At 36.0% G+C, this 115,343-nt stretch carries 92 protein-coding genes, 1 tRNA gene and 1 pseudogene (1 of these 94 running past the window's edge); 47 read left to right on the forward strand and 47 right to left on the reverse strand.

Annotated features, from left to right (window positions below):
- Positions 1-156: 156 nt before the first annotated feature.
- From NZD88_RS01525 to NZD88_RS01550, 6 genes are all read right to left on the reverse strand, one after another.
- Positions 157-945 (reverse strand): PhzF family phenazine biosynthesis protein, encoded by a 789-nt coding sequence (locus NZD88_RS01525; protein WP_259826885.1) that lies wholly within the window; start codon positions 943-945, stop codon positions 157-159.
- A 121-nt stretch (positions 946-1,066) separates the two neighbouring features.
- The gene (locus NZD88_RS01530) at positions 1,067-1,426 is read right to left on the reverse strand and encodes a helix-turn-helix domain-containing protein (protein ID WP_259826887.1); all 360 of its coding nucleotides are present in this window, start codon (positions 1,424-1,426) and stop codon (positions 1,067-1,069) included.
- 55 nt (positions 1,427-1,481) lie between these two features.
- A complete protein-coding gene (locus NZD88_RS01535) occupies positions 1,482-1,922 on the reverse strand; it encodes a transposase (protein ID WP_259826889.1) in 441 nt (146 codons plus the stop codon).
- Positions 1,923-2,201: 279 nt separating this feature from the next.
- Positions 2,202-4,046, reverse strand: coding sequence for an autotransporter outer membrane beta-barrel domain-containing protein (locus NZD88_RS01540; RefSeq protein ID WP_259826890.1), 1,845 nt, complete (start codon positions 4,044-4,046; stop codon positions 2,202-2,204).
- Positions 4,047-4,233: 187 nt separating this feature from the next.
- Positions 4,234-5,739, reverse strand: a complete 1,506-nt coding sequence (locus NZD88_RS01545) for a tetratricopeptide repeat protein (protein WP_259826891.1) — start codon at positions 5,737-5,739, stop codon at positions 4,234-4,236.
- Between the two features lie 272 nt (positions 5,740-6,011).
- Positions 6,012-8,414: a hypothetical protein gene (locus tag NZD88_RS01550; protein WP_259826892.1), complete on the reverse strand. Its 2,403-nt coding sequence runs from the start codon at positions 8,412-8,414 to the stop codon at positions 6,012-6,014.
- A gap of 450 nt (positions 8,415-8,864) precedes the next feature.
- Between NZD88_RS01550 and NZD88_RS01555 the strand changes: the two are divergent.
- Positions 8,865-9,641: pseudogene (locus tag NZD88_RS01555) on the forward strand (alpha/beta fold hydrolase); the annotation flags it as partial.
- A gap of 226 nt (positions 9,642-9,867) precedes the next feature.
- Here the strand turns inward: NZD88_RS01555 and NZD88_RS01560 are convergent.
- The 3 genes from NZD88_RS01560 to NZD88_RS01570 all read right to left on the reverse strand — a co-directional run bounded on the left by NZD88_RS01560 (position 9,868) and on the right by NZD88_RS01570 (position 13,064).
- A complete protein-coding gene (locus NZD88_RS01560; RefSeq protein ID WP_259826893.1) occupies positions 9,868-10,407 on the reverse strand; it encodes a DUF3575 domain-containing protein in 540 nt (179 codons plus the stop codon).
- Between the two features lie 90 nt (positions 10,408-10,497).
- On the reverse strand, positions 10,498-11,634 hold the full coding sequence (locus tag NZD88_RS01565) for a helix-turn-helix domain-containing protein (protein ID WP_259826894.1): 1,137 nt from the start codon (positions 11,632-11,634) through the stop codon (positions 10,498-10,500).
- A 371-nt stretch (positions 11,635-12,005) separates the two neighbouring features.
- Positions 12,006-13,064, reverse strand: coding sequence for a 3-oxoacyl-ACP synthase III family protein (locus NZD88_RS01570; RefSeq protein ID WP_259826895.1), 1,059 nt, complete (start codon positions 13,062-13,064; stop codon positions 12,006-12,008).
- 630 nt (positions 13,065-13,694) lie between these two features.
- On the opposite strand from NZD88_RS01570, the gene NZD88_RS01575 reads away from it, so the two are divergent.
- On the forward strand, positions 13,695-13,886 hold the full coding sequence (locus tag NZD88_RS01575; RefSeq protein ID WP_169233720.1) for a cold-shock protein: 192 nt from the start codon (positions 13,695-13,697) through the stop codon (positions 13,884-13,886).
- 730 nt (positions 13,887-14,616) lie between these two features.
- On the opposite strand, the gene NZD88_RS01580 is transcribed toward NZD88_RS01575, so the two are convergent.
- The 8 genes from NZD88_RS01580 to NZD88_RS01615 form a co-directional block, all read right to left on the reverse strand.
- Positions 14,617-15,816: a hypothetical protein gene (locus tag NZD88_RS01580; protein WP_259826896.1), complete on the reverse strand. Its 1,200-nt coding sequence runs from the start codon at positions 15,814-15,816 to the stop codon at positions 14,617-14,619.
- A 363-nt stretch (positions 15,817-16,179) separates the two neighbouring features.
- Positions 16,180-16,599 carry a helix-turn-helix transcriptional regulator gene (locus tag NZD88_RS01585; RefSeq protein WP_259826897.1) on the reverse strand — a complete coding sequence of 140 codons (420 nt, stop codon included), beginning with the start codon at positions 16,597-16,599 and terminating at the stop codon, positions 16,180-16,182.
- 1,054 nt (positions 16,600-17,653) lie between these two features.
- A complete protein-coding gene (locus NZD88_RS01590; protein WP_259826898.1) occupies positions 17,654-17,980 on the reverse strand; it encodes a helix-turn-helix domain-containing protein in 327 nt (108 codons plus the stop codon).
- A 20-nt stretch (positions 17,981-18,000) separates the two neighbouring features.
- Positions 18,001-18,153: a hypothetical protein gene (locus NZD88_RS01595; RefSeq protein WP_259826900.1), complete on the reverse strand. Its 153-nt coding sequence runs from the start codon at positions 18,151-18,153 to the stop codon at positions 18,001-18,003.
- Positions 18,134-18,577 carry a transposase gene (locus NZD88_RS01600; RefSeq protein WP_259826901.1) on the reverse strand — a complete coding sequence of 148 codons (444 nt, stop codon included), beginning with the start codon at positions 18,575-18,577 and terminating at the stop codon, positions 18,134-18,136. Before NZD88_RS01600 ends, NZD88_RS01595 begins: the two co-directional genes overlap by 20 nt.
- 101 nt (positions 18,578-18,678) lie before the next feature.
- On the reverse strand, positions 18,679-20,022 hold the full coding sequence (locus NZD88_RS01605; RefSeq protein ID WP_259826902.1) for a hypothetical protein: 1,344 nt from the start codon (positions 20,020-20,022) through the stop codon (positions 18,679-18,681).
- An 85-nt stretch (positions 20,023-20,107) separates the two neighbouring features.
- The gene (locus NZD88_RS01610; protein WP_259826903.1) at positions 20,108-20,671 is read right to left on the reverse strand and encodes a hypothetical protein; all 564 of its coding nucleotides are present in this window, start codon (positions 20,669-20,671) and stop codon (positions 20,108-20,110) included.
- Between the two features lie 653 nt (positions 20,672-21,324).
- On the reverse strand, positions 21,325-22,380 hold the full coding sequence (locus tag NZD88_RS01615) for a pentapeptide repeat-containing protein (protein WP_259826904.1): 1,056 nt from the start codon (positions 22,378-22,380) through the stop codon (positions 21,325-21,327).
- Positions 22,381-22,870: 490 nt separating this feature from the next.
- Here NZD88_RS01615 and NZD88_RS01620 point away from each other — a divergent pair, with 490 nt between their 5' ends.
- The 4 genes from NZD88_RS01620 to NZD88_RS01640 all read left to right on the forward strand — a co-directional run bounded on the left by NZD88_RS01620 (position 22,871) and on the right by NZD88_RS01640 (position 26,508).
- Positions 22,871-23,731: an AraC family transcriptional regulator gene (locus NZD88_RS01620; RefSeq protein WP_259826905.1), complete on the forward strand. Its 861-nt coding sequence runs from the start codon at positions 22,871-22,873 to the stop codon at positions 23,729-23,731.
- A gap of 438 nt (positions 23,732-24,169) precedes the next feature.
- Positions 24,170-24,739, forward strand: a complete 570-nt coding sequence (locus tag NZD88_RS01625) for a nuclear transport factor 2 family protein (RefSeq protein ID WP_259826906.1) — start codon at positions 24,170-24,172, stop codon at positions 24,737-24,739.
- A gap of 5 nt (positions 24,740-24,744) precedes the next feature.
- Positions 24,745-25,131 carry a nuclear transport factor 2 family protein gene (locus NZD88_RS01630; protein WP_259826907.1) on the forward strand — a complete coding sequence of 129 codons (387 nt, stop codon included), beginning with the start codon at positions 24,745-24,747 and terminating at the stop codon, positions 25,129-25,131.
- Positions 25,132-25,371: 240 nt separating this feature from the next.
- Positions 25,372-26,508 (forward strand): NADH-dependent flavin oxidoreductase, encoded by a 1,137-nt coding sequence (locus NZD88_RS01640; RefSeq protein WP_259826909.1) that lies wholly within the window; start codon positions 25,372-25,374, stop codon positions 26,506-26,508.
- A 204-nt stretch (positions 26,509-26,712) separates the two neighbouring features.
- Here the strand turns inward: NZD88_RS01640 and NZD88_RS01645 are convergent, their stop codons facing one another.
- From NZD88_RS01645 to NZD88_RS01715, 15 genes are all read right to left on the reverse strand, one after another.
- Positions 26,713-27,387: a hypothetical protein gene (locus NZD88_RS01645; protein ID WP_259826911.1), complete on the reverse strand. Its 675-nt coding sequence runs from the start codon at positions 27,385-27,387 to the stop codon at positions 26,713-26,715.
- An 89-nt stretch (positions 27,388-27,476) separates the two neighbouring features.
- The gene (locus NZD88_RS01650) at positions 27,477-27,809 is read right to left on the reverse strand and encodes a helix-turn-helix domain-containing protein (protein ID WP_259826912.1); all 333 of its coding nucleotides are present in this window, start codon (positions 27,807-27,809) and stop codon (positions 27,477-27,479) included.
- 192 nt (positions 27,810-28,001) lie between these two features.
- Positions 28,002-28,442 carry a transposase gene (locus tag NZD88_RS01655; RefSeq protein ID WP_259826914.1) on the reverse strand — a complete coding sequence of 147 codons (441 nt, stop codon included), beginning with the start codon at positions 28,440-28,442 and terminating at the stop codon, positions 28,002-28,004.
- A gap of 157 nt (positions 28,443-28,599) precedes the next feature.
- The gene (locus NZD88_RS01660; protein WP_259826915.1) at positions 28,600-29,106 is read right to left on the reverse strand and encodes a hypothetical protein; all 507 of its coding nucleotides are present in this window, start codon (positions 29,104-29,106) and stop codon (positions 28,600-28,602) included.
- Between the two features lie 81 nt (positions 29,107-29,187).
- Positions 29,188-34,260, reverse strand: coding sequence for a GEVED domain-containing protein (locus tag NZD88_RS01665; RefSeq protein ID WP_259826916.1), 5,073 nt, complete (start codon positions 34,258-34,260; stop codon positions 29,188-29,190).
- Between the two features lie 91 nt (positions 34,261-34,351).
- Positions 34,352-34,915, reverse strand: a complete 564-nt coding sequence (locus NZD88_RS01670) for a hypothetical protein (RefSeq protein WP_259826917.1) — start codon at positions 34,913-34,915, stop codon at positions 34,352-34,354.
- A 269-nt stretch (positions 34,916-35,184) separates the two neighbouring features.
- Entirely contained in the window at positions 35,185-36,330 is a 1,146-nt protein-coding gene (locus NZD88_RS01675; protein WP_259826918.1) for a tetratricopeptide repeat protein, read from the reverse strand.
- A complete protein-coding gene (locus NZD88_RS01680) occupies positions 36,314-37,855 on the reverse strand; it encodes a helix-turn-helix domain-containing protein (RefSeq protein WP_259826920.1) in 1,542 nt (513 codons plus the stop codon). Before NZD88_RS01680 ends, NZD88_RS01675 begins: the two co-directional genes overlap by 17 nt.
- Positions 37,856-38,057: 202 nt before the next feature.
- Positions 38,058-38,243, reverse strand: coding sequence for a hypothetical protein (locus tag NZD88_RS01685; protein WP_259826921.1), 186 nt, complete (start codon positions 38,241-38,243; stop codon positions 38,058-38,060).
- A gap of 410 nt (positions 38,244-38,653) precedes the next feature.
- The gene (locus tag NZD88_RS01690) at positions 38,654-39,700 is read right to left on the reverse strand and encodes a serine hydrolase domain-containing protein (protein ID WP_259826923.1); all 1,047 of its coding nucleotides are present in this window, start codon (positions 39,698-39,700) and stop codon (positions 38,654-38,656) included.
- A 155-nt stretch (positions 39,701-39,855) separates the two neighbouring features.
- Complete coding sequence (locus tag NZD88_RS01695; protein WP_259826924.1) at positions 39,856-40,980, reverse strand: helix-turn-helix domain-containing protein; 1,125 nt, start codon at positions 40,978-40,980, stop codon at positions 39,856-39,858.
- A 448-nt stretch (positions 40,981-41,428) separates the two neighbouring features.
- A complete protein-coding gene (locus NZD88_RS01700) occupies positions 41,429-42,229 on the reverse strand; it encodes a hypothetical protein (RefSeq protein ID WP_259826925.1) in 801 nt (266 codons plus the stop codon).
- Positions 42,230-42,654: 425 nt separating this feature from the next.
- Positions 42,655-44,463, reverse strand: a complete 1,809-nt coding sequence (locus NZD88_RS01705) for a hypothetical protein (RefSeq protein WP_259826926.1) — start codon at positions 44,461-44,463, stop codon at positions 42,655-42,657.
- Between the two features lie 43 nt (positions 44,464-44,506).
- Complete coding sequence (locus NZD88_RS01710) at positions 44,507-44,794, reverse strand: hypothetical protein (RefSeq protein ID WP_259826927.1); 288 nt, start codon at positions 44,792-44,794, stop codon at positions 44,507-44,509.
- 160 nt (positions 44,795-44,954) lie between these two features.
- Positions 44,955-45,188 carry a helix-turn-helix domain-containing protein gene (locus tag NZD88_RS01715; RefSeq protein WP_259826928.1) on the reverse strand — a complete coding sequence of 78 codons (234 nt, stop codon included), beginning with the start codon at positions 45,186-45,188 and terminating at the stop codon, positions 44,955-44,957.
- A gap of 265 nt (positions 45,189-45,453) precedes the next feature.
- On the opposite strand from NZD88_RS01715, the gene NZD88_RS01720 reads away from it, so the two are divergent.
- The 5 genes from NZD88_RS01720 (at position 45,454) to NZD88_RS01740 (ending at position 52,750) form a co-directional block, all read left to right on the forward strand.
- Positions 45,454-45,999 carry a hypothetical protein gene (locus tag NZD88_RS01720; RefSeq protein ID WP_259826930.1) on the forward strand — a complete coding sequence of 182 codons (546 nt, stop codon included), beginning with the start codon at positions 45,454-45,456 and terminating at the stop codon, positions 45,997-45,999.
- Positions 46,000-46,357: 358 nt separating this feature from the next.
- Entirely contained in the window at positions 46,358-47,386 is a 1,029-nt protein-coding gene (locus NZD88_RS01725) for a serine hydrolase domain-containing protein (protein ID WP_259826932.1), read from the forward strand.
- 664 nt (positions 47,387-48,050) lie between these two features.
- Positions 48,051-50,417, forward strand: coding sequence for a PIG-L family deacetylase (locus tag NZD88_RS01730; protein ID WP_259826933.1), 2,367 nt, complete (start codon positions 48,051-48,053; stop codon positions 50,415-50,417).
- Positions 50,418-50,517: 100 nt separating this feature from the next.
- Complete coding sequence (locus NZD88_RS01735; RefSeq protein WP_259826935.1) at positions 50,518-52,209, forward strand: sodium:solute symporter family protein; 1,692 nt, start codon at positions 50,518-50,520, stop codon at positions 52,207-52,209.
- A 22-nt stretch (positions 52,210-52,231) separates the two neighbouring features.
- Positions 52,232-52,750 carry a DUF2911 domain-containing protein gene (locus NZD88_RS01740; protein WP_259826936.1) on the forward strand — a complete coding sequence of 173 codons (519 nt, stop codon included), beginning with the start codon at positions 52,232-52,234 and terminating at the stop codon, positions 52,748-52,750.
- Positions 52,751-52,821: 71 nt separating this feature from the next.
- Here NZD88_RS01740 and NZD88_RS01745 read toward each other — a convergent pair whose 3' ends face one another.
- From NZD88_RS01745 to NZD88_RS01760, 4 genes are all read right to left on the reverse strand, one after another.
- Entirely contained in the window at positions 52,822-54,258 is a 1,437-nt protein-coding gene (locus NZD88_RS01745; RefSeq protein ID WP_259826938.1) for a serine hydrolase, read from the reverse strand.
- Positions 54,259-54,263: 5 nt separating this feature from the next.
- Positions 54,264-55,760, reverse strand: coding sequence for a serine hydrolase (locus NZD88_RS01750; RefSeq protein WP_259826940.1), 1,497 nt, complete (start codon positions 55,758-55,760; stop codon positions 54,264-54,266).
- Positions 55,761-55,862: 102 nt separating this feature from the next.
- Positions 55,863-56,981, reverse strand: a complete 1,119-nt coding sequence (locus NZD88_RS01755; protein WP_259826942.1) for a helix-turn-helix domain-containing protein — start codon at positions 56,979-56,981, stop codon at positions 55,863-55,865.
- 327 nt (positions 56,982-57,308) lie between these two features.
- A tRNA-Arg gene (locus NZD88_RS01760) sits at positions 57,309-57,385 on the reverse strand.
- Positions 57,386-57,444: 59 nt separating this feature from the next.
- Here NZD88_RS01760 and NZD88_RS01765 point away from each other — a divergent pair.
- Genes NZD88_RS01765 through NZD88_RS01775 form a run of 3 tightly spaced genes read left to right on the forward strand, consistent with a single transcriptional unit; the run spans position 57,445 to position 61,225 of the window.
- Entirely contained in the window at positions 57,445-58,491 is a 1,047-nt protein-coding gene (locus NZD88_RS01765; RefSeq protein ID WP_259826943.1) for an ABC transporter substrate-binding protein, read from the forward strand.
- A 45-nt stretch (positions 58,492-58,536) separates the two neighbouring features.
- Complete coding sequence (gene mtgA, locus NZD88_RS01770; protein WP_259826945.1) at positions 58,537-59,181, forward strand: monofunctional biosynthetic peptidoglycan transglycosylase; 645 nt, start codon at positions 58,537-58,539, stop codon at positions 59,179-59,181.
- Between the two features lie 13 nt (positions 59,182-59,194).
- The gene (locus NZD88_RS01775) at positions 59,195-61,225 is read left to right on the forward strand and encodes a site-specific recombinase (RefSeq protein WP_259826946.1); all 2,031 of its coding nucleotides are present in this window, start codon (positions 59,195-59,197) and stop codon (positions 61,223-61,225) included.
- A gap of 114 nt (positions 61,226-61,339) precedes the next feature.
- Here NZD88_RS01775 and NZD88_RS01780 read toward each other — a convergent pair whose 3' ends face one another.
- The 3 genes from NZD88_RS01780 to NZD88_RS01790 all read right to left on the reverse strand — a co-directional run bounded on the left by NZD88_RS01780 (position 61,340) and on the right by NZD88_RS01790 (position 63,507).
- Positions 61,340-61,636 carry a hypothetical protein gene (locus tag NZD88_RS01780; RefSeq protein ID WP_259826950.1) on the reverse strand — a complete coding sequence of 99 codons (297 nt, stop codon included), beginning with the start codon at positions 61,634-61,636 and terminating at the stop codon, positions 61,340-61,342.
- Positions 61,637-61,704: 68 nt separating this feature from the next.
- Positions 61,705-62,808 carry a DNA replication/repair protein RecF gene (gene recF, locus NZD88_RS01785; protein WP_259826952.1) on the reverse strand — a complete coding sequence of 368 codons (1,104 nt, stop codon included), beginning with the start codon at positions 62,806-62,808 and terminating at the stop codon, positions 61,705-61,707.
- A gap of 3 nt (positions 62,809-62,811) precedes the next feature.
- Positions 62,812-63,507: a UbiA prenyltransferase family protein gene (locus tag NZD88_RS01790; RefSeq protein ID WP_341482997.1), complete on the reverse strand. Its 696-nt coding sequence runs from the start codon at positions 63,505-63,507 to the stop codon at positions 62,812-62,814.
- Positions 63,508-63,585: 78 nt separating this feature from the next.
- Here NZD88_RS01790 and NZD88_RS01795 point away from each other — a divergent pair, with 78 nt between their 5' ends.
- From NZD88_RS01795 to NZD88_RS01910, 24 genes are all read left to right on the forward strand, one after another.
- The gene (locus NZD88_RS01795; RefSeq protein ID WP_259826955.1) at positions 63,586-69,465 is read left to right on the forward strand and encodes an alpha-2-macroglobulin family protein; all 5,880 of its coding nucleotides are present in this window, start codon (positions 63,586-63,588) and stop codon (positions 69,463-69,465) included.
- A 6-nt stretch (positions 69,466-69,471) separates the two neighbouring features.
- The gene (locus NZD88_RS01800) at positions 69,472-75,345 is read left to right on the forward strand and encodes an alpha-2-macroglobulin family protein (RefSeq protein ID WP_259826957.1); all 5,874 of its coding nucleotides are present in this window, start codon (positions 69,472-69,474) and stop codon (positions 75,343-75,345) included.
- 44 nt (positions 75,346-75,389) lie between these two features.
- Positions 75,390-75,878 carry a serine protease inhibitor ecotin gene (gene eco / locus NZD88_RS01805; RefSeq protein WP_259826961.1) on the forward strand — a complete coding sequence of 163 codons (489 nt, stop codon included), beginning with the start codon at positions 75,390-75,392 and terminating at the stop codon, positions 75,876-75,878.
- Between the two features lie 633 nt (positions 75,879-76,511).
- Entirely contained in the window at positions 76,512-77,921 is a 1,410-nt protein-coding gene (locus tag NZD88_RS01810) for a TolC family protein (RefSeq protein WP_259826963.1), read from the forward strand.
- Positions 77,922-77,939: 18 nt separating this feature from the next.
- Positions 77,940-78,896, forward strand: a complete 957-nt coding sequence (locus NZD88_RS01815) for an HlyD family secretion protein (protein ID WP_259826965.1) — start codon at positions 77,940-77,942, stop codon at positions 78,894-78,896.
- 2 nt (positions 78,897-78,898) lie between these two features.
- Positions 78,899-80,092 carry an ABC transporter permease gene (locus tag NZD88_RS01820; RefSeq protein WP_259826966.1) on the forward strand — a complete coding sequence of 398 codons (1,194 nt, stop codon included), beginning with the start codon at positions 78,899-78,901 and terminating at the stop codon, positions 80,090-80,092.
- A 217-nt stretch (positions 80,093-80,309) separates the two neighbouring features.
- The gene (locus tag NZD88_RS01825; RefSeq protein ID WP_259826968.1) at positions 80,310-80,765 is read left to right on the forward strand and encodes a DUF1569 domain-containing protein; all 456 of its coding nucleotides are present in this window, start codon (positions 80,310-80,312) and stop codon (positions 80,763-80,765) included.
- A gap of 10 nt (positions 80,766-80,775) precedes the next feature.
- On the forward strand, positions 80,776-81,246 hold the full coding sequence (locus NZD88_RS01830; protein WP_169236320.1) for a hypothetical protein: 471 nt from the start codon (positions 80,776-80,778) through the stop codon (positions 81,244-81,246).
- Positions 81,247-81,248: 2 nt separating this feature from the next.
- Positions 81,249-81,647, forward strand: coding sequence for a hypothetical protein (locus NZD88_RS01835; RefSeq protein WP_259826971.1), 399 nt, complete (start codon positions 81,249-81,251; stop codon positions 81,645-81,647).
- Positions 81,648-81,651: 4 nt separating this feature from the next.
- On the forward strand, positions 81,652-82,023 hold the full coding sequence (locus NZD88_RS01840) for a VOC family protein (RefSeq protein WP_259826973.1): 372 nt from the start codon (positions 81,652-81,654) through the stop codon (positions 82,021-82,023).
- Positions 82,024-82,032: 9 nt separating this feature from the next.
- On the forward strand, positions 82,033-82,575 hold the full coding sequence (locus tag NZD88_RS01845) for an SRPBCC family protein (RefSeq protein WP_259826975.1): 543 nt from the start codon (positions 82,033-82,035) through the stop codon (positions 82,573-82,575).
- A gap of 39 nt (positions 82,576-82,614) precedes the next feature.
- Positions 82,615-83,064 carry a VOC family protein gene (locus NZD88_RS01850; protein WP_259826977.1) on the forward strand — a complete coding sequence of 150 codons (450 nt, stop codon included), beginning with the start codon at positions 82,615-82,617 and terminating at the stop codon, positions 83,062-83,064.
- A 184-nt stretch (positions 83,065-83,248) separates the two neighbouring features.
- Positions 83,249-83,644, forward strand: coding sequence for a DUF1398 domain-containing protein (locus NZD88_RS01855; RefSeq protein WP_259826979.1), 396 nt, complete (start codon positions 83,249-83,251; stop codon positions 83,642-83,644).
- 114 nt (positions 83,645-83,758) lie between these two features.
- Positions 83,759-84,436 (forward strand): DUF2490 domain-containing protein, encoded by a 678-nt coding sequence (locus NZD88_RS01860; protein WP_259826981.1) that lies wholly within the window; start codon positions 83,759-83,761, stop codon positions 84,434-84,436.
- A gap of 90 nt (positions 84,437-84,526) precedes the next feature.
- Positions 84,527-85,531 carry a bestrophin family protein gene (locus NZD88_RS01865; protein ID WP_259826983.1) on the forward strand — a complete coding sequence of 335 codons (1,005 nt, stop codon included), beginning with the start codon at positions 84,527-84,529 and terminating at the stop codon, positions 85,529-85,531.
- Positions 85,532-85,746: 215 nt separating this feature from the next.
- The gene (locus tag NZD88_RS01870; RefSeq protein WP_169236312.1) at positions 85,747-87,360 is read left to right on the forward strand and encodes a Na+/H+ antiporter; all 1,614 of its coding nucleotides are present in this window, start codon (positions 85,747-85,749) and stop codon (positions 87,358-87,360) included.
- 21 nt (positions 87,361-87,381) lie between these two features.
- On the forward strand, positions 87,382-87,807 hold the full coding sequence (locus NZD88_RS01875; protein WP_259826985.1) for an SRPBCC family protein: 426 nt from the start codon (positions 87,382-87,384) through the stop codon (positions 87,805-87,807).
- A 5-nt stretch (positions 87,808-87,812) separates the two neighbouring features.
- A complete protein-coding gene (locus tag NZD88_RS01880; protein ID WP_259826987.1) occupies positions 87,813-88,322 on the forward strand; it encodes a GNAT family N-acetyltransferase in 510 nt (169 codons plus the stop codon).
- Positions 88,319-88,699, forward strand: coding sequence for a VOC family protein (locus NZD88_RS01885; protein WP_259826988.1), 381 nt, complete (start codon positions 88,319-88,321; stop codon positions 88,697-88,699). Before NZD88_RS01880 ends, NZD88_RS01885 begins: the two co-directional genes overlap by 4 nt.
- Before the next feature lie 35 nt (positions 88,700-88,734).
- A complete protein-coding gene (locus NZD88_RS01890) occupies positions 88,735-89,757 on the forward strand; it encodes a glutaminyl-peptide cyclotransferase (RefSeq protein WP_259826989.1) in 1,023 nt (340 codons plus the stop codon).
- A 102-nt stretch (positions 89,758-89,859) separates the two neighbouring features.
- Positions 89,860-90,885, forward strand: coding sequence for a glutaminyl-peptide cyclotransferase (locus NZD88_RS01895; RefSeq protein WP_423738651.1), 1,026 nt, complete (start codon positions 89,860-89,862; stop codon positions 90,883-90,885).
- Between the two features lie 79 nt (positions 90,886-90,964).
- Positions 90,965-91,933: a hypothetical protein gene (locus NZD88_RS01900; RefSeq protein WP_259826992.1), complete on the forward strand. Its 969-nt coding sequence runs from the start codon at positions 90,965-90,967 to the stop codon at positions 91,931-91,933.
- Positions 91,934-91,961: 28 nt separating this feature from the next.
- Entirely contained in the window at positions 91,962-92,576 is a 615-nt protein-coding gene (locus tag NZD88_RS01905) for a deoxynucleoside kinase (protein WP_259826994.1), read from the forward strand.
- An 87-nt stretch (positions 92,577-92,663) separates the two neighbouring features.
- Entirely contained in the window at positions 92,664-93,014 is a 351-nt protein-coding gene (locus tag NZD88_RS01910) for an arsenate reductase family protein (protein ID WP_169236305.1), read from the forward strand.
- 41 nt (positions 93,015-93,055) lie between these two features.
- Here NZD88_RS01910 and NZD88_RS01915 read toward each other — a convergent pair whose 3' ends face one another.
- Positions 93,056-93,361 (reverse strand): DUF493 family protein, encoded by a 306-nt coding sequence (locus NZD88_RS01915; RefSeq protein WP_073335288.1) that lies wholly within the window; start codon positions 93,359-93,361, stop codon positions 93,056-93,058.
- Between the two features lie 41 nt (positions 93,362-93,402).
- Positions 93,403-94,074, reverse strand: coding sequence for a DUF4197 domain-containing protein (locus NZD88_RS01920; RefSeq protein WP_259826998.1), 672 nt, complete (start codon positions 94,072-94,074; stop codon positions 93,403-93,405).
- A gap of 350 nt (positions 94,075-94,424) precedes the next feature.
- On the opposite strand from NZD88_RS01920, the gene NZD88_RS01925 reads away from it, so the two are divergent.
- The 7 genes from NZD88_RS01925 to NZD88_RS01955 all read left to right on the forward strand — a co-directional run bounded on the left by NZD88_RS01925 (position 94,425) and on the right by NZD88_RS01955 (position 104,689).
- Entirely contained in the window at positions 94,425-97,247 is a 2,823-nt protein-coding gene (locus tag NZD88_RS01925; RefSeq protein ID WP_259827000.1) for a SusC/RagA family TonB-linked outer membrane protein, read from the forward strand.
- A gap of 12 nt (positions 97,248-97,259) precedes the next feature.
- Positions 97,260-98,678: a RagB/SusD family nutrient uptake outer membrane protein gene (locus tag NZD88_RS01930; protein ID WP_259827001.1), complete on the forward strand. Its 1,419-nt coding sequence runs from the start codon at positions 97,260-97,262 to the stop codon at positions 98,676-98,678.
- Positions 98,679-98,751: 73 nt separating this feature from the next.
- The gene (locus NZD88_RS01935; RefSeq protein WP_259827002.1) at positions 98,752-100,143 is read left to right on the forward strand and encodes a glucoamylase family protein; all 1,392 of its coding nucleotides are present in this window, start codon (positions 98,752-98,754) and stop codon (positions 100,141-100,143) included.
- A gap of 109 nt (positions 100,144-100,252) precedes the next feature.
- A complete protein-coding gene (locus NZD88_RS01940; protein WP_259827003.1) occupies positions 100,253-100,960 on the forward strand; it encodes a carboxylesterase family protein in 708 nt (235 codons plus the stop codon).
- Positions 100,961-101,178: 218 nt separating this feature from the next.
- Positions 101,179-103,506 carry a beta-glucosidase BglX gene (gene bglX / locus NZD88_RS01945; protein WP_259827005.1) on the forward strand — a complete coding sequence of 776 codons (2,328 nt, stop codon included), beginning with the start codon at positions 101,179-101,181 and terminating at the stop codon, positions 103,504-103,506.
- A gap of 87 nt (positions 103,507-103,593) precedes the next feature.
- The gene (locus tag NZD88_RS01950) at positions 103,594-103,983 is read left to right on the forward strand and encodes a hypothetical protein (RefSeq protein ID WP_259827006.1); all 390 of its coding nucleotides are present in this window, start codon (positions 103,594-103,596) and stop codon (positions 103,981-103,983) included.
- Between the two features lie 292 nt (positions 103,984-104,275).
- The gene (locus NZD88_RS01955; protein ID WP_259827007.1) at positions 104,276-104,689 is read left to right on the forward strand and encodes a hypothetical protein; all 414 of its coding nucleotides are present in this window, start codon (positions 104,276-104,278) and stop codon (positions 104,687-104,689) included.
- A gap of 102 nt (positions 104,690-104,791) precedes the next feature.
- On the opposite strand, the gene NZD88_RS01960 is transcribed toward NZD88_RS01955, so the two are convergent.
- The 3 genes from NZD88_RS01960 to NZD88_RS01970 all read right to left on the reverse strand — a co-directional run bounded on the left by NZD88_RS01960 (position 104,792) and on the right by NZD88_RS01970 (position 110,967).
- Complete coding sequence (locus NZD88_RS01960; RefSeq protein ID WP_259827008.1) at positions 104,792-108,259, reverse strand: DUF7619 domain-containing protein; 3,468 nt, start codon at positions 108,257-108,259, stop codon at positions 104,792-104,794.
- Between the two features lie 87 nt (positions 108,260-108,346).
- Positions 108,347-109,108 carry a LytR/AlgR family response regulator transcription factor gene (locus NZD88_RS01965; protein WP_259827009.1) on the reverse strand — a complete coding sequence of 254 codons (762 nt, stop codon included), beginning with the start codon at positions 109,106-109,108 and terminating at the stop codon, positions 108,347-108,349.
- A gap of 2 nt (positions 109,109-109,110) precedes the next feature.
- The gene (locus tag NZD88_RS01970) at positions 109,111-110,967 is read right to left on the reverse strand and encodes a tetratricopeptide repeat protein (RefSeq protein WP_259827011.1); all 1,857 of its coding nucleotides are present in this window, start codon (positions 110,965-110,967) and stop codon (positions 109,111-109,113) included.
- 316 nt (positions 110,968-111,283) lie between these two features.
- Here NZD88_RS01970 and NZD88_RS01975 point away from each other — a divergent pair, with 316 nt between their 5' ends.
- Positions 111,284-111,424, forward strand: a complete 141-nt coding sequence (locus NZD88_RS01975) for a bacteriocin-like protein (RefSeq protein ID WP_259827012.1) — start codon at positions 111,284-111,286, stop codon at positions 111,422-111,424.
- 149 nt (positions 111,425-111,573) lie between these two features.
- On the opposite strand, the gene NZD88_RS01980 is transcribed toward NZD88_RS01975, so the two are convergent.
- The 3 genes from NZD88_RS01980 to NZD88_RS01990 form a co-directional block, all read right to left on the reverse strand.
- Entirely contained in the window at positions 111,574-111,723 is a 150-nt protein-coding gene (locus NZD88_RS01980) for a bacteriocin-like protein (protein WP_259827013.1), read from the reverse strand.
- Positions 111,724-111,929: 206 nt separating this feature from the next.
- Positions 111,930-113,096 carry an iron-containing alcohol dehydrogenase gene (locus NZD88_RS01985; RefSeq protein ID WP_259827014.1) on the reverse strand — a complete coding sequence of 389 codons (1,167 nt, stop codon included), beginning with the start codon at positions 113,094-113,096 and terminating at the stop codon, positions 111,930-111,932.
- A 66-nt stretch (positions 113,097-113,162) separates the two neighbouring features.
- Complete coding sequence (locus NZD88_RS01990; RefSeq protein WP_259827015.1) at positions 113,163-114,044, reverse strand: AraC family transcriptional regulator; 882 nt, start codon at positions 114,042-114,044, stop codon at positions 113,163-113,165.
- 257 nt (positions 114,045-114,301) lie between these two features.
- On the opposite strand from NZD88_RS01990, the gene purB reads away from it, so the two are divergent.
- Positions 114,302-115,343 carry the 5' portion of an adenylosuccinate lyase gene (gene purB, locus NZD88_RS01995; protein WP_259827016.1) on the forward strand. Its footprint extends 386 nt past the window's final position, so 1,042 of the gene's 1,428 nt are visible here — the first part of the coding sequence; its start codon is at positions 114,302-114,304; its stop codon lies off the right edge, out of view.

Below are 115,343 nucleotides of genomic sequence, written 5' to 3' on the forward strand. Positions count from 1 at the left end.
GAATATTTGCCGGTTTTTGACCCCGAAAGGATGATCTTCGAATGTCTTTTTTACAAAATGAAATACGTTTGAGCCCAATTAAAAGTGATTGATAAAGCTCATTCCAGTCTTTCTTATGATTGAATGGTCAGGCTATATAGCTTGATCAAAATAACATTATTCTATCCACAGATGTCCCATAGAATAGGTTCTGGCTTTACCTGCCATAATCACTCTTTCGTTTTTGTTTTCACAATAGAGCTGGCCGCCTCTTTCGGATAGCTGACGGGCAAAAAGCTTATCTTTTTCCAGTCGGGATGACCAGAAAGGAATAAGCGAGCAGTGGGCAGAACCGGTAACAGGATCTTCAAGGATGGATGACTGTGGTGTAAAATATCTTGAGACAAAATCACTATCGGTACCCTTTGCTGTAACAATAACGCCACCTGGATCCAGATTGATAAGGTCAAAAACAGACCTTTCAATTTTGATATTTTTTATGTCTTCCTCAGAATCATAGACCAGAATGTAATCTCTTGACTTGAAGACTTCTTTAGGTTGTATATTGAGTGATTTGGAAATAACATCCGGAAGCGCAGACGTTTTAGGCATTCTTGATGGGAAATCCATATAATAAAAGCCATCTTTAACATCAACGGTTAATTCACCGCTTTTGGTTTCAAAAACAATTCTGTTATTCTGATAATTTAAGATTGAAACTAAGCAATGAGCTGTGGCAAGGGTAGCATGTCCACATAAATCCATCTCTATTTCAGGAGTAAACCATCTCAGATGAATCGTATGGCCATTATCAATAAAGAAAGCAGTTTCTGCTACGGCATTTTCACTGGCTATTTTTAAAAGTGTTTCGTCCGGTAACCAGTTTTTTAAAGGAACAACGCATGCAGGGTTTCCATGGAAAATTTCATCTGTAAAGGCATCTATTTGGTATAATTCTAACTTCATGATTAATACAATTTCGGTCTGTAACAAAGATAGTTTATTTTTCATGTTAGTCTTCCGGGAACTGTTATGGCTTTATCAGCTGAAGCTTGAACGTAAAATTATTTTCATATATAAAAATTGATTATACGATCTCAATATATTTATTAATCTCTACCGATTTGTTAAAATGTTTTTTCCATTTTGCAATCGTATTCCTGCTTATTTTAAACTGTTTTCCCACCTGTATGTTGCTGTATCCATTGCTTTTTTGATATTCCAGAATTTCTAAAATCGCAGATTCATCGTATGATCTGTGTTTTTGATTAAATTGGGTTGTTTTTTGATCTTCAAAACCAAAAATCATATGGTTTAATGTAATGATATTTAATATTGATAAGTCTTCCTCCTGTAAAATGGGAATGCAAAGGCTATATTTTTCCGGATGTTTTTTTAGAATAATATCCGTGTAAATTTTTTTATAATCTGGACAACTTTTTTCCATAAGTTTTTTAATGATCTAATATAAACTCAAAAAGGAGTTTTGTTTTTATAAGGATTTATTTTTCAGTATTGTATTTTTTGATCCATTTAAAAAGGGTCGATTTGGGAATTCTATATTCTTCTACGATTTGAAGAGATGATTTCTCACCGGTATTTATTAATTCCAAAATAAAATCCACCACTTGCTTGGTGTATATGTTTTTCCGGAACTTTGGAAGAGAAGATGTTTCCACTTTTATCCTGCTAGCAGAATCTGACCGGATTTCAGGTGAAAACAAAATAAGATGCTGGTTGTAAATTCTGAAAAAATCATATTTCAAAAGTTTAGACCATTGAAGAAGAACTTCTGTATCCAGACTATTTTGCTCATACATTTTGTAGATCTCTCTTTCCGTAGTTTTGTGAAAATTACATATACGGGTAATATCAATTTCTTCTTCTTCAACTCTCTTCCTGATATGACTGCCGATATGGATGTTTTTAAAGTCAAATTTCATTAAATCGTCTTTTATTTTTTTTAATATTCTCTGGAAGCTTTAATTTCTCTTCAATTTTTCTATCCAGCTTCAATATATGTGTCATTTTTCAGCCTTTTAATAAGGCTCAATTGAAAACAGGAAAGAAGAGCTTTTTACCGTTCTCCTTTCCAATTTATTTTATGGTTAAAAGTTTTTATTTTTTGTTTACCAGAATGAAACAGTTATATCAAGTGTTTTTATAACGCTGTTTCTGGGTATGTATCATGTGATTCCAGATCCCGGAGTCACAAGTTTAATTTACCTTAATCTCTGTATCATAATTATACTTCTGTAAGAATTTCCTCCACCTGCACCTGCACTTGAGGCTATTACCAAGTTTCCAAATGTTGGTGGTCCTACTAAGAAATCCACTGTTTGTGGAGTAGTTCCCGTAATATTAATTAAATCATCAAGATAATATACTGAACTGTTAGAAGAATTATTTGCACCCTGTACTAAAGTATATTCATTATTATTAACTACGGCTTTTAAAGAAAATACACTTGAAGACGACATACTTGCTACAAGCCTTAGCTGTATCTTATAAACTCCCGGTTGTAGAGATATCTGATCTGTAGTTCTGGCCGGAGTACCTGCACCTGCAATTGCATTAACACCTTCTGCTATTGTAGCACCAACAATAGTATTGATGAAGTTAGGAGCTGCATTTGGTGCATTTCCCATTTCTGCGGCAGAGTTGTTTGCATCAAATCTAATTGGTTGATCTCCACTTGATGTATAGGTTCTAGCATTAAGCCCTATTCTCAGAATCTGTCCTTCAACGGATGTTGTATTATTTTTATAAACATCTCCATTGGCATCAATAACCACTCCTGTCGATGGTACATTAGCAGGAAGAGCCGGCAGGTTTTCGAATCTTATATCAGGGGAGCCTACTGTAGTATTTGCAACATGAAACTGTCTCAGCGGAGCATTTGTACCGATTCCGACCCTATTGTTCACAGCGTCTACGGAAAGAGTACTTCCGTCCACAGAAAATGCATCAGTAGCGGTTCCAGTATATCCGTTGAAAGCCAACTTATTACCTGACTGCGTAACCGTTCTGTTTGTGCTTAAAGCACCATCACCAGCATAGATGCTCGTATCCACTGTAGCACCGCTTGTATTATTTTTATAAATATCTCCATTGGCATCAATAACCAGCCCTGAAGAGGCCGTACTAGCAGGAAGAATTGGTAGGTTTTCGAATCTTACAGGATTTGCGTTTGCATTTACATGCAGTATTCTCTGTGGCAGAGAAGTACCTATCCCTATATTTCCGGAAGAATTAATCCTGAAACGTTCAATGAGGGATCCTCCTAAAGAGTTCCCAACATAAAAATCTTCTTCAGAACCAGTTGTTGAAGATGCTCCTGTACGTATACTTCCGATACCCCAGTTAGCGCCTCCTGATGTAGGCCCGTCATTGGTAAAACCTAATAAAGAATAATTACCTGTAGCTAAAGGTGAAGTATTTCTCAAAGCAAGCAATGCATATTGATTGGTTGAAGATGGGGCATCTATCAAGTTGTATCTATTTCCTTGCATAGCCTGGGCAACTACATGCAACTTTGTAAGCGGTGCAGTTGTACCTATTCCTACTCTGTCATTTAATGCATCGACAGACAGGCTTGAGCCATTTACAGAAAATGCATTAGCAGTAGTTCCTCCATTGAAAGCCAGGGTTTTACCTAGCTGATTAACGGTCCTGTTTGAAGATAAATCACCATCACCAGCATAGATACTTTTATCAACAGTAGCTGCACCACCACTTATTGCTTTCCACATACTTCCGTTAAAGTAGTAATATCCAATAGCTGTTACTTCTGCCACCTCTATTAAGCTGGGAACTGTCCCGGTAGGAGCAGTAATATCATTTACATACACGATAGCAGCTGTCTGAGCCGGAGTATAAGTGGCATCTGTTTTAGCGGCTAATTGCTGCTTGCTGATTCTCGGTGTAATAATCCCGTCAGGAATTGTTGTAGTACTTGCTTTGCCTTGTACGTCTAATGTTGCATTGGGAGTCTCGGTATTAATTCCTACTTGTGCCTGTGTGCTTGCCGCTACCAGCAATACAATGGAAATAAATGTTTTTTTCATAGATTTTGCATTAAATTCTGAGGCGAAATTAGCGCAGAAATCCTAAAAAAGATCAAACCAGGAAGTAGCAATACCTGTCAATATCTGTCAATATTTGTCAGTTAATTTAAGGTGCTGAAAATGAATATTTTAAAAGGTTGTTTTTTATTGAATTTACCACTCAATAAAAGGCTGGAATATGTGCTTTTTATAGATCCATAAACCAAACATACATGTTTTCATGAGTAGCAATACCCAGTTTTTTTCGTATCCTGTATTTCCTGCTTTCAACAGAATTTACAGATGTATTTTTGAACTGGGCAATTTCCTTGGTGTCAAAATTCAGCTTGATCAACGCACAATATTCCAGATCGAGATGAGTAAGCTGCGGATGTATTGCTAATAGTTGCTGATTGAATCCAGGGTACAATGCTAAAAATTTGAGAAGGAATGATTTGTCATTCTTCTGAGCAAGTTCAATCACATGGCTCAGCTCTTGGGATTCTGTAGTACTCAGCTGTTCTTCTACTAAAGAATGATGGGTATCTATTTCATTGGAAATTAATTCTTCCTGTCTGTTTTCAGCAGATGCCACTGCAGTTTCTTTTTCTGCGGTTTTTTTCTTTCGAAAGAAAAAGAAACAACCCGCTAATGCTGTGGCGAGAACGGTGAAGACTATTATAATAGAAGTATTTACTGGTTGCTGCTTTTTCTGTGGCTCCGATGGTACTTTTTCTACCGTTTTCTTGTCGGCAAGAGAAAGGCTGTCTGTTATTCTTTTAGCCTTTTCAAGATAATCCGCCTGATTTTTATAATCTTTATTGCCTTCATATGCTTCTGCAATACCTGCATAACAGCTCACTAATTCTGCAGGATACAGTTTGTATTCTTTAAAAGATGCTATACCCTGATTAAAATATTCAATAGCTTTGGGATAATTTTTCTTTTTATTTTCAATTTCTCCCCTGAGTCTGAAATAGGGAAGAAAGTTAGATTGACTTTTTTCATCCTTCATAAGAAGCTGAAATTCATCCATATATTTTTCGGCTTCGGGAATATTATTTTGATAGAAATATCCAGCCCCTAAATTCATAGCGTCTCTGGCAATAGACTTAATTCTTGTAGGATAAGTGGTGCTTATTTTCTCAGATTCCTCATAAGCTTTATGAAAATAAAACAGAACACTGTCATACATTATCTTATCATCTTCTATTTCATCTTTACGATCAATATTATAACCTATTTGATGATAGATAGAGGCCTTGCTATAGTGCATTTTATCGCGTATAGGAATTTTATCGGCAATTAATAAGGCTTTTTGAAGGCTGGTCTTGCCCTTTTGAAAATATCCCAATGCAGTATTAACATTTCCTTGAATCATCAATAGACTAGACCAGTTTGTATAATCCTTGAGTTTTTCTGCCAGTTCAATACCTTCAGGTATTTTCTTTAAAGCTTCACTATAATTCTGTTCATTCACATAAATTTCAGCTGTTTTTGTAACGGATCTCAGCTGCCCGGTATCATAGCCTATATTTTTAGACTGGTAATACATTTCAGTGCATAATCTCAGCATTTCCTTACTCCCTTTTTCTGCATAGGCATTTTTATCATTCGTTATTGCCCATAAACTGTCAATAGAGCGTATCTCCTTATTATTTTGAGAAAAAGAAAAATTAAAAAGAAATAGAAATAATATAAATGCGCATTTCATGAATTGTCAAAATATATTTAAAAAATTTCTGAAATATACGTGAATAATTTTAGGTGAGAATTAAAATAAATTAAGACTAAAATATCTATAAATAAGGAGCGGATAATATCTTGAAAAAGTTAATCAGCGGTGAAGCCGCCACCCTTTGCTTATCTTAAAATCATAAGCGCCTTACAAAACCTTTGCGTTAAAAAAAACTTAGTGTGCTCTCCAACTTTTAAACCAAAAAAGCCTTTCAGGAGAATTGAAAGGCTTTTTAATAAAGAAAAATATTATTTAAAGATTTCCTGATCGTACAAAAGATTATCGTCTTCATCAAAACTTATGATCAGTACTTTATATTGTTTTGCACTGTCATTATTGAAAAATTTAATTCTTGGAGGAACATAATCGCTGTCGAATAAATTAGGATTCCAGTAAAGTGTTTCCCGGGTATCATTTTCCACTTTCTTTGCAGGATCATCATTATCCAGCATTTCAATAGGAAATTCCGAAGGTTGATCATATCCTTTTATGACAGACGAATTGTTCTTCTGCGTTTCTTTTTCATTGTTTTTAGATTTCATATTACCTTTCATGGTATAGACGAGTACCGCATCACCTATTAATCCTGCTCCTTTAAGAATTTTTACCATAGCAATATTGCTTACAGTAAGGTTGGCAATCATTGAAGCATCAGTAAGGGTTTCATCTAAATACAGCTTAGCTTGATGGCCGCGAATATAGGGTACGTTGACCCCTGAATTATCTCTTTGAAATGTTAAACCGGCAGCTCTTCCCTGTAGCCAGTCTAATATATTATTTGACCCGGCAACATGTTGGTCTTCATTGACGAAGTCAAATACAGTAGAATTCATGGAACTAAACATTCCGGTGGATAGTTGTTTGTCTAACTCTTCTTTTGGATCCTGCTTTTTTCCTACTAGTTTTACTTCTTCAATCTGTACATCAATATTGTTGGTTTTTTTACTGTTTTTCTGAGTATTGATGGCTCTGGAAATGGTTGGAGGAACGGTTTTATTTTCACCGGATTTTACCAATGTATATTTTGTACCCGGGAAATTGCCTTTGAATGATGTGGGAGTGACTAGTGGCTCTATGGTGACAAATAAATTATCAGTACCTGATTCTTTATTATCTTGTGAATTGACGAATAATGAAACATCCAAAGGTTCATCATAGTTAAGATTATTTAAATAAATAAATCCGTTTTGATCCGTTTTAAATTGATTAATCACAGGTTCACCGTTACCTAATTTCAATAATAAACTTACATTGGTATTGATCAGTTGGGAGCCGTTTTTAATAGGTTTTACCCTGTAAGAAAGAAATTTTTGAGAATTGGTTTTAAGGGTTGGTATGGATCCGCTAAGTACGGAATTCCAGTCAAATCTTTGCCAGCTTTCAGAAATAAGCAGAGCGTCCAAAGCTTCAGTATTGGCATTTTTAGAAAAATATTGCGCCGGGCTGTCTATTTTTGTTGTAAAATCTCCAGTTAACCAAAGTCCACTCAGAATATTTTCTTCTTCCGGATTCTGGGTGCCGTCATCCTCACTGACCAAAACAGTGTAATTTTTAAAATAAGACTCCGGGGAAAGATCAATGCTGTTGAAAGATCTTGGGGTTTGTTTTATGTTCTTTCCTACAATTTCTGCTTTTTCAATCTTTAATTGACCAGGTTTTATAAAGCAAAGTCTTTGGGCAACCAGATTGTCCTGCTCATCAAAAATGGCTAATTGTAAAATACCGTTAGCTCCATTGCTTATTTTTGTAGGAATAAGACTGGTAGCTTCATTGGTTGCATTGTTAATATTGGCTTTGTAGGCAAGGTGGTTGTTGATCGTTCCGACAATTTTATAATTTTGAAGCTGCTGTTTTAAGTTGACACCTTTTAAGGTGTATTTAATCCCCTCTTTAGTACTGTAAACTGCTAAATTGAGACCACTTTCTGCGACTTGTGGAAGATCTATTGTTTGACTTTTCCCTGTATTATCCTGAATGATAACCTGGTATTTTTTTCCTGAAGCTGGAGTTATTTTAAAAGAGGCGACATTTTTATCAAAAGATTTAAATGTAGTGATAGGTACATTGGGGTTTTGTGTGTCTATTACTTTTCCGGTCCAATTTTCCGGCAGGGAAGTATGGGTTGATAATCTTACGGCAAATTTCGTAGGCATACCATTAATGAATGTTCCGCCTTCCGGAAAGGCTTTGGTGGACCAATCTGAACTTTTAGAAATCACTAATGACTCAGTAGAGTCAGGATTGTACACCGGAATAGTTTTAACAATCTGAAAATCTTCGTTAAAATTGTTCATGTAAGGCGTATAAGCTCTTACAAAATAAATGTGTTCAGGAAGGTTTTCTTTCAGCTGAAAATCTCCGCTGCCTTCACCATTGGTGAGAAGTATCGTTTTCCAGTCGATTAATTTTTTATCAGAATTATACAGTTCAACAAATAGAGTAGTTGATAATGCAGAACGGTTATATCCATCAAATACAAAACTTTTAAACCAGATTTTGTCACCAGCTGCATATTGTGACTTGTCGGTAAGTAAGTATACTTTCTCTTGCTCGTAATTATCCTCAAGATTGGTCAGTGCTTTTTCTAATTTAGTTTGTGCCAGAACAGGCTGTACCATTGAAAGAAGTAATACAAAGAATATATTTTTCATAGAAATCTTAGCGCATTTTAATTCGGTACTAATTTACTCATTTAAAGACTTCGGAAATTGATATTTAACTTCTTATTTCAGAAGAAACAGATAAGATTGATAATATTTTCCGAATATGACTGGTGCTTTTCTTAATCCTGTACACCGCTAACATTTTGCACTGGAATTCAGCGAGGTATTAAATTGATGAAATCTGGGTTATATATTTAAAAATTCATTAATATTGTTTAATACATATGCGTGTTCTTATACTAAATCAAAAAAGATGAAATCCATAATAATATCTGTATTTATTACTTTTTTCTCAATAACACTTGTTTTTTCGCAGACTTCTGAAAGAAAATTTGTATCCATTAACAATAAGCAAATGGCCTATAAAACTTTTGGACTTGATGAAAGAAAAGCTAATGAACCAATAGTAGTCTTTGAAGTGGTCTCGGTTCGGGGGGCGGAGGTTATGGAAGTTTGTTTCCTTTCATTCAAAAAAGTTTTGCAGGGATAGTTTATGATAGGAATGGAATTGGAGAGTCAGAAATCGATACTTCCATAAAAACAGATGAAGATGTTATAAAAAGGCTTCACGATGTATTGGCAAGTTTAAAAATAAGCCCGCCTTATCTATTAGTAGGACACTCTATAGGCGGACCGTTTGTACGTTTGTATGCCTCAATGTATCCAAATGAAATTTGCGGCCTGTTTTTCATAGATCCGACAGATTTTATGCTTACAAAAGACGAAGACAACAAAGTGAAAATCAATACATCAAGCTCTACAGGTTATAGGGAATTATTTGTGATAACCCTTAAAAATATCATAAATGATACCTCAACATCAGAGGGTCTTCGAAATGAAGCAAAGAGAGAACTGAATGAAAGTTCACCGGAATTCTTTAAAAAATATAAGTCCTTACAACCTCTTAGGGACATTCCTGTAACCGTAATGATTTCATACAACAAGCATATTGAACATTATGAAACAGAAATGAACGAAAATCTGAAATTAGGGATCAACTTAATCCCCTGGTGGAAAGAGTTGGATCAATTAAGAATAAACCATTATGCAGAGATGATAAAGAATAACAGCAATAGCCGGCTTATCTTGTTACCGCGTTACAGCCACGGAATACATCAGCAAGACCCCAAAATTGTAGCAGAAGCTTTGATTGATGCATACGAAAACTGTCTGACTTCCTTAAAAAAAAAAATTAGAAAATACCACCGCCTATAATAGTTTTAAATTAGAACGCTATTTACAATACTAACGGCTATTGCAATTAACGTTAATTCTATTGAACTTTTGACTTAAGACTTGGCTAAACTTTTTCTATGTATTGGTCAACATTTACAAAAACAAATCCCAACACTCGTTGGGATTTTATTCATTCTTCAGTTTAGTACTTTATCTGCCGCAAACAAAAGCCTTGTTATGCTTTAGTTTTTAGATAGAACTGATATTAAAATCGATAGCCAATACTCAATCCATATTTTGCAACCACGCCATGATCTGTTTTGTCTGCATTGAACAAAAGTTTTCCGTAGCCTGCGTTGGCTTCAAAAACCAATCCTTTTTTTGTAACTAGTTTATAGCCAAGACCTGCACCCAGGGCAACATCATAAACATCTTTATTTTCAGTGAATGTCAGGTTATCTGCTGAGTATATTTTTTTTCCATCAATAGACGTAAACGCTCCAAATCCTTCGACAAAAAAACCGGAAGCGTATTTTTTGCCAAAATAATATCTGTAATAAGGGGAGATGTAGTAATTCGTATCCTCATCTTTTGTGTGATCATAAACAATAAATGCAGAGATCCCCAGTGATGAATTTTTGTTGAGGTGCCGTTCAAAACCTACTTCGAAAGCGCCGGATAATGGCGAGATAAGATTCAGTTTAATTTCATTTTTTTTCTGATTAGGATTTGAATCATTTTCATTTTGAGCCTTGACAGTATAAAAAGCAAACAAAATGATGAGTAGTAAAAAGCTCTTTTTCATAAAAAATTTAATTTGAATTATTTAAATGCAAAACTCAAATAATTCAAATTAGGACGGGTTTCAAAAGCTTAAAAATGGATAAAATGGTACCTATTTGCTGCTATTTTTGTATTCATTGGGTGTCTGACCGGTCACTTTTTTAAAGGCATTGTAAAAAGTCGTTTTTGAAGTAAACCCGGATTCTAATCCCATTGTCAACAAAGTATAGTTTTCATATTCTGAATTTGATATCATTTCCTTGACAGCTTCCACACGGTATTGATTGATATAATGGGCAAAGTTGTCTCCTGTTATCGTGTTTACAATTTGTGAAAGATATCCCGCGCTTATCCCTAGTTTTTCAGCTACTTTTTCTCTGTTTAAGGTATTGTCGGTATAAATGTGATGATCTTTGCAAAGTATTTCCAATTTTTGAAAATAAATATTATCAGCTGTGATAGATTCCTTATATTCTTGTGGTGTACTATTGTGTACAACGGGCAGATTGGGATACGAAATAACCGAATCATTATTTAGAAAATGGTAGATAGCCTCTTTGTTTTTGGCCAATTTATATTTGTAAATACCGATATAAGCTGTCCAGTGCATTACAAATGTTGCACATAAAGCCAGGATGCTCATGGTATAGGAAATGTCTAATCCAAAAAACAAACCAGCCATATAGGTAGTAAGCCAGACTAATAACAACAAATAGATAATGGTTAATAAGGTAATGACCCATTTTTTCTCTTGTGAGTTTTTTAAATGTCTTATCATAAAATAAGAGTAAAGAGGTAGAAACGGGATGATGATAAAGGCAAATAAAAGCTGAATTAGCCTAAGTATATTGATTAGGAAAATGCTTGAATCCGGGATTTTATAAATTCCTGCAACATTACTAAGATCGTATGTAATACTAACAATAGAGGAATAGGCAAATGGAATATAATACAAATAATGCTTCTGCCTATTCTTTACAGTATCGTCAATCCGGTTGATAATGAACAGAAATATGAAAACAGGCAATAAAAATATCCACTCGATATCGTCTATAAAATGTAGAAAAGGATACGAAGTAAATGTATCTTCAATTTCAAAAACATAATTTAGTAAAACAAAGGAAAGTGCAAATAGTAAGTAGGCTAAATATTTATTTGATTTACTGTTGAATAGGGAAGACTTTAAAATAACCAAGCCTAAGACGATTCCCTGAAAAATAGCAATATTTAAAAGTGTTGTATAAATCAATTTTTTAATATAAAATTAGTTTTAAATATAGCTCTTTCATACGAATTGATAAAACGAATTGATATCAATGCTGATGACTGTTTTAAGGGATTGAGAGATGATTTTTACTAAAATGATTTATTAATTTGTATAAGAAAATAAATGCAAATAACAGATGTGGTGATTGTTAAAAACGGCGCCACTTGTTTAAAGTGGCGCCGTTTGGCTGTGTGTGAGCATAACAGAGTCATTCTCGAACACTTTTGTAGATGATCTATTACAATTGTATCGTTTAAGGAGTTAATTAATGTAGATTTTGTGTGATTTCCAAAGAATGGACGGTCTCTTTTTAGCGTCAAATGGCGCTGTGAATTTTATTTTCTTCATATAACCTAAAATTTATACACTACCGCATTGATATTCATACCGGCCCCAACCGAGGCAAATAGTATGATATCATTTTCCTTTATAGTATGTTCTGGAAGTTCATTATTTATAATCATAGAAAGAAGCGACGGTATAGTGGCCACACTGCTGTTTCCTAATTTGCCAATCACCATAGGCATTATGTCTTTAGGAGTCGGCATATTATAGAGTTTGTAAAAGCGCTTTACGATCTCTTCATCCATTTTTTCATTCGCCTGATGGATGATAATTTTGCTTAACTGATCTATTTGATATCCACTTTCATCAAAGCACTTTTTCATAGCAGGGGGGACGTTTAAAAGAGCAAATTCATATATTTTTCGGCCATCCATTTTAATAAATCTTGTTCCAGAAGAATTCTCAGGATTGTACGACTCTCCAAAATAGAGATAGTCTTTCTCTTTGTAGGTATGAGAAGCTGACAGATGAGATTGTATGCCCGTGTCATTTTTTGTTGCCTCTAGTACTACCGCGCCTGCGCCATCTCCGTAAATCATGCTGTCTCTGTCATGAATGTCAACGACCCGGGATAAAGTTTCGGCCCCTATGATCAAGCATTTCTTTGCCATACCAGATTTAATAAATGCATTAGCATGTATTAATGACTCGAGCCAGCCAGGACAGCCAAATAGCAGATCATAAGCCACACAATAATTATTTTTAATGCCTAGTTGATACTTAACACGTGATGCTAAGCTAGGGACTGCATCAGATTGAATTTTTCCATGCGGAACGTCTCCAAAGTTATGGGCAAATATGATGTAGTCTAGTGTTTCCGGGTCAATCTGTGAATTTTCTATTGCTTTTTTAGCCGCCATAAGACCAAGATCGGAGGCTGTTAATTCTTTAGACGCATAACGCCTCTGCTCAATACCTGTGATAGCGGTAAGTTTTTGAGCAATCGTTGTATTGTCCTGGCTTAATTTTACACCATTTTCATCAAAAAAACAATGGTTTTGAAAGTCTGAATTGTTAATTATTTCTGAAGGGATGCAATTTCCTACGCCAATAATTTTACTAGCCATTTGATTTAGTTTTATTTTATTAAAGTTATTTATTTCAAAAAAAGCACCAAATTTATAAAATTATTGCTACTAAATTAAATAGGTTCAATGAATATTAGTAAATTTTAGTGTGAAAACCCAATTGATTGAGCATCTAAGTTTATTTTTATTAGTATAATAATATTGAATGGATAGGAGTTAAGCAATAGGCTGCTAATTACTTTTTAAGAGCTCATTTTTATAGGATTGGTCGTGCTTTGGTGTGGATTCATAGTGGAAAAAATGAAAGTTATATTTTTGTCTATGGAGGCGTTAATTTTACGAAAAATGAAATAAAAGTATAATTTATTTTGTTATTTAATATTTTATAACTACATTTGTAAAATAATCAGGCTCCTGCCGATGCTTCTTCTGAAACTTTTGAGTTTACTCTTTTCTCTCAGTCTTCGCTTTTTCAGCCGCTAATTTTTGTTATCAATATAACAGGTGAAGTACCTTTTTTGAACTGAATCTTATTCAAATTCTTAAAAATACCAACATAATTTCTTGTTTACAAATCGATTTATTATTGTGTTGATGTTATCATCAATGCGGTAATGGCACAATAGCCAAAAAATAGCAATAAATACAATAATTTAATAATACAATACAATGCAACAAGGAACAGTAAAATTCTTTAACGATGCCAAAGGTTTTGGCTTTATTTCACCTTCAAATGGAGGTCAGGATATTTTCGTACATTCATCAGGTTTAAAAGATGATATTCGTGAAAACGATACGGTAACATTCGATTTAGAGAATGGTAAAAAAGGAGTTAACGCAGTTAACGTGCGTGTGGCTTAATTTAAGAAGATAGGTTAACAATCTTTCTCCATATAAAGCAAAAGCAGATAAACATTAATGTTTATCTGCTTTTTTTTTGAAATATTCTGAGTTTGATCACTTCTTTGTGGATAGAATTCAGCTTTTAGTTTTGATAATTTTAGATTGGCCCATTTTTTATTTATATAAAATTGATAAGATGGTTTTATGAATCTCAAATAAATTTATCATGGTAATAGAATCTAATGAATACAAGATTATAGTGCTTAGATATCTTCATTTTGTCATAGAGAATGATTTAAATAGGCAAATTGACCTCAACAATGAGATTGATCTCGTTGAAAATATAGTTTCGAAGAAAATAATAATTTTTCCAGAATTTTCTATCGATGTAGAGTCGGATGTTCTTCTCAAAAACTACTTAAATACGATTATATACAATATCAATCTCGGGTATATTACAATCGATGATATGATAAAAGTAAAGAGCTGATATATTAACAAACACAATAACTACATAAAAAAATAGGTTTTAACAACTAAATTTACCAAATTAAAATATTTCATTACCCAAAATGTACAACTTGTCTTGTAAAATAGACAACAACATAATGTAAAGAAGGTTTTCGATGGAATAATTGTGCCTCTAATATGTCAATGTTTTTGCACATTCTGAAAGGTTTATATCAAAAAAGAAGCCTACTAATATAGGCTTCTCCAATCTTTGTGTGCGTGTTTTTAGAATCGAATCTTATGGAGCAGTAATCTGATCTATTTTTATAAAGACCTTCATTGTAGCCGGATTAGTAGCCGTCTGTCCACCAACTGCCCCAGCCATCATATAAGCTGTATAAGCCACTTTTGTCGTATTAGATGTGTCTATCCAGCTATAATATCTATATTCAGGTCCATTATTAGAACCTTGGTAAATACCCGCGTCACCCCAATATACTCTTGCAGCAGTCGTACTTGTAGACCAGGTATTTCCGGTATTGACATCTCCCCCAAACAAATTAGGAACTGCTGTTAAAGTATTACCTGCCTGGCCGATATAGGCTCCGTATTCAGTTGAGTTATTCCACATTAAAATCTTATTAGCCGCTGAATTATTCCTTATTTGCACATCTGCATTTTGCACCTGATTGGTATTATTAGTCGCCGTTGCTGTGCCTGTCTGGTCAGAATGTCTCAAGAAAACTCTAAAAGTATATAACCCATCAGGAGTTGTAGCCTCTACAGAAAAGCCTTTAGTTCCGTTGGTATCGGTAATGAATTTTAGATAATCCATTACTGCAAGGCTTTTAATATCAGCATTTACTTGTTTACCTACAGTTATACTACTACAACCGGTAAAACCTGAATTTAATGTAAGAAATGGAGTTAAATCAAATGTGATCCCTGCAGGAGAAGTTTGCGATGCATTTGGCGTTCCGGAAATACTAAATGATAATGAAGCGGAACCGGATTCTACTTTATTATCCGTAATAGTTGCCGTAACTGCCGGGTTACCTACAGAGCTCAGTGTGGTTCCTGTAAATTTGCCACCATTACCTGCGGTATAGGGGATTTTAAGTACTGTTCCTGTAACAAGAGGAGTGCCGCCTGTTACGGTCTGTTGAGGATCTAGTGTAGCTCCACTACAATTTAATGTTGCAATCGCATTGACGGCCGAAGAGCTGTCCACCGATCTCCATTCTGTGCCGTTCCAAAAATAATATCCCTTAGGTAATGCAGTACCCGTGTTGTATACAAGTAATCCTGCTGCATTAGCGGCAGTACCTATCTGTACCGTTGTTGAGGTAAGATTTACTCTTGGAGGCAATAATCCTTTAGTGGTAGATACGATATCCAGTACTGAAGAGGGATCTGGTAAAGTCGTGTTAATCCCTACTTGAGCGTACGTCATCAGGGAAGCAAAGAATAAAACTAAGGTGTGTAATTTTTTTTTCATAGGTCTTGGTTTTGATTAGGAATTAGTTAAATCATATCAATTTTAGTTTTTCAATGAGAATTTAATATGTATAATTATATATTGGTGAAATGTGTTTACTCAAAAGTAATAAAATTAATTTACATTAAAATGAAATTTATGTTAAATATTCAATACTATTTTACGGATTAATTACATTTTTATGTGTATTTTATAGTTATTTTGCTTGTTGATTTTTTTATATGAAAAAACGTTTAACTCTCAGAAATAAGTTAAACGGAAAATAAAATTATAATCAGGGGTTTAAAATTGGAGTGAGATCAATAACTGCATAGGAATCGTTAAGAAATCCAAGATTTCATCATAAAACAGATCTACTCCAAACTATAAAGTATCTATCCATTTGTACAGATCTATGTCAGCAGATATTCCGAATGATTTCCTCAGTCTGCTTTTCCTCGTCTGAACTGTCCGCACTGAAATATGGTTGTATTCCGCGATGTCTTTTGTAGTGAAACCCAGTTTGAGAAGAGCGCATAATTTGAACTCATCGGATGTCATAGAACGGTTCATTTCGATGAGGTTATCATATAAATTAGGAAATGAAGATTTTATTTTGGGTATGAAAGCGATATCGTCATTCATGGCCAGCTTTACAAGATTCTCCAAATCTATATCGTCTTTACGGTTAAGCTTGGCACGCATATCAGAGATTATTTTTTCGCTCCGAAGAACCTTTTGGTATAATTCCAAAACCGTAAAATGTTTTGACAGGATAGAATATCCGAAAATGGCAAACCACATAAACGCCATTATAAAAGTACTAAGTCTGCGATTTTTTAAATATTCTAAATCTTCTGCCCCTTCAATCCTGAATATCCTAAAATCATAATAATGACTTATAAGAAATAGAACAAGTACAGTAGCAAAAACAATTATGATATATTTCGATGTTTTCCTTGTATTAAAAATAAACAACGAAATAGTCAGGAGCGGAAAATAATATAATGATATGCCATTTTCAAAACCTGATGTGGATGAAAAAAAGAAAACCAGCAACATGGAAAGCTCTATAGTAAGCAGGCATACTAATGAATTTTGTCTAATCTTCGTAAAAAAGAAAAGAAGAAGGAAAATAACCCCCAATATAAACAACACCCAAAAATAACTCTGGAACCCAAACACTAAGTCCCTGAAACCGCTCAAAATAAAAATTATGCCTATAGAAAATGCAAATAAATTTAATCTTTGAGCATCAAGACGCTTAAATACGTCCTCTTCTGGGCCAATGTGTAGATTCTCTATATAATTCCTTATTCGACGTAGCATTGTTTGTAAATAATCGCAAAAAGATAGGACTTATTTACGAATTAACTTTATTTTTTTTAATTAATTTTCTATAAAGTTATTTTGAAAAATATTTAAGAAACAATTCTAGTAAATAAAATTATTCAATAAATGAACAGCTAAAAAACTTAGCTTAAAAAGCTGCATTTACTTAATTTACTACGTATATCATGAAAGTAAGTTTTGACAAAAATTTCCTCCTTATCTTTTCATTCTCTGCCTAAGAATTACAAATCCAATGATAATAATAGTTATAGCGAACCCATTAATAATATAGTTTTCTGACATTTCTAAATAATTTAAAATTTAATATGTTTATAAAAATTGCGTCCCTCATCAAAATAATGGATTTTATTTTTAGATAAATGACTGACTCCCACTATCAATAATGTAAAGAAAAGCTAGAACACCAAAGCATTTGTATGACCGCAAAATATAATCGGGATTTTCTTGAGAAAATTCAAATAACATGCCCTGAATGCTTTCAATTAAAGAGAAAACCGCCTGCCTTTTATATCACGAAGCTTTTTTTCCATCTGGTAACCGTGTTACGGCTTAATTTAAAATGAATGGCAAGTTGGGTATTGTTGAGTTGATTTTTTTTCTGGTAATCAAGCATTTTAAGAATATCTGTCTTTCTATAAGAACGGTGCCTCTGGTTAGCTGCAAAAGTTTCTTTGTCTGGGCTGCCGAAAATTTTTTCGTTCAGTTCTATAATATCCATAACAGATAAACTTTCTTTCTGTAATAGTCGCATGCAGCAATTTCTCTTATCCGGAAATTCTTTTACAATAATGTCGTTATAGATTCTTTTATAATCAGGGATTAATTTTTCCATAAGTAGTTTTTATTTTAATTTTACACACCTTTTTTTAGGATAATTCCTTTAATTTTTCTAACCAACCCCATAAACCAGAAATCGGCGGGATTGTCTTTAAGGTCCTGTCCAGGAAGTTCTGTTATCTCTTTATTGGATTTTCCTATCAGATCACTATATTTCTTTCTTTTCATCTTTATACTTGCTGATCCACTTATACAGAGTTGTTTTTGGGATTTTATAACTTTCCATTACTTCGGATTTTGACATTTCTCCTGACTCTATTTGTGCCAGAATGAAACCAATAACTTCTTTTGTATAAATATTTTTGCGGAACTCAGGTAAAATTGTTTTTTTGTGCTTCTTTTTTTTTGTGCTTTTGTCTGTAGCGGCTGGAGCATACAAAAGCAAATGCTGTGAATACAGTCTGAAAAAATCATATTCTAATAGCTTGCTCCATTTCAACAGATTTTCTGCTTCTATACTTGTTACCTTGTACATTTCCTTTATTTCCTGTTCCGTACATTTCATAAAATTACAAATGCGGGGAAGTTCTATCCCACGTGCCGCAACTTCTTTTTCAATCAATGGTCCTATTGGAATCTCTTTAAAATTCATTTGTTTGTGTTTTTAGAATCTTACAGATTTTTTAATCTGTACCTATTTTATAGGTTTATATTTATACCGGCAGACGAATTCATCTGCCGGATAAAATAAATTTAAGGGGCTTTAATCTGTTCTATTTTTATATATACTTTCATATCATTAGGATTAGTTCCGGAGGGGCCATTATTAGCTCCTGCCATCATAGTTACCAGATAAGCGGTTTTTGTAGTTCCCTGCTCTATCCAGCTATAATATCTAAATTCCGGTCCGTTATTATTTCCCTGATAAATACCAGGATCTCCCCAATTTCCTCTAACTGATGTTGTGGCTTGATTCCAAGTATTATTTTGTGTTCCTCCCCATTGGGTTGGTGGAAGCACAACACTATTACCAGAATCGGCAGTGGTTCCGCCTCCATAACCTCCAAGGTGATTATACATCAACGTTTTGTTTACCGCTGCATTACTTCTTATCTGAGCATCTGCATTTTGTACTTGATTGGTATTATTGGCAGCAGTTCCTGATGCTTGGTTACTATGTCTCAGAAATGCTCTTACAGTATACAAGCCATCTGGTGTTGTAAGGGATACCTGAAAGCCTCTAGTACCAGTAACGGGATCTACAACAAATTTCAGAAAATCCATTGTAGCTATTACCTGTATATCAGCTTTAACTTCCTGCCCAACTGTAACACTAGCGCAAGAATTGGTAATTGTTGGGTTTGCTGCATAAAAAGGGGTAAGGTCAAATGTCATACCAGTAGGGGCTTGCTGCGCTGCAGTAGGTGTACCGGTAATATTAAAATTTAATGTACCAGATCCCACTTCAAATGTTCCTGCACTTAGGGTTGCTGTTACCGCAGCGTTTCCTACAGATTGTAAAGTCACCCCAGTATAACTTCCTCCGTTACCTGCTACATAAGGTATTTTTAAGATTGTTCCTACAAAAGCGGTTCCGCCTGTAATTGCCTGTGCCGGGTCCAGATATGCGCTTGCGCATTGTAGCGTAGCATTAGGTGCAACAGAAGATTTATTGTCGAATCTTCTCCATTCAGTACCGTTCCAGAAATAATAACCTTCTGGAAGGGAAGTGGGAGAACCTCCAATATTATACACTAATAATCCTTTTGGCTGGTTGGCAACGCTGTTATCTCCATCTGCATTCAAATCTAAAGTTGAAGATGTTAAGTCGATTCTTGGAGCCAAAATTCCTTTGTTAGATGCTTTGACATCTAGCGCAGCATAATTGTCTGGCAATGTACCAATACCCGTAGCTCCTGATGCAGTTACAATAAAGTCGTCTGCTAACTGTGTTGCAGTTGGAGTTCCTGTGGTCGCATTATTTTTGGCGCCATCTATATTGAAAATTCCTTGTGGGTTTTGTGTATTAATACCCACCTGCCCGAATGCTAACGAACCGATCGTTAATGCAAAGATTGTATAAAATTTATTTTTCATTTGTGTAAAAATTTAATTGGTAAAGAGAAAAGAGCTTTACAATTACTCTTTTCCCTGAGTTGATATATTGAATTGTGTTTTTTTATTATATAGTGTATTTAAAAGAAGGAGGAGGGCGGATCTTTATTCCCATTAGAAAAGTCGTTTCGAATAATCCGGCTTTGAGAGATTGTTTTGGAAAAACTTTATTTTCGCATACAGGAAACATCTTATATTTATTCTGTAATACTCCTTGTTTTTCCTTAAAAGTATTGGTTATGATAATACCAATATTTCCTGATTTCTCATAGGAAACTATAACAGAGTTTTCATTTTCAGATAGATAGACTTCCTGTTTGGAACCCAATTTTAAAACCTGGTTTTCTGGTTTTCTATTTTCAGGTTTTTTTATAGTTTTAGCAAAAGAGGTCTGTGATGGTTTTTTTAGAGTAGGAGAGGAAAGCACAACCACTTTAATATTGGAAATTTGTTCCAGATTATGTACTGTGGTGGTGCCTTTTACATATAATAGAACCGGATTATTTTTTCTCTCCGTTTGAAAAAGAATACTGTCTTTTATATTTAGACTATCACCTGTTCCGATGTATAATTGTGCATTGGTATTATAAAAAGAGCATAGCAAAAGAAGCATGCTGGATGCTTCTTTCATACCGTAACTTCTTTTCTTTAAATACATTTTCACCACCTTAGTAATTAAGATGCAAGATTAATATTATTTTAACCTGTAATAAAGGAATGAGATACGCTGCAGATGCTTTATTAGTATGCCTGGACATACGACATAGATACTCTGAAAAAGAATACTTATGTATTAAGTTGCTTATTGTCAGTTTGTTAATTCAAATAAGTGCATTTTTATTTTGACTTTATACTATTGTTTTCAAAATGCATAGTTGAGCAAAGAACCTTGTGAGTAGATCCTATTTTAAGATAACAAAGACTGAAATTTATGGTATATGGGAAAGCAAACTTTAGTAATATACAGGGTAAGTGAAGTGTAAAGTGAACTGCTGTACTTTTGTATAAATAAAAAACACATGGAATAAAGCCAATGAACTTTTGATTATAAATATCGGTTGACACGTTCTAACCTATGCGTTAACTCTTTTATAAATACGGAAGATCATTTCGTTTTGTGGGCGACAGGCTTTATCTACTTTGTAAGCAAGATATTTACTCCGTTGGAAGCAAGCAGCGTAAATGCTGCCTGCTTTTATTTCAAAATCCACACCTGTCGATATAGGAATGTTCTTATAGGATTTTTTCAATCCCTGTATGGAGATGGTAATTTTATTTTTTGTTTTATGGTGTTAACAATGTGATATCAGCCATATCTGCTTTCCCGTTTTTCAAAAAAGCATAGGTTATCTTATCTACTTTACAGCCAATGAATTGGATCCGTTTCAAACTATTATTTTTAAAGAAAGTGTTAATAAGAGTTGAATTCTGGAAGGTTACTCTTTTAAAGGTACAGTTTTCAAAAGAACAGTCCTCCAAAGAACCTTCGAAAATGATATCCTCAAGCTGTATCCCAATAAAAGAAGTGCGGTTCCACACTGCATCTTCAATGGTATTATCCACAAAGGATCCTGATTTAAACTTCGCTCCGGTAAACTCTGATCCAGAGAAATCGCAGCCTTTGATATGACTTTCCAGGAATTCAGCTTCTTTCAGGCAACAGTCATTAAATATATTGCTGGCTAGGCTTGAATTCTGAATATGTCCGTTGCTGATGTCGGAATTTGAAAATCCACAGCTTTCAACATGACTGCTTTTTTGAAATCTCACCCCGATAAGATGGGCATCCGAGAAATCACAACCTTTTATATAGCATTTTGAAAATTCAGCTGCTTTAAGTAAAGTGTCGTTAAATAGATTACCCACTAAATGGGAGTTCTGAAATTGACTGTTGCTGATATCAGAACTTGAAAAATCACAGTTATCAACATGATTATTTTTTAAAAGAAGACCTGATAAATTCGAACCTATAAATTTGCAGCGTTGCATATTGGAGGAACTGAATTTTTCATTCAGGTTTTTTAAGCCTGAAAAGTCAGCATCTACCCAGTTTCCGTCTGACATATCCCAGGTAAGTTTTTTCTCCTTCATTTCGGGAGACGATTGTACAATACCAGATGACTTCAATTCAGCCGGCTCTTTTTCTGAAAGTTCAACGGGTATTATTTCATCAGTCATAGGTTCTAAGCCTTCTGAAAAATAATTAAGATCAACAGTTAGAATTGCAGCCAGACGGTTTAAAGTAATGATGTCCGGCATTGACTCTCCGCGTTCCCACTTTCCGACCGCCTGAGGACTAATAAACAGACGCTGAGCAAGCTGAGCTTGAGATACATTCATTTTTTTTCGTGCTACGGTAATTTTATTACCAATTATTTTCGTATTTAACATAGATAATATATTTCTTTTTTGGTACTACAAAGGTATATGAGATGCCCTTATAGAATCGAAAAAAAAAGAAAACTTATAGTTGTATTTACATTACTTGTAGTTGTTATTGACAACTAGATGTGGTATGTCCGGATCTTTTTAGAAATGTCATCACTTTTTATTCTTACACCGAGATGAATTATAAAATTTAGTTTGATAAATAAGAAAATATTTGAGAAATGTACCAAAATGTTCTTCAATATATCATACAATTTGAACTAATTAGTAAGATTATTTGAACTAAAAAGGATATTCTATTTTTTAGAGAACCCATAGATTTGTATATTCCAAATTGAACATAAGACCACTTTATATAATTCATTATCTATGAATTAAAGCTTAATGCCTAAATTAGTATGGATCAAAGTAACCCAATTGAGTGCTACAAAATGAAATTATAATGAAAAAAATGATAAAAGTTCCAACTTCGTTGATTGGGTGTGATGCTCCACAAAATGCCTTAATGTTGGATGGTTGCTCTATAATCGAGCAGTGCATACACAGTACGGAAGCTAAAGGAACAATGTACCTCGAACAGCATTTACTACTCATTGTATTGGAAGGATCTGTTGTTCTGACTTATGGTAAACAGGAATATACACTTGGCAAAAACGATATGATCTTACTCAAAAAAGCTACCGCTGTAAAATATCATAAATTCGGCAATGCTGAAAACGACAATATCTACGACAGCTTTATGTTCAGCATCAAAGATGATCTTCTAAAGTCCTTTTTGTCCACCTCAGAAATTAAGGTGTCAAAACCTGAAGGAGAGATCAAAACAGGCGTTTACCCAATGAATGAATGTTTGGTTGCATTTGCTCATTCGATGAAGCCTTACTTTTTTGATCATTCTGTGGTTCATCCCGGACAACTTCGCCTAAAGATCATGGAATTACTATATGATGTTGCAGAATGTAACCGAAATATGTTTTTACAAATTCTCCAATTACACGAGCCTGTACGAACTGACATCCGTAATGTGGTGGAACAGCATTATGCCTCACCAGTCTCTATATCCGAACTGGCTTATCTTTCCGGCAGAAGTTTGTCAAGCTTTAAGAGAGATTTCCAGAATATATATAATGTTGCACCGGCAACCTGGATAAGGGAAAAGAGGTTAGAAAAAGCAAAAGATATGCTGGAAACTACAACTTTGTCGGTTTCAGATGTCTGTTATTCCCTGGGATTTGAAAATGTCTCTCATTTTTCAAGGATATACAAAGAATTTCACGGCCAGGCACCAAGTACCTCTCGTTAGTAGATAATTTTAAAATTGGACTGATGAAAGTATTAATTCTATTGCTAATGTTGTAGATACCCTTGTCGCCATATTAGAAAATGATATAACAATCGGTAAGGTCATCTTAATGCATGATGGCAATACTCCGATTGATGAAGCACTCAATCAACTTCGATAAAATTCAAGTATTCAATTGTTTGAATCACAGTTTTCCATCTTATTCTCAATTTCATTAAAAAAGTTTTCATGTCAAATCTGATTTAATATTGAAACTTCGACACTATATTCCCACTTTCAAAAAGGACTAATTAGTCAAAATCTTTGAGCTAATTAGAAAAGCCATCATGTCTTCGTCATTGTACCTTTGTTATAGAAAAAGAGCTTAATTATTCTGTCCGATAGAACAGTACATTATACTCATAAACATAACAATACTTAAATAAAACAAGACGATTTATGAAAAACATTTCCGAACGAAAAAACGCAGTTCCAAACTCTGCAAATTTTAATACTAATGGCTTGAGGCAATGTATTGGGGGAATTTCTAAGAAGATATTTTCCTCAATCCCGGCGGTAGTAATGATCTCAGCTTTTACAATAGGTGGGTTATTGATTTCCTGCCAAGATAAAAATAATCAACGTAATCAAAACAATAAAACAGAAGTTATGCAAAACAATCAAGAACAAAAAGAAGGTATCCTGAAAGCAATAAATTTATATGTTGAATCAGGAAAAAAAGGGGATGGCAATATTGCAAAACCTGCATTTGCATCCACCGCAACAATGTCGTGGTCTGAAAACGGCGTATTGAAAAGTGTTCCAATACAAGTATTATTCGATGGGTTTTCAGCAGCAGAGCCAATGGACGCAAATTACACACTGACCACATTAGATGTAGAAGGTGATGCAGCAATAGTAAGAATCGAATCTCAGTTTGGGCCGGACAAATATGCAGATATGTTCACCCTGGTAAAAGACGGCAGCGATTGGAAAATCATCAGTAAAGTTTATCAAGTTAAAAAATAAGAATAATGTCAGCAAACAAAAATATCAACACTGTTCAGGATTATGAAGAGGTCTTAGCAGCAATGGAAGGCTATGTTCACGGATTAAAAACAGGAAACGTAGCAGAATTAAAAAAGACCTTTCACCAGGATGCAATCATGTACGGTCATTTAGGCGATGATCTTTCACAAGGTAGTATAGATAATCTGTATGCCTATGTTGAGAAATTTGGCGCAGCACCCAACATCAAAACCAATCTGACTGTTTTACACAAAACAACCACTACAGCAATTGTTCGTATTGAAATGGAACGTGATGCTGCAGATGAAGACTTCACAGATTACCATTCATTAATCAAAATTAATGGGGAGTGGAAAGTAGTTGCAAAGCTTTTCCATCTTTACGATAAATAATCAAAAAATCTTAACGATAAAGTTTTTACTGGGAGCATCAAACTGCTTTCAGTGGAGCTTTGCGTTTAAAAAAAATAATTATGTCAAAATTATTCAGTCCGTTAACGGTTAGATCAGTTACGTTTAAAAATAGAATTATTACTTCTCCGATGTGTATGTACATGGCTGAGGATGGATTTGCAAGTGATTGTAAATTAGTTTGTTATGGCTTAGCAGCCTTTAATATTTAATAAAAAAGTAATGAATAAATATAATAAGCTATTTTCTCCTTTAACATTTAATAAAGGAATCAGTTTAAAAAACAGAATTGTGATGTCGCCAATGACTACTTGGGCATCCAATGAAGACTTCACTATATCTGACGATGAGGTCGAATATTACCATAAAAGAGTCAATGGAGTAGGATTGGTCATTACGGGATGTACTCACGTAACGGCCAATGGAATTGGTTTTACCCACGAATTTGCAGGATACGACGATACTTTTCTTCCAAGTCTGAAGAAGCTGGCGAATGCTGCCAAAAGGGGTGGAGCACCGGCCATTTTACAGATGTTTCACGCAGGAAATAAAGCAATTCCTGGTCTTATTCCAAATGGCGAAGTGGTAAGCGCAAGTGCTGTTTCAAGTGGATCAATACTGCTTTCTGATAAAGAAAATCTTCCGAAAGAATTGAGCGAAAAGGAAATTCTGGAAATGATCAAGGCATTTGGCGATACCACCAGAAGAGCCATCGAAGCAGGTTTTGATGGTGTTGAAATTCACGGTGCACACGGATTTTTGCTTCAGAATTTTATATCATCTTTTTTCAATAAAAGAAATGATCAATGGGGAGGTTCTCTGGAAAATCGTCTACGACTTAGCATGGAAATTGTAAGAGAGGTAAAAGGTGTAGTTTCAAAATATGCTGATCGTCCTTTTTTAATAGGGTATAGAATTTCACCTGAAGAAATGCCTCAACAGACCTATGGACTTCCGGACACTTTCATTTTAATGGATCAATTGATTGAAGAAAATATCGATTATTTACATTTCTCTCTGCTGAATGCTGTCAATCAAAAACCACTTGATTCAAAATATTCAGAAGAGCCAATATCAGTTGTACTAAACAATTATGTGAACAACAGAGTTCCTGTACTTGTAGCTGGAGGTATTACTACGCCTGCGATGGCTGATAAAGTTTTAGACTATGGTGTATCGATGGTAGCCATAGGCAGAACTTTGATCGTTAATCCTGATTGGGTAGAATTAGTAGAACGCGGAGAAGAAGAAAAAATAGCTTCAATTCTTAAACTTGATACAGTAGAGGATAAGAAAATACCAACAAAATTGATGACGGTTTTTGAAGCGTTAAAAGGTTGGGTTATTCTGGAGTCCTGAAAGTGAAATTTTCTTACATCATCTCAATTTAGAGAGAGAAGGATCATTCGTCTTTACGAATTTAAACTAGACAAGTATCTTATCCTAATTTTTCAGCTGGGATTTAGAGCTCTTTAGCTTTCCAATCAATGATGCAGACTTTAGATAATTAATAAAAAAGTCTGCATCATTATTAAAAAATGAATAGAGAAAACCATATCTAATCTATCTTTCCTGCAAAATAGAAAATTGAGCATTGGAATTGGCTAATAGACTAATATTAGATAATACGACACCTCTCATTCCAAAAGTAATTTTATCTCCTTTATTGAGTTTTACAATGGTTTGTGTGGATCTGGTAGGAGGAGAAACCCCTATACCTAAAACGTTGATATTGGCAAAAGATTCTTCGCATAATAAAGTAGTATTACCAGAAATATCAATTTTAAAAATCCCAATTCCTGTAGTTGATGCAGAAAGAAGAGATGCCATTTCTAAAAAGAAATAGACATTATAAATCCCGGTTTTTGGGGTAATAAATTCTTGTTGAGACAAGCTATAATTGTTCCCATCATCAATTTCCAGAGTAGGAAAAGATACCTGAAGCCATCCATTCAATAAACTGATGGATAAGAGGGAAAACCCTGTACCACCTAATCCTTTTACAATAATTTTTTTGGGTAATAAATGATCTGCATCTGTTTGATTTACAGTATTATTATTACTTAATACTAATATTCTGCTTCCATTTTCTGGAGTAGCTAAAGTATCTACTTTTCGGATCCTAACATCCCCATTGACATCTAAAGTTGCTTGAGGATTTTTGGTGTTGATACCTACCTGGCTCTTAAATGCAGAGGAAATTATCCCCAACATAAGAAATAAAATTTTTGCATTCATAATAAAAAATGTGTATTTGGTGATTGTTTTTGATAGTATTTATTCTATCATCATAAAAGTTATAATGGTTGTAAACAGAAATAAGATCATCAGTTTTGTGCAACAAATATTTTTTTCCACTTACTGACGCTATTTCTGCTAAGTTTAAACTGTATTGCTATCTGAGTATTGTTTAATTTATTTATTTTTTGATATTCCAGAATTTCTAATATCGTAGTTTTATTATACGAGCGTAACCTTTGATTAAACACCTGAGCTTCTTTATTTATGCTACCGAAAATGAGATTATTTAGTTTGAGAACATCCAGAATAGACAATTCTTCCTTTTCCAGTATCGTGTTGCACTGAGATTTTTTACGAGGATATTTCTTCGAAATAATATCTTGATAAATTAATTTGTAATTAGGCTGTAATTTTTGCATAATTTTATTTTTTAATAACAATTCCCATCCCCCGTACTCCTTATCAAAAATTATCATTTGTGTAGTTAAAATCTAAGTCATCATCTTCAAAGGCTCAGGGGTGGAAATCGTTAAGCAAATTTGTTATATTATTAATTTTTATTTGACGTTGTATCCATAATATCAGAATAGGAGGTACTTTTACATGAGTGTTTATTTAGTTTCTTTTTTTCTGTATTTTGCGATCCATTTAAAGAGTGTGGTTTTGGGAATTCTATATTCGTCAATAACTTGTTGTTTTGTTTTTTCGCCTGAATCGATAAGTTCTAAAATAAAATCAATGACTTCTCCTGTATAAATGTTTTTTCTGAATTGTGGGAGTTGAGATATTTGTTCAGCTTTATAAGGACTGTTTCCTGCTGGAGGTGAAAAAAATATTAAATGTTGGGTATATAATCTAAAGAAATCATACTCTAATAGTTTACTCCACTTTAATAAAGAATCTGTAGAAATGTCCTTTTGCAAAAACATCTTCTCTACATCTTGCTTATTGCATTTCATGACATTACAAATGCGATCAATTTCCACATCAAGCTCTATTGTCTTTTGCTTAATTAGGGATCCTACATGAATATTTTTAAAATCACTATCCATATTTTATAAATTTATTGATGTTTATGTTGTTGATAATTGACATTTTTTACATTCTAAAATATTTAAAACTTCAACCATAGTAATTTCTGGATCAGAACTTATGAAAAACGGATACATTAACTACCTGGTTGAAGACACAGTTCGTTTATTACTAAGATTATGGTTTCCAGAAAGACCACACCGTCCCATTGTATACGGCCAACTGACGGGCTGTCGTATCATATACCATCATTCCTGCAGCAGGATTGATAACATTTAAATGCGGACTTGCTACTTTAGGAAGAATCATAGCTTTGTTATTATCCTCCAAAACTAAAATGCCATCTGTTGAAGTAGGTGTTCCAATACTTACCTTAGCTCCTGTTTTCTCAGCTTTGGTGGTTTGTATGGATAGATTTGCATTTCCGGTGGTATCTACACTTAAGTCAAACCAACTTCCCCCCTTAAGGTATTTTACTTTCTTATCTGCTGTGTTGTAAATAATAGTTCCATTTTCAGAAATCCCACTGTTATTTTCTACATAGGGGAGGATCAACCCTCTATTTTCGGTAGTTGCAAATTCTAAAGAGACCGAAGGATTAGTGACACTGGTTTTTCCTATGGCCACCTGGGCCTTTATGCCCACAATACAGAATAATGCAATACTTAATATTATTTTATTCATTTTATAAATTTTAAGTTAAAAAGCTTGGGCAAAAGCAATAGAAAAACATCTATCACTTTTGCTTTAAGCTTATGTTATTATTTAATCAGGACAGGTTTGTGTATTTAAGCACTGCCAGCTGAATGTACTTCCGCCATCTGTGGATGTGTACATTTTCAGACAATTGTTTGTTGTATCATACACCATCATCCCTTCCACAAAATCAGCGACAGGAATTCCTACAGGATTACCTGTACCATTAAAAGGAAGCCTGTTCACTACAAACCCTTTGGTTTTGGATTCAAGTACCATCCAGGCTCCTTTACGGATCATTGGCCAGTTATCAGGGTCCGTTGCTCCTGCTCTGTTCAGAGAGGTGATTCCTGCTTTACTATCCAGTGAAGTACCGCTTATTATTCCAGGTTTATAACAGAATGGTGTAAGCAGACAGGCAGCATCTTGTAGTAAAGAATTTTCAGAATTTCCAATCCCTTGTCCCTGGTTTCCATTGACATCTGCAGCTCCACCGCTGTTTACTACTGTGGGTACGCCTTGTGCATCTACACATATGCTGGAAGCACAAAGATTTTTATTAGAAGCTGTGGAGCCTGTGCCCACGGTAAGTGTTCCGCCAGCATTAACTAACTGATTTGCTGCCACATTTTCATCTCCCTCTAAGGCATCCAAACAGCCATCATTATCAGAATCAAGATCCAGATAATCCGGTATTCCGTCTCCATCGGTATCTTTGTAGCTGTTAGCAGAATTTGTACCCGAAACTACACTCACACCTCCTATAGATAAAGGTGTTGCAGCAGTAACCTCATTTCCTATTCCGTACCAGTCGGTCATAAATGGAACATCTCCGGTGGTAGAACTTATACTGACTAAAGAACCGGCTGTGATACCGTTGGCGTTTGTTAATGTAACATACGAATAGGTAGAATCATAGCTGAAAGGCGCCCATCCGCTAATCGGGCTGCCATTGTATAGCATTTTTCCTGTATTTCCTGTTTTAACGAAGATTGTTAATCTGTTTGATGTTGTCATTGTCGTTGGGATCGACATGATAGCAGGTCCTAAGGTGGCTTTGGTCACATCTTGTATGGTTGTTACCGAAGGATCATAGTTATAAGGTACTATTTTGGTAAACTGTACCGGTGCACTGGTTTCAATAATTTGAGAAGTATTGGTATTCTGCGTATAAGCATAAGTATCCCCGGGGTTGCTTAATACAGTTACAACCGTCCCGTCTACTTTTACTGCGGTCCCGCTTTGGGTTGCCGTAATTATCATCCTTCCTGTATTTGAAGCACTTCTCGTCAAAAATTTAGTTCCCAGTAGCCTGTCCGGCAATAAGTATTCTACCAGGTTATCACAGGCACCTGAAGTTGCAGTTGCACATCTGGTGTATGACATTACTCCTACAGATTTAGTAGAGGTCACGGTAAAACCTGTAGAGTCCGGCGCACCATTGTCATAAACATAATTCTGGCCATTATTCAGGGTAAAAGATGCAACAGTTGCTCCGGCTTTGTTTTTGACAACCACCAGATTATTATCGCTGGCACTGAAAATCTGTATACCATTAGTAAAACTGGCATTTGGGTAGGAATTAACCGTATATTTTGTACCCCATACAGAAGGAGGATATACTACTGTAGCATCATCTGCCGCCGGAGCTCCTTGTATTTCCTGTAGAATTGAAACAGGAGACGACGATGATACCTGCACATATTTTCCGCTGGTTACATTATTTAAAGGCCAGTTCGGTACTTGTGTGGGTAGTAGACTAATCACCAAAATTCCAGAGGCTGGAATCACAGCCGGCGTAGCTGCTCCGCCATAAGGGGTATAGGTCACCGTGGTACCCGCTGTTCCTGTAATATATAAATTCCATTGATAAGCCGTAGTTCCCTGAAAATTTGGGGTATTGTAAAGCTTAAATGCAGAATCATTTAAAGAAACAGGCCCTTCAGCAGAGTCCAATATCCCATCATTATCGTCATCAAGATCCAGGGTATCACGAACACCGTCTCCATCAGAATCTAAATTAGGATCAATAATAACAGGAGTAGTTAGCGGTACAGGATAATCTTCTATTTCTCCATTGGCATACGTTGTACCGTAAACTCCTGTGCTAAGTCCGTCTCCTATAGAACGTTCGTCTACAAGAGCGGTCGCTGCATTGTCTGTGAGCACTGCTGTAGTAAAACGCAACCTCATATAGCTTGTTGCTGCCCCTGTATCAAAATAAAAAGGTGCAGACCAGGTAAGTACAGCAGTTTGTACACCAGTAGTTCCTGTTACAGCTACGGAAGTATATTCGGATTCGGAAAAACGTCCGTCTCCGTCCATATCGATCCAGCCATGCAATGTAGCGGTTCCGGCAATGGTTTTATATACATTAACATTAACGCTGTAGCTTGTGGTAGTAGAATTCAGCTGTGGCAGTGTCCCGGATATTCCGTTTTCATCTGCTCCGTCCCCGTTAATCCCACTGTTATTTGCCCCTGCAGTTACCGCATTATTGGAAGATTCCGTATCATATATACTTCCCAAATACAATGTGGAAGCAGGGATATGTCTTGCTGGTACTACGTCTATAGAATTATTAATCTCAAAGCTTTCAGGGGCATCACCAAAATCAAAAACTGCGTTTACAGCAAGTCTGTAATCTTCTATTTCCCCAATACCCGGAGCTGTGCCGTAAACTCCCGGATTAATTCCATCTGCAAAAGCCCTTTCATCATAGCCTGTGGTAGCACCGTTGTCTGATAAGCCTGCATTTGTAAGTCTTAGACGTAAATACACCTGTGAACTTGCAAGCTGACCTGTGGTTGCAGCAGTCCATATCAGGTTTACGGAAACAGCATTATTAGGCACCAAAACTGTAGCCACTTCTGTTACTTCAAAAATCCCATTGTTATTAACATCCAGCCATCCGTATAATGTGCGTGCTGCTCCGGAAGTATTGGTAATACTTACAGGCAATGTAAATATAGCAGTAGGCGTTACAGGGTGTACAGAAGGGTTGATACCTTCTTCATCAAGTCCATCTCCATTAGTTCCGTTGTTATCTGTATCAGTGGCAACGCTTTGTACATTATATTCTATATCCGGAGTCGTATTTCCGATTCGTAAAGTAGCACTAGGAATCTGGCGTGCCGGAATTAAGATTCCTGTCGGCTGATCATAAGATACAGGCACATCTCCAAAATCATACCCTGGATTTACTGAAATCCTGTAATCTTCTATTTCTCCAATACCTGGAGTGGTACCGTAAATTCCGGTATTAAGACCATCCGCAAATGCTCTTTCATCATAAGCGGCAGTAGCCGCATTATCTGCCAAAGCTGTTCCTGTAAGTCTTAGGCGTAAGTAGACTTCTGTACCGGAAATATTTGCAGTCTGAGCAGCTGTCCAACTTAAATTGACAGGTGTACCGTTGGTTCCTGTACCAACAGCCGCTGTTGCAACCTCTCCTGTTTCAAGCACACCATTCTTGTTAATATCCAGCCATCCATATAATGTGCTTGCTGCACCGGAAATATTCGTCACATTTACCGGGAGTGTGAAGAGGGTACTGGGTGTAATAGAAACCGTGGCAGGGTCTATGCCGTCTTCATCCAATCCATCTCCGTTTGTTCCATTATTATTGGCTCCCGGAGATACGTTTTGGGCTACTGACTCTATATCTGTTGTAGCACCAATTTTTAAAGAAGAACTCAACAGCTGACGTGCAGGTAAGAATGTTCCTCCTGGCTGTTCATAAGATACAGGCAGGTCTCCGTATTCATATGTATCTACAACGGCTATCTGGTAGTCTTCTACCTCGCCATCAGGTACTGTGGGAGCATCAGCAGCATTAGCAGTACTGACTGCTCCATTTCCAATACTCCGTTCATCAATAAGGGCTCCTCCGGAAGCTGCAGTGGTAAAGTCAGCAAGTAACTGATCTGAAATCCTTAATCTTACATAAAGGTTAGATGGTCCTGTAGCAATAGTTGCTGTCTGGGCTGCAATCCAGGTGAGTGTCTGGGTACTGTTTCCAGCTGCAGAAAAAGCGACAACTGGTGCTGCCTCTCCAACCTGGAATCTTCCATCATTATTAAAATCAATCCAACCGTATAAGTATTTAGTTGATACAGCATTATTTATAACAGGTACGCTTAAACTGTAAACGATTCCCTTTCTCATCTGATTGGATGCAGTATTAACAGCATCTTCATCTGTGCCGTCTCCATTCGTCCCATTATTATTTGCACCTACCGTTACACTCAATGGGGAAAGTTCAAGATCAGGAATTGTGCTTCCCAGTGCAAATCCAGCCAAGAGACTATGTCCTGCAGGAGCATAGACTCCGTCTTTTGTGAAGTCATATGTTGTTGGTACATCTCCATAATCATAAACGGGTGAAGTTACACTTGCCCAGGTAGTACCTACATTAATACCGTCTACCTGTAGTGTGGGAGCAGTAACAGCTGTACCCTGCAGAAGAGCTATCGCTGAAAAGGCACCGACATCCGTACCAACAGCTGCTGTATATTCCGCATCTGCTGTTACAGGTTCTGCAGACAATCCTGGATTTACATACAGTTTCACATCATCGTTTGTAGCTCCTGCTACCACATCGTATTTTAAGACCACCATTACATTGGTATTAAACGGTCTTACTGTAGTCTCATATACAGGGACACCTCCGGTGCCTCTCAGGACTCCAAAGCTGAAGCCTGAACCATTTGATTTCACAAACAGCTTAGCACCTACTGTTGTAGCCGGAGCTCCACTTGTACCTATAGAATAAAAGAAGTCTCCTGCTACATTAGCTGCCGATACATTGACAACAAGTGAGGAGTATATGGGAGCTGAAGTACTGGTAAAAGTACGATATACATCCTGTCCGTTATTGGCTAAAGAGACTTTATTCCCCATTCCGTTGCCAATAGAACCTGAATAAGCAAGATTGCCATTAGAAACCGTTATATTATTAGTCCCGGTCCCAGCTAAGGCGTTCCAGTTACTGCCCGTAAGCAATGTACCTGGAGCATAGTTGAAGCTGTCCGTTAGTAAAGTTTGCGCTTTATAACATTGGGAACATGTTAATAAAACTGCATAAATACTCCAGACGACCCGAAGATTGTGCTTTTTCAAAATATTGATTATTAATTTCATTTTAAGTCAGTATATTTTTTTAATACTGTGTGTTTTTTTGTTATAAATGATATATTGCTAAGTGCAAAAAATAGAATACTTAACGACAGTATTATGATATAAAATACTGTGTAGTTTTCTTATCGAATTTGGGTGGTGGACGGATAAAATAATTGAATTTTAAAGTCTTGTCAGCGTATAAGTTTATATCGCTTTGCTCTATAGCTGATCTGAGAGAAACATTAAAATAAAAACAGTAATCTACTTTTGCATATTTTCCTGATACTTTTGAGTGAAAGTTTAATTGTGCCACAGCCACAGTACAATCAGGATTATTATTAAAAAAATGTGCAGACCTGACCGGACGGGGCTGGATTTTATATTTTACCGGAACGTTTTTATACGTATTAGCTGTCTTAATTTTACTGTTCTTTCTACTCGTTTTCTTATTAAACTTTGAGCTCTTATTTTTTTCTTTTAGAATAAAATTTTCAGAGGGATTGTATACGATGACCTCCGAAGAATGGTCTTCGTTAATGTATACAGACGCCCGAGAACCTATATACATTTTTGCATTTCCCACTATGGTAATCTGTGCAAAAATCAGATGCAAGGGACATAGAAAAATATACAAACAAGCAAAAAAAGCAATTGCCTTGTTTTTGTTTTTCTTCATTTGTGTTGTTTCTTAATAATTATATTTAACAGTTTTTTTAATCTTAAGAATAGTCATGGGAACATGACATCTTGCTTGAAATAATTAAATTATTACAGGTAGAGAGCTGTCAAAATTTCGAAAATTTGGAACAAAATTGAAATATCCCTAAACACTGTCCTTCAATTAAATTATGGACAAATGTAAAGGGATATTAAGGGTAAATGAAAGTGAATAGATATGGAAATTCAGGAAAAACGATAATGTTTAATCGGTTGAATTGTAGTGGTTTAATTGCTTTTATTGGCGTTTTTTTTCAAATGATCATCTATTGCCGACTGATGTGATTTTATGATGTTTTTTTTCTTCTTTATCATAAAAATAAGATAATAGATAGCAAGAATATGTAAGATAAGTATGATAGAAATTTTATAAAAAAAGCTTAGCGAGTTGGCCTCTATTTTCTCTGTATATCTTTTATCAGATACACGGATTATATCATTCATAAAATCTTTTTCAAATTTCTGTATTTTATTATTGGCAGCTCTGCTCATTTTTAAATACTCTTGGTATCTGCCCCAATCATTTTTAGCAATGCTGTTATAGGATACCCATTTGTATAAATCTCTTTCTAAAAAGGGATCACGCAATTCTTTTGAAAGTAATAGAGCATTGTTAAGATTATATTCAGCTTCTGTAGTTTTTGATGTAAGAATATTTGCTTGTCCTAGCCCCAAATATGCATATCCTAATGCATTATTATTGCTTATTTTCTTTCCTAATGTTATTGCTTCAGAAAAGATGATCTGTGCAGAGTCTATTTTATTTTGATTTAAATAACAAGATCCAATGTTTTGCATCGCAACACATTGATTTGCAATCATATATTGGTTTTTGGGGTCAGTTTGATATTCAGCTACTGATTTTTTAAGAAATTTAATGGCCAATTCATTATTAAATTGATAATTATAAATCATCCCTCGCAAAGCATAATTGTTTCCTATTAATCCTCTTATGGAATCCTTATGCGGGTAGGACTGTACCAAACCATCAGCTATATCTAAATATGAAAGAGCCTTATCATACATTTTTAACTGATAATATTGCAGAATAATAATGTTTAAAGCCCTTATTTGATGATTTATATAATGATTTTCTTCTGCAATTTTTTTGCCCTGCAAACCATATTGTAAAGCTTTCTTATAATTTCTTTTCGCGGTATATGCATTGGCCAGGGAGAAAAGAGCGTCAATTTCAGTTTCATTATTTATATTATCTAAATCCAGAACTTTTTCTGCCACTTCAATCACCTTATCCGGATTACTTGAAAGCTTTAATCGAACTGCACTCAAAAGACTATCCGGATTTTCCTGTCCAAATAAATTAATACTGAGAATACATAACAATAAGTAATATTTTCTATAGTCTGTGAGCATTGTTCTTTTTATCTTCTTTAATAAAATCTATAAAAGTTATCGGTGACATACCAATATGCTTTTTAAAAGCAAAAGTAAAACTGTTATGTGAAGCAAATCCGCATTCTTCAGCTAAATAGCTTACCTTAAAATTAAGATATTGAGGATCTGTTTTCAATTTATTAATAATATAGTTGATTCTTAATTCGTTGACGTAGAAATTAAAATTTTTCTGCTTATGATCACTTAATATTTTCGAGAGGTATTTTGTATTGGTGTTTAGTTGGGATGCCAAAAGTGGAAGAGACATATTATCATTCAGAAATTTATTGCTTTTTTCAAATTTGTCTAATCCGGTAAGTATGTTTTTTTCGGTTTCCAAAGAAACTGAAATAGGCTTTAAGGATTTGTTTTTTTGTTCCTGATGATTAGACTGATCCATTATTTCAAAAAAGTGAATTAAGTCTTTTTTATTCTTTATTTTTAAATTATAGCTCCTTTGAAATATAACTACCACCACTACTATAATCAGTAAAAAAGTAAGTGATATGTATATAATATTTTTTTGTTTTCTTTCTTTAAGATGTACAATGTTATTTTTTTTGTTTTCATAATTATTTACAACCCATTCATTAGCTAAACTAAGTTGAGATTCAGTATTTACTTCTGCAATATTCAGTTTTTGATAATATTCCTGAGATTTTTTACTGTCTTTTAGAGCGATAAAGCTTTTCATTAATTTTTCATTAATCTCTTTTTCGTAAAAGGGATTATTAATCTTTTTTTGCTTTTCAACGGCTTTATACAGGACCTCAACTGCCGTTTCATATTGTTTATTATTGAAGAAATAGTCACTATAATCGATGAAAGTTAGCATTTCCCAGTAATCCATATTAGTCTTTTTTTCAAGATTCTCCATACTTTTGGAGAAATAAAAAAAAGCCATATCATAATCAGATCTTTCTAAATACCTTTTTGCTATTTGGGTAAATAATGTTCCCTTGGTGATTTTTGCAAATGCCAAATCCATTTCAGGAGAAAGTTTCGGGTCTTTTTTTATGATCTCAGAAATCTCTATTTCTTTAAATTCTTTATGAAGTTTAGAATTCCGTTTTATTATTTGCTTAGCCTCATCATTATATTTTGTAGAAAGGTCAGTTATGTTTAAAAAATTCATAATTTCTGACAGCAACGATAATGAACTTACATGTAAACTATCGTCATTTGATTCCTCTGCTATACGTTTTGCATTTTCAGATGCTTCTATTGCTTGACCATATTTACCTTCAATAAGATAACTCTTTGAAATAAGCAAATAGCTTTGTATAATTTCCTTTGACGATTTAGAATTTTTTGCAATATGTTGAGCAAACTTTAAAGATTGTTCAGGATTAGAATACAAGACTTGTTGTGCATTATATAATAGAAGTTGCATTTCTTTTTTTTGCTGAGACAATAAATTTCCTGTTGAGATGCAATACAATATAATAAATAAAACTGCAGTCAACTTATACTGGGGAGTTAAATTTGTTTTCAGTCTCTTCATATAGTTTATTAAAAATAAAAAACATTTTTTTATCATTCCCTTTTATTTAGGACGTCATTTGAATTAATTCTAACATGAAATATACAGGAAGACATGGTAATCTTTCGACTGTCGGCAATAGCTAAAAGTATTTTTTTATAAATTAACCTCTTTTGATAATATATAACATTGAATTATAATGATTTGCTTTTTTGACTATTTCCTAAAAAGAAGGGTCTGCAGGTATTGCCAGCCTTAAAAAATTAAACTCCAATTTATTTCCAGAACCAACCTTTTCAATTAATTTACTGATGAATTCATGACCATTGTTCATTTTAATCTGCTGCTGCTCAAAGGTAATATTTTTTACTATTTCTGCAACATTTTTTCCTTTTATGGAAATTTTCAACTATGAAATTTAATACGAGGGAAGATTCCAGAAATGGCACAAATTAAGATTAAAATAGCAATTATTTTAGGTAGAGTAAATGGCTTGTATGCTTTAAATTCAGATAGATTTAATTAGTTCAAATAGCTTTTAAAAAGTGTGTTTTGAAAATTCGGATACAAAAACGGATACAAAAAGAAAAAATAGAATTTTTAATTATTTGTATTTTAATGATTTATAAAATTCTCTTTTAGAATTTAGTGACCAAGACGAGCATGTCTTCAAACACCTTTATCGATGATTTGGTTCGTTTGAGCCAAATTATGCAAGAACTACAAAGCTCATTTTTATAAGATAATTTTCTTGTTGGTTAAACTTTTTGCAATATAATTTTAAGCATTCGAGACAATCGAAGTTAGCATAGTTGATCTTTAGTTTGCTTTGATGTCCTCATACAATTGATCAACTACTTTTTCCAAAATTTCTGCTGTTTCATTAAAGCTGGTGTTTGTCAATATGGATATTCCTATATTTTCTTTAGGATAAATTACAAACCAATTCTGCATTCCGTAGATGCCTCCGTGATGCCTGTACATTAATTGATGATCCTTTTCTATGATGTACCAATGATAACCTTCCCAAAAATCAGAGCCTTCTTTGTATAATTTTTTATGAGATTCGTTGACAATAAGATTTGATGGGTCAAGTTGCAATTTCATATATTTCACTAAATCCGTAGTCGTAGAATGCAATCCTGAGATTCCACCCCATAAAGTTCTGTTGAAGTTGGGCATTATCTCGTTTTTATCATTATAGCCTTTTACCAATCTTTTTCTATCATTTTCATTGAGTGTAAACTTGGTTTGATTCATTGTATTAGGTTTCAAAATAAATTCAATGACTAATTCCTCAAAAGATTTTTGATACACTTTTTCAAGGATATAGGCGGTCAGCTCCGGAGCCGTGTTTGAGTAGGAATATTTTTCTCCAGGCTTCGTTTCAATGGTGATGAGTTTTAGTCCTTCAAAAAAAGCCTTTTTATTTTCGCTTTTTATAGGGAAATTAGGAAATCCACTGGTATGGGTGATGAGGTGTTTGATTCTTATAGGTTCACCTTTAAATGCTAAATTGGGATAAGGTTCGTTAAGATAGATTCTGATATCATCATCTAAATTTATTTTCTGATCAAGTACGGCTTTAGCGGCAATATAACCTGTAAAAGTTTTGGTTACAGAAGCTAATTCATAAAGGGTAGAATCGTTGGGTTTGTTTCCTTTTCCAATCGTTAATTCTCCAAAATGTTTTATGGTGGATTTTCCATCTTTAAGCACTACAATGGAAACAGAATGAAATCTTTTGTCCTCTAATAACTGAAGAGCATTTTTTGTAATCGCATGTTCAACATTTTGGGTATGGGTTGGATGGACACTTTTACACCCAAGTAAGGCAAAAAATAAAATAGGGGTTACATATTTCATGGTCAGAATTTTAATTTGATATTCATAATCTGATGCAAATATGCTGTAGAGAATCTTGAAAAAAGTCCGTATAAAAAAGTCGGACTCATTTTTTGGATTAAAATGAGTCCGATTATCTGCAAACCAAAGTTCGATTATTTACAATGATTTAATTGTCAGCTATTTCTGAACGCTGTTGGCGTTGTGTTCGTGTATTTTTTAAATGAAGTATGAAAAGAAGATTTTGAATTGAAACCCACCTCATATAAAATTTCTAACACCGTATATTCTTTTTTCGTGGGATCTTTTAGAATAGTCATTGCTTTTTTAACGCGGTATTCATTCACGAAATCAAAAAAGTGCTGATTGAGGTGATGGTTAATTAATACAGACAACTCACGAACAGGAATATTCACCTGATCTGCCAACTCCTGAATCGTTAACGAAGGTTCCAGGAAAGGTTCTTTTTCAACCATGAATTTTTTAAGCTGTTCGATCTGAAAACTTTTTGTTTCATCGGTTGTATTTTCAGCTTCCAGCGTTTCGGTAAAATCTTTTGTCGGTTGTAAGGTAGAATCAATTCTGCGAAAAAGCTCTGGATAATTTAATGCCTTTAATATAAACCAACAGGCAGCCAATAAAAAGGAAGTTCCTGCCAGAATATGCAGCCAAATAAACAGATCGTTGTATGCGGTATACCGTATGATATTTTTAAAAATAATACATACATGGATGAATAAGAAAATGAGGGTAAGCTGAAACAGCCATTGGTATAACAAAGTGTTGGGATTGGTGTAGTTTTCAAGATAAATCTTCTTATATCTTTTGAGGATCATGAATACGCCAACGATATAAAAGAAAAACTGCAGTTCCCCGATGAGTTGATACACAAACATTTCAGGAGAATTCCACATCGTTGTAAAGAAATCTTCTTTTGCAGCACCTTCTGCCAGAAAAAGTCTTGGAACCAACATTAAATTGGCAACGATAAAAGGAATAAGATGCAGTAAATGCTTTCTTTTTAAGGTGAAATCAGAATAACAGACGGCATTTACATACAGATAGAAAAGAGGCATGACCAATAAGTAAGCGGATATTTTGAAAGCTTTCAGATTATAACTATCCACAAAAAGATGCATAAAAATTCCGCTGATATCAATGGCATTAATGATAAGGAACGCTGCAAATAACCTGTTTTCCAGTTTTCTTTCTGTTTTTACCGTTAATAAAAATACGGCAAGCAGCAGCGATACAAAAACAGCCATCGCAGCAATAACTTCCAGAAAACTTAATTTGTCCATTAGTTTTTTTACAAAAATAGGATATAAGTCATAAAGAGAAATGATTGTTAATAATCATTTTTAAAATATGGTGCTCTGCTTCCGACTTTGAGCTAGTAAATAAGTAAATTTGCTTACTTTTTGTTTCTCCCAGAAATTCTCAAATTGATGTCAAAATTCATTTTTATTTTTCGAAACATTTTGAAAATTAAGTAAAAAGCTGCAATGATTTGTATTTCAGAAGTATCTTTGAAAATACTGTTGCTTCGGTATTCTTGATGAGAATTTGTTAAGATTTCTTCATTAAATTTTGTCTGGCTTTTTTCAATAGTTTTAATTGTACTCATTTGCAATATTTGTTAATTGATATTGCAAAGATTAATTATTATCGAGTATGAGTGTTATCCAAACCATTATCCAGTTTATCCAGAAAATATAATAATCGTTTGTAAACTAGATTGTTAATTCTTTAATCTGTATTGATGATTTTACTTTGAGGAATTTTGAATTGATTTTGTTTTTCGATTGAAAGTTTATTTTCTGTAAAAAGAGTTTTGCGTATATCTTCAGGCTTTGGCTGCTCTTCTTTATCTATAAATTCAAAATGGTCTAAAATCATCCTAGATATAGCGCTGGTATTATCTTTTCCGTTTCTTTTTGGAGCTTCAATAAAACCTTTATCAATTAGTTCGGAAAATAAAAAACCAATAGATTGTAAGCTTCCTTTAATTAGTATTTTATTTGGGTTTAATATTTTTGACGATTTATTAGCATTTATGAAAATGGATATCAATTCAAATTCTTTAATCTTATTTTCTATTTCAGCTTTAATGCCTATCATTTCATCCATTGCACCTTCCAAAAATAGCTTGGCGTTTTCTTCTATAAAGTAAATGTCAGCATTTTTCATGTCTTTGTGGTTTAAAAAGTAATGTTCATATTTTTTATTTGTTACTTTTTGAAGTATCTCGTAAAATTCAAAATATTTACTTAATTCAAATAATAGATTTCTTCGTAATTCTTTTTTATCATCAGTTATATCATAGCTATCAATTCGGAAATTATCTGAATGTAAATCTATTATTTCTGCTAAATCGTCAACTATTCCCCAATAATTTTTTTTAAGAATTTCTAAATATTCGATAAAAGTTATTTCTCTTTTCGTATGATAATCATAATCTTTCAAAAATTCTTGTTTAAATATTTTGAGTGTTTCGTGATAAAATATATCATATTCCATTCTCTGTCTGAAAGTTGCTTTTAAATTCATATTCTGAACATTTGATAATTGGTTATTATTTCAAATTTAGAAATAAATGATTAAGGAAATTATTTAAATTGAAACAATATTCCATACAAGTACAAATAACAAATTAACTGAAAGCCAGAATTGCATTGAAACTAAGTAGCTCTCTTATGATGAATAGTAATTTCTGTATTTTACTGCTTTTATTTAACATATATAGTCCGAAGTCAAGGCTTACTATTCTTTCTGCTTTGTAAGGTCTTCCAACTTTAAGGTGGTAAAATAAGATCATTGTATTCAAAGTCAGGAGACTTCAAATATCAAGATGATAGTGGTTTTTATTAGTTAAAAGTGAATTAATCACAGAATATAGCTAGGTCAACTGATTGTTTTTTGTTGTGGATTTTTTCTAAGAATGAATAGTGTGAAATGCACACTGGAGATTCGTTCTACGGTTTACAATGTATGTAAACTTCTGTATTTGCTTCAAAGCAACTTGAAATAAGAGAAGAAATAAACCATAAAATTTGTATAACTTCATTTCTCTCTTGAAAAGATTCTCCATTTTTTAATTTATGTAATCTATCTTCTAAAGCAGATTTAGAAATAAAATTTATAACAATATGAACTTGCTTTTTTATATTTGGATAGCCCTTTATTGTCTTGAAATATGAAATGGTTTGATTTGAGCTTTGACCCGTTCTTATCCTAGATATTTGAGTTTCTACGAAATCGTTTTTATATAAATTGCTCCAAAGCCTTTCTTTGATTTCCCATTGATCATCAGAGGGAGATAAATTACCTAAATTTTTTAATGCCTGACCTATTATATCTTGAAAATCAGAAGCTGAAAAATTTGAATTTTTATATTTGGAATGATAGAATGCTATTGAATCTTCATTTAACCCTATGTGATCTGCCCATTCTTTAGAAAGATCATCACATATAAAATATTCATAATTTGCTTTAAATGTATTTTCAACAAACCCAAATACAGAGTTAGTTTCGAAATTTGTTAAATTAACTTGGAATTTTCCTTTTTCAGAGGTAACATTCTCAAGTTCTGGGTCTTCTTTAAAAATCTTTAAAACAGAGTCTAAGTTTCCGAGTAAACGACTATCTTTAAATAGTTTTCTATTGCAGTAGATGAATTCAGGATTATCAAATGTTATTATATAACTTCTGGTCCAATTAATTACTGAAAGAATAGGATAGCATAGATCTGTTTCATACTCAATAAAAAGTTTAGATAGTTTTTTTGAACGAAGAGTTATAGATTTATTATTTAAAAATAAAGATAAATCGTTAACAACATTATTTTTTATTTTGTATACATCTTCTATATCTTCAATTTCTAACAAATATTCAAATTGCTTTAAAATAGGAATTAAGTTAATTTCTCTTTCAAGTATCTCATTTCTTTTTTTGATTCTAAAAAAGCATCTTTTAATTTTGTTTTCTTCAAATTCTTTATAAATTTTACTTAGTATAATAAGAATTGACGTTGGCGTTAGATCATCTTTATGTTTTGAGTAATCTATTGATGTCGCAAAAGAGGATAAAAAATTTGTTTTTGGTACATAATTTTTTATTTTTTCTACAGTTTTGTTACACCAATTTAAGAAAGCATTGAATGTATTTTTGGGGCCAAGTTGATTAATTCTTGATGAATTTACAGATAAAGCAATTTTCTCTTCATCGTTGCTTACTCTTACTGTATTAAGAATGTATCCTTGTAATCCGAAACTAGATACATTTTCTTTTAAGTCGGGCGATTCTAAACTTTTTTGCCTAATTGCTCTGTCAGAAATGTTCATGTTATCCATACTTAATTTTTCAAAAGAAGTATTGTCTTGTGAATATATAGAAGTTATAACATTGTAGTCCAATACTTCAAATGTCTTAAGGAAATCTGATATTTTTGAAATATTTCGTCGAGTAACAACAAGATGTTCTTCAAAATCAACTATGCACATGTAAGCCAATTTTACCTCTTCCCAATTTATTATTAATTCCTCTGTGAACGAGGGTTTTTTAATATATTTAAAAACTAAAATAGAGTAAAATATTTCAATCCCGTTACTTAGTGTTTTTTTCTCTTTGACAATTTCTAATAAAGATCTTCCATGTTTATCTGTGGCTGCCTCTGAAAAAGTTTCTTTTATAATTCTTTTTGAAAGGAATCCTGATGTTTCCTTAATATAGAAGTAAGCATTTTCATGCAGAATTATATTGTCTAATAATTGTGATGCAGTCATTTAGTGTGATTTTATTAATATTATGTCTAAAATTGAATAAAGGCTAGATTTCCTTATAATTTTGTTCTATCCAGTTTTTAATTCCTGAAGGCGTTCGAATATCGCTTGGCACTTCAGCTCTAATTATATGTTCTAATTTTTGACGTGAAACTAGACTGTCATTCCAACTCCAGGTTAAAGCCATATTGTTTATAAAATATAACATTTCATAACCTTCCTCTCTATTTAACATAGCGGCATCTTGAGCTCCTATAAATTTTGGATTATCGTGATCAGCCTTTGCTGACCATTTATAGTCTGAATAGATCATTTGAGATTTTTGATAGTTCATAAGATCATACTTTTTAACAAATTTAGTAATGCAACATATAAGATGATTACGGCTTCCCGTAAACGACAAAAATAAAAAGCACTTCCAAATTTTAATTCAGTATTTCTACGGAATTTCCCCAAAATTTAATCACAAAAAATAATCCCAACTCTCGTCAGGATTATTCATTTATAAGTTTAAAGAAATCAGATAAACTAATTTTTCTTGCTTCACATATTTTAAAAAGTGTTTCAACTGGTATTCTGTAAGTTTCTTCACTTTTAATTTTTCTAATGGTACTTTCTTCTACACCATGATTTTTGGCAAAAGAATTTTGTGACTTGCCTTCTTGAAGCCAAGGTATCAACCAATTTTTTGTAATGTATAAACAAATTTTTTCGTTTATATCTGTCATAGAACAAATGAAATAATTAAATAATAAAAAATTACGGTCGATCGACCGTAATTAGATTTCTTTTCTTACATTTATAAAAAAATACAAACTCATGAAAAAATATAAACCATTAAGAAGAATAAAGATCATAAGATAAGTTAAGCTCCATCAAAGATGGAAAAAGCATTTCGCTTAAAAAATAGCTTTAGCTAAGCTCTTAATAACTCTTAAAACCTTAAAAAATCTTAATGGTTAAGAAAAATTTCAACAAGAAAAAGCACAAACAATGAAAAAGATAAAAACAGATTTTGCTCCCCGGTTTTGGACAGGTAAGAAGCGCTCCGGGTTGCAGCTAATGGAAACCTTCTTTCAGTTCAATGAGCTGGATGTTTCCAAAGAAAGGCTCAGCAACATTATGAATTATGCGGTAAAGAGGAATAGCTGGATCAATGAAGATCCGGCGGTTATCTTTCAGTTTCACCAGTCGATGCGGTCGTTGATCCGGGCAGGGTATCTCATCATGCTTATGGATAGGAAATGGACGGTAGATACCCAACAGGAAAATATTTCCCCGTGGGTTCTTGGCCTGCTTTCGGAGAAGGAATACCGGAATCCTTTGCTGGTTTTCAAAAAAGCATTCAGAGAATACAGCGTCAAAGAATTTGATTATTTTATGTCCGGAATTGTTTATTTTTCAATGGGCGTCTATGAAAATCTACCGGAAAGGAATATCGTTATGCCCTACATCCATACGGTTAAAATGCTGGATGCCGCACACCTTATACTTCAAAGAAAGAGAGAAAAGAAAATGGCTGATACCCATTCAGGATAATAAAGTTGAGCATAATTTAGCTAATAAAATCATTTCTTTTAAACCTGCTCCACAGTCAGGAAATTTCTGAGAGCGAAAAAGGGACTTTTAGATTAGATTCCCTTTTTTCACAGGTCTATTGATATTCAGATTAGTAATGCCGGCAATACTCCAAACGAATATAAAAATACCAGCAAATAAGTACCGATTTATGCACTTTTAAGCTTTTGAAACCTCTTCTAATTTGAATTATTTGAGTTTTGCATGTAAATAATTCAAATTACATGTTATGAAAAAGTTTTTATTACTAGCTGTTGTTATTTTTATCACTTCATGTTGCCATGACGATTCAAATTCATCACCTGATAGAAAAGCGCAGGTGCAGCAAAAACTCGATAAAGCTTTGTCCAACTTCCCAGGCTTAAGCCTTAGTGTAAAGACAGCTTCAGGGAATTATACCCTGGTTGCAGGAGACGCAGTCATTAATGAAAAGCCGATGGCTGCTTCTGCACTTCACTATATGCAGAGTATTTCAAAAACCTTTACCGCAGTGGCTGTCCTGAAATTGAAAGAGGAGGGCAAAATTAATCTCGATGCCAAAGTAAACACCTATCTTCCTGCCATTTGTAATCATCTGCCCAACGGGAATATCATTACGGTAAGGCAACTGCTTACGATGACATCAGGTCTTCCTGATTATTTGGATAGCGATCAGTTTTTAAACGATGTTGTTGCAGGGCCACTGCCTATGACGAGCGAACAGGTATTGAGCTATGTATACAATCAGCCCGTAAAATTTGAACCCGGCACCTCATTTGGGTATTGCAATATAAATTATCACTTGCTGGCTCTAATTATTGATCGTGTTACTCCAAACGGACATAGACAGTATATTACAGACAAAATAATTAACGCCATTGGACTTTCCAACACCTATTATATAGCGGGCTCGGCAATTACTACAGCTCCAGAAGGAACGACGGCTAACTATCTGCAAATAGACGGCACTTTTAACGATGTGAGCGAGTTGCAGCTGGGTACAGTACGTACCTTCATTGGCGATGATGGTATTGTTGCTTCCGTTCAGGATATAGCTGGATTTTACTACAAGTTGCTCCATGACAAAACGGTACTCTCACCCGAATCTCTGGAAGAAATGAAGGTTACGGTTAGTTATCAGAATACTCCGATATATGGCCTAGGGTTATATTTTTATAAAACTAATGGCGGCCTGCAGGCCATCGGTCACCAGGGTAGTGGTGTAGGAGCTGGAGCCTATGCTTTTTACTTTCCTTCCAAAAATACCAGCGTCGTCCTGTGTACCAACGCAGGAACGCTTTTCGATGCATTAAAAGAGGAGCAGTTACGGGCATTGTATGAGGAAATTATAGGGATATTGCTTGAGTAAAAATTAATTTAAACTGCCACATCGCTTTCCTTACTTACGAAGATATGTCCGGAATTTAGGCGTCTATGAAAATCTACCGGAAAGGAATATCGTTATGCCTTACATCCATACGGTTAAAATGCTGGATGCCGCACACCTTATACTTCAAAGAAGGAGAGAAAAGAAAATGGCTGACAAAAATTCGGGATAATTATTTTACCTGAAACTCTAATTTATACATAAAAACCGTTTAAACTTAACCACAAAAGTCACAAAAGTTTTTATTTTTTTAACACTTTAGAAAGTGTAAGGAAATACCGTACCATTAAGTTCACATAAGATGAAAATCCTTGATTTTCAACAAAATTTTAGTGTACTTCTTATACACAAAGTAGATAACTTAAAATAATTTAAGTGCTTAAAAAGCTTTTGTGCCTTTTGTGGTTTAATAAAAAAGTTGAAAAAGTTTTTTTGTGAAATTCAGAGTATAATTCTTTTAAGGTTGAAAGAAACGATTTACTTATATTTGCTCGCAAAGCAAATCTAAATGTTCAAAAAAGTAAGCACTGTATTTATTCTTGGCTTTTATACGGTTTTTTGTTCGGCCCAGCAGGTTCGGCCTTCTAAATCATCTGAAATTTACCGTGAACTCAAAACACTTAAACATATTCCTAAAGTTTTATACTTGGCTGCTCATCCCGATGATGAAAATACAGGGTTACTCTCCTGGTTAATCAACGACCAAAATGTAGAAACAGGCTATTTGTCTTTAACCAGAGGTGATGGCGGTCAGAATTTATTAGGCACAGAGCAAGGGGCTGCATTGGGTTTAATCAGAACGCATGAACTTTTGGAAGCAAGAAAGTTAGACGGTGCTCAACAGTTTTTTACCCGGGCGATTGATTTCGGGTTCTCCAAAAATACGACCGATACCTTTAAACAATGGAATGCAGATAGCATTACAGCTGATGTAGTTTGGGTAATCCGTAAATTCCGTCCTGATGTTATCATTTGTCGTTTTCCGCCTACTGCTGCGGCAGGCCACGGACAACATGCGGCTTCGGCTGTGGTTGCGGAAAAAGCTTTTAAGCTGGCAGGTGATAAAACCGCTTTCCCGGATCAACTCAAATATGTTAATGTATGGCAGCCAAAACGCGTATTGTGGAATACCTTCCGCTTTGGTGGAGTCAATACGACAGCTGAAAATCAACTGAAAGTTACCGTTGGGCAATATGATGCGCAACTGGGAATGGGCTATGGTGAATTGGCTGGATTAAGCAGAAGTTTACATAAAAGCCAGGGTGCGGGAACACAGTCTGTAGCTGGCATCAGAACTGAATATTTTGCCCACGTTCTTGGCGAACCTGCAAAAGCAACACTTTTTGACGGAGTAGTTAAAACCTGGACCGCAAAAGGAAACGCCGATATTGACCAATCATTAGATAAAATTATTTCAACTTTCAATTTCAATAATCCTGACCTTAGCTTACCTGCTTTGCTTGCTTTGCGAAAAAAGGTCATGGCGCTGCAAGATGCAGACCTGAAAAGGGATAAAATTAAATCCCTTGACAATATCATTTTAAGCTGTGCCGGATTTATGGGCGAGGCAGTTACCAATCAGGCTGAAGCTGTTGCCGGAGACCATTACAATTTCAGGTTAAATTTGATTTCAAGAGCTGAAAATCCTGTCGTTTTAGAAGATGTAAAATGGTTAAGTCAATCAGAAAGCTTCAATAGAAAACTATCAAAAGATTCTTTAATTACCATTCAGCATGACATTCAGATTCCTGCTGATGCCGCACTCACAGAACCTTACTGGTTGGCAAAATCTCCCACGAACGCGGCAACTTTCTCTGTTCCAAATGATACTTTAATCGGTTTGCCTGAGGCAGAATCACCACTGAATGTTTTGCTTGGTTTAAAAATCGGTTCGGAAAAGTTTCAGGTTAAACTTCCTTTATCTTTCAAGAAATTAGATCCGGTGCGTGGTGATGTAGTCGAAGGCTTGCGCATTGTTCCTGCATTGGAACTGAAATTTACACAACCCCTTTATTGGGTCAAAGAAAATGAAGATTTACATTTGAATTTAAATGTTAAGGTTAATTCCAGTAAAAAGTTCAGTAACGGTAAAGTAAACCTGATGTATAACGGAGAACGATTAGGCGGCACTGATTTAAGTTCGCTCAATGGAAAAGATTTTACCGTCGATTACGTTATTCCAAAATCCAAGCTTGCCCCAATCAATTCATCTCGTTTGCAATTGGATGCCAATTTTGTTGCAGATGGAGTCACTTATAATAAAAAACAAATATTAATTCAGTATCCGCATTTACCCTCTTTACAATATTTTGCACCTGCCACTGTAATCATAATGAAAGGCGATATTCAGGCGAAGGTTAAAAAAGTGGGGTACATAGAAGGTGCGGGCGATTTCATTCCTGAGTTCCTGCGCATTGCAGGTATTCAGGTCGATGTTTTGAAAGACGAAGATTTTTATGGCAACTTAGATGAATCTGCTGGAAACGGTAGTCAAAACAAGCTATCACAATATGATGCCATCGTACTTGGTGTTCGTGCCAATAATACAGAGAAAAAGTTGGGCCGCTGGATGCCTTTTTTATGGTCTTATGTAAAAGCCGGAGGTAATTTGGTGATGCAGTATAACACCAATCAGGATACAACCGTTGACAAACTGGGCATGTACAGTTTCAGTATTGCCAATAAGCGGGTTACCGAAGAAAATGCTGCGGTTACGTTTTTAAATCCAAATCATAAATTACTGAACTTTCCGAACAAAATTACTGCGGATGATTTTAAAGGTTGGGTACAGGAGCGTGGCGCCTATTTTCCTGCTCAATGGGATGCAGCGTATGAACCGCTTTTTGAAATGCACGATACAGGTGAAGAGCCACTGCAGGGATCAACTTTATATGCCAAATACGGGAAGGGTAATTTTGTTTATACACCGTTGGCATTTTTCAGACAGCTGCCTGCAGGAAATGTTGGGGCGGCACGTTTATTTTTTAACTTTTTATCTGCACAGAAAAACTGATGAACAAGCAACTTAAAAATTGGAATACCTGGTACATACTATTAGCAGTTGCATTAGTATTGCAGATCGCATTTTATTATTTGTTTACTAAATTTTGGGCATGAGTACTATAGATTGGACAGTTCTTATTTTTACACTTGTTGCAGTGGTTGTTTACGGCGTATTCATCGGTCGTGGCCAAAAAAGCAACGAATCATACCTTAAAGCAGATAATAAAATGCCCTGGTATATTGTGTTGATAGGTATTATGGCGACACAGGCAAGTGCCATTACATTTCTTTCAGCACCGGGTCAGGCGTATACAGACGGGATGCGTTTCGTTCAGTATTACTTTGGTTTGCCTTTGGCGATGATTGTTATTTGTATCACTTTCATCCCGATTTTTCAGCGCTTAAATGTTTATACCGCTTATGAATATTTAGAAAACCGTTTTGACAAAAAAACAAGGGTACTCACTTCACTACTTTTTCTTTTTTCCAGAGGTTTATCAACAGGAATCAGCATTTATGCTCCGAGTATCATCTTATCAAGCGTTTTAAACTGGAATATTTACTTAACCAATGTTTTAACAGGTGGAATTCTGATGATTTACACCTATGTTGGTGGTGCAAAAGCGATCGCTCACACCCAAAAACTACAGTTTCTCATTATCCTGGGAACCATGGCTTTTGCAGGGTATCTGCTTATTCAAAATATGCCGAATGGAATTGGTTTTAAGGATGCGCTATATCTGGCGGGGAAATCCGGAAAGCTCAATGTAATCACAACAGAATTCGATTGGAAGGATAAATACAATATCTGGAGCGGCTTAATTGGCGGTTTTTTTCTGGCACTTTCTTACTTCGGTACGGATCAGAGTCAGGTTGGGAGGTATATTACTGCGAAAGACAATACCAATGCAAAAATGGGTTTGTTGTTGAACGGATTGGTTAAAATTCCGATGCAATTTGCTATTCTTCTAATCGGTGCTTTGCTTTTCGCTTTCTTTTCTCTAAAGCCGGCTCCGATTTATTTTAACGAACGCTCTTATCAACATCTAAAGGAAACACAACCTGAACAGGCTTCCATTTTTGAAAAAGAGCATCAGAATTTGCAAATAAAATTTAATGCAGAATCGAAAGAAATTTTAAAGTTGAAAGAAGCTCATTCTCCCCAACTTAACAAAACAATTCAGGATTTTAAAAATACCCAAACCCAGGTAAAAGTGCTTCACGGCAGGGTAGAAGAAGCGATCAATAATTCAAACTATAATGCAGAGAAAACGGATACCAATTATATTTTTCTGTATTTCGTAAAAAATACCCTGCCTGTAGGAATGATTGGTTTACTGTTTGCTGTCATTTTTCTGGCTAGCTGGGGTTCAATTTCCGCAGCGCTGAATTCCCTTGCTGCCTGTTCACTAAAAGATGTTCATTTGATATTCAAAAAAGAAATTCCTGATGATGCAACCGAATTGAAGTATAGTCGCCTGCACACTTTAGCCTGGGGGATCTTCTCAATCGGCGTGGCCATGTTTGCCACTCAAATGGGTTCCCTTATTGAAGCGGTGAATGTATTAGGTTCTCTTTTCTACGGCCCGATATTAGGGATTTTCCTTGTTGCCTTTTACTATAAAAAAATCACCGGCTCAAATGTATTTATTTCTGCAATATTATCAGAAATTGCGGTTATTGCCGTTTATAAGTTTGATATCGTTTCTTTCCTTTGGCTTAACGTCATTGGGGCAGCGGCAGTCATTATATTTTCTGCAATCGGTTTACTGTTTTATAAGCCGAAAGCAGTAAATTCGTAAACAAACAACAAACAAAAATATTATGAAAACAATGATTAAATCTGCTACCGTACTTTTTGCTGCAATGACGATGTCAGTAAATGCATTTGCACAGGATACAAAAAAACCTGCCAGCCCTCCGGCTACTGCTACAGGAAAAATTAAAGATGCAACCATTACCATAGCCTATAGCAGTCCTTCTGTAAAAGGGCGTACCATCTGGGGTGGTTTAGAAGCTTATGATAAAGTTTGGCGTGCGGGTGCCAATGAAGCAACTACTTTCGAAACGGATAAAAATATTACCGTTCAGGGTAAACCGCTGCCTGCAGGTAAATATAGCTTTTTCCTGATCCCTAAAGAGAGCGGAACCTGGACTGCGATTTTTAACAAAGAGCCAAAACAATGGGGTGCTTATAAATACGAAGAATCTAAAGATGCTTTACGTGTTGATGTAAAAACAAAAGCTTTACCTGTAACACAGGAAACTTTGGTTTATAAAGTAAATAGTAATGGATTCACAATGGATTGGGATAAAATCTCAGTTCCTGTAGAGATCAAATAAATTTGAATATCAGAAATTAAAATCCCGTATTAACGGGATTTTTTTTTGGTTAAAATTTTGATTTGAAAATTTTACTTTTTTATTTCTTTCTCGATTTTTTCTATCATTTTTTCTGCATTACCGTTGGTTCCACCAAGAATGACCGCTTTTTTATAACTGTCTAATGCTAAATCGTATTGCTTATTTGTAAAATAGGCTTCTCCTAAACTATCGAAAAGATTAGCATCTTTAGGAAACTCATTTGTAGCTAATTTAAATATTATTATGGATTCATTGATTTTTCCGAGTCTTGATAATTCATATCCTAACTTATTAAGTTCTCCCGGGTTCTCAAAACTATATTCATTTTTAGAGTTTTCTTTGAGTAAATAATAAGTCTCTATACCTTTATTTACATCGTTGAGGGATTCTTTTCTTATCGCTTGATAAATAGATTTTTTAGGAATTTCGTACTCTTTTCCTAACATCAAGTTGTGAATAACATATCCCAAATCCCAAACTCTATTTAGATTATTGGACACCAGAATTATCGTAATATTATTTTTAAAATCGTTTAAAAAGATAGATTCAAATTTATAAGAAACCCCATTGTGCCTTTGCAGGTCTTCTTTTTCAAAGTATCTGCCAAGTGATCCTCCTTCGTCAATTGCATATGGATTTTTCAAAAGAGTTTGAAAGGATTCTTTGGAAATTAAACGATTAGAGTTCATCGCTTCAATCCATTTATGCATATCATTGATGTCTACCCAAAGCCATCCACTAATAAATTGCATCTCTTGGCATCGTACATTGTCAAAATCATAACAAGACGTACGGTTTTTAGAACCAAATTTAGGATCAAATACCGAATTTGTCATTTTCAACGGTTTAATTATATTTTTAGTAACAAATTCTTGAAATGATATTCCAGTTACCTTTTCAATTATTCTTCTTTGCAAAAAGACATTGCCATTGTCATACCTGTAATTCGTTCCTGGTTCAAAGAGTAGACTATCGTTACTTCTCAAAATCTTCCACGCTTCCTCATCATTTTTTGGTACTATTGGATCGATTCGCGGAATGCCACTCGCATAATTAATAAGCTGTCTTATAGTAACTTTCTCTGACCATTTTGGTAACCCTAAATTAAATTTAGATATCGTATCATCGAGATTAAGAAGACCACGTTCAACTAACATCATGATGGCGACAGCATTAAATTCTTTTGCAATAGAGCCAATGTTGAATATCGATTTATCGTTTAAAGCAGTTTGTTTCGTTTCATCAGTAAATCCATATGATTTTTGATAGATGATTTTATTATTTTTAACGATAAGGACATTTCCATTGAACAAACCTCTTTCATATGATTTTGCCATTAAAGAATCTATTTGGTCGATATAGACTGCATTTTGTTTAATCGATTTTTGATTTCTATTTTTTGCCTCTTTGAAATTATTTAATTCTTGGGCAGAAAGCGTATTTGTAAATAAAACAGTTAGTAATAATAAGAAAAGTCGGTTTTTCATTTTAATTAATTTTTTTGAGAAAGGATTTGATTGATTTTTAAAAGCATTTCTTTGGCATTGTCGTTATTCGGATTCAGTTCCAACGTTTTCTGATAATCCTTTTTGGAAGCATTGTAATCTTTTTTATTGAAATAAATCTCGCCCCGTGTATCGTAAATATTGGATGAATTAGGAAATTCTGAAACGGTATAATTAATAATTTTTAAAGCTTCATCAGTTTTCCCTTCGCCTAGAAATTTGTACGCCAATCTATTAAGTTCATTTTCAAAACCATTAAAATTATAAGCATCAAATTTATTTTTCTTCAGTTCTTTTAAATAAATAATTCCTTTTTCTACTGATTCTGCTTTCATTTTTTTATAAACTTCGAAGATAATTAAGGGTTTAGGTAAATCAACTTTGGTGCTGTATAGAACTCGGAAGACATCATCGATAATAGCTTCCAATTGTCCGCCTCTTTTACCTGCTCTGGTGTTATCAAGCAAGATCACATATATTTTGTCCTCCGGAATTCTGGCGATATTGCAGGAAAAACCATTGATTCCGCCACTATGTGTCATTGTTGTAACATTTTTTCCTGAACCTAAAAAATTCTGGTGTTTCTGAACAACCAAACCGTAAGCGTAATCGCCTAAATTTGGCGTGAAATATATTTTTTTGTTCTCGTTATTTAGCAAAGTATTCGTGTATAAAGCATCATCCCATTTTCGCATATCATTGGCTGTGCTGTACATTCCGCCAGCAGAAAATACGGCAGTTTTGATATTAATATAATCCGTTTTTTGATAACCATCGTAGTCAAAATCATAACCCTGTGCATCATTTGAAATAATTTTTTTTGGGTTTTCAATTCCTGTATTTTTCATTCCAATGACATCAAATATTTTTTCTTTGAGAATTTCTTCATAAGATTTTTTAGTGATTTCCTCAATAATTAATCCCAACAGATAATAGCCAGTATTGCAATAATTCTGTTTAGTTCCAGGTTCAAATTCCAGATTATCTTTAAAATATTTGATTGCAAAATCTTTCCCAGACAAATTTTCAAAAACCATTTTAGTTTTAAAATCAGGAAAATCGGTGTAATTGGGTAAGCCGGAAGTGTGTGTTAATAATTGGTGAATCGTAATTTTACTTCCAACCGTTTTGCTAAACCAAGGCAAATAATCACTTATTTTATCATCAAGTTTAATTTTCCCATCTTGTTTTAACTGCATAATCAGCATTGCGGTAAACTGTTTCGTTACGGAACCAATTCTGAATTTGGTGTCAGAAGCTGCCTCGATATTCCAGCCAATGTCGGCTTTTCCATAATTTTTTTGCAAGATAATTTCGCCATTTTGAACAACCAAAGCACTTCCGTTAAAAAGATTGTAATCGTGATATTTACCAATGATTAAATCAATTTTCTTAGCTTTTTCTTTATTTGAATTGGTGTAGGTTTTTTGTGCAAAAGTATCCAGAGATAAAAGCACTAGCCATGCAAATAGGAAATTTTTCATAATCGATTCTGATTTCATAATTTGATGCAAAGATGCTTTAAAATGCCTCAGTACGCGACCGACTAAAAAAAAGTCGAACCCATTTCTTAGAAAAAGAATGGATTAATTTGGATTTTTTCTAAAATCTGTCGGAGTTGTTCCTGTATATTTTTTAAAAGAAGTACTAAACGACGATTTGGAATTGAAACCAACCTGGTAGAGAATTTCCAGAATTGTTAATTCTTTTTGCAAAGGATCTTTTAGTATTTCTTTAGCTTTTTCAATTCTATATTCATTTACGAAATCAAAAAAGTGTTTGTCCATATACAAGTTAATCAAAGTAGATAAATCTTTTACAGGCATTTTTACTTGCTCTGATAGATTTTGGATGGTTAACAAAGAATCCAAGAAGGGTTCTTTTTCCACCATAAAATCTTTTAAGAATTCGATTTGCTTATTTTTTTCTTCAGCTACAATAAGATTAGGTTTTTGTTTTGGAACAACTTCTGTAATAGGTTTCAGATGGGAATTGACTCCTCTGAAAAATTCCGGATTGTTTAATGCGGTAAATAGATACCAGCAAGTACAGAATAAAAACGCAAACCCATCAAGGGTTACAATCCAGGCTCTGACTTCTCCCAAACCAATGGTAAAAGTAACCAGCCATCTTAGAAGTACTAAAAAATGTAAGAGATAATATAGAATTGTTATTTTATAAAGTGCATTAATTACAGAAACATTCGGATTCGTATAATTCTCGAGATAGACAGTTCTAGACTTTCTAATAACCAGAAATGAAGCAATAAAATAAACCTGAAATAGCAATTCGAAAAGAAATTGAAAAAAATGTGTAATAGGCATTTGATTCATAGTCTTTATGAAATGCAATTTCATAGCTGTATTTTCAAAATAAATACCCGACATTAAATACAAATTATAAGCAACAAACGGAATAGCGTGCAGCAAATGTTTCGTTTTTAATCGAAAGTCAGAAAAACAAACGGACAATACATAGAGATAAAACAATGCCGGAACCAAATAGACAATACTCCAACGAAAAACCTCAAGGCTGATGAAATTTTCAGGAATATGATGAATCAAAAATTTACAAGCATCTACGGCATTTCCGATAAGAAAAAAAGCGAAAAGGCGATTTCCTAATTTATATTTTGTTTTAACAGTAAGCAAAAACAAAGCAAGAATCAACACTAAAAATATTCCTATAAATGCTGCTATTTCCAAAAAACTGTATTTGTCCATAGTTTTTTTAACGTAGATGCAATTTAATATTTAAATAGGAAAGGTTAAAATAAGTATTGATGATTTTATCCAGATGTTAAAAATATTCCATTCAAATGCTAAAAGTTGTATTGTTTGCTAATGTCAATACTGCCATACGATTGACTTATTTTGAAATTGTTATAGTAATTATTTGATAAGCAAGGTGAAAAAGATATTGCAGAATACACCAAAGAAACGCTAAAAAATCTCTCCAAATTTGAGGTCTCGAACTTATAGTAAGTAAATAAAAATAGCGCCAACAGTCTTTAGTTGGCGCCATTTGGCTGTTGGTGACCTCGACAGGATTCAAACCTGTAACCTTCTGAGCCGTAATCAGATGCGCTATTCAGTTGCGCCACGAGGCCGTCGTTTCCTTGATGTTTTAAGGTTTGCAAATATAGCACTTTTTTCCGTTCTTTGAAAGATGAAACAGAGAATTTTACTTTTATTTACGGTTATAGCGCTAATCTCCTGTAAAAGAGAACAAAAAATTTCGTCCTCAGACTGGATCCAAATTTCAAATCGTACCCAATTTAAGGAGCACGATGGTCTTTTGGAACTGAAGTCGGGAAATTTCACCTATAATTTTAAGCAAAATCAGACTCCATTTAAGAAAATCATCCTTTTGAATGCGAGCATGGCAGGGTATATTTCCGAATTGGGAGCTGAAGATCTGATCATAGGCGTTTCAAGTCCGGAGTATATTTATTCTGAGAAAATTCAAAATCTTTTAAAGTCGGGGAAGATCCAGAATGTGGGAAGTGAGCAGAAGTATGATGTAGAAAAGATCATTTCGATGAAACCGGATGCTATTTTCACCAACTATATTGCAAGCTTTGACAATGCATATCAATTGCTAAAAAATAACGGAATTCAGGTTGTTTTTCTGGATGAGTATATGGAGCAGCTTCCGTTGGAAAAAACAGCTTACATCAAACTTTTCGGTGAGTTTTTCGGAAAAGAGAAAGAAGCAGAAGCAAAATATAAGGAAATTGAAAAAAATTATGCTGAATTGAAGCAGCTTGCGTTAAAGGCAAAGGATAAACCTGTAGTGCTTGCCAACGAAATGTACGGAGATGTCTGGTATCTGCCGGGTGGAAAAACATCCGTAGCCAATTATATCACAGATGCCAATGCTTCCTATATCATGAAAGAGAATAAGGAAGAAAAGTCTCTGACCATGAGTTTTGAAGAAGTATATGCCAAATCAGCAGGAGTACAGTATTGGGTCAATGCCGGAAGTCATACCTCTAAAAAAGAAATGGTGGGCACCAATCCTTTCTACGGAAAGCTGGACGTATTCAATAAAGGAAAAATCTACACGATTGCCGGAAAAGAAAAGGATAAAGCCAATGACTTCTTCGAAAGCGGTGCCGTAAGAGCTGACCTTATCCTGAAAGATTATATCAAGATCTTCCATCCTGAACTTCTTCCGGAATATCAGCTAACCTATATGAAAGAGCTTCAATAACTCGGGCGAATTGTTTATTTTTGCAGTTCCTTTTTAGAAAAAATTATGTGGAAAAAAATTAAACAGCTAATTTTCATCGTTCTTGTTATGAATGTGGTTTTCATTATCTGGGGCCGGTTTTTTAATCCTCCCATTACCATTACACAGATAGGAGGCATTTTTGAGTTCGGAAAACTGCACAGGGACTATATTTCCTATGACGAAATGGGGAATAATGTGAAAAAAGCGGTGATCGCATCTGAAGACCAGAAATTCTTTGATCATAACGGTTTTGATTATACCGCTATTGAAAAGGCGATGAAGAATAACGAGAAAGGAAAAAAGATCCGCGGAGGAAGTACCATTTCCCAGCAGACCGCAAAGAATGTGTTTCTTTGGCAGGGCAGAAGCTGGTTCAGAAAAGGGCTGGAAGCGATGTATACCTTCATTATTGAGAAGGTGTGGAGTAAAGATATTATTCTGGAAAGATACCTGAATTCTATTGAAATGGGGCAGGGCGTATTCGGAGTAGAGGCTGCGGCCCAATATTATTTTGGAAAATCATCCAAAGATCTAAGTGCTTCAGATGCAGCCTGGATCGCCGCTGTATTGCCTAATCCCAAGAAATATGATCCTAAAAATCCATCACCTTATTTAAGGAAGAAACATAATTGGATCATGAGACAGATGAGGAATGTGAGTTTGAAATAGTATCTTTGTACTAATGAAATTTTTTAATTCCAGTACAAATTTTGAATCAGTTCTTAAAAAATACTTCTCTTTTAAGAACGAAACTCATTCTTTAGAACCGTTTGCCGAGTTTCTGGAGAGCGTTAAAAAGTCAGATTTTACGGATGTTCTGAATTTTCTAAGAAATAACCCGAATTTTGCCGAAAATTTTAAACATTACATCCATAATGTTTTTCAAGGAAGGCCCTTCAACCTTTCCCTGACCGAAGCCAATATTCTTTCAGAAAACGCTTTCTTTCCGGAACTTAAGAAAAGGATTCTTAATAAAATACTGCCACCCGTAGAAAACGAAAAAACGGTGTGGTACATGATTGACAATGTCAGCCTGAGACCCAAAAAAGATCTGGCCTACCTGAACAATCTTCCTGAAAATGAAGTTGATGAGTTTTTACACCTTCTGGGAGCTTCAGATTTTATCACCACACCCAATGTTAAAAAAGAACTGATCTTTTCGATGAGTATTCTTTCCTGGCGTGTTACAGGGATGGCTATGGAAGTGGAAGTGGTAAGAATGGCCCCGCAATACAGAAACCTGGATAATCCGTTTCTTGCTCTTCAGAACGAGTTGGAGGCACTTACCGAAGACCTTAAAAATGATCCTGAACTTCAGCTGCACTCCAAAGACAGCCGATACAAACAGATCAAGATCTATACAGAACACTGCCACGAATTTGTCAATATTGCTTTTAAAAATTCTGCCAAATACGGGATCTCCGGAAAAATCAACCAGTCGCTTCTCAAGATCCGTCAGCAAACGGAAAGGATCTATGAAATCGTACAGCTTCTTGTGATTGATAATGAACAGGATATTACCATAAAATCAAAACAGTTGATTTTTAACATCCTGAACTATAAATCCCATAAAAATAATATTGCAGACCTGATTAATGACAGTACCCGTCTGATCTCACATCTTATTACCAACCACACTGCAGAAACCGGTACCCATTACATCACCTCTACCCGTAAAGAGTATATGACGATGTTCTATAAAGCCAGTGGCGGTGGAATTATCGTAGGAGTACTCTGTGTTTTGAAAATGCTTTACGGCTATATTCCCGGAAGTGACTTTTCACATGCATTTTTATATTCCATGAACTATGCGATGGGGTTTGTGATGATCTATCTGATGGGCTTTACTCTGGCCACAAAGCAGCCCGCCATGACTGCGGCGACCATGACCAAAGTGTTATCCGAAGAAGGGAATAACAAGCGGAATAACACCGAATTTGCCCATCTTGTATCCAAGCTTTTCAGAAGTCAGTTCATTGCCTTTGTAGGAAATGTGCTGCTTTCGTTTCCGATTGCTCTGGCAATCATCTATGGTCTTGATGTATTTTTCTCACAGAATTTAGCCGTTGAAAGATCAGATAAATTATTAAAAGACCTTGATCCGTTTAAATCTAAAGCTATATTGCATGCCAGTATCGCGGGGTTCTACCTCTTTATTTCGGGGATTATTTCAGGAAATATAGGAAACAATTCTGTGTTCTATCAGATTCCGGAGAGGATTGCAAAAAACCTTTCGATCAGAAATTTCCTGGGTAAGAAATTCGCAAAAAAATTGTCTAAATATTATGCTAAAAACTGGCCGGGAATCGTTTCCAATTTCTGGTTTGGGGTATTTTTAGGGGCTACAGCACCTGTGGGACTTTTCTTCGGATTGGACCTTGATATCAGACACATTACGTTTGCTGCAGGAAACTTCGCCCTAGGCCTTTACGGGAAAGATTTTTCAGTAGATTCCTATACGTTCTGGATATCTTTCGTTACTGTTTTCCTCATAGGGTTCTTTAACTTCCTGGTAAGTTTCAGTTTATCCATGTTCCTGGCGTTCAGATCAAGAAAGATGAACTTTGGACAGGTAAGTGAGATCTACAAAGAAATTTTCAGGTATTTTGTAAAGCATCCATTCAAATTTTTCATTCCCCTGAGTTCAGGATTGGATAAAAAAGCAGATGATCTGATGAGCAGCACGATCACCAATAAACAGGAAGAACATTAAACTATCTTGACTACAATTTAATCTATATATTAACTCAAAATGCTCCCGAAAAGGAGCATTTTCATTTTTTTGAGGATACTCTGTAACGGAAAATGAAACGGCTGAAATGGAAATTTATACAATACGCAAGTCATTAAACTTATCCTCTCCGAATTTATCCTGAAACTTTTTAAGATAAAAGCTTTTACGCATCTGAAAATCATGTTTGAGCAGGGGAGAATCAATTTTGATCATGATGCATTGACCTTCAATATTGACGCTTCTGATCTCATTGAAAAGGCTTTCGTCAAGATAATCCTCAAGAAAATCTTTAATTTCAAAGGCAATCAGCTTATGTTCGAAGCCATAGATCCTCGCAAAAGATTTTACAAGTTCTGATGATTGAAATTCACGTTTTTTATTCCTTTTCATAAGTTTCGGGTTTCAAGTTTCGTGAAACAGATCTTGAGTTCTTACACTCAGGATTCACGTATTGTGTTTTAAACATCAAAAATAATGCTTTCCTCGTTGATTTTCTTCACCACACTTTCCGTACGTTCCCTGTGGGTATCTGTAATGAATATTTGTCCGAAATTTTCCTGATTAACCAATTCAATTAACTGTGAAACCCTAGTATCATCAAGCTTATCAAAAATATCATCCAATAGAAGGATGGGAGTCTTTTTTGTTAATTCTTTGACAAGACTCATCTGTGCCAGTTTTAACGAGATCAGGAAAGATTTCTGCTGTCCCTGTGAACCTATTTTCTTGATCAGAATGTGGTCCATTTCAAACAGAAGGTCATCTTTGTGAATACCTTTTGAAGTATAGGTTAGCATCCGGTCTCTGTCAAGACTTTCCGTTAAAAGGGTCTGAAAAGCTCTGTCAGGATCAGCAGAGTTGAAGCTTTCACTTAAATCAGACTGGTACTGTACTAAAACGGTTTCCTTTCCTCCTGAAATAATCCTGTAAAAATTCTGGACAATAGGCCCTAATTTCTCAACAAAATTCCTTCTTTTGATGAAAATACTGGTTCCAAACTTACTGATGGGAGCATCATAAATGTCCAGTGAATCTTTATCCCAGGTTCTGTTTTTAGCGAAATATTTTAGCAATGCATTTCTTTGCTGTACTGTTTTTTGATATTGTATCAGGTCAAAAAGATACTCCGAATCCGTCTGAGAAATCATAGAATCCAGAAACCTTCTCCGGCTTTCTCCCGAATCTGAAATCAGATTGGAATCATAGGGAGAGATCATCACACTCGGCAGATATCCGATGTGGTCTGCAAGGCGGTCATAGCTTTTGTCATTCTTTTTAATGATCTTTTTAGCTTCTTTGGGCTGGGAGATCTTAATGATATCTTCACTGTCCTCATTCTGAATTTCGGCATCAATGGTGAAAAAATCTTCCTCCCTTTTGATATTGTTAAAATCGGTATTGCCTAAAAAACTTTTTCCTACAGATAAATAATGCAGGGCATCGAGGATATTGGTCTTTCCGGCGCCGTTGTTTCCCACAAAACAGTTAATCTGCGGAGAGAATTCGAACTTCTTCTCCGAATGGTTTTTGAAATTGTAAAGGGAAAGCTTTTTGATAATCATTCGTCAAAAATACTCCAATATTAGCAAAAATAAAAAAGGAAGTGCAGAACACGTTTCTATCCAGAAAGAAAAATAAGTGTCATCTCTTTTATTTTCAGAGTAGTAGATAAGGATGTAGGTGATAATTCCTGAGAGAAAAAATGCTATACTGTATATCAGTTGCAGATAAAAAATAGCGATAAGCATACTGATAAAGACCAGTACATAGGCGATATACTTTGTATTCTGAATGCCGATCAGCTTTGGAAAAGTCTGTACCGTATCACTGTTCATATCCCGGATATCGAAAGGTAGAACGAGTGCTGTTATAAAAAAGAAACTGATCAGGAATATAGGAATGCTGAATTCCGGAAGCGTAAGCCAGCAGTTGACCAACGCCCAGACCAGTCCTACATAAAATACTTTCAGCAATGGAATCTTCCGGATATAAACATCAAGAAAAAAACTGTTGTACAAAAGCCCCAGAATCACAATAATAAACCATTTGAGAAGTCTTATCTCATTGTGATTATGAATGATCAGAAAAGCACAGATAACGCCGGCTGCTGCGTTCAGAACCAGTATTTTGAAAAAGTGCCTGGTATACTGATATTTAGTATAAATATAACCGCTGAAATAAGTGATGAATATTAACAGGATTGTAGGGAAACGGAATGTGTTTTGCTCTTTCATGAAAAATACTGCAAATAAAGTTCCCATAACGGAGACATAAATTTGGCTGTCAATGACAGTTTTTTTCAGTATTTTTAAGAAATTCATTTATCAAAAATAATACCTATGAAAAACATCTCCAAATATGTTCTGTTGTTTTTTACTTTTTTCAGTATATTTTTTTCAGCCCAGAACTTCTATGAGGAGCAATGGCTGAAAGTGGCAGAAGGCTATCGCAATGGAGAATTCAAATCAAGTCTTCCCATTATACTGGATATTCAGAAAAAAGCCATTAAAGAGAAGAATGCTACGGAGATCATCAAATCTTTAAAAGCTGAATTTGCGATCTATAAAGACACTCAGGATGATCCTAAAAATGATTATGCATCGGTTTTCTTTTCAAAGATTAGCAACACAGAAAAAGAGTTGAAAAAAAATGAGCTGCTTCTATTTAAAGTTCTGGAGATAGAGTTTTTCGAAGACTATTATGAACGAAAGAAATGGGAGATCCAGAAACGGACAGATGTTGATAAAGGAGAGGTTACGGAGATAGAATCCTGGACGAAACTTGATTTCAAAAATTACTATCTGAAGAAGTTTCAGGAGCTTTCAGCAATTGATAAAAAACTCAAAAAAATACGTCTTGAAAAATACAAAGATGCTTTTGATAAAGAAAGTGATTTCGATTTCTTTCCTACACTGTACGACTGGAAAGTTAAAAAAAATATAGAGTTTCTGAACAACAGCGATATATTGACAAAAAATGAACTGAAAGACAATCAGGCTGTTGTTCTGGCATTATACCAGAACCTTATCGATTTTAATACCAATAATTCTAAACTCTATTTTCAGCATCAGAAACTGGTTTATGAGAATCAGATCAAGAAAGACGATCAGTTTATTGAAAAGCTGATTGCTCTGGTAAACTCTCCGGTAAAAGGGGATTATAAAATATTAATTGTCAATAATTTGGCAGGCAGTCTTTTCAGGTCAAAACCTGTAGAAACGACTGATCTTATTGATAAAGTAAAAAGAGAATATCCCGGATCGAAGTTCCTGAGCAATATCACTTATCTGGAAAACCAGATCAAGACTCCTGTTGTACAGCTTTTTTACGAAGTTCACAACGAGCCGGAAAAACCGATTCAAATTGTAGCCCGGCACAAAAATGCTGATCAGTTCACCATAAAAATTTACACAATAAATGATTTCAAAAAACAGCTCCAGTATCTGAAAAATCTTGATTATATTGAATACTACAAAAAAATAGATAAAAAACTTTTCAGAACAGATGTTTTCAGTCTTCCCACTACAAAAGACTATAACGAGCATACCACAGCTCTGGAAATGAAGTCCCTGCCCAAGGGAATGTACATCTGTGAATATATCAATGGAGAAGATGTATCTAAATTCTTATTTTTTGTAACTTCTTCAAGAGTTATTTACAACGAAAACAAAGACTATATCCTGGTTTCAAGGGAAAACGGGAGGCTTATGCCTAATACAAGGCTCCTGAAATACGGTTTTGGAGATTATTCAAATGTAAATGAAACACAGCTGCTTATTCAGACGGATAATTTTGCAAGATTTCCATCTGAAAAGGCCCATTATCATTCCATACCTCCTTACCTGATTTATGATCCTGTGAATAATGATTTCAATATGATGGAGGGAGCTTATGAAGCCCGTTCCGAAGCTTATCCTTATCCACATACCCAGTTTTTTCTGGACAGAGAGATATTCAGACCCGGACAGACGGTCTATTTCAAGGCAGTGTCCACAATTCCCGATTTTGATAAAAAAAGAGATGATATCATCATTAATAATGAACAGGAAGTTACATTATATGATGCTAACAGTCAGGCAGTAAGCGCTAAAAAATTGAAAACCAATGCCTTTGGCTCGTATAGCGGAAGTTTTGTATTGCCGAAAGATAAGCTGAACGGGCAGTTCAGAATGCAGGTTTCCGGGATGTATAAAGGTTATCAGATCAATGATTCAAAATATTTCTCTGTAGAGGAATATAAGCGTCCGAAATTTGAGATCACCTTTGATACCATCAAAAAGGATTATAAATATGGCCAGACTATAGAGTTGAAGGGAAAAGTTCTTACATTTTCGGGAATTCCGTTAAGCAATACCAATGTCAGTTTTGAGCTGAAAAAAGAAAATATACGCCAGCGTTATTTCTGGTGGTATCCCGTTGATCAGTATAGCAATGAAAATTCTATCTTAGGAAAAGCAGAAACCAATGAAAAAGGTGAATTTATCATTAAAATTGATCTCAAGAAGGATGAAAATACGGAAGGAATACAGGTTCACAATTATAAAGTAAAAACATCAGCCACCGACATTAATGGTGAAACTCAATCAGCAGAAACCAATATCAAGGTAGCTTCAGTTTCACACTATCTCACAGCTGATGAAATAAAGGAAGCATCAGCAGACGACGAATTGAAAATCAATGTTAAATCTTTCAATTACAATGATATTCCTTTACAAAAGAATTATAACGTAAAACTGATTCAGCTCAGACAGCCAAAAAGGGTTCTGAGAAACAATTTTCAGAATAACATTCAGGATCTTCCAACAATGTCTAGGGAAGAATTTCTGACAAAATTCCCGCATGACAGATACGATAAGTCAGAAGACCGTAAAAACTGGGAGGTCCTGAAAACAGTTACAGAACGTTCACAGAATGATAAAGAACTGAGTCTTGGAAAACTGGAAGCCGGAGATTATAGGTTATTGGTTTATAATATTGAAGGAAAAGATACCATAAAGACACAACAGGATTTCAGCATTTGGGATAAAAACGGGTTGGGACCCAATCAGTTCCCTTTTCTTAAAATAACAGCTCCCAAAGAGACTGTAAAAAGAGGTTCTCAGGTGACTTTATATGCGTATTCCGCCATTCCGGATGCTGTAGTGAGTGTGTACTGGCAAGACGGGCAAGGGAATAAAAAACGTGAAGAGAAAAAGTTTACCAACGGGGTATTGGCTTATACTTTCCCGGTTTCTCAGGATAAAAATATTGTCAAATATAATATACAGTTTGTACTGGCTCACTACAATGATGTTCAGAATGAATTTGCGAATATCTATGTTAAAAATGAAGAAGATCCTTTAAAAATAGAACTTACTACCTTCAGAGATAAGGTAGAGCCCAATTCAAAAGAAAAATGGAGCATTAAAGTTTTGGGAAAAAACAAAGAAAAAGTAGTGGCAGAGGTGCTGGCTGCCATGTATGACAAATCTCTTGATAAATTTGCACCGAATAACTATAGGTTTGATAAATACTACATTCCGTACAGTGTGATCGAAGATTATGATGTAGATAACTTCTTTGAATCCCTGTATTGGTATAAGAGGGTTAATTATGTAGAAACTAAAAACGTCTACCTCCCACAGTTCAGATGGTTCGATGATAATGTCTTTTATAATCTGCTGGTTAAATACGGTATGACCACAGATATGGATGGCGATGGTATAGATGATGGACGTGATGCTTGTCCTACGGTTCCTGGGTTGGATACTTACAACGGCTGTCCGAAACCAAAAGCTATGACAGCAATGGAAGTAAGCAGTGACGGAGGCAGAAAAAAAGGGCGCTTTGAAAATGAAGAAGACAGCAGGCTTACAGATAAAAAAGAAAAGCAATCTGAAGAGAAAAAAGAAGACCTGGATGATGTGAAAGTCCGTAAGAACCTTAATGAGACAGCCTTTTTCTATCCCCAGTTGAGAACAGATCAAGAAGGCCGTGTGAGCTTTGAATTTACAACTCCTGAAGCACTCACCAAATGGAAGCTGATGTTCCTGGCCCATACCAAAGATGCAAGAAGTGCAGTTTTGGAAAAAGATATTGTTTCACAGAAAAAACTTTCCGTTAATCCAAACTATCCACGGTTTTTAAGAGAAGGGGATGAGCTGAATTTTCAGACCAGGATTTCAAATCTTACCGATGAGGCCATGGCTGGTGCCGCATCCTTACAGATCCTGAATGCGGAAACCAATGAAGATATTTCCTCGTTATTTGGGATCACATCATCTGTGCAGAATTTTAATGTTGGAGGAACAGGAAATTCCACGGTAAGCTGGAATATTAAAACACCTTTCCATAAAGTATATTCAATTATCATTAAAGTAGTGGCAAAGGCAGGAAGCCATTCCGATGGCGAGCAGATACCGGTTGCGGTGCTGTCAAACAGGATGTTGATTACCGATGCTGTTCCCCTTTTTGTAAAGGAAGGACAGACTAAAACATTTACATTGACTAATTTAAAGAACAGTACTTCCAGGACGGCTTCTAATTTCAGTAATACGCTGGAGCTGAAAACCAATCCGATCTGGGAAATTATTTTTGCACTTCCTGATCTGAGCCAGAATTTAAATATAAGCTCTGATGAAATATTCAATACCTGGTTTTCTGATGTGGTAGGAACTGAAATTTTCAAAGCCAATCCAAGAATGAAAGCGGTTTTTGATGAATACAAAACGGCTGATCTTCTGAAAAGCAATCTTGAAAAAAATCAGGAACTTAAACAGATTTTACTGGAAGAGACCCCATGGGTTCTACAGGCCAAATCCGAAACCGAAACCATGAATAATATTTCAAGGCTTTTCGAAGTGAATGCTATGAGAAATTCGATCAATAAAGATTGGAACCTGCTTAGGGAATATCAGAACAGAGACGGAGGCTTTCCGTGGCTTCCCGGTTATGAAAGTTCCTATACCTGCTCATTATACATCCTGAAAAATCTGGGCAAGATGAATGAATGGCTTAAAGACGGAATTTCTGAATACCAATCTGGCCAGAATGCGATGGTTTCATCCCTGATCAGTTTTGTAGACGGACAGTTGGAGAGATACTGGAAAGAAGAGGAGGACAATCCGTGGAGTAATTTTGCTTTAGATTATCTGGATGCAAGAAGATATTGGGAAAAAGAATATCCCATCAGTGGAAAAGGAGCGGGGCTCAAAAGCATGATCATTAGCCGTGCAGATAAATTCAAAGTAACAGATCTTACATTCTTCGGGGTTCACAGGGCTGCTCTTATTTATGACAGTTACGGGCTTCAAAATACCTCCAGAAAGCTGATTAATTATCTTAAAGAAACTTCTGTATCATCAGAAACCCAGGGCGCTTACTGGAAAAAGAACCTGAACGACTGGGGCTGGTATGAAAGCAAAGCCGTGAACCATGCAGGAGCCATAGAAGCTTTAAATAAAGTAGCTCCAAATGATGTTGATTTCATTGAAGAATCTAAAGTATGGTTGGCTACCCAAAAAGAAGTAAATTCATGGGGAAATTCCAGAACAACGGCAGAGATCATTTACATTATGATGAATTCAGGAAAATCATGGACTACACCGGAAGCAGATAAAGCAACTGTGACCTGGGGCGGAAAAGAAGTTTCGCCGCAGACCAAAACGACAGGCTACCTGAAGCAGGTAATCAAATCAGACCATATCAATCAGAGTCTGGCTGAGGTTACCGTTACAAAATCTGGTCCGGGAATTGCACAAGGTGGATTATTCTGGCAGTATTATGAAGATCTGGAGAATGTAAAATCTACAGAAACTTATCTTTCGATGAACAGGGAATATTATAAGAAAATAAAGACTGAAAATGGAGAGCAGCTGCTAAAGATTACAGAAAACAGTCCCTTGAAGGTAGGAGACAAGATAACCGTAAGGATGATCCTGAATACAGATCGTCCGATGCAGTATGTACACCTGAAAGATATGAGAGCAGCCGGCTTAGAACCAGTAGATGTACTGTCTGGCTATCAGTATAAAAATAATCTGGCTTATTACCAGGTCACAAAAGATGCCTCTACGAACTTCTTTATCTACTATATGCCAAAAGGGAAATACGTATTTGAGTATGACCTGGTATGTAATGCTTCAGGAAGCTTCTCGAGCGGTTTTGCAGTTCTGCAGAATTATTATGCCCCTCAGATGAATGCCAGAACAAAAGGAGACAAAATAGAAATAAGAAAATAACAATATATGAAAAATGTTAAACTCATAATGATACTTCTGTGTTTCGGCTTTTTTGCCCAAATGCATGCGCAGAAATACTACGACGACCAGTGGAAGAAAGTGACTGAAAATAGTGCGAAAGGCGCCTATAAATCTAATCTTCCCATCATTTTAGACATACAAAACCACGCCATGAAAGAAAATAATGCTATCCAGCTTATCCGTTCTCTGAAAGCGGAATTCAGTGTTGTAAACCTTACTGTAGATGACGATAAGAATGATGCTGCCTCCAAGTTTTTCACAAAGCTTAAAGATACTGATGCCCAATTGAAAGGCGAAGAGAAATTAATATATGCTGTTCTTCTGAACGGATTTTTTATGGATTATTATAATCAGAATTCATGGGAAATAGAAAGCAGAACCAATATCAATTCACAAGACTTGTCTCAGATTGAAACCTGGAGTAAACTGGATTTTAAAAACTATCTGAAGAAAAGCTACCAAGAACTTGATCAGCAGAAGCAGGATATGAAAAAAGTGTCTTTGACGAAGTACAAAGATGTTTTTACAGATATCAAGGATATTGCCTATTTCCCGACTTTGTTTGAATGGTATTCTGTCAAAAAAATCGGTTTTCTTTCCGAAAATGGTCTTTTCACAAAAAATGAACTCACCGAAAACAGAACGCAGATCACTGCTGCTTATGATGAACTGATTGCACAAAACAACGGAAATCCTAAGCTGTATTTCATGAAGGAAAAGCTGACAGAAAACTGTAATTACAATCAATGTAAAGACAAACTGGAACAGCTTCAGACCCTTTTGAAATCTGATGCAGAAGGAGATTACAAAGTGATCATCATGGAAGATATCATGAATGAGTTGATCGCGAAAAAGAAGGAGAAAGAAGCTTTGGCTGTTGCGGACCAGGCGAAAAAGCAGTGTCCAAAATCTCCATTCATTGAAAATATAAAAAATAAAGAAAATCAGATTACAAATCCGTTTCTAACCATTAAATATGAGCAGCAGACCCAGAATAATCTGCCGGTTCATTTTGTAGCGGACCATAAGAACGTAACAGAATTTTCACTGAATATTTATGAAGTAAAGGAAGATTTTACAGCATTGATGCAGTATGTGCAGAATTCTTACAACAATACCTTTGGAAAGGTGAAAAAAAATCTTGTAAGAAAAGAAACTTTCCAGCTTGGTGATTCCAAAGATTATCAGGTTCATAAAACTTCATTGGAAATCAAACCTCTGCCTTCAGGAGTCTATGTTGTTGAATATGCCGTGGCAGGATCTGAAGCAAAAAACAGCGATTCCAGACAGAATTTTTACTTCCTGGTTTCAGGAAACAGAGTGATCTATCAAACGAAAACAGACAGAAACCAGCTTTCCAATGCTCTGAAATTGGTTAACAGTGAGAACGGTAAACCCGCAGCCAATGAAAGCCTTACTTTCTATGAATTTGTTGCCAATAAAACTTTAAATAAAATTGACGGGAAAACCGATGCAAACGGTATTTTTAAATTCCCTTCCACAGACAGCAAAGAATACTACAGAACGTTCCTGATCCGTCAGCCAAAAACGAATGATTTTCAAATCATGCAGGTGTATGGCAACAGCGGGAATGCAGAAGACTATAATCCCAATAAACAGGCCCGTACACTCGCACAAATTTTTACAGACAGAGCTATCTACAGACCGGGACAAACTGTTTATTTCAAAGTAATCAATACAAAAATTGATAAAGAAGTTGAATCTGTAACTTCTGGTTTGAAACAGAAAATCACACTTCTTGATGCCAACAGCCAGGAAGTTTCTTCTCAGAACTTTTCAACGAATGAATTCGGTTCTTACCATGGAAGTTTTATCCTTCCGAAAGGTCAGCTGAACGGAGTTTTCTACTTAAGAACAGATGAAGGATCTCAGGGGTATAAAGACATCAGAGTGGAAGAATATAAGAGACCTAAGTTTGAAGTGACTTTTGATCCTGTAAAAGAAGAATACAAATACGGACAGATCATAGAGCTGAAAGGAAAAGCAATGATGTTCTCCGGAGTCGCTTTAAGCAATACCACCATTAATTATGAAATTAAAAAACATAACATCAGATGGAGATACTTCTGGTGGTATCCACGTGGTAACGACAATGAGAATTCAATCCTTGGCGAGGCTAAAACCAATGAAAAGGGAGAATTTACAATCCGACTTGAACTTAAAAAAGATGAAAAGCTGGAAGGAATTCAGATCGATAACTATGAGATCAGTGCTTCAGCAACGGATATCAACGGAGAAACACAGTCTGCCAACACCCAGTTGAAAGTGGCTTCAGTTTCCCATTATATTAAAGCTGACGGTATCAAGAATACATTCAGTGACGAAAATGTAAAACTGAAGGTAGAAACCCTGAATTATAACGAACAGAATCTTAAAAAATCATATAACGTTAAACTGTCAAAACTAGCGGTACCGAACAGAATTTTCAGAGATAATTTTACATCACAAGTTCAGGACCTTCCGAAATATTCCAAAGAAGAGTTCACCAGTAAATTCCCGCACGATCTGTTTGATAAAACTGAAGAGATCAAAAACTGGAAAGCAGAAAAATTAATTTCTGAAAAACTTCAGCAACCGGCTACGGAATTAGATTTAGGAAAACTGGAAGCGGGAGATTATCAGCTTGAATTGTATAACATCGAAGGAAAAGACACCATAAAATCTTCTCAGAATTTTAGTATCTGGGATAAAGGAGCTTTAAAACCTTCACAGAAAACCTTCCTTACGGTTATTGAACCTAAAAATGAATTTTCAAGAGGAGAGAAGGCTAAAGTGTATGTGTATTCGGCAGTTCCTGATGCACTTGTGAATGTATTTGTTCAGGACGGTTCAGGAAAAACAGTTTCTGAAGTACATCAGCTGAAAAAAGGAGTCCTGGAATATACCACAGACATCCCGAAAGACAAAGGGATCGCAGCTTTGAATATCCAGTTTCAGATTGCAGCTTTCAATGATGTGCAGACCCAGTCTGTGACTTTAAAAATAAAAGACACCGAGCAGCCTGTAAAAATTGAAACCGTAACCTTCAGAGATAAACTGGAACCGAACTCCAAAGAAAAGTGGACGGTAAAAGTTTCAGGAAGCGATAAAGAAAAAGTAAATGCTGAAGTACTGGCCAATATGTACGACATGTCACTGGATCAGTTTGCAGTGAATACATTCAGCTGGCAGAATTTATATACGCCATATTCCATTGTGACTTCTTATGATATCAGACAGTCTCTGTTGCAACAGTACTATCAGAAAAGGTTGAAATATTACAATGGAAAATATGTAGATGTACCGAATTTTAACTGGTTTGATGGTGGGATTTATCAAATGAGTAACGCAATTTATAGCACAGATGCGATGGTTGAGGGTGTGAAAAGTCCGGCTTATGCTCCTGCTCCTCCTAATGCACCTGTTGCAGCACAGGCTAAGATGGCCAGAAAAATGGAAGTAGCCTTAGGAGAATCGGAAGCGCAAGCCGATGCAGCAGGATCTTTAAACGAAATTGCAGTTGAAAAAGAAGACCTGGAAAAAGTTCCCGTACGTCAAAACCTGAATGAAACTGCATTTTTCTATCCTGATCTGAAAACAGATGCAGAAGGAAATGTAAGTTTTGAATTCACTTCTCCTGAAGCATTGACCAAATGGAAACTGATGTTCCTGGCTCACACCAAAGATGCCAGAGCAGCGGTATTGGAGAAACAGGTAGTAACGCAGAAAGAATTCTCTGTAACACCAAACTATCCAAGATTCCTAAGAGAAGGCGATGAACTGAATCTTCAGTCAAAACTGTCCAATCTTACTGATAAAAAATTAAGCGGTTCCGCAGAACTTCAGATTCTTGATGCCTTTACGAATGAAAATATCACTTCTCAATTCGGGATCAGTGCAGGAACGCAGAATTTTAATTTAAATGAAAAAGGAAATAGTGCATTAACCTGGAAATTGAAAGTTCCGAATAATGTCTCTTCCATTATATTAAAAGTAATAGCGAAAGCAGGAGCTTATTCAGACGGCGAACAGCAGGCAGTGGCTGTACTTCCGAACAGAATGCTCGTAACGGATGCTGTACCGATATTTGTGAAAGAAGGTGAAACAAAAACATTTGTTTTAGATAATCTTAAAAATACAACCTCTACGACGATCTCCAATGTTTCCAATACCCTGGAACTGACCACAAATCCGATCTGGGAAATTATGTTTGCATTACCAAGCCTGAAAAACGATCAGAACAGTTCTGCTGATGTAATCTTTAACAAATGGTTTGCAGATGTACTGGCTTCTGAGATATTCAAGGCCAATCCAAAAATGAAGACCGTTTTTGAAGAATATCAGAACAAAGGATTACTGAATTCAAATCTTGAAAAAAATCAGGAATTGAAACAGTTATTATTGGAAGAAACGCCTTGGGTACTGGAAAGTAAAAATGAAGGCGAGCAGATGCAGAAACTTGCTCTTTTGTTTGATGCCAATACCATGAGAAATTCAATTAATCAGGACTGGAGTGATCTTAAGAAGCTTCAGAACCCGGACGGAGGATTCTCTTGGTACCCAGGATATCCAAGTTCTTACGGAACATCACTATATATCCTTAAAAATTTAGGGAAAATCAATACATGGTTAAAAGATAGTGCGAAAGATTATCAAAGTTCAGGTCAGAAAGAACTGGTAACCCAATTAGTTCAGTATGTAGACAATGAGATTGATAAATACTGGGATGTGAAAAAGGATAATATCTGGACCAACTGGACCATGGATTATCTTGACACCCGAAACTATTGGGAAAAGCAATATCCTTTAAAAGGAAAAGGAGCCTCATTAAAAACATTGGTAAAACAGAAAGCAAAGACAGCGAAAATCACAGAGTTCACGTTCTTCGGACTTCACCGTGCTGCTTTACTGATGAATGATTATGGCTTAAAAGACGTTTCAGATAAATTAATGAACTACCTGAAAGAAACATCTACCGATACAAAAACTCAGGGCGTTTACTGGAAACAGAACCTGAACGACTGGGGATGGTTCGGATCTAAAGTCGTCAATCAGGCCGGTGCTTTGGAAGCATTCAATAAACTGAAATCTAACGATCAGAAATTCATTGAAGACATGAAGATCTGGCTGATTACCCAGAAAGAAGTGAATTCATGGGGAAGTTCAAGAGGAACCTCAGAAGTGATCTTTACGATCTTAAATTCAGGAAAATCATGGACAAGTGCTGAAAGCGACAAAGCAACCATCGTTTGGGGTGGAAAAGAATTAGTTCCGCAGACGCAGGCTACAGGTTATGTGAAATCAACCGTGAAAACGGATGCAGTAGACAAAAACTTAGGAACAGTTACTGTAACCAAGCCAGGTCCTGGTATTGCGCAGGGAGGATTGTTCTGGCAGTATTATGAGGACTTAGATAAAATAAAGTCTTCTGAAAACTACATCTCCATTACCAAAGAACTTTACAAAAAAGTAAAAACAGTAAACGGCGAAGAACTTCAGAAAATTTCATCGGATACTCCTTTAAAAGTAGGCGATAAAGTAACCGTAAGAATGATCCTGAATACAGACAGAGCAATGGAATTTATTCATATTAAAGATATGCGTGCAGCAGGATTTGAACCTATAGATGTATTGTCCGGTTACCAGTGGAAAAACAGCTTAGGCTATTATCAGTCTACCAAAGATGCTTCCACGAATTTCTACATCCAGTACATGCCGAAAGGAAAATACGTCTTTGAATATGACCTTGTCTCCAATGCGGCCGGTAAGTTCTCCAACGGGATCACTACGATGCAGAATTACTATGCACCGCAGATGAATGCCCATACAAAAGGAAGCAATGTTCAGATTTTGGAATGATTTTTGGCTATAGGGAACTAGTAAAATTTTTAAAATAAAATAAGATGAGATTTTCAAAAACTTTAATGACGGGACTGATCATGTTGGCAGGTGTAAATGCTTTCGCACAAAAGAAGGCAGAAAAGTTTGAGAAGCTGGAGATTGAAATGTTCCCAAAAGCTAAAGACGGATTTAAGCAGGTATACATTCAGCTGCCTGTTGCAAAAAATGAAAGCGATTTAAAAGTCGAGTTTTTTGTAGGAGCAGAAAAACTGGTGGACTGCAACAAATACTTTTTAATGGGGAATGTAAAAACTCAGGATCTTCAGGGCTGGGGCTACAACTATTATGAAGTAGAATCCAACGGTGAAGCGGGAGGAACATTAATGGCTTGTCTGGATCAAAAGAAAACCAAAAAGTTCATAACCCTTCAACCGGAGATCGTAAGATACAACAGCAAGCTTCCTTTGGTATTTTATGTACCGAAAGATCTTGAAGTTCGTTACAGAATTTTGCGTCCTGATGCTAAAATGAAGTCAGCGGTTCAGAGATAAACTGAATGATCTTTACATAACAAACTCCTCACATTTTGTGGGGAGTTTTTGTTTGTCATAAACGGGATGCTCTGAGGTTTAGGGAATGTTCTTGTCACGGATCACACGGATTTTTCTACTGAATTTTGAGCAGTTACAGATCTGGCAGTATAAGAATCAGCTTAAAGAATTATCTATTTCCCTCAACTATTATCTGTGGGAACTAAATAATATCAATGAAATTTTTTTCAGGAATTACAAAGTCTTTTTGAAAGCTTTGAACCATTAAGATGTGTGAAGCTTTTAAGAATATTAAGATTAGCTCTGCTTTAAAAACCATGCTAAAAAAATCTTTAGATTTTCTCTTAACTATTCTTACCTCCTTTACTCATCTTAATGGTTCAAAAAAAAAATTAAAAAGTTAGAAATTGATTAAGCAGGAATCATAGAGGAAGACCCTCATGAATAAAAGAAAATTTATTTTTTTTCAATTAAAACAGATTTCAAATTAAAGTTAAACGGATCTCCTATTCTTATCGTGATTAATACATTAAAACTAAACACTTTTTAAACTTACTTTAAATTCACCATATTGGCGAGTTATCTTTGTGGATTTAACAAATTTTTGCATTATATTTGTTATAAACATAAACCATGAAAAACAATTTATTGATTTTTACGTTTAGTTTTTTGACTTTCCCTACTTTTTGTTGGGCACAGTCTGCGCCGGACTTTAAGGAACTTTTAGACAGTGCCATGGTCCGGGATTCTGATCTCAAAATGCAGATGACCCAAAACAAACTCACAGATCTTGACGGACACAAACTGAAAGACATCTTTCTTCCTACGCTGGAAGTAAGCGGACAGGTCGGATATCTAAATGCCACGACAAGACTTACATCACCGGAAATTAATCTGGCGCCTTTTATCAATATTCCTGAAGGAAGTTTTAACAATAATCTCAATGTTTCCGGTTTTTCAGGAATTGCTAAAGCAGATGCTAAAATGCTCCTCTACTCAGGCGGAAAGGTGAAGTACCTGAAAAAAGCCATCGAAGAAAAGAAAATTTCCGAAGATATTCTCCTTGAAAAAACAAAAGATGACGTCGTTGCCAATATTTCCAAAGCTTATGACCAGTTGGCCCTGATTCATCAGTCTAAAAAAGTTCTGGATGAAAGTAAAAAAAGACTGGACATCAACCGGAAAACAGCCGATAAAGCCTTAGGGTATGGCCTGATCACACCATATGACCACAAAAAAATAGAGCTGGCACAAGCTACACTGAATGCCAAAATGGTAGAGTATGAGGGCAAAAAAGAACTTCTTCTCACTCAGTTGTATATTCTGACCGGAATCAATAAAGAACGGCTCAGAATGATCGATCCGGTACTTTCTCCTGTAGAAATTTTATCTTCTGAAAAAGGAATCGAAGAAAGAGCTGAAGTCCGTGCCCTGGAACATGGTATAACCGCAGCAGACTATAAAATAAAAGCAGAAAGAACATGGATGATCCCTAAAGTACAGCTGATGGCATCCGCTTATTATATCGGACTCTACGGAAGTCGTGTCAAAACTTCCGAAAATGTTATTCCTGCAGTTCCTGCTTTAGGTTATGAAGGTGCCAAACTGGACTGGAGACCTACCAATGTTAATATTCTTCCCTTATTAACGGCTGGTGTCGGTTTTAAATGGGAGATCTTTGACGGAAAAGAGGGAAAACATGCAGAAGAAACCGCAAAAGTAGGAAAGGAGGTTCTTCAGAACAAAAAAGAAGATGCCTTAAAGAAATTGACGCTTAATCTGGCAAATAATCAGACGAATTATGATATCGCAACCGCTCAGATTACTTTAAAAGCCAAAGAAAAAGAACTAGCCAAAAATGCTCTGGTTCAGGCGGAAAAAGAATTCAGATATGGCATGAGCAAATCTTCACAACTTATTGATGCTGAAAATGACCTAGAAGTTGTGGAGCTCGAATACCAGAATGCTCTATTTAACCAGAGAAGAGCCGGAATAGAACTGATGAGATCGACTCAGGAACTTGATATTACCAAACTTTATTAATCCCTTACCATTAAAATGATGCATAAAAATATATTCATAGTCTTTGCTGTTCTTTTTCTAGTAGGGAGCTGCAGTGAAAAAAAGAAAAATCTTAATGATTCAGAAGGCAAAACCAAGAAGGATGTCATTTCCTTTGCACCCAAGGTTACCGGAAGAATTCTGAAAATATACGTAACTGAAGGTCAGACCGTAAAAAAAGGAGATACACTGGCATTGCTTGATGTTCCGGAAGTGTCTGCAAAAATAGCTCAGGCCCAGGGTGCAGTAAGTGCTGCAACAGCCCAGGAGCAGATGGCAAAAAACGGAGCTACGGCAGACCAGCTGAGACAGCTTCAGGCTAAATACAAAGGTTTGAAAGAACAATATGAATTTGCCCAGAAATCCTTTAAAAGAGCCAATAATATGTACCGCGACAGTTTGATGTCTCCACAGGCACACGACGAGGTGTATGCAAAACTTCAGGGAGCAAAAGCCCAATATGATGCGGTAGTCGCTGAGCTGGATGATGTACAGAGAGGAACCCGCTTCGAAAAGGTAGAAATGGCGGCAGGACAGGCTTCCCAGGCTAAGGGCGCTCTTCAGGAAGCCAATGTAGCCTACTCCGAAAGATATATTATTGCCACCAATGATATGGAAATAGAAACCATCAGCCTGAATACAGGAGAGCTTGCTACGGCTGGTTTTGCTCTGTTCAACGGGTATATTCCCGAGAGTACCTACTTCAGGTTCACAGTGCCTGAAAGTGCTATTTCTAAATATAAAAAAGGGCAGAAGGTCAATATGCAGGTGGTGTATAATAAAGAAACGCTGACCGGTATAGTTGTTTACATCAAGCAGCTTACCAGATATGCAGACATCACAACCGCTTATCCTGATTACCAGTTGCAGGATGCCGTCTATGAGATCAAAGTGAAACCAACAGACATGAGTAAGGCTAAAAGTATATTGGTGAATGCTAACGTTATCCTGAAATAATTATGAAAGAATTTTTCCGACTTTTAAAACGGGAGTTCAAGCTTTTTATCGGCAATTCTACCCTAAGGACCGTATTTTTTCTGGCCCCGGTATTCTATGCCACGCTGTTGGGTTTCGTTTACAAAAGCGGAAAAGTGGAAAATACACCGGTACTGGTGATCGACAGGGATAATACACCATTATCAAGCCAGCTGACAGATATGCTGGATGATAATAAAAGCATCAGCATCATTAAATATGCCCAGGAACCACTGAGTATAAAAGATGAGGTGATCAGGCATGAAGCAGCAGCGGTAGTGATTATTCCATCCAGGTTTGAGGCAGAAATGCTTCAGAAAAAATATCCCGAACTGAATGTTTATATCAACACAGGAAACGTTCTTACCGCCAATTTTGCCTCCAAAGCACTTCAGCTTACGATAGGGACTTTTTCTGCCGGAGCATCAATTAAAGCTTTACAGAAAGCTGGAATGCCCGCAACAAAGGCTGCAACGCAATATGAACCTTTTAAAGCCAACTATATCACCCTTTTCAATACCACAGGAAACTACCTTATTTTCATGTGGCCGGCCATGCTGGCTGTAGTTCTTCAGCAGGTTATTCTTCTGGCGATGGCTGTAAGTTTTGCCGCTGAATTTGAAAGAGGATCTTTTGTGAAAGAATACGTTAAGATGAAAAAATGGGCTTTTCCAACAATGTTGATCAAAGTGATCCCAATCTGGATATCTTCCATTCTTATTGTTGGGATTTATTACTTTATGCACATGATTTTCCGGGTCCCGATGCCGGAAGGAATTCTTAATTTTATTCTTCTTACCGCAGTATTTGTTGGCTCTGCTTCATTTCTAGGGGTATTCATCAGTATACTGATTCCGGATGCTTTGAAAGCCACTCAAATTCTGATGGTTATTGCATCTCCTGCATTTATCATCAGTGGATTTACGTGGCCCTTGAGCGCAATGCCCGCTTTCGTACAATTCATCGCCAATATTATACCCCTGACACCTTTTCTTCAGGCCTTTAAAATCCTGTTAATACAGAAAGGCTCTGTTGAACTTACTTTTCCTTATTTAAAACATTTAAGCATCTTACTTGTAGTTTATGCCATCATCGGCTGGATTGCTTTAAAGATCAAACTCTGGTTTATTTTTAAAAAGGCAACACCGGTGGAGAGTACTGGAGTTATAGAGGAATAGAGTGGTAGGGTTTCAGAGTGTAAAGTGTTGAAAATACGATAAATTTCACCAATAATTAACCTCGCATACCGAAATCCTCGTATATTAACACTAGCAACCAGCAACCAATAACTAGCAACCCAAACCTCACCCGAAAACACGACACCATTTTTTTCATTCCCCTATAAAAATCAAAAGAAAAAACTGATATATTTGCTTTCAGATAATTAGACATAATATGGAAAATGTATTTGATGCAAAAGATGCTCAGAACTATATTGATAGGATAAATAATTTGGTGGAAGATACCCACGGACTATGGGGAAAGATGACGGTTGACCAGATGCTTGCGCATTGCAGTGTATCCTATGAAATGGTGTACGAGCCAGAAAAGCATAAAAAACCGGGATCTATTGCAAAGTTTATTTTAAAAACATTTGTAAAGCCTAAAGTGGTGGGAGAAAAAGCCTATCCCAGAGATTCCCCTACAGCCCCACAGTTTTTAATTACCGGAAGAAAAAACTTTGATGAAGAGAAGAAAAGACTGATCGGATTCATTCAGAAAACACAACAGTTGGGTCCTGAAGCTTTTGATGGAAAAGAATCATTTTCTTTTGGAAAATTAAAATCTACGGAGTGGAACAATATGTTTGCAAAACATCTGAATCACCACTTATCCCAATTTGGAGTTTAAATAACACAATATGAAAAAATTTTTATGGATCCTCATTCTTGCCTGCAATTTTGCATGGGGGCAAATGCCGGATATTTCAAATGTCTGGCTAAACAACAGTAAACCTTACATCGGAACCATTGGTAACCGGGGACAGGAACTGAAACTGAAAGTCAATATTTCTGAACAGAACAAAAAGAATGACCAGGAATACTTTATTTCGGGATACTCTCTTGTGGATGAAAACTATGCAAAGTACGAAGGGAAAGTCACCATCACAAAATACAGAGATACCAAAAGAAAAGGCCTGGTATTCGGAGAATACGAACTGGCAGAAGAACCTAAAGGAAAGCATTCTGGTATTTTTAAAGGTAAATTTGTTTATACCTTCAGGTGGAATAAAAAAACAGAAAAAATAGAAGGACAGTATATAGAATTGATTGGAGATTGGAAAAGTTATGACGGAAAACTGGACTTCAAAACCCGTTTAAAAAACCAATAACCATGTTAAGAAGAATATTGGCTGTTCCGGCCGGACTCATTGCGGGAATCATCTGCATTACCATCATTGAGAAAATAGGTCACCAAATGTATCCGCCTCCTGCCGGAGCTGGAACGGGTGATATGGTGGCGATGAAAGAATATGTGGCACATGCTCCTTTTATGGCCCTGTTCTTTGTGATCATAGCCTACGCAGTGGCCGCTTTCGTTTCAGGATTTACAGCTTCAAAAGTGGCAAACAACGGAAAACATACCTCTGCGGTGGTTTGTGGTATTATCTTTCTGTGCATAACGATCTATATGATGGCTTCCCTTCCAACCCCAATCTGGTTTTGGATCTTCGGGATAAGTGTATGGGGATTGGTATTTGCAGGAAGTAAATTAGCTTTAAAAACAAAATAGACATATGAAACTAGGAGCATTTTCAATCAGTTTAAGTGTAAAAGATCTTGAGAAGTCTAAAGATTTTTACGAAAAGCTTGGTTTTACCACTATGGGTGGGGCAATGGAACAAAATTATCTGATCATGAAAAATGGAAGTACTTTAGTGGGTTTGTTTCAGGCTATGTTTGACGGAAATATGCTGACATTCAATCCGGGATGGGATGAAAATGCTCAGAATCTGGAATCTTTTGATGATGTACGGGATATTCAGAAGCACTTAAAAGAAAATGGAGTGGAGCTGGAGAAAGCGGCGGATGAAAGCACTTCAGGACCGGAACATATCTTCCTGAAAGATCCAGACGGAAACATGATCCTGATTGACCAACACCGATAACCTTAATTTATGAAAATATTAAAAAAAATTATTCTCGTCCTGGCTTCTATCCTTATTTTATGGATGGTTGTAGCCGCTTTTATCTCAGGAGACTGTGCGTATGAAAAGTCAATAACCATCAATGCACCCGTCGAAAAAGTATGGCAGCAGACCAATACATTAAAAGCAATGGATCAGTGGAGTCCATGGAATGATCTGGATCCGGCCATGAAAAAAGACTGGACCGGAATTACCGGCCAGCCTGGCGAAAAAGTATGCTGGGACAGTCAGAATTATGATGCAGGAAAAGGATGTCAGGAAGTGAAAAAAATAGATGCTGCAGGAAAAAGAATTGATACAGAAATCAAATTTTTAACACCTTATGAAAGTGAAGCCAATGCTTACGTGAAAATTGTTCCGGAAGGTAATGGAACCAAGGTGACATGGGGATTTACATCAAAAATACCTTATCCCTTTACGGTAATGAAATTGTTTATGAATATGGAAGATGCGATTGGAAAAGATTACCAGAAAGGACTTTCCAGATTAAAAGATTTATCTGAAAAATCTTAAACAGAAACTCATTAAAACTTAACTCATAAAAAACAATCAATGGCATCAGTAAACGTTTATTTAACATTTAATGGAAATTGCAAAGAAGCATTCGATTTCTATAAATCAGTTTTCGGAGGAGAATATCCTTACATCGGAACTTTCGGAGAAATGCCTCCAGTGGAAGGCAAAGAAACCTCTGAAGAAGACAAAGACAAAATTATGCATGTTTCCCTTCCCATCTCAAAAGAAACCACTTTAATGGGGAGCGATACCGGAGGAGAATGGGCTTTCAATTTCAAAGCAGGAAATAACTTCGCTATTTCTATCAATGCGGAATCTACAGAAGAAGCTGACAAATTATTTAATGGCCTTTCAACGGGCGGACAGGTAACGATGCCCATGGCTGATACTTTCTGGGGCGCGTACTTCGGAATGTTTACCGATAAATTCGGAATCAACTGGATGGTGAACTACGACGATCCAGCGAAAATGCAGCAGCATCCTTAAGATTCATATTTTGTATACGAAATAGAGTTAAAACTAACCGGCGGAAATATCTGCCGGTTTTTAGTTTATGATACATTTGCATTCCAAAAATTTTTAAATTTGAGAGGGGTCACAGGTATTTTGAATTAAAAATTAAGAATTAAGAATTAAGAATGATGATAAAACCTACAGCATAAAAACAGATATGAAATTTACAATTGAACAAATCAAAGCAGAACATCAAAAAGTAAAAAGCGGAGCAGATTTTCCCCAATACATCCAGGCCATAAAAAATCTTGGCGTTTCGGAGTATACGGTTTCTGTTGCAGATTTGGGTATAGACTATCTTGATAAAGAAAACAATTCAATTACTACTAGAGGTAAAGATGATGGAGTAAGGAGTATTTCAGGTATCGTTAACCTTGAACATTTTAAAACAAGGTTAAAGCTCCATCAGCAGGGAGGGACAGATTATCTTACCTTCTGCAACGACTGTGCAGAAAATGGAGTGGAAGGCTGGAAGATGGATTTGAACAGGATGACTTGCACCTATTTTGACACAGAAGGAAATGAAATTCTGGTAGAGCAGATTCCCGGCTAACCTATATCACAATGCCTGTTACTTACAGCCCGAAGCCTGAAGCATTTTTTGCTTGCTATTATTGATTTAAATTATTAATTTTGTTGTGTACGATAGATAATAGTAATTGAATTTATGAGAAAGGTCTTTACGAAGCTGGCATTTACAGTATTGAGTCTGGGGTCAATAGCAGCCTTTGCACAGGAAAATGATTTAGGAGCATGGTATATGTATTTTGGGAATAATAAGATAAGCAAGAAGCTGAATTTACATAACGAAATCCAGTACCGGAACTTTGATGCAGTAGGAGATCTTGAACAGTTATTGATTCGTACGGGGATAGGATATGACCTGACTGAAAACAACAATAATGTTTTGCTGGGTTACGGTTTTATTTTAAGCCGGCCCTATGTAAACGGTGAAAAAAAGGAAAATATTGAGCACAGGATTTTCCAGCAGTTTATAACAAAGCAGAAGTTTGGCCGTTTTAATCTGCAGCACAGGTACCGCTTGGAAGAACGTTTTCTTCAGGATGATTTCAGGATGAGATTCCGGTATATGATCGGGCTCAATATTCCGATTACCCAGAAAGAAATGCTTCCGAAATCACTGTATGCTTCGGTTTATAATGAGATATTCCTGAGTTTTGACAGTCCCGTTTTCGACAGGAACAGGGTGTACGGAGCTTTAGGATATGTAATTAATAAAAACATGAGAATAGAAGCCGGTTATATGAATCAGATCCAGGAAAACAAGAATCGCGGGCAGATCCAGATTGGTTTTTATAATAATATTCCTTTTAATAAAAATTAATATTGATGGTACCTGCCGGGTGCCATGATGAAGAAAAAAACTGTTAGTTTAGACCCTATAATCAACAGATCACAAAATAAATAAACACATATGCATTCAGGGAAGAGATTTGGAGCGCTGGAGTTCGCTGTTTGGACGAGACGCAGTATTTATGTATTAACGATATTATCGGCGATACCTACGGTTTTGTATTTTTTAGGATGGAAATTTGTTTCCGTTCCGTGGCAGCCCATCGCTATTTTGGGAACTGCCGTAGCCTTTATCGTAGGTTTTAAAAATAATGCAAGTTACAGCAGGCTTTGGGAGGCCAGACAGATCTACGGGGCAATTATCAATGACAGCCGTAGTTTTGGATATATTCTGAGAGATGCCCTGTCGGGAAAAGATCCTAAAAAGGTCAAAGAAATGTTTCACCGCCATTATGCATGGCTTACAGCACTTCGTTTTCAGCTTCGCGAACCCAGAACCTGGGAAAATATGGGAACGGCGCAATATGACGAATATTCTAAAAAATATGAAATCCCCGAAAGATTGACCAAGCTGGATGATGAACTGAAAAATTATCTTTCCGAAACGGAGCTTCAATATATTTTAAGCAAAAAAAACAGGGCAACCCAACTGATTGCGAGCCAGAGCAAAGAATTGTCCGAGGCCTATGCCAGAGGCGACATCAATGATTTTCAATGGACCCAGATCAATCAGCAGCTGGTGAAGTTTACCGATGATCAGGGGAAAGCAGAAAGAATTAAAAATTTCCCATATCCCAGAAACTTTTCATCAATTACAACGTATTTGTTGTTGCTGTTTATTCTTTTTGTCCCTTTTGGATTACTGAAAGAACTGGACAAGTTGGGGGAAGGAACCGTTTTAGAAGGCTGGACATTGTGGTTTAATATTCCATTTTCACTGATGGTAACCTGGTGTTTCCACACACTGGACAGCGTGGGAGAAGCTTCGGTAAACCCTTTTGAAGGCAGCCCGAATGACGTGCCGATCACTCAGATCAGCCGTACCATAGAGATTGATATGAGAGATATGCTGGATGAAGCCGATCTTCCGCCAGCCATTACTCCAAAGAACAATATCGTACTTTAAATAAAGATTAGATTAAGTATAAGCTATTTATCAGTTGGAAAACTATTTTAATAGGTGCAAAAACTCAAACCTATAAGGTTTTAAAAAGAGTAAAAGAACTTGCTCCTTTGCTTTAAACCAACAAAAGAAAACAACTAGAACGCAGATACCAACCTTAGTTGTCTACGTTTAGCCAATTTCGAAATCAAGAAACAACTTAAAAAAAACAACTCAAAATGATTCACAGTTATGTTATAATATCCATTGCAGTACTGCTGTCTGTGATGATATTGGTGATGATAGGGCAAAAGCTAAAAGTAGCTTATCCCATCTTCCTCGTGATTGCCGGTCTTCTGATCAGCCTTATCCCGGGAATGCCGCATATTGAAATAGAGCCGGATCTCGTATTTCTTATTTTCCTTCCTCCGATTTTGTTTGAGGCTGCATGGTTTACCTCATGGCAGGACTTTCATAAATGGAGAAAGCAGATCTTTTCTATGGCTTTCGGGCTTGTATTTCTGACTTCAATTGTCGTGGCTTATCTTTCATCTTCCATTATTCCAGGATTGACCGTTGCAATGGGATTCCTGCTTGGCGGAGTCAATTCTCCTCCGGATGCAGTCGCAGCCACTTCAGTCTTGAAACACATGAAGATCCCTAAAAAGATCACCAGTATCCTTGAAGGCGAAAGTCTGATCAATGATGCTTCCAGTTTAATTGTATTTAAATTTGCCTTAGCGGCGGTTATTTCAGGACAGTTTATCTGGAGAGATGCTATTCAGGATTTCTTTATGATGGCTGTGGGTGGAGTGGTAGTCGGTATTGCTACAGGGCTCTTATTCGGGGCTTTATTAAGGATTATTCCCTCCAATTCTAATATTGACACCGTAATTACACTGATCGTTCCTTATATCATGTATGTAGGGGCTGAACACTTCCATTTTTCGGGAGTATTGGCGGTAGTTGCGGGAGGACTTTTGATGTCTTATAATTCACATTGCTATTTAAGCCATACCTCGAGGATACAGTCCGGAAATGTCTGGAGTGTCCTGATATTCCTGATGAACACGATCATCTTTATTCTGATCGGCCTTGAGCTTCCGGTAGTCGTTGCTGCCATGAAAGATTATACTATTTCGGAAGGGATATTTTACAGCGTAGTGATTGGCGGAGCTATTATTTTCACCCGATTACTATACAGTTATGCCGTCATGTATTTTCCAAGGCTCTGCTCTAAAGAATTAAGGCTGAAAATTCCGAAGCCGGACTGGCGCGAACCTTTCATCATCAGTTTTGCTGCCATGAGAGGAGTGGTTTCACTGGCTGCCGCACTTTCCATTCCTGCATTTTTACCCAATGGAGATGCTTTTCCGCACCGTAATATCATTTTATTCGTAACTTTCGTTATTATATTGATCACTTTGGTAGGACAGGGACTTCTCCTGACTCCGATCTTAAAATGGTTAAAAATAGACGATGCCGGAAGCGAATTGCCGGAAGAAAAACAGGAAGTGATCCTGATGCGTAAACTTAAAGAAACAGCATTGCACAAAATGGAAAATGATTTTTCCGAGCTGGCTGTAACGAACACGCTGGTACGCCATCAGAAACATAAACTGGAAACCGAAATGATGTTGATGGCAGATAAGGCCCAGTGTATGGCTTCTACGGGAGATTATGTGAATGCGATCAACGAAAATAAAGATGTGCTCCGGCAGATCATCCAGGCTCAGAGAAATGAACTGCACCGGATGAAAAAAGAGAAAATATTTGATGATCATGTGATGAGATCTATAGAAATGCAGCTGGATTTTGATGAAGCTAAAATTACAGGGTTTTCGCACAGTTAAATCTTAATAAAAACTGATATTATGAATACACCAATCACTGTTCAGTACAAAATAAACGCTTCTGCAGAAAATATATGGAACGCATTGACCGATAAAAATGAAATGAAATCCTGGTACTTTACGATCCGGGATTTCGAATTGGAGCTGGGAAAAGAGTTTGATTTCTATGAATCCAGTGATGGAGGAAAATACCTTCATCGGGGACGTATTGTAGAAATTATTCCCAACCGAAAATTAAAGCATACCTGGGCGTATCCTGAACTTTCAGATGCGGTGACAACCGTTACATGGGACCTTCAGCAGGAAGAAAATGGAACATTGGTAACCCTTACGCATGAAAATATTGAAGGATTCGATGGCTTGGGAGAAACATTTTCCAGGGCAAGCTTTACAGAAGGCTGGAATTCAATTATCGGACAGAGCATGAAAGAATATCTAGAAAAATAAACGATATGATCGAGCTGCAAATTTTTAAAACAGAAAATGCTTCTGAATTAATCTCTAAAATAAAAGATAAAAGAGCACTTCTTCAGTTTGCCGGCCCTGCCTATCATTTTCCTTTAACCCAAGAACAGCTGGAAAATGATCTGAACAATGAAAACAGATTCATGTTCAGGATTTTTGACCAGGCAGAACAAAAAAACATTGGTCACGCTCAGATCTTTTTAAAAGAAGGTACTTTTCTACTCGGCAGAATCCTGATCTGGGACGAAAACAACAGAGGAAAAGGTTACGGAAAGAAAATTGTACAGAAACTGTTGGAATACGGCTTTAGTCATTTTGATAGAGAAACAGCTGAGCTTAATGTATATGACTGGAATACCGGAGCTATTGAATGCTATAAAAAAGTAGGCTTTGAAATTGATCCCGACGTTATGAGTGAAGTCAGCATCGATGACGAGCTTTGGCTTTCCGTGAATATGAAAATCAGTAAAAACACTTTTGAATCTAAAAAAATATGACAACATTTACAGCACTCCGCCCCATACTCTGGACAGAAAATATGGATGAAACGATCGGGTTTTACACCCAGATCCTAGGCTTTACCCTGATGGAAAGAAATGATGAATGGCAATGGGCTTCGATTAAAAAAGACGATGTGCAGATCATGTTTTCTCAAAACGAATATGAGAAACCCAATGGAATAGGCTTCACAGGCTCGTTTTATTTCAATGTTGAGAATGTTGACGAACTTTGGGAAGACCTTAAAACCAAAACCAGAGTCTGCTACGAGGTTGAGACTTTCGAATGGGAAATGAGAGAGTTCGCGGTGTACGATAACAACGGTTATCTTTTACAATTTGGTCAGTCCGTGGATAATATTGGCAATACGGAATAAATTTTGCTATTTTTGGGGAAATATTTAGAAATTCAATGAAAAAGAATATAATAGTAGGTTTAGCGGTAGTTCTGATGCTGGCGTCTTGTAACAAAGATGAAAAGATCCTGAACACGCTGAATGAATATAATAATACAATGGTAGAAAAAGGATATCATTTCGGTGATAAACTTGAACTTCCAAAAGAGGTAACGGACAATGCAGAAAGCATCAGCATCAGTTTTGGAGATAAGGAAACTTCAAGTCTGACGGTTGATCCTAAATTCTTTACGCTGGGCGATAATGCAGTTACTTTTAATATCAAAACAAAAGGCGGGAAAACGTTGAATCAGGATGCAACCATCAATGTATTTGCAAAAAATCCTGAAAAAAATATCGCCTATCAGATCATCGCAGAATATCCGCACGATCCAAAGAACTTCGTACAGGGTTTCCAGATCGAAGGGAATACAATCTATGAAAGTGACGGGCAGAACGGTTCTTCCCAGATCCTGAAATATACATTGGGAACAACAACTCCGTTGGCTTCTACCAAGCAGGCTCAGGAAGATTTCTCCGAAGGAAGTACGATCGTTGGTGATAAAGTATATCAGCTGACATGGCAGAGTAAAAAGGGGTATATTTATGACAAAAGCTCTCTTAAACTGCTTTCTGAATTCGCTTACCCGAATGTTTTGGGTGAAGGTTGGGGACTTACATATGACGGGAAAAACCTAATCGCATCAGACGGAAGCAAGCTTTTGTATTTCCTGGATGCTAATAATCCTTCAAAACTGATCAAATATGTGGCAGTAGCAGGAAGTTCTCAGATCTATGACCAGCTGAATGAACTGGAATACCATAACGGATTCATCTATGCCAACGTATGGCAGAAACCGGTTGTATTAAAGATCAACCCTGCAACAGGAGAAGTGGTAGGAACGTTTGACTTTACAGATATCGCGAAACAGAATACCAAAGGAAGTGATGATGTACTGAACGGAATTACTTTCAAGGGCGACAATATGCTTGTAACTGGTAAAAACTGGCCGAAAATCTATGAAGTTCAGATCAAGTAATCCGGCTTAAGATCTATCTATAAAAATATAGCGTTCCTCAGGAGCGCTATTTTCATATAAGGATTAAAAAATTACTATTTTTGACGAATGATTAAGAATTCACTGAAAATACATATCATAGCCGGTTTAGCTAGCATTTTCCTCTTGTCTTCATGCAATAACAAAGAGAAAATGCTGGATTCCCTGGCTGATTATAATAATTCAAAGGAAACAAAGGGCTATCATTTTGGAGATCAGCTTAATCTTCCAAAAGAGGTAACAGACCATGCAGAAACCATTACGATCAGTTTTGGTGAGAATGAAACCTCAAATTTAACCGTTGATCCAAAGTTTTTCACATTGGGAGATAACGATGTTACCTTTATCATTAAAACCAAAAGCGGAGAAACCTTGAACCAGGATGCAACGATCAATGTTTTTGCTAAAAATCCTGAGCAGAATATCTCCTATGCTATCATAGCGGAATACCCTCATGATCCGACTAATTTTGTTGAAGGATTTCTTATGGAAGGCAACACCGTTTACGAAAGCGCCGGATTGGATGGTGCTTCTAAACTGATAAAATATACTTTGGGTTCATCCACTCCCGCCATTACCGAAAAACAGCCTGCTGAAATTTTCTCTGAAGGTTGTGCTATTGTAGGGGACAAAATTTATCAGTTGACCTATAAAAATAAAATAGGTTTTGTTTACGATAAAAATTCATTAAGAAAGCTTTCCCAATTTCCTTTACCGAATGTCATCGGAGAAGGGTGGGGCCTGACTTATGACGGAAAGAACCTTGTTGCAACCGACGGTTCAAAAAATCTTTATTTTCTGGATGTCAACGATCCTTCAAAGGTAGTCAGAACCGTAGCTGTTGCAGGACATACCGAAACCTATGCTAATATTAATGAACTGGAATATCACAATGGTTTCATTTATTCCAATGTCTGGCATCAACCGATTATTCTAAAGATCAATCCTGCCACAGGTGAAGCTGTAGGGAAGTTTGATTTCACAAAATTGACAAAGGAAAATGATCAGGGTAACAGCGAACATGTTTTAAATGGAATTGCTTTCAAAGGAAATAATATGCTTGTTACGGGGAAAAACTGGTCGAAAATTTATGAAGTTGCTATTCAATAATTCATCATTTAAAATTCAAATAAAAGAATGTAAATTGCTGACGTTCCACGTAGGAAAGTTATCTTTACCAAAATAGATTTTGAGACTACTTTATATCATATTAATCTTCCTTTTCTGTACAGTTTCTGCGCAGAAATCCCTTCCTTTTGACACCTTGAAGCTGAAGGAGGCCAAAGATATGCTGGCAGACGATTATGGCTATCTGTATATCTATAAAAACAAAGATTTCAGTTTCACTAAATATGATTCTTTGGGAAAACAAATAGGCAAAATGATGTTGACTGTTCCCTACAAGGTACAGTCTGTTCAGAATCCTCTGAGCTTGGCGCTGTTTTCAGAGAATGCCCAGGAAATGAAATTTGTTGATCAGAATATGAACGAAATCCAGAAGGTTGATTTCAAACAGAAATTCGGGTTTATCAAAATGGCTTATGCGGAAGATCTTCAACAGCTTTGGCTTCTGGATGACAGTACAAAACGTTTGATCCAGTACAATTTCAGAAATGATACTACGATCAATTCCTATCCTTTTGATGTCAGTTTTGATGATCTGATGGATCTTTTGGTGTACGAAACCAAAGTTTATATTTTAACAAGACAACATATCAGAATATACTCGCTGAAATTTGAAAAACTCTTCGAAGCTCCATTGGAAAACGGTAAACGTTTCAGAAGAGAGAATGAAGCTGTTTTGGTGGTCGCAGACAATTCGATCCTGAAATACGATCCTGAAAAAGGAATGGTAAAAATTTTTGAAGATAAGGATGCACAAATTGTGGATAAAAACATTCTTTCTTATTTTGAAATCAAAGCGAACAAACTCTATATTTACAGCCTAGAAAAAATAAAGGAAACTAAACTACAGACAGAACCCGAAACCAGGCAGGAAAATGCACCACCGGTAACAGAGCCATCATCTGAAAAACCGGCTGGGGAAGAAGGGAAGACTATTGACGGAGAAAAGAAAGAATCCGATGAGAAAGCTCCTGATCATACTTTACAGAAGCTAATAGAGGATACTTCAGAAGTTCAGGCTGCGGGGGTTTAGACCAATTAATAAAAAAATACTTAGGAGAATGCATATTGCAGTTACAGGAAACATTGGAGCAGGAAAAACAACTTTGACCACGATGCTTGCCAAGCATTACGGATGGGATGCACAGTTTGAAGATGTAGACCACAACCCTTACCTTGAAGATTTTTATGCAGATATGAGCAAATGGAGTTTTGCACTGCAGATTTATTTTTTAGGAAGCAGATTCCGTCAGGTAAAAGAAATCAGAGAAAGCGGAAAAAATATTATCCAGGACCGTACGATCTATGAAGATGCCCATATTTTTGCTGAAAACCTGAATGACATGAAACTTCTTTCAGACAGGGATTTCAATAATTATATCTCTGTTTTTGGTTTGATGAAGTCGTTTGTTTCTGCACCAGATCTGCTTATTTATTTAAAATCCGACGTTCCGAACCTTGTGAAAAAGATTTATAAGAGAGGGAGAGAATATGAAGCGTCCATCAGTATTGAATACCTTTCAAAACTGAACCAAAAATATGAAAAATGGATCTCTGAATATACAGAAGGAAAGCTTCTGGTGATTGAAGTAGATGATCTGGATTTCGTGGAAAAGCCTGAGGATTTCGGATTCATCCTTGAAAAGATCGAGGCAGAGCTGAACGGTCTGTTTTAACAAATTTTTATCAGAATTTAAGACGGCTTTCAATGCATTTCTTCCTAAATTTGATGGGAAGAGTTTAATTTTTTAAATGGTTACATTATGATGGTTAAGGTTTTACATAACGGAAACTGCTCGAAGTCAAATGCTGTTCTGGAGTATCTGGACGAAAATGGGGTGCCTTTTGAGATCATCAATATCGTAGAAGATCCGTTGAGCGTCCTGGAGATCAAAACAGTACTGAAAAAGCTGAATCAGAGCGTATTTCATATGATCCGAAAAACAGATAAGCTGTACATGGAGCAATATGCCGATAAAGATTATTCTGAAGAAGAATGGATAAAGATCCTGTCTGAAAATCCTTCCCTGATACAGAGACCCATCCTGATCAAAGGATCCGTGGCCATGCTGGGAAGACCTATTGAAAATGTGAAATTTTTTATTGAAAAATAATACCATAAAAAAAGTCAGCGGAAGCTGACTTTTTTGTTTTTCTATAATAGAATAACGCCTTCTATTTTTGCTACTTCTTTATAAATTGTCACTACCTGATCAGCATCCAGTACGAATGCGTTGATATTGCATGCCGTGTATTTGCCGTTTTTGCTTTCACGGTTTCCCAGTGTAAACTTAATACCGTCAAAAACTTTATAAATTTCAGTAAGTTTTGCCTCGTCTGTAGGAATAATAAATTTGAATAAATAATCTTCCGGAAAATCATGGTGACCTTCCAGTTTTTCCTTTAAAGAATTATAAAACTCTTCAGGATTTGCGTGTTGATTTCCTTGTAATATGTCCATCTGCCTTTGTTAAATTATATATAAATATAGCAAAAAAAAATCTATTTTCCAAGTGGTCCAAGCAGTGCTTTGGAGTTCTGGTGCTCATAATCTTCGATGATATTAAACAGTCCGTTCACCAACTGTTCAGAAGCTAATTTGCTTAACCCTCCGGTATTCACATTACTGTTGCTGCCTCCTAAAAGGCTTCCTAAAAGATTGTTTCCTGAAAGAGCCGTATTAATGGTTTTTGCAATTCCATATTCGTTTAATTTCTCATCCACTTTCGGAGCAATGGCTGCTACAAGCTGTTGAGATGTTTTTTCTTTTAAGATCTGTGTAGCGGTAGTACCCTGGATAATTCTTGTAACATCCTGTGCATTTAAGCTGTTGACCGCATTCTGTAGAATAGGTTTTGACAAATTAACCGTGTAAGATGCTGCCTGAGCAATGAAGTCTCTTTCTTTAGCGACCAGCGATGGGGCAATCTTTTCCAAAGTAGAATTGATATCTCTAAGTTCTTTGGGAAGGGCTTTGTCTACCAGATTATTCTGAAGAAAGGCCTCCTTATTACTGTAAATCCCCATTCCTTTATCAATACCGTTCAGCAAAACCCTTTTTATAATGGATAGGCCGAGGTCTGTAGTAGCCATTGTCTGGCATGATTGAACACTGGTTACAACTGCTAGTCCAGTACCTATTAACAGTGCTGCTGATATGATATATTTTTTCATTGATCTTTTTTCTTACTTTTTCAAATATTGAGCCAAAGGTAACCACTATTCCTGTATTAACAAAATATTAATCCCCAGTGCGGATTTGGTGAATTTTTTGTTAAAAACACCCGTTTTTTAATTAGTTATTTTATTGTAAATTAATATTTATAATGTGATTTAGTTATTTAGAGTTGGTTTTTGGGGCTTTTTTGTTTATTATTTATTTAGTTTTTTTAAATTTTTAATATATGTTAACAATGTTCAATTTTTTTTCTATTTTTGACTAATGTCTTTTTTTGAGAATTTAGATAACTCCACCAGAAGGGACAGTATTGAAAATTTAGATTGTACGAATAAAATTGAACTATATGAAACAACGTGATTTAAAGTATTCATGTCTCATTGCTGTTTTATACTTCGGTATGAACGTCAATGCGCAGACTACTCCAAGAGATACTGCTGCAAAAGAGCAGAAGATCGAGGAAGTAGTCCTGATAGGATATGGATCTCAGAAAAAAGAGAATGTTACCGGAAGCATCGGGATGGTCTCTGCAAAAGACCTGGCAGACAAACCCAATGCTAATCCAATAAGCTCAATACAAGGTAAATTATCTGGTGTACAGGTTTTAAACTCAGGAACACCGGGAACTTCTCCCAGAGTAGACATCAGAGGAGTTGGCTCCCTGACTGGTAAGACCGTATTTATCGTAGACGGAATGATTACCGATGATATATCCTTCCTTAATCCTCAGGATATTGAATCTATGAGTGTTTTGAAAGATCCATCCAGTTTAGCGATCTTTGGAGCCAGAGCAGCCAACGGTGCTGTTATTATTAAAACAAAAACCGGAAAAGGAAAGCCTGTTTATAACTTCAGTTCTTATTTGGGAGTGAAGAAAATTACGAACGTTCCTAAGATGCTTAATTCTGACCAGTACATTGAGCTTTACAATGAGAAATTGCTTAATGATAACAACGGAAACAGCGCCGGATCTATTTCAAGAGCTCAGTTTCCTGCGGATACAGATTGGTTCAAGGAGATCTTCACGACAAGTATTATTAACTCAAATGATTTTTCGGCATCCGGTAGTTTAGGAAAACTTAATTATTATGGTAGTGTAGGCTATCTGCAGGATGAAGGAAACTTTGCTGCAGGAAGAGGTTATAATTCAGGGACAGGATTTAACAGATTCAACACAAAGGTAAACCTTAGCTATAAGATCACGGATCATTTAACGATCGGAGACAACTTCTCATTTTCAAAGATGCGTACCGATCTTGCAAAAAACCCTTTGCTGAATGCTTATAATGCACCTCCTACTTTCCCTGTAATGAATCCGGTTTCAGGAGACTATCAGTACTTTAATGGTTATTCAATACCCAACCCGAGAGCTGCGCTAGACCTATACCGTTCGCAGATCAGACAGGAAAGAATGCTGAATAATATCTGGGGTGAATATAAGTTCTTAAGTGACTTTACATTAAGAGTAAGCTATACAACAGACAACTACAATACGAGTCAGTACGAATTTACTCCTAAAATGACATCTGCTCCCACTTCAGATCAGAAACCTAATAAGCTGATCACAAGGGATTCAAAAAACAGAAACTATATCTGGGATAATACATTAAGCTGGAAAAAGTCATTTGGTAACCATAACCTTGAGGTACTTGCCGGTTATTCCAGAACAAGAAACTCTTATTCCCAAACCTATTTAGAAGCCCTGAATGTTTACTTTGACGGAACGAACGAGTCCTTAAATATCTTTAATGGAACAGATATCGTTAAAGTTTCCAATGCTGTGGAAGCTTATGCCGTGGCACCTTATCAGGATAGGATTGAATCTATGTTTGGTAGAATTAATTATGATTATAAAGGGAAATATCTTCTAAACGGATCTGTTCGTAGGGATGGTACTTCAAAATATTCTTCAGACGACAGACACAGAATATTTCCGGCAGTAAGTGCAGGATGGGTAATCTCTAAAGAAGAGTTTATGAACAACCAGAATGTATTTAGTTTATTAAAATTAAGAGCAAGCTGGGGTAAACTTGGAAATCCTGATGTAAAGAGAGCTTATACTCTTTTGACGACGATCTTTAAAGACGGCGCTTATTATGGAAATACAGGAGCTCCGGCACAGACTATCGATACAGTTATTGACCCAAACATAGGCTGGGAAACTACGACGGGTAGAGACATCGGTTTGGAAATGGGGTTATTTAACAATAAGCTTAAAATTGATGCTACTTACTTCGATAAAGATACCAAAGATGTGGTATATGGAGTTGTTCAGGGAACTGTATCCGGTGCCAGCAACTGGAATAACTATGTTACGAATGCATACTCGTTCAGCAACAGAGGTTTTGAAGTATCTGTGAACTATGATACCAGAATCAATGATAAAATAAAGTTAGGGGTTTACGGAAACTTAACGACTATTAAAAATGAGATCACTTCTGTATATGAAGGTTCATACTTAAATACAGGAGCAAGCTTATTTGGAAACTCTATCGTAAGATTAGAAAAAGGGCAGCCTGTAGGTTCATACTATGGATATCAGGTTGCAGGTGTATTCCAGAATCAACAGGAAATCAATGCATGGGCGAACCAGAATTCTGCTCAGGTTGGTGGATTTAAATTCCAGGATATGGATGGAAACGGAGTAATCGATTCCAGAGATAAAACATTCTTAGGAAGTCCGATTCCAAAAGGAACGTATGGTTTTGGTGTTAATTTAAATGTATATGATTTTGACCTTTCTCTAGATTTTCAAGGTGTATTTGGTAATAAGATCTACAACTATAATCGCGAACAGCGTTATGGAAATGAGAACTGGGATTTAGATTTCTATAACAACAGATGGCATGGAGCAGGAACTTCAAATACCTATTCTATGACAACCAATAACCAGGAAATCATTAAGCCGAACAGCTTCTTCGTAGAAAGCGGAAGTTATATAAGACTTAGAAATGTTACATTGGGCTATAACCTGCCTAAAGATTTTGCTAAATCTTTATTGCTTACAAAGCTTAGATTATATGTAAGTGCTCAAAATCCTTGGACAAGCTTTAAGTATAACGGATTCTCTCCGGAGATTTTAAATACAGACAGAGTACAAATGGGTGTAGACAACAGTATCTATCCAATTTCAGCCATCTATACCATTGGTATGAATTTAACATTTTAATTAGAGAAAATCATGAAAAAAATATTTTTATCCGTCGCTTTATTTTCACTGGTGATCAGTTGTAAAGACGACTATTTGGATATAAAACAGGAAGGGGCAACAGAAGCTGGATCTTTTTTCAAGACACAGGACGATGCCTTGCAGGCAACCAATGCCATTTACCTTTTTCTAAGAAGCTGGGAAAACTCGGCTTTTCCTTATCAATTTGTATTTGGAGTACCGGCAGATGACGTTGTTAAAGGTTCCAATCCTGGTGATGGATCTTTCATTAATGCTTATGATCAGTTTACATACACGGTAAGTGATGATGGGGTAAGAGGATACTGGATCGGGCAGTGGCAGGCTGTAAACAGATGTAATCAGGTGATTACAAACGTTCCGAATATCAGCATGGACTCTACTTTGAGAGAGAGACTGGTTGCGGAAGCCAAAATGTTGAGAGCCTATTTTTACTTTAATTTATTAAGAATTTACGGTGGAGTTCCCATTTTTGACGGTATCCCATCTACGTATAAAATTCCTAGAAATTCTGCCGCAGAAGTGTATGATTTCATTATTTCCGATCTTACCAGTGCAGCAGCAGTTCTTCCTCAATCTTATGGGGCGTCTGATCTTGGTAGAGTAACCAAAGGTGCTGCCTTGGGAATGCTTTCAAAAGTTTATCTGTATAAAAAGGATTGGCAGAAAGCATACGACACCTCTAATCAGGTGATGGGTATGGGTTATGGTCTGGATCAGGATTTCAATCATTTATTCAGAATTGCAGGAGAATTTGGATCAGAATCAGTATTTGAAGTGAACTGTGAATGTTCATCACAATATGGAGGAAGCCAGTATGCTGAAGTTCAGGGAGTAAGAGATCAGTTCGGCTGGGGATTCTTCACCCCTTCTCAGGCGTTGGAAAATGCATTTGAACCGGGAGATATCAGAAAAGAACTGACCATTCTTAGAAATGGAGAAACTACCCCGGAAGGCGACCTTATTGCAATGGGAGATGCCAGCTCTGTAACAACATATAACCAGAAAATATATGTTCCGAAATCTCAGAACAACAATGCCTGCGCATACGGTTCAAAACAAAATATCAGAATTTTGAGATTTGCAGAAGTACTTCTTATCAATGCTGAAGCTGCCAATGAACTTGGAAATACAGGAACTGCTATCACAAATCTAAATAAGGTAAGAGATAGAGCCCATTTAGGAGTGACCACAGCTTCTACACAAACAGCTCTTAGAACAGCGATCTGGCATGAGCGTAGAGTAGAGCTGGCTTTAGAAGGTGACCGTTTTGTAGATCTGGTAAGAACAGGACAGGCTGCTACAGTACTGGCACCTTATGGATTCAAAGCTGGAAAGAATGAGCTTTTCCCGATTCCATTGGATGCTATCAATGAAAGTACTGGATTGTTTACCCAGAACCCAGGATATTAAAATTTAATGATAAGCTTAGAGGAGAATGAAAGTTCTCCTCTTCTTTTAGTAGAACCAGGTAAAAAAAGATTTCATGAAAAGGACCGTATTATCAATTGCCTTAGCCTCTTTAGTCTTCGCATCTTCTTGCAAAAATACCCAAACGCCCAAGCAGGAAACCACTCAAAATAAAGCCGTAAAAAGTGACATCACAGATGAACAGCTGATGGATAAAGTTCAGCAAGAGGCATTAAAATATTTCTGGGATTATGCAGAACCAAAATCCATGTTGGGAAGAGAACGTTATCATGAAGACAACATCTATCCGGATAATGACAAGCACGTAGTCACTACAGGTGGTTCAGGATTTGGACTGGCCACATTATTGGTAGGCGTGGAAAGAGGATTTATTCCAAGGAAAGAAGCCGTAAAAAGACTGACCCATATGATGGATTTTCTTGCAAAAGCAGACCGTCATAAAGGAGCGTGGTCTCACTGGATCAACGGAGAAACAGGGAAAACTGTTCCTTTCGGGAAAAAAGACAATGGCGGGGATCTTGTGGAAACTGCATTTCTTACCTCGGGAATTCTAATGGTCCGCGAATACTTTAAAAACGGGAATGCCGAAGAAAAAGCACTGGCTTCAAAATGCGATGAGCTTTGGAAAGGAATTCAATGGAACTGGTATACAAAAGGAGGTGAAAAAGTACTTTACTGGCACTGGTCACCGGAATATCAATGGGAAATGAATTTTCCTCTGGAAGGGTATAATGAATGCCTCATTACCTATATTCTGGCAGCTTCATCACCTACCCATCCTATCGATGCCGAAACCTACTACAAAGGCTGGACGAGAAACGGAACTTACCTTACAGACAAAACAAAATACGGACTTCCTCTGTATGTAAAACACAATTATGCCGAAGAATACGGCGGACCGCTTTTCTGGTCACAATATTCTTATATCGGCCTGGATCCTACCGGGCTTTCCGATAAACTGGTGAAAAATTATTTTGACCTAAACAAAAATCAAGTCCTTATCGACTATAAATACTGTGTGGAAAATCCAAAACAATGGAAAGGCTATGGTTCCAATTACTGGGGGCTCACAGCTGGATACACAAGAAATGAAGACGGAACCGCAGGCTATACGGCTCATATGCCGACCAATGATAATGGGGTGATAACACCTACTGCCGCATTGAGCAGTTTTCCATATACGCCCAAAGAATCTATGGACTTTTTAAGATTTCTCTACACTCAAAAACCTGAATTTATTGGATCAGCAGGACCTTATGATGCAACTTCAGTAAATTACAACGACTGGTTTACCCCAAGATATTTAGCCATAGATCAGGGAACCATTGCTCCGATGATCGAGAACTACAGAACAGGATTTCTGTGGAAATTATTTATGAATGCTCCCGAGATTCAGCAGGGACTTAAGAAATTAAGCTTCCAGTCTGCGAAATACGGAATCAGGTAATCTGGTTTTTTAGTGCTATTTTTATCTGTGGTAACATCTGGCGGGCTTTAGCCCGTTTAAATAAAAAAGAACACACCAAATGGCTTTAGCCGAAACCTAAAATATTGCTATGAAATTAAAACTAAAACACCTTCCTCTTTTACTTCTGACGTTTTCGCTGCCTATGAATGCACAGGAAATAAAAGGAGAATTAAACAAAGAAATTAAAAGGACAGAGAAAATATCCTACATTCTCGATTATCCTCAAAAGGTAAAAGGAAATGTTCCGCTGATTGTTTTTCTTCACGGTTCAGGAGAAAGAGGAAATAATCTTGAAGCAGTTAAAGTTCACAGTCCGTTCACCTATAAAAACCTGATCAAGGAGCCTGTAGCCATATTAGCACCACAATGCCCTGCAGATTCATGGTGGGATACGGTTACCCTGTATAACCTGATCAAGGAAATTCAGAAAAAATATAAAATTGATGCCTCCAGAATTTATCTCACAGGACTTTCACTGGGAGGCTGGGGAACATTAAAACTTGCTATGGAACATCCCGAATTGTTTGCAGCAGTAGTACCTGTCTGCGCACCCACAGATATGATCATGTATGCGAATATCAATCAATATAAAGATCTGAACATGAAAATCTTCCATGGAGGGATGGATGATGTTGTTCTGCCGGAAAATGCACTTAATTTCTACCAAAGATTGCATCCGGTAAATCCTTCAGCAGAATTGGTCATCTTTCCAAATGACAATCACAATTCATGGGATTCTACCTATTCAGACCCAAAACTGTATGAATGGATGCTGTCTAAGAAAAAAGGAGAATAGAGTTTTGGTGAAGAATTAAGAACTAAAAATTAAAAATGTTTCAGGAAAGGCAAGAAAATGATAACATGATCAAATTGTATCTCCGATAAAATATTTGCGCCTTAAAAACATAGAAATATATTAAACCTTAGCGCCTTAGCGTTAAATTCAAAAAATAAAAATATTCCCCATCGAAACAATAAAATAAAATTAGAACTATAATTTAAGAAGATAGATTTATGAAAAAGTTAATTGTACTCGCGGCTTTAGCACTTTCACCTATATTTTCCGCACAGGAAATGGTAACCAAGCCGGTGCAGTCTTTCCAGACAGCACAATATCAGGCGAAAAGAAAAGCTTTCGTAGAAAATCTTTTATCTAAAATGACTTTAGATGAAAAGATTGGTCAGTTGAATCTGCCGACTTCCGGAGATTTTACAACAGGACTGGCTCAAAGTTCGGATATCGGAAAGAAAGTAGAGCAAGGGTTAGTAGGAGGATTATTCAATATAAAAGGAGCTGAGAAGATCAAAGCAGTTCAGAAAGTGGCTGTTGAAAAAAGCCGTTTGAAAATTCCTTTGATTTTTGGGATGGATGTCATCCACGGTTATGAAACTACATTTCCAATTCCTTTGGGATTGGCAGCTTCATGGGATATGAATCTGGTACAGCAGTCTGCAAGAGTTGCTGCGAAAGAAGCTTCTTCAGACGGAATCAACTGGACTTTCTCGCCAATGGTGGATATTTCCCGTGAACCAAGATGGGGAAGAGTGTCTGAAGGTTCAGGAGAAGACCCTTACTTAGGAAGTGAAGTTTCCAAAAATATGGTCTATGGTTACCAGGGGAAAGATCTCTCTGTTGGTAACACCATTTTAGCCTGTGTAAAGCATTTTGCATTATATGGGGCAGGAGAAGCCGGCCGTGATTACAACACGGTAGATATGAGTCATGTGAGAATGTTCAATGAATATTTCCCACCGTACAAAGCTGCAGTAGATGCGGGAGTAGCTTCCGTAATGGCTTCTTTCAATGAGGTGGATGGTGTTCCGGCAACCGGAAGTAAATGGCTTCAGACTGATGTTCTGAGAAAAATGTGGAACTTCAAAGGCTTTGTTGTGACCGACTATACCGGAATCAATGAAATGATAGAACATGGAATGGGAGACCTTCAGCAGGTATCTGCCTTAGCCCTAAAAGCCGGAGTCGATATGGATATGGTAGGAGAGGGATTCCTGACCACTCTTAAAAAATCTCTGGATGAAGGAAAAGTAACCCAGGCTGAGATCGATATGGCAGCAAAAAGAATTCTGGAAGCAAAATATGACCTGGGATTATTCGATGATCCTTACCGTTACGGGGATGCAAAACTGGCCACAAAAGAGGTTTACAATATGGAAAACCGTAACATTGCCAGAAGTGCAGCAGCCCAGTCTATGGTTTTACTGAAAAATGAAAATCAGGTACTTCCGTTGAAAAAATCAGGAACAGTAGCAGTGATCGGACCGTTGGTGAATAACTCACTGAACATGGCCGGAACATGGAGTGTTGCTACAAAACATGCCATTTCAGTATCTCTGATGCAAGGCCTTCAGGCTAATTACGGAAAAGAAGTGAAATTCCTTTCTGCAAAAGGCGCGAACATTGATTACGATGCTAAATTAGAAGATATCTATGCCGCTCACGGCAAGAAAACAGACAGAGACAGCCGTTCTAAAGAAGAACTATTAAAAGAAGCTGTAGAGGTAGCTGGTAAAGCAGACGTTATTGTTCTTGCTATCGGGGAATCTGCAGAAATGAGCGGAGAATCTTCTTCAAGAACAGAGATTACCATTCCTCAGTCTCAGGTAGATTTATTGAATGCGTTGAAAAAGACAGGAAAACCAATCGCTATGGTTCTTTTCACGGGCCGTCCACTGGCTTTGACCAATGTAAAAGATACGCCTGATGCTATTGTCAACGCATGGTTTCCCGGTTCAGAAGCAGGAAACGCTATTTCAGATGTCTTATTTGGAAAAGTAAATCCTTCAGGAAAACTTCCAATGACATTCCCAAGAAGCTTAGGGCAGGTGCCTATCTATTATAATGCAAAAAACACAGGTCGTCCTCTAAGCCAGGATAAAGTGGATAAATGTGTATACGAAAGATTCCGTTCCAATTATATGGATGAGTGCAACACGCCCCTGTATCCGTTTGGATATGGTCTGAGTTATTCTAAATTCGCGTACTCCGACATGTCCGTTTCCAATTCAAATCCAAAAGGAAATCAAACCGTTCAGGCGACAGTAACGGTAACGAATAGTGGAAATTACGATGGTGCTGAAGTCGTACAGCTTTACATCAGAGATATGGTCGGAAGCATTACCAGACCGGTAAAAGAACTGAAAGGCTTCCAGAAAGTATTCCTGAAAAAGGGAGAATCGAAGAAAGTAACCTTCGATATCACCCCGGAAAGCCTGAAATTCTACAATGGAGAATTGAAGTTTGATTGGGAACCGGGAGAATTTGATATCATGATCGGAACCAATTCTGATGATGTAAAACATTCAAAAATCAATTGGACAAAATAATAAAAGTCAAAGCCATTCTTTTGAGTGGCTTTTCCCCTTTTTTGGCACGATTTTTAATAGCACAGTTATAACGTTAAAATAATAATTATGAAAAAAATAATCTTACTTAGCTCAATGTTTCTGGGTTCTTTTATATTTGCACAGCAGATCAAAGGCGGTGATAGAGATGCTCACGGATGTATCGGTTCTGCAGGATATACCTACTCCCAGATCAAAAAAGATTGTGTAAGGGTTTTTGAACAGAAGATTAAATTGACAGAAGTTGATCCTAAAGGAAGTTCTACTTCAATGGCTGCCGTAATTTTCAGCAAAGACATGAAAAAAGCTGAAGTTTTTGTTCCGGATACAGATGGAGAAAGCCTGATCCTTACAAGACAAGGGAAAGGTAAAGCATGGAAAAAAGACAGCTATGTATTGGTTCCTTTCAAGAAAAACGGATACCAGCTTAAAAAAGACAATGTTGTGATTTATCAGTAAACCACAAATTTTATAAATACAATGGAGGCTGTCTGCTAAGGCAGTCTCTTTTGTTTTTAACAGCATAAAGGTGGTGAATTCTTTAAATATAAATTTAAAATTTAATCAGGAATCTGGAGAATTTCACAATATAAACGAAACCAACTCCAACAACACAGCACCCCGGAAATCAGCAGAACTAAATAATAAATTGATAAGTCTCTTAAAACGAGAAACTTTTTTTTGTATCTTGGATCAACTAATACCTTGTTGCTGTTGTTATTTATAAAACTAAAACCATTAATATTTTACTATGAGAAAAACTATTTTATTGGGCGCAATGTTCGTCAGTTCTTTAGCCTTTACCCAACAAAAATCTCCGGTGGTAGGAGGTGATAGAGATGTTCATGGCTGTATAGGTTCAGCAGGTTATACCTATTCACAAATCAAAAATGATTGTGTAAAGGTTTTTGAACAGAAAATCAAATTAAAGGAAGTGAACTCAGATAAAAGTTACACTACTATGACAGCTGTTATTTTTAGTAAAGATATGAAAAGGGCTGAAATTTTCATCCCGGATGGAAATGCAAAAAGCATTATCCTTACCCGAGAAGGGAAAAGCAAAATCTGGAAAAGTGGAAGCTATATTAAAGAAGCTTATGTTTTAGTTCCATACAAAAAAACACGCTACCAGCTTAAGAAAGATGATGTTGTGATTTATCAGTAAATCCTGATTTATAATATACAAAGCCGCTTCGAAAGAGCGGCTTTTGTTTGATTGATGAGATTCAAAAATACCCTTCAGAAATACTGAAGGGCATTTTTATATTTAATTTTTAATCACTTTCTTGAGGAGTATTCCTTTATCAGTCATTACTTTAAAATAATACATTCCCTGATTACTGCTGTGAATGCTTACTTTGGTATTTTGAGAATTAATTCCGATTTGTTTCTGAATAATTCTTCCCTGAGCGTCATACACTTCAACCGACTGGATTTTTGAATCAGCATCTATATTGACATCTCCTTTCGTAGGATTAGGATATATTTTTACCAATCCGTCTTTTGATGTTTCATCAGACTGCAGAGTAGTTTCAAAATGAGTTGTGGCTTCATTGGTCACAATCGGGAAATTATAATCAAAATAGATATTGGCTTTATTGATTACCTGATCACCAGGAGCCAGATTATTTTTTGATTTTACTTTCATCAAAATATTTCCATGACCTCCGCTTCCTAAATTCGCCAATTTCATGATAAATTCAACTTTATTATTTTTCAGTCTTGTATAAGCCAAATGAGAAGCATTTTGTAATTGTAGGGTTGAAATATCAAAATCTGCAGGATTTATATCCATTTCAACCACAATATTAACTGCATTGGAAGTACCTGTATTTTCAAAATTAACGATATAATGCAGATTATTACCAATCATAGCTGCAGGGATTGTATTTCCCTCAATACATACAATATCATTAGGATCAAGAGAATTGACCACGATCTGCTTATAGTTAAATACATTATCCTGAGGATTGATGTCGCCTGCAAGAGGATTTACTTTTGCTGAGAAAATCAATTGATCTCCTGAATTTACAGGGTTTGTAGAATGAGTTGGAGTATTGATCGTAAATATAATTTCTGATGCAGCATTGCCATAAGGCTTTAAATTGCTGAAGTTAAAAGTGATCTGGTTTCCTGAGGTTGCTGACGGTAATGAAGAGGAAACAAAACTCATTTTTGAGGCATCAAATGTAAGAGCGGCGCTTCCGGAAATTGTAGTATTTCCTTTATTTCTCCACATCAGTTTATATTTTGCATCAAATCCCGGTACAGCATCCGTTACAGGAGCAATCACAACTTCCAGGTCATTGGCATTTCCATTTTTTACAACACAAATATTCTGGGTAAAAATATTGTTGTTATTATTGGGGAAACTTGTCGTGAAAGAAGCAGGCGTTACCGTAAAAAGAGAAGGGTTTTCAGGTTCTGCTGTTACCGTAAAGGTCCCGGCCTGAGTATAAAAATCATATTTACCGTTATTCTTTACAAAGGTTTCTCCGGTATCGGTTCCATCACTTATTTTAAGCTTCATATGCTCAAATATCTCATCATTGGTATCGCAGCCATTATTATTTTCATCAAAACGCACCAGGCCTGTGATGGTATTGTAGTTTCCACCGGGAACAAAAGAACAATACGTGTTTAGGTTGCAGGTCGTATTATAACCATACTGGTTGATTAACGCCTGTACAGCAGATATTTGAGAATCATCTGCACATATATAGCTAATATTCGGATTGTTATTAAAAGTGACCTCTTCAGTGTATCCATTTTTTAAAAAAAGAGTGCTAAGCTGGTTATTGCTGAAATCTGCTTTAGCAATTTGTGCTGATTCCATACTTACAGAAGATAATTGATTATTGGAACAGCTTAAATTAACGCCATCACTATTAAAATCAAAATTATAAACAGCTGGTAAGTAAGGCATCACAGTGTTGCTAAGATTTAGGGAAGTTAAATTATTATCACTGCAATTTACCATTTCAAGTAAAGGACAATTACTTATATCTAAAGAAGACAATACGCCCTTTTTGCAGGTAAGAGTAGTCAGTTTGGATTTATTTGATAAATTTAAACTTGTTAGTGTGTTTTTAGCACGATCAACTATATCATTTGATCCATAATTCAGGAAGTTCCCCAAGTGTAGCGTTTCTAAATTGTTAAGGGAAGACGCATCGAAAGCAGATAATCTATTACCAGTGACATCTATTTCTTTTACATTTGGGCAGTTTTGAAATGTTAAAGTTTGGATGCTACTCTCTATCCCTTTAACAGTTTCCAGTAATGGACAGTTTTCAAATTCATAAAGCGAGGTGTTTCCAAAACCATTTGAATGATAACCCCCGGTGAATACACTTGTTAATTTAGGTGTATTTTTAATTTTTAAGGATGCAGCGTAGAACTTTGCTAAATTTATATATTCTAAATTCTGAAGCCCATCAATATCAATGTGTCCTAAATAAGCGACCTGATATGACGATGTACCACCAATTATACCTTCTATTCCTTTTAGATTTACCAAATGGCTTATGCCTGAGGTCGTGCCAAAATTGGGATTATAGGAATTGATAGGGTCATAATGAAAATTGATATAGGCTACTTGATTTAAATCAGTTTGTAAAAGTTCGCCATCTTCATCAGAATCTAAATTTATACAGTTTTGGTTGCTATCTCGTGCTCCCCAGTAATAAATACTAGACCCTGGACTATTACAAACAGAAGCATTTGTAGAAATCAGAAGTTTTTTTAGACCAGGATCCATTCCCAATACAGCTCCGTTGCAGACGGTCTGAGGTACACTGCCTGTAGCAGGCAAAATATCTCCCTCGTTTTTACATATACTGGTTATATTGGTATTGTTTACATTAAGGTAAGATAAAGTCTGGAGTTTTATATCTTGAAAACTAAGTTCTGATAGTGGATTATTACTACAGTCCAAGGAAGCTACATTTTTATTTTTAATCGTAAGACTGATCATTTGGTTATTACTGCAGTTGATAGTTCCATAAGCAACACTATCTTGAAGAGAAAAAGAGGTCAGCAGATTATACGAGCAATTAATATTAAGGGGATTGGGAATACCGTATGATACAGTAGGTGAAACCAATGAGGTAAGCTGATTATGACTGCAATCCAGATTTTCCATTTGAGTGGAAGAACTGCTTAATTGTAAATTTGCCAAAGAATTATAAGAACAGTTGATATTGACAACATACGGTGAAGCAGTCAAATCTAAGCCTGTAAGTGAATTGTGACTGCAATCCAGACTTTCTGTTTGGTTATAAGAATTGTTTAATTGTAAGCTTGTCAGAGAATTGTAAGAACAGTTTATATTGATAATACTGGATGAAGCGGTCAAATCTAAAACGGTCAATGAATTATGACTGCAATCAAGGTAATATAAATTAGTCATAGAAGAGATATCTAACGACGTAATTTGATTATAGCTGCAATCAAAATAGAAGAGTGAAAAATTTGAAATTCCATCCAAAGAAGAAATATTTGAATTAGATATATTAAGTTCAGAAACTTCACTGGCTTCACTTACATCTATCTCTCCATCACTATTAGCATCAATAGCAAAATAATTTCCATTCAAATCTTTTGCAACAGTATTCGAAGATGAAGAAGACAGCAATTTAGTTTTAAAATTAGCATCCGGAATATTAATAATTTGTGCCTTTATTCCTAATGAAAAGAAGGTGAGCACTGCGAAAAATAATAACTTTGTTTTCATAAAGTGTTTAAATAATTTTTGTCGAATTTATTTTTTATTGTTTTTTTAACTAAGGCGAGTGGGAATTCGCAGATTTCTATTTGGAATTTATAGCTTATTGATCAGTTCCTGCAGCTTTTCTTTTTTTCTCTGCGATACCTGAAGCTTCGATCCATCTGACATGATGACAAAACCGCCATCTTTTTTAATGTAAGATTTCAGCTCATTTAAATTGATCAGATGAGACTGATGGATACGTTCAAAGCCATGCTCTCCCAAAAGTTCCTCGTATTCCTTTAACGTTTTGGAAATAATGACGGTCTTATGATTTTTAATGTAAAATTTTGTGTAGTTATCTTCGCTTTCACAACGGATAATGTCTTTTATTTCAAACAGATGGATTCCTTCTGAAGTTGAAAGGGCAATCTTTTTAAAACTCTCTGTTTTTCTGCTGATATTATCAAGAAGCAGTTCTATATGTTTATGCGTACTGCTTCTGTGTTGTATCTCTTTGATTTTTATGATGACATTTTTCAGTTCATCCGGATCTACAGGCTTCAATAAGAAATCCAAAGCACTGAATCTGAAAGCCTTTATGGCAAACTTTTCATGGGCGGTAATAAAGATAATATGCGCAGAAATCTGTCCCTGCTTTTCATTCAGCTGCTCCAAAATATCAAAACCGGTTCCGTCATTCATCATGATGTCCAGAAACACAATTTCAGGCTTCTTATTTTCAATCAGTGCGATACCGGATTTTACACTTTCGGCCTCTCCCAAAAGAACAATTTCCGGAGCGTAGAGTTTCAGCATTTCTTTCATGCCTTCACGTAAATGGGCATCATCGTCTATAATAACAGCATTGATCATAATTAATCTTTTATATATTCTAATGGCAGTTCCAGGACTACCTTTGTACCTTCACTTGTATTGTTTTCGCCTTTTATTTCTGTTATCGTCAGGTTCAGCTTTTTCTTTTCAAGCTTTTCAAGCGTTTCCAGTCTCTTTTGTGAAATTTCCATGGCCATAGATGTATGCACATTCACCAGATTCTTTTTCAATTTTTTAGAAGTTTCTATTCCTATTCCGTTGTCTGTAATTTCACAGATTAATGATTCCGAAGTCTGGCTGAAATGTATTTGAATAAGACCTTGCCCTTCCTTGGGAACAACCCCATGAATAACTGAATTTTCTATGTAAGGCTGAAGTAAAAGAGAGGGAAGCGCAGTATCGTCTTCTATTAAAGGATCTTTGATGATTTTAAACTCAAATTTCTGATTAAATCTCAATTGTTCAAGCTCCAGATAATTTTTTAAAGACTCAATTTCTTTATCAATAGTAATAAGTGATTCTTTAGAGAAATCCAGTGTCAGACGCATAAGCTTTGAGAATTTTGCAAGATATTTTATAGCTTCGTCTTTATCATTCTGCATAATAAATGAAGAAATTGCCGCCAGACAGTTGAAAACAAAATGAGGATTCATCTGAAGGTGCAGAGCTTTGTGCTGAAACTCCGTGAGTCGTTTTTGAAGAAGGATTGTTTTTTCACGCTCTTTATTTCGGAAAAAGAAATAGATGCCTGCCAAAATAATTAGCAATAGCAAAAAGCCGAAATACCATTTGATCTTCTCCCGGTTTGTCTTTTCTTTTTGCTCGATTTCGTGCCTTTCAGATTCAAAATCCAGCTCTGTCCTGATGCGTTCCTTTGCATTTTCAATTTTTGTCAGGTTTTTATTCGCTACATTGTAGTTTTTTAAATGAATAAGAGCTTGTTCTTTATTCCCCATTTTATCAAAGATTTGAGAAAGTAACTCTTCACTTTTTACAGTAGTTTCAGGTAAATCCAGTTCTTTAGAGATTTCAAGACTTTTATTGGCAAATTCCAGTGCTTGATCAAGCTTATTTTCAGTATAATAAATTTTGCCTAAAAACAGATAGGTATTAGAGAGCCCAAATCGGTCTTCTGTACTTTTAAAAGCTTTTTCTGCTTTTAATAAATAGTCTTTAGCTGTTCCGAATTGCTTTTTGACCATATAGTATTGGGCCATATTGTTATACAGCTCTCCCTGTTCACGGGAATTGGGATTTTTTTGAAACTCATTCAAACCCTCATCAAAAAATACTTTAGCCTTTTGAGGCAGATTCTTATCTAAATAAATTAAACCGATATTCGAACATGAAACCCCCAGTGAAGCTGCTTTTATCTTCTTTTGTACAGTATACGATTTCAGAAAATAATATAAAGCTTTCTCATGGTCATCAATGGAATGATAAATAACCCCAATATTATTATAAATCTTCGATAATTGCACTTCGTTGTGGCTGCTTTCGTATAATTTCATGGCTTTAAAATCATTATTTAAAGCCAGGGAATAATTATTCTGTTCCGAATATATAATTCCTTTGCTGCCAAAATTTTTAGCTGAAATCTCCTGTATGCTTTGATCGGTTTTGTTCAGATTTGATATTTTTTGTTCCGCCTGATCAAAATATTGGAGTGCCTTATTGTAATTTCCTAGAATAATATTTGAAGTTCCCAGATTCTGCAAAGCCAAAACTTCTTCTTTTGCATTCTTTGTCTTTTTGGCAGATTGTAATGCTTCTTCAGCATACTTTTGCATGGCATCCGGGTCCGAAGTTTTATAAGAATCAGATATTTTGTTTAAAATTTCCGTTCTTTTTGAAAGATCAGTTGTCTTATTTAATATAATAACTAATGAATCCGGCACGTTTTGTTGTGCTGAAAAAAAAGTAATTATGAAAAAAAAGAAAAAAAGGGAATAATTTTTTTTCATCAGTTGTGTTTCATTGCAAATTTAGATGAATCTAAAAAAATATGAAAACATAAATGAGGAAACTACGTTTTTGAACGAGAATTCGATGGAGCAGACTTTGATTGACTTTAAAAATGGTTCAAGGTTTTTCTGAAAAAATAATTAATATTCGTTAGAATTATACTTTCGATTAAAAAATGTATATTAGTCTTACCAAATCATAGCAGAATCCGAAAAGCTTATAGAGTAGGAAAGATCAAAAAAAGACTATATGAAAAATCTAAAAAAACTTTCAAAAAAAGAATTAAAAACCGTTCAGGGAGGTATTCCTATGTGTTTACCAGGTTATTTCTGGTGTTCATTTGTGAAAAAATGCATTCCTGTAGGATCAAGCTGCGGACTTGAGTTGTAGCAAATAGCTATTGTTCAAATAACCTAAAGATCATTTTCTGATCCCTTTAGTTATTCACTAGAAAAAAAATAAAGCCGTTCGAAAGAACGGCTTTTTCTATACTGCTAGAACTGATCTAAAGCTGTACATAAAATTTGAATCAAGTGCTTTTAGTAGCATTTATCAGGATTATAAGTTCTGCATGGCCCGTTTTCAGTATACTGGCATGTTCCGTCCGGACATCTGCCTCCCGGTGGAGGAACCCAGCCTCCGGAAATCATTTTTAAATCAGATTTAGATAATTTTTTTAAATTTTTCATAATAAGTTTGGTTTAATTTGTTGTTTCTAATTCATGAGCTCTTCGGGCTCCGTGTTTACTAAATTAAAAAATAAATTCAAATAAAATCACCATCTTTTGAAAAATTAAGCGAATGTTCTGAAAAAAAACATAAAAACGGCCATTCAAATGAGTGGCCGTTTTGTTTGGATGAAATAACTGATTAGGATGTCTGTTAAAACAGAATATTAACCAAGAACAGGTTCTTCGGCATATACAAGGCCTTCATAACAGGCATTATAGATCATTTTCAGATCCTCCAGTGTTGGTACACGGGGATTGAAACCTGTACATGGATCAATTAATGCATTGTTCGAAATGTAATCCAGATTTTTGTCCCAATCTTCTCTTGAAATTCCAAACTCCTTCAGCGATGAAAGGTTATTCACTTCTGAACGCAATGTTTCAACAGCCTGAGCCAGATCTTCTGCGGTTTCCTTACCAATCACTTTGGCCAGATCAGGAAAACGGTCAGTAGCCTGTGCATTGAAACGGATCACATTAGGCAGGAAAATAGCATTGGAAGCGCCATGTGGAATACCATACAATGCACCCACCTGGTGAGAAAGGGAATGAACAATTCCCAACCATGCATTATTAAATGCTAAACCTGCCATAAAAGAAGCATCGTGCATATTCTGACGGGCCTTAATATTAGTCGGATTATTCACAGCTTCTTTCAGGTTGTCAAACACAATTTCCAGACCACCTTTAGCCAATGCATCTGCATAATTGTTTTCGATATTCGAAACATAAGCTTCCACGCAATGCGTCAATGCATCCAAACCAGTGTTAGATGTAATGTGGGCAGGCATTGAAGCACATATTTCACCATCTACAATAGCGATGTCCGGAGTCAGCTCATAAGAAACGATAGGGTATTTTACCCCTTTTTCACGATCTGTAATGACGGCCAATCCTGTTGTTTCAGTTCCGGTTCCGCTGGTAGAAGGGATCGCGATAAATTTAGCTTTATTTCTAAGTACAGGTACAGAGAATGGCTTGATTAATGAATCAAAATCCGTATCCGGAAATTCATAGAATACCCACATGATTTTTGCCGCATCAATAGCAGAACAGCCTCCCAAACCAATGATCCAGTCCGGTTCAAAAGCGCTCATTACTTCAGCCCCTTTAAGGCTGGTTGCAGATGAAGGATCCTCTTCCACACCATCAAAAACCTTGGTTTCTATTCCGGCCTCAGTTAAGAAAGCAACTGCTCTGTCGAGCGTTCCGCTTTTTCTCATAGAACTGCCTCCGGTTACGATAACTGCTTTTTTACCTTTAATATTTTTTAATTCTTCAAGACTTCCAGGACCATGAAAAACTTCTCCTGCAATAAATAATTTACTCATTTTCTTTTTTGCTTATAATGATGCAAAATTAGATAAGCCGGAATGGGGGATGTTATACAAATGAGACTATCCGTTATACATTTGCGCCAGTTCCTGCTGAAGTTCCGTTGGAGTCTCTTTTAATTTGGATTTTACAAACTTATTAAGGGCAGAAGGAGAATTGAAACCAAGATCAAAAGCAATCTCTTTATGCGTAAGGTCCGAAAATAAAAGCTGCCTTTTGATCTCTATGAGGATACGGTTGTGAATGGCATGAATAGCCGTTTCTCCACAATGTCTTTTCGTAATGGAATTTAATTTTTTAGGAGTAATGTTCAGCTTGTCAGCGTAATATTGAACCGTTCGCTGCTCTTTATAATGTTGATTAAGATCCTTTTTAAAGCGTACATACAAAGGTTTATCTATAGTTTCTTTGTACAGTACCGGGTGCAATCCGTGAATAGATTCAATAAGACCCAACAGGAAAATTTTAATGTAAAAACGAGCCTGTTCTTTTTTGATCAGACTCGGGTTCATGTAAATGTCCTGGATGGTCTCCAGCAGCAGCCTGCTTCGTTCAAACTCCTTAGAAGGAAGGATGGTGCAGTTAAGTTGTGTAGAAAGATTGACATTATAGGTGCTCAGTTCATTTTTTAGGATATCAGAGCAGAATAGTATTTCTTCAAACAAAATGATTTTTCCTTTTAAATCCTCACTTAAATTCGAGACAAACTGAACCTGCTCAGGGAAAATCACAGAGATTTTTCCAGGTTTAAGACTATGTACTTTTTCTTCAATATGCACCTGAAGATGGCCGGTTTCCATGACAATAATACAGAAATGATCTTTTTTGTGGGGCTGCTGATATTCTTCGAGCCTTTCCTTATTCAGATCAAAAATGCGGAAAGACAGGTTTTTATCCTCTTCCTTTTGGATATTTTTCTTTATTTCCAGTTTCTTTAAGCGCATGGGATTGATGAATTATTGTTGTTTAAAAATGAAGCAGCAAAATTAGTCCTTTTCAGTAAATCTGAATGAAACAGAAGGCAATATCTGTGTTTATCTATACAATTGATGAGAGAAACAACAGCATTGGAAACAGGCTTTTATTGATTTACGGATGAAGAAAATAAAATTGCTCTCAGGAGGAGCTTAAAACAGCCGTTACAATTTTCATCTCTCACTGAAAATCCTTATTTTTGTACATCTAAAAAGTAAAAGAAAGAATGAATTCCTACAAAAATCCATTGGAAGAGCGCTATTCCAGTGAAGAAATGTTGTTTAATTTCTCACATAATAACAAATTCCGTACCTGGAGAAAGCTTTGGATAGCTTTGGCTGAAATTGAAAAAGATCTTGGTCTTGACATTACAGACGAACAAATTGCTGAGCTGAAAGCTAATGCCGAAAACATCGACTACGATAAAGCGGCTGAGTATGAAAAAAAATTCCGTCATGATGTAATGGCTCACGTTCACACGTATGGTGATGTGGCGCCTTCAGCAAAAGGAATTATCCACTTAGGGGCTACTTCGGCTTTTGTAGGAGATAATACAGACCTTATTCAGATCCGTGACGGGCTTTTAATCTTAAAGAAAAAGCTGGTTAACGTTATGAAAAGCTTAGCTGATTTCTCTATTCAGTATAAAGATCTTCCTACCTTAGGATTCACCCATTTCCAACCGGCTCAGCTGACAACCGTTGGTAAAAGAGCGACACTTTGGTTACAGAGTCTTGTTCTTGATATTGAAGAATTGGATTTCTTCCTTGAAACGCTTCGTTTCAGAGGCGTAAAAGGAACTACCGGTACTGCTGCAAGTTTCTTAGAGCTTTTCAATGGTGATTATTCTAAAGTAAAACACTTAGATAAAGAACTTTCAAAAAGATTCGGTTTCGAGAAAGTATTTGGCGTTTCTGGTCAGACTTATGACAGAAAAATCGATGCGAAGGTTGTCGCTTTATTAGGAAATATTGCTCAGTCTGCCCATAAATTCACCAACGATTTACGTCTTCTTCAAAATCTGAAGGAAGTTGAAGAACCATTCGAGAAAAACCAGATCGGTTCATCTGCTATGGCTTACAAACGTAATCCAATGAGAAGTGAGAGAATCGGAGCATTGGCAAAATATGTAATGTCTCTGACAACCAGTTCTGCTATGGTAGCTTCTACACAATGGTTTGAAAGAACACTGGATGATTCTGCCAACAAGAGACTGACTATTCCTCAGGCATTCCTTGCCGTTGATGCCATCCTGTTGATCTGGAACA

It is taken from the genome of Chryseobacterium pyrolae, from assembly GCF_025153485.1.
In the GTDB taxonomy this organism is placed as follows: domain Bacteria; phylum Bacteroidota; class Bacteroidia; order Flavobacteriales; family Weeksellaceae; genus Chryseobacterium; species Chryseobacterium antibioticum.

Coding starts and splice junctions, on each gene's coding strand:
- NZD88_RS01525 (WP_259826885.1), bottom strand. CDS start 945: ATGAAGTTAGAATTATACCAAATAGATGCCTTTACAGATGAAATTTTC.
- NZD88_RS01530 (WP_259826887.1), bottom strand. CDS start 1,426: ATGGAAAAAAGTTGTCCAGATTATAAAAAAATTTACACGGATATTATT.
- NZD88_RS01535 (WP_259826889.1), bottom strand. CDS start 1,922: ATGAAATTTGACTTTAAAAACATCCATATCGGCAGTCATATCAGGAAG.
- NZD88_RS01540 (WP_259826890.1), bottom strand. CDS start 4,046: ATGAAAAAAACATTTATTTCCATTGTATTGCTGGTAGCGGCAAGCACA.
- NZD88_RS01545 (WP_259826891.1), bottom strand. CDS start 5,739: ATGAAATGCGCATTTATATTATTTCTATTTCTTTTTAATTTTTCTTTT.
- NZD88_RS01550 (WP_259826892.1), bottom strand. CDS start 8,414: ATGAAAAATATATTCTTTGTATTACTTCTTTCAATGGTACAGCCTGTT.
- NZD88_RS01560 (WP_259826893.1), bottom strand. CDS start 10,407: ATGAAAAAGAGCTTTTTACTACTCATCATTTTGTTTGCTTTTTATACT.
- NZD88_RS01570 (WP_259826895.1), bottom strand. CDS start 13,064: ATGGCTAGTAAAATTATTGGCGTAGGAAATTGCATCCCTTCAGAAATA.
- NZD88_RS01575 (WP_169233720.1), top strand. CDS start 13,695: ATGCAACAAGGAACAGTAAAATTCTTTAACGATGCCAAAGGTTTTGGC.
- NZD88_RS01580 (WP_259826896.1), bottom strand. CDS start 15,816: ATGAAAAAAAAATTACACACCTTAGTTTTATTCTTTGCTTCCCTGATG.
- NZD88_RS01585 (WP_259826897.1), bottom strand. CDS start 16,599: ATGTGGTTTGCCATTTTCGGATATTCTATCCTGTCAAAACATTTTACG.
- NZD88_RS01590 (WP_259826898.1), bottom strand. CDS start 17,980: ATGGAAAAATTAATCCCTGATTATAAAAGAATCTATAACGACATTATT.
- NZD88_RS01595 (WP_259826900.1), bottom strand. CDS start 18,153: ATGAAAAGAAAGAAATATAGTGATCTGATAGGAAAATCCAATAAAGAG.
- NZD88_RS01600 (WP_259826901.1), bottom strand. CDS start 18,577: ATGAATTTTAAAGAGATTCCAATAGGACCATTGATTGAAAAAGAAGTT.
- NZD88_RS01605 (WP_259826902.1), bottom strand. CDS start 20,022: ATGAAAAATAAATTTTATACAATCTTTGCATTAACGATCGGTTCGTTA.
- NZD88_RS01610 (WP_259826903.1), bottom strand. CDS start 20,671: ATGAAAGAAGCATCCAGCATGCTTCTTTTGCTATGCTCTTTTTATAAT.
- NZD88_RS01615 (WP_259826904.1), bottom strand. CDS start 22,380: ATGAATGTATCTCAAGCTCAGCTTGCTCAGCGTCTGTTTATTAGTCCT.
- NZD88_RS01620 (WP_259826905.1), top strand. CDS start 22,871: ATGAAAAAAATGATAAAAGTTCCAACTTCGTTGATTGGGTGTGATGCT.
- NZD88_RS01625 (WP_259826906.1), top strand. CDS start 24,170: ATGAAAAACATTTCCGAACGAAAAAACGCAGTTCCAAACTCTGCAAAT.
- NZD88_RS01630 (WP_259826907.1), top strand. CDS start 24,745: ATGTCAGCAAACAAAAATATCAACACTGTTCAGGATTATGAAGAGGTC.
- NZD88_RS01640 (WP_259826909.1), top strand. CDS start 25,372: ATGAATAAATATAATAAGCTATTTTCTCCTTTAACATTTAATAAAGGA.
- NZD88_RS01645 (WP_259826911.1), bottom strand. CDS start 27,387: ATGAATGCAAAAATTTTATTTCTTATGTTGGGGATAATTTCCTCTGCA.
- NZD88_RS01650 (WP_259826912.1), bottom strand. CDS start 27,809: ATGCAAAAATTACAGCCTAATTACAAATTAATTTATCAAGATATTATT.
- NZD88_RS01655 (WP_259826914.1), bottom strand. CDS start 28,442: ATGGATAGTGATTTTAAAAATATTCATGTAGGATCCCTAATTAAGCAA.
- NZD88_RS01660 (WP_259826915.1), bottom strand. CDS start 29,106: ATGAATAAAATAATATTAAGTATTGCATTATTCTGTATTGTGGGCATA.
- NZD88_RS01665 (WP_259826916.1), bottom strand. CDS start 34,260: ATGAAATTAATAATCAATATTTTGAAAAAGCACAATCTTCGGGTCGTC.
- NZD88_RS01670 (WP_259826917.1), bottom strand. CDS start 34,915: ATGAAGAAAAACAAAAACAAGGCAATTGCTTTTTTTGCTTGTTTGTAT.
- NZD88_RS01675 (WP_259826918.1), bottom strand. CDS start 36,330: ATGCTCACAGACTATAGAAAATATTACTTATTGTTATGTATTCTCAGT.
- NZD88_RS01680 (WP_259826920.1), bottom strand. CDS start 37,855: ATGAAGAGACTGAAAACAAATTTAACTCCCCAGTATAAGTTGACTGCA.
- NZD88_RS01690 (WP_259826923.1), bottom strand. CDS start 39,700: ATGAAATATGTAACCCCTATTTTATTTTTTGCCTTACTTGGGTGTAAA.
- NZD88_RS01695 (WP_259826924.1), bottom strand. CDS start 40,980: ATGGACAAATTAAGTTTTCTGGAAGTTATTGCTGCGATGGCTGTTTTT.
- NZD88_RS01700 (WP_259826925.1), bottom strand. CDS start 42,229: ATGAATTTAAAAGCAACTTTCAGACAGAGAATGGAATATGATATATTT.
- NZD88_RS01705 (WP_259826926.1), bottom strand. CDS start 44,463: ATGACTGCATCACAATTATTAGACAATATAATTCTGCATGAAAATGCT.
- NZD88_RS01710 (WP_259826927.1), bottom strand. CDS start 44,794: ATGAACTATCAAAAATCTCAAATGATCTATTCAGACTATAAATGGTCA.
- NZD88_RS01715 (WP_259826928.1), bottom strand. CDS start 45,188: ATGACAGATATAAACGAAAAAATTTGTTTATACATTACAAAAAATTGG.
- NZD88_RS01720 (WP_259826930.1), top strand. CDS start 45,454: ATGAAAAAGATAAAAACAGATTTTGCTCCCCGGTTTTGGACAGGTAAG.
- NZD88_RS01735 (WP_259826935.1), top strand. CDS start 50,518: ATGAGTACTATAGATTGGACAGTTCTTATTTTTACACTTGTTGCAGTG.
- NZD88_RS01740 (WP_259826936.1), top strand. CDS start 52,232: ATGAAAACAATGATTAAATCTGCTACCGTACTTTTTGCTGCAATGACG.
- NZD88_RS01745 (WP_259826938.1), bottom strand. CDS start 54,258: ATGAAAAACCGACTTTTCTTATTATTACTAACTGTTTTATTTACAAAT.
- NZD88_RS01750 (WP_259826940.1), bottom strand. CDS start 55,760: ATGAAAAATTTCCTATTTGCATGGCTAGTGCTTTTATCTCTGGATACT.
- NZD88_RS01765 (WP_259826943.1), top strand. CDS start 57,445: ATGAAACAGAGAATTTTACTTTTATTTACGGTTATAGCGCTAATCTCC.
- mtgA (WP_259826945.1), top strand. CDS start 58,537: ATGTGGAAAAAAATTAAACAGCTAATTTTCATCGTTCTTGTTATGAAT.
- NZD88_RS01775 (WP_259826946.1), top strand. CDS start 59,195: ATGAAATTTTTTAATTCCAGTACAAATTTTGAATCAGTTCTTAAAAAA.
- NZD88_RS01780 (WP_259826950.1), bottom strand. CDS start 61,636: ATGAAAAGGAATAAAAAACGTGAATTTCAATCATCAGAACTTGTAAAA.
- recF (WP_259826952.1), bottom strand. CDS start 62,808: ATGATTATCAAAAAGCTTTCCCTTTACAATTTCAAAAACCATTCGGAG.
- NZD88_RS01790 (WP_341482997.1), bottom strand. CDS start 63,507: ATGGGAACTTTATTTGCAGTATTTTTCATGAAAGAGCAAAACACATTC.
- NZD88_RS01795 (WP_259826955.1), top strand. CDS start 63,586: ATGAAAAACATCTCCAAATATGTTCTGTTGTTTTTTACTTTTTTCAGT.
- NZD88_RS01800 (WP_259826957.1), top strand. CDS start 69,472: ATGAAAAATGTTAAACTCATAATGATACTTCTGTGTTTCGGCTTTTTT.
- eco (WP_259826961.1), top strand. CDS start 75,390: ATGAGATTTTCAAAAACTTTAATGACGGGACTGATCATGTTGGCAGGT.
- NZD88_RS01810 (WP_259826963.1), top strand. CDS start 76,512: ATGAAAAACAATTTATTGATTTTTACGTTTAGTTTTTTGACTTTCCCT.
- NZD88_RS01815 (WP_259826965.1), top strand. CDS start 77,940: ATGCATAAAAATATATTCATAGTCTTTGCTGTTCTTTTTCTAGTAGGG.
- NZD88_RS01820 (WP_259826966.1), top strand. CDS start 78,899: ATGAAAGAATTTTTCCGACTTTTAAAACGGGAGTTCAAGCTTTTTATC.
- NZD88_RS01825 (WP_259826968.1), top strand. CDS start 80,310: ATGGAAAATGTATTTGATGCAAAAGATGCTCAGAACTATATTGATAGG.
- NZD88_RS01830 (WP_169236320.1), top strand. CDS start 80,776: ATGAAAAAATTTTTATGGATCCTCATTCTTGCCTGCAATTTTGCATGG.
- NZD88_RS01835 (WP_259826971.1), top strand. CDS start 81,249: ATGTTAAGAAGAATATTGGCTGTTCCGGCCGGACTCATTGCGGGAATC.
- NZD88_RS01840 (WP_259826973.1), top strand. CDS start 81,652: ATGAAACTAGGAGCATTTTCAATCAGTTTAAGTGTAAAAGATCTTGAG.
- NZD88_RS01845 (WP_259826975.1), top strand. CDS start 82,033: ATGAAAATATTAAAAAAAATTATTCTCGTCCTGGCTTCTATCCTTATT.
- NZD88_RS01850 (WP_259826977.1), top strand. CDS start 82,615: ATGGCATCAGTAAACGTTTATTTAACATTTAATGGAAATTGCAAAGAA.
- NZD88_RS01855 (WP_259826979.1), top strand. CDS start 83,249: ATGAAATTTACAATTGAACAAATCAAAGCAGAACATCAAAAAGTAAAA.
- NZD88_RS01860 (WP_259826981.1), top strand. CDS start 83,759: ATGAGAAAGGTCTTTACGAAGCTGGCATTTACAGTATTGAGTCTGGGG.
- NZD88_RS01865 (WP_259826983.1), top strand. CDS start 84,527: ATGCATTCAGGGAAGAGATTTGGAGCGCTGGAGTTCGCTGTTTGGACG.
- NZD88_RS01870 (WP_169236312.1), top strand. CDS start 85,747: ATGATTCACAGTTATGTTATAATATCCATTGCAGTACTGCTGTCTGTG.
- NZD88_RS01875 (WP_259826985.1), top strand. CDS start 87,382: ATGAATACACCAATCACTGTTCAGTACAAAATAAACGCTTCTGCAGAA.
- NZD88_RS01880 (WP_259826987.1), top strand. CDS start 87,813: ATGATCGAGCTGCAAATTTTTAAAACAGAAAATGCTTCTGAATTAATC.
- NZD88_RS01885 (WP_259826988.1), top strand. CDS start 88,319: ATGACAACATTTACAGCACTCCGCCCCATACTCTGGACAGAAAATATG.
- NZD88_RS01890 (WP_259826989.1), top strand. CDS start 88,735: ATGAAAAAGAATATAATAGTAGGTTTAGCGGTAGTTCTGATGCTGGCG.
- NZD88_RS01905 (WP_259826994.1), top strand. CDS start 91,962: ATGCATATTGCAGTTACAGGAAACATTGGAGCAGGAAAAACAACTTTG.
- NZD88_RS01910 (WP_169236305.1), top strand. CDS start 92,664: ATGATGGTTAAGGTTTTACATAACGGAAACTGCTCGAAGTCAAATGCT.
- NZD88_RS01915 (WP_073335288.1), bottom strand. CDS start 93,361: ATGGACATATTACAAGGAAATCAACACGCAAATCCTGAAGAGTTTTAT.
- NZD88_RS01920 (WP_259826998.1), bottom strand. CDS start 94,074: ATGAAAAAATATATCATATCAGCAGCACTGTTAATAGGTACTGGACTA.
- NZD88_RS01925 (WP_259827000.1), top strand. CDS start 94,425: ATGAAACAACGTGATTTAAAGTATTCATGTCTCATTGCTGTTTTATAC.
- NZD88_RS01930 (WP_259827001.1), top strand. CDS start 97,260: ATGAAAAAAATATTTTTATCCGTCGCTTTATTTTCACTGGTGATCAGT.
- NZD88_RS01935 (WP_259827002.1), top strand. CDS start 98,752: ATGAAAAGGACCGTATTATCAATTGCCTTAGCCTCTTTAGTCTTCGCA.
- NZD88_RS01940 (WP_259827003.1), top strand. CDS start 100,253: ATGAAATTAAAACTAAAACACCTTCCTCTTTTACTTCTGACGTTTTCG.
- bglX (WP_259827005.1), top strand. CDS start 101,179: ATGAAAAAGTTAATTGTACTCGCGGCTTTAGCACTTTCACCTATATTT.
- NZD88_RS01950 (WP_259827006.1), top strand. CDS start 103,594: ATGAAAAAAATAATCTTACTTAGCTCAATGTTTCTGGGTTCTTTTATA.
- NZD88_RS01955 (WP_259827007.1), top strand. CDS start 104,276: ATGAGAAAAACTATTTTATTGGGCGCAATGTTCGTCAGTTCTTTAGCC.
- NZD88_RS01960 (WP_259827008.1), bottom strand. CDS start 108,259: ATGAAAACAAAGTTATTATTTTTCGCAGTGCTCACCTTCTTTTCATTA.
- NZD88_RS01965 (WP_259827009.1), bottom strand. CDS start 109,108: ATGATCAATGCTGTTATTATAGACGATGATGCCCATTTACGTGAAGGC.
- NZD88_RS01975 (WP_259827012.1), top strand. CDS start 111,284: ATGAAAAATCTAAAAAAACTTTCAAAAAAAGAATTAAAAACCGTTCAG.
- NZD88_RS01980 (WP_259827013.1), bottom strand. CDS start 111,723: ATGAAAAATTTAAAAAAATTATCTAAATCTGATTTAAAAATGATTTCC.
- NZD88_RS01985 (WP_259827014.1), bottom strand. CDS start 113,096: ATGAGTAAATTATTTATTGCAGGAGAAGTTTTTCATGGTCCTGGAAGT.
- NZD88_RS01990 (WP_259827015.1), bottom strand. CDS start 114,044: ATGCGCTTAAAGAAACTGGAAATAAAGAAAAATATCCAAAAGGAAGAG.